Annotated in this window: 100 protein-coding genes and 1 other RNA gene (1 of these 101 only partly in view); 56 read left to right on the forward strand and 45 right to left on the reverse strand. The window is 42.7% G+C overall.

Annotation, left to right across the window (positions count from 1 at the left end):
- The 3 genes in view from U0035_RS10090 to U0035_RS10100 are tightly spaced (at most 39 nt apart) and all read left to right on the forward strand, a layout consistent with a single transcriptional unit that may run on beyond the window.
- Positions 1-1,867, forward strand: partial view of a TonB-dependent receptor plug domain-containing protein gene (locus U0035_RS10090; protein ID WP_114792188.1) — the 3' portion only. 188 nt of this gene lie to the left of the window's left edge; only the last 1,867 of its 2,055 coding nucleotides appear in the window; the start codon falls outside the window, past its left edge; the stop codon is at positions 1,865-1,867.
- A 30-nt stretch (positions 1,868-1,897) separates the two neighbouring features.
- Complete coding sequence (locus U0035_RS10095; RefSeq protein WP_114792189.1) at positions 1,898-3,277, forward strand: HmuY family protein; 1,380 nt, start codon at positions 1,898-1,900, stop codon at positions 3,275-3,277.
- A 39-nt stretch (positions 3,278-3,316) separates the two neighbouring features.
- A complete protein-coding gene (locus tag U0035_RS10100; RefSeq protein WP_162817957.1) occupies positions 3,317-4,210 on the forward strand; it encodes a DUF6607 family protein in 894 nt (297 codons plus the stop codon).
- A gap of 222 nt (positions 4,211-4,432) precedes the next feature.
- Here the strand turns inward: U0035_RS10100 and U0035_RS10105 are convergent, their stop codons facing one another.
- Positions 4,433-7,078 carry a glycoside hydrolase family 78 protein gene (locus tag U0035_RS10105; RefSeq protein WP_114792191.1) on the reverse strand — a complete coding sequence of 882 codons (2,646 nt, stop codon included), beginning with the start codon at positions 7,076-7,078 and terminating at the stop codon, positions 4,433-4,435.
- A 129-nt stretch (positions 7,079-7,207) separates the two neighbouring features.
- Between U0035_RS10105 and ileS the strand changes: the two genes are divergently transcribed.
- The 3 genes from ileS to U0035_RS10120 all read left to right on the forward strand — a co-directional run bounded on the left by ileS (position 7,208) and on the right by U0035_RS10120 (position 12,044).
- Positions 7,208-10,615, forward strand: coding sequence for an isoleucine--tRNA ligase (gene ileS / locus U0035_RS10110; protein ID WP_114792192.1), 3,408 nt, complete (start codon positions 7,208-7,210; stop codon positions 10,613-10,615).
- Positions 10,616-10,620: 5 nt separating this feature from the next.
- Positions 10,621-11,475 carry a TraR/DksA family transcriptional regulator gene (locus U0035_RS10115; RefSeq protein WP_114792193.1) on the forward strand — a complete coding sequence of 285 codons (855 nt, stop codon included), beginning with the start codon at positions 10,621-10,623 and terminating at the stop codon, positions 11,473-11,475.
- A gap of 98 nt (positions 11,476-11,573) precedes the next feature.
- Entirely contained in the window at positions 11,574-12,044 is a 471-nt protein-coding gene (locus U0035_RS10120; RefSeq protein WP_114792194.1) for a YcxB family protein, read from the forward strand.
- Between the two features lie 5 nt (positions 12,045-12,049).
- Here the strand turns inward: U0035_RS10120 and U0035_RS10125 are convergent, their stop codons facing one another.
- Entirely contained in the window at positions 12,050-12,481 is a 432-nt protein-coding gene (locus U0035_RS10125; protein ID WP_114792195.1) for a GNAT family N-acetyltransferase, read from the reverse strand.
- A gap of 176 nt (positions 12,482-12,657) precedes the next feature.
- Between U0035_RS10125 and U0035_RS10130 the strand changes: the two genes are divergently transcribed.
- From U0035_RS10130 to U0035_RS10145, 4 genes are all read left to right on the forward strand, one after another.
- Entirely contained in the window at positions 12,658-12,894 is a 237-nt protein-coding gene (locus tag U0035_RS10130) for an acyl carrier protein (RefSeq protein ID WP_114792255.1), read from the forward strand.
- Positions 12,895-13,019: 125 nt separating this feature from the next.
- Complete coding sequence (gene fabF, locus U0035_RS10135) at positions 13,020-14,270, forward strand: beta-ketoacyl-ACP synthase II (protein WP_114792196.1); 1,251 nt, start codon at positions 13,020-13,022, stop codon at positions 14,268-14,270.
- Positions 14,271-14,999, forward strand: a complete 729-nt coding sequence (gene rnc / locus U0035_RS10140; RefSeq protein WP_114792197.1) for a ribonuclease III — start codon at positions 14,271-14,273, stop codon at positions 14,997-14,999. It begins immediately after the preceding gene.
- Between the two features lie 52 nt (positions 15,000-15,051).
- On the forward strand, positions 15,052-16,215 hold the full coding sequence (locus tag U0035_RS10145) for a cysteine desulfurase family protein (protein ID WP_317048841.1): 1,164 nt from the start codon (positions 15,052-15,054) through the stop codon (positions 16,213-16,215).
- Positions 16,216-16,272: 57 nt separating this feature from the next.
- Here the strand turns inward: U0035_RS10145 and U0035_RS10150 are convergent, their stop codons facing one another.
- On the reverse strand, positions 16,273-17,331 hold the full coding sequence (locus U0035_RS10150; RefSeq protein ID WP_114792199.1) for a DUF7151 family protein: 1,059 nt from the start codon (positions 17,329-17,331) through the stop codon (positions 16,273-16,275).
- A 236-nt stretch (positions 17,332-17,567) separates the two neighbouring features.
- Between U0035_RS10150 and U0035_RS10155 the strand changes: the two genes are divergently transcribed.
- A complete protein-coding gene (locus U0035_RS10155; protein WP_114792200.1) occupies positions 17,568-18,932 on the forward strand; it encodes a dipeptidase in 1,365 nt (454 codons plus the stop codon).
- Between the two features lie 92 nt (positions 18,933-19,024).
- The gene (locus tag U0035_RS10160) at positions 19,025-19,330 is read left to right on the forward strand and encodes a GxxExxY protein (RefSeq protein ID WP_211316498.1); all 306 of its coding nucleotides are present in this window, start codon (positions 19,025-19,027) and stop codon (positions 19,328-19,330) included.
- A 417-nt stretch (positions 19,331-19,747) separates the two neighbouring features.
- On the opposite strand, the gene U0035_RS10165 is transcribed toward U0035_RS10160, so the two are convergent.
- Genes U0035_RS10165 through U0035_RS10180 form a run of 4 tightly spaced genes read right to left on the reverse strand, consistent with a single transcriptional unit; the run spans position 19,748 to position 26,626 of the window.
- Complete coding sequence (locus U0035_RS10165) at positions 19,748-20,887, reverse strand: cytochrome-c peroxidase (protein ID WP_114792201.1); 1,140 nt, start codon at positions 20,885-20,887, stop codon at positions 19,748-19,750.
- A gap of 4 nt (positions 20,888-20,891) precedes the next feature.
- Complete coding sequence (locus tag U0035_RS10170) at positions 20,892-22,535, reverse strand: DUF6850 family outer membrane beta-barrel protein (protein WP_162817958.1); 1,644 nt, start codon at positions 22,533-22,535, stop codon at positions 20,892-20,894.
- A 5-nt stretch (positions 22,536-22,540) separates the two neighbouring features.
- On the reverse strand, positions 22,541-23,869 hold the full coding sequence (locus tag U0035_RS10175; protein ID WP_114792203.1) for a DUF4876 domain-containing protein: 1,329 nt from the start codon (positions 23,867-23,869) through the stop codon (positions 22,541-22,543).
- 30 nt (positions 23,870-23,899) lie between these two features.
- Positions 23,900-26,626, reverse strand: coding sequence for a TonB-dependent receptor (locus U0035_RS10180; RefSeq protein ID WP_162817959.1), 2,727 nt, complete (start codon positions 26,624-26,626; stop codon positions 23,900-23,902).
- Positions 26,627-26,781: 155 nt separating this feature from the next.
- On the opposite strand from U0035_RS10180, the gene U0035_RS10185 reads away from it, so the two are divergent.
- The 5 genes from U0035_RS10185 to U0035_RS10205 all read left to right on the forward strand — a co-directional run bounded on the left by U0035_RS10185 (position 26,782) and on the right by U0035_RS10205 (position 29,682).
- On the forward strand, positions 26,782-27,192 hold the full coding sequence (locus U0035_RS10185) for an RNA-binding S4 domain-containing protein (RefSeq protein ID WP_114792256.1): 411 nt from the start codon (positions 26,782-26,784) through the stop codon (positions 27,190-27,192).
- A gap of 58 nt (positions 27,193-27,250) precedes the next feature.
- Positions 27,251-27,850 carry an RNA polymerase sigma factor gene (locus tag U0035_RS10190; protein WP_211316499.1) on the forward strand — a complete coding sequence of 200 codons (600 nt, stop codon included), beginning with the start codon at positions 27,251-27,253 and terminating at the stop codon, positions 27,848-27,850.
- A complete protein-coding gene (locus U0035_RS10195) occupies positions 27,840-28,451 on the forward strand; it encodes a hypothetical protein (RefSeq protein WP_114792205.1) in 612 nt (203 codons plus the stop codon). The genes U0035_RS10190 and U0035_RS10195 overlap by 11 nt, the downstream gene beginning before the upstream one ends.
- Before the next feature lie 43 nt (positions 28,452-28,494).
- The gene (gene trmD, locus U0035_RS10200) at positions 28,495-29,172 is read left to right on the forward strand and encodes a tRNA (guanosine(37)-N1)-methyltransferase TrmD (protein ID WP_114792206.1); all 678 of its coding nucleotides are present in this window, start codon (positions 28,495-28,497) and stop codon (positions 29,170-29,172) included.
- Positions 29,173-29,304: 132 nt separating this feature from the next.
- Positions 29,305-29,682 carry a DUF2911 domain-containing protein gene (locus U0035_RS10205; RefSeq protein WP_114792207.1) on the forward strand — a complete coding sequence of 126 codons (378 nt, stop codon included), beginning with the start codon at positions 29,305-29,307 and terminating at the stop codon, positions 29,680-29,682.
- Positions 29,683-29,797: 115 nt separating this feature from the next.
- On the opposite strand, the gene fumC is transcribed toward U0035_RS10205, so the two are convergent.
- Complete coding sequence (gene fumC / locus U0035_RS10210) at positions 29,798-31,195, reverse strand: class II fumarate hydratase (protein ID WP_114792208.1); 1,398 nt, start codon at positions 31,193-31,195, stop codon at positions 29,798-29,800.
- 163 nt (positions 31,196-31,358) lie between these two features.
- Between fumC and U0035_RS10215 the strand changes: the two genes are divergently transcribed.
- Complete coding sequence (locus U0035_RS10215) at positions 31,359-31,937, forward strand: C40 family peptidase (protein WP_114792209.1); 579 nt, start codon at positions 31,359-31,361, stop codon at positions 31,935-31,937.
- A gap of 189 nt (positions 31,938-32,126) precedes the next feature.
- Positions 32,127-34,277, forward strand: a complete 2,151-nt coding sequence (locus tag U0035_RS10220) for a heavy metal translocating P-type ATPase (protein WP_114792210.1) — start codon at positions 32,127-32,129, stop codon at positions 34,275-34,277.
- Between the two features lie 95 nt (positions 34,278-34,372).
- Here U0035_RS10220 and U0035_RS10225 read toward each other — a convergent pair whose 3' ends face one another.
- The 4 genes from U0035_RS10225 to U0035_RS10240 form a co-directional block, all read right to left on the reverse strand.
- Positions 34,373-35,611 (reverse strand): MFS transporter, encoded by a 1,239-nt coding sequence (locus U0035_RS10225; protein WP_114792211.1) that lies wholly within the window; start codon positions 35,609-35,611, stop codon positions 34,373-34,375.
- A gap of 65 nt (positions 35,612-35,676) precedes the next feature.
- On the reverse strand, positions 35,677-37,248 hold the full coding sequence (locus tag U0035_RS10230) for a RagB/SusD family nutrient uptake outer membrane protein (protein ID WP_114792212.1): 1,572 nt from the start codon (positions 37,246-37,248) through the stop codon (positions 35,677-35,679).
- 89 nt (positions 37,249-37,337) lie between these two features.
- Positions 37,338-40,361: a SusC/RagA family TonB-linked outer membrane protein gene (locus U0035_RS10235; RefSeq protein ID WP_245957793.1), complete on the reverse strand. Its 3,024-nt coding sequence runs from the start codon at positions 40,359-40,361 to the stop codon at positions 37,338-37,340.
- A gap of 70 nt (positions 40,362-40,431) precedes the next feature.
- A complete protein-coding gene (locus tag U0035_RS10240; RefSeq protein WP_114792213.1) occupies positions 40,432-41,916 on the reverse strand; it encodes a trehalase family glycosidase in 1,485 nt (494 codons plus the stop codon).
- Positions 41,917-42,102: 186 nt separating this feature from the next.
- Between U0035_RS10240 and U0035_RS10245 the strand changes: the two genes are divergently transcribed.
- Both U0035_RS10245 and U0035_RS10250 read left to right on the forward strand, forming a co-directional pair.
- On the forward strand, positions 42,103-42,963 hold the full coding sequence (locus tag U0035_RS10245; protein ID WP_114792259.1) for a helix-turn-helix domain-containing protein: 861 nt from the start codon (positions 42,103-42,105) through the stop codon (positions 42,961-42,963).
- A gap of 102 nt (positions 42,964-43,065) precedes the next feature.
- A complete protein-coding gene (locus U0035_RS10250) occupies positions 43,066-44,982 on the forward strand; it encodes a RecQ family ATP-dependent DNA helicase (protein WP_114792214.1) in 1,917 nt (638 codons plus the stop codon).
- Between the two features lie 17 nt (positions 44,983-44,999).
- On the opposite strand, the gene U0035_RS10255 is transcribed toward U0035_RS10250, so the two are convergent.
- From U0035_RS10255 to U0035_RS10270, 4 genes are all read right to left on the reverse strand, one after another.
- On the reverse strand, positions 45,000-45,545 hold the full coding sequence (locus U0035_RS10255; protein WP_162817960.1) for a Crp/Fnr family transcriptional regulator: 546 nt from the start codon (positions 45,543-45,545) through the stop codon (positions 45,000-45,002).
- Between the two features lie 105 nt (positions 45,546-45,650).
- A complete protein-coding gene (locus U0035_RS10260) occupies positions 45,651-46,826 on the reverse strand; it encodes an ABC transporter permease (RefSeq protein ID WP_114792216.1) in 1,176 nt (391 codons plus the stop codon).
- A gap of 17 nt (positions 46,827-46,843) precedes the next feature.
- On the reverse strand, positions 46,844-47,803 hold the full coding sequence (locus U0035_RS10265) for an HlyD family secretion protein (RefSeq protein ID WP_114792217.1): 960 nt from the start codon (positions 47,801-47,803) through the stop codon (positions 46,844-46,846).
- Positions 47,804-47,814: 11 nt separating this feature from the next.
- Positions 47,815-49,218, reverse strand: coding sequence for a TolC family protein (locus U0035_RS10270; RefSeq protein WP_114792218.1), 1,404 nt, complete (start codon positions 49,216-49,218; stop codon positions 47,815-47,817).
- A gap of 208 nt (positions 49,219-49,426) precedes the next feature.
- Here U0035_RS10270 and U0035_RS10275 point away from each other — a divergent pair, with 208 nt between their 5' ends.
- The 7 genes from U0035_RS10275 to mnhG are packed head-to-tail and all read left to right on the forward strand — an operon-like array spanning position 49,427 to position 55,187.
- Positions 49,427-51,736, forward strand: a complete 2,310-nt coding sequence (locus tag U0035_RS10275; protein WP_114792219.1) for a putative monovalent cation/H+ antiporter subunit A — start codon at positions 49,427-49,429, stop codon at positions 51,734-51,736.
- A gap of 1 nt (position 51,737) precedes the next feature.
- Positions 51,738-52,151: a Na+/H+ antiporter subunit B gene (locus U0035_RS10280; protein WP_114792220.1), complete on the forward strand. Its 414-nt coding sequence runs from the start codon at positions 51,738-51,740 to the stop codon at positions 52,149-52,151.
- A gap of 1 nt (position 52,152) precedes the next feature.
- Complete coding sequence (locus tag U0035_RS10285) at positions 52,153-52,509, forward strand: Na+/H+ antiporter subunit C (RefSeq protein WP_114792221.1); 357 nt, start codon at positions 52,153-52,155, stop codon at positions 52,507-52,509.
- A complete protein-coding gene (locus U0035_RS10290; RefSeq protein WP_114792222.1) occupies positions 52,506-54,008 on the forward strand; it encodes a proton-conducting transporter transmembrane domain-containing protein in 1,503 nt (500 codons plus the stop codon). Before U0035_RS10285 ends, U0035_RS10290 begins: the two co-directional genes overlap by 4 nt.
- 12 nt (positions 54,009-54,020) lie before the next feature.
- Complete coding sequence (locus U0035_RS10295) at positions 54,021-54,497, forward strand: Na+/H+ antiporter subunit E (protein ID WP_114792223.1); 477 nt, start codon at positions 54,021-54,023, stop codon at positions 54,495-54,497.
- Positions 54,494-54,766, forward strand: coding sequence for a monovalent cation/H+ antiporter complex subunit F (locus U0035_RS10300; protein ID WP_114792224.1), 273 nt, complete (start codon positions 54,494-54,496; stop codon positions 54,764-54,766). Before U0035_RS10295 ends, U0035_RS10300 begins: the two co-directional genes overlap by 4 nt.
- Positions 54,759-55,187 (forward strand): monovalent cation/H(+) antiporter subunit G, encoded by a 429-nt coding sequence (gene mnhG / locus U0035_RS10305; RefSeq protein ID WP_114792225.1) that lies wholly within the window; start codon positions 54,759-54,761, stop codon positions 55,185-55,187. The genes U0035_RS10300 and mnhG overlap by 8 nt, the downstream gene beginning before the upstream one ends.
- Positions 55,188-55,222: 35 nt before the next feature.
- Here the strand turns inward: mnhG and U0035_RS10310 are convergent, their stop codons facing one another.
- The 6 genes from U0035_RS10310 to U0035_RS10335 form a co-directional block, all read right to left on the reverse strand.
- Entirely contained in the window at positions 55,223-55,603 is a 381-nt protein-coding gene (locus U0035_RS10310) for a MauE/DoxX family redox-associated membrane protein (protein ID WP_114792226.1), read from the reverse strand.
- A gap of 60 nt (positions 55,604-55,663) precedes the next feature.
- Positions 55,664-56,233 carry a dihydrofolate reductase family protein gene (locus tag U0035_RS10315; protein ID WP_114792227.1) on the reverse strand — a complete coding sequence of 190 codons (570 nt, stop codon included), beginning with the start codon at positions 56,231-56,233 and terminating at the stop codon, positions 55,664-55,666.
- A complete protein-coding gene (locus tag U0035_RS10320; RefSeq protein WP_114792228.1) occupies positions 56,230-56,646 on the reverse strand; it encodes an SRPBCC domain-containing protein in 417 nt (138 codons plus the stop codon). Before U0035_RS10320 ends, U0035_RS10315 begins: the two co-directional genes overlap by 4 nt.
- 3 nt (positions 56,647-56,649) lie before the next feature.
- Positions 56,650-57,039 (reverse strand): VOC family protein, encoded by a 390-nt coding sequence (locus U0035_RS10325; RefSeq protein ID WP_114792229.1) that lies wholly within the window; start codon positions 57,037-57,039, stop codon positions 56,650-56,652.
- Between the two features lie 22 nt (positions 57,040-57,061).
- Entirely contained in the window at positions 57,062-57,562 is a 501-nt protein-coding gene (locus U0035_RS10330) for a DinB family protein (protein WP_114792230.1), read from the reverse strand.
- A gap of 171 nt (positions 57,563-57,733) precedes the next feature.
- Positions 57,734-58,315, reverse strand: coding sequence for a Crp/Fnr family transcriptional regulator (locus U0035_RS10335; RefSeq protein ID WP_114792231.1), 582 nt, complete (start codon positions 58,313-58,315; stop codon positions 57,734-57,736).
- A gap of 194 nt (positions 58,316-58,509) precedes the next feature.
- On the opposite strand from U0035_RS10335, the gene ispG reads away from it, so the two are divergent.
- The 8 genes from ispG (at position 58,510) to U0035_RS10375 (ending at position 67,321) form a co-directional block, all read left to right on the forward strand.
- The gene (gene ispG / locus U0035_RS10340; protein WP_114792232.1) at positions 58,510-60,516 is read left to right on the forward strand and encodes a (E)-4-hydroxy-3-methylbut-2-enyl-diphosphate synthase; all 2,007 of its coding nucleotides are present in this window, start codon (positions 58,510-58,512) and stop codon (positions 60,514-60,516) included.
- 351 nt (positions 60,517-60,867) lie between these two features.
- Positions 60,868-61,536 (forward strand): lysoplasmalogenase, encoded by a 669-nt coding sequence (locus U0035_RS10345; protein WP_114792233.1) that lies wholly within the window; start codon positions 60,868-60,870, stop codon positions 61,534-61,536.
- 15 nt (positions 61,537-61,551) lie between these two features.
- Positions 61,552-62,169, forward strand: a complete 618-nt coding sequence (locus U0035_RS10350; protein ID WP_114792234.1) for a class I SAM-dependent methyltransferase — start codon at positions 61,552-61,554, stop codon at positions 62,167-62,169.
- A 317-nt stretch (positions 62,170-62,486) separates the two neighbouring features.
- A complete protein-coding gene (gene nadB, locus U0035_RS10355; RefSeq protein WP_114792235.1) occupies positions 62,487-64,106 on the forward strand; it encodes an L-aspartate oxidase in 1,620 nt (539 codons plus the stop codon).
- A gap of 83 nt (positions 64,107-64,189) precedes the next feature.
- Positions 64,190-65,068, forward strand: a complete 879-nt coding sequence (locus tag U0035_RS10360) for a lysophospholipid acyltransferase family protein (protein ID WP_114792236.1) — start codon at positions 64,190-64,192, stop codon at positions 65,066-65,068.
- An 18-nt stretch (positions 65,069-65,086) separates the two neighbouring features.
- An RNA gene (gene ffs / locus U0035_RS10365) (signal recognition particle sRNA small type) lies at positions 65,087-65,186 on the forward strand.
- A 151-nt stretch (positions 65,187-65,337) separates the two neighbouring features.
- Positions 65,338-65,991 carry a fructose-6-phosphate aldolase gene (gene fsa / locus U0035_RS10370; protein WP_114792237.1) on the forward strand — a complete coding sequence of 218 codons (654 nt, stop codon included), beginning with the start codon at positions 65,338-65,340 and terminating at the stop codon, positions 65,989-65,991.
- Positions 65,992-66,085: 94 nt separating this feature from the next.
- Entirely contained in the window at positions 66,086-67,321 is a 1,236-nt protein-coding gene (locus U0035_RS10375) for an ABC transporter permease (protein WP_114792238.1), read from the forward strand.
- 167 nt (positions 67,322-67,488) lie between these two features.
- Here U0035_RS10375 and U0035_RS10380 read toward each other — a convergent pair whose 3' ends face one another.
- The 3 genes from U0035_RS10380 to U0035_RS10390 all read right to left on the reverse strand — a co-directional run bounded on the left by U0035_RS10380 (position 67,489) and on the right by U0035_RS10390 (position 69,530).
- Positions 67,489-68,286 carry an IS3 family transposase gene (locus U0035_RS10380; RefSeq protein WP_162818026.1) on the reverse strand — a complete coding sequence of 266 codons (798 nt, stop codon included), beginning with the start codon at positions 68,284-68,286 and terminating at the stop codon, positions 67,489-67,491.
- Between the two features lie 11 nt (positions 68,287-68,297).
- A complete protein-coding gene (locus U0035_RS10385; RefSeq protein ID WP_114793349.1) occupies positions 68,298-68,690 on the reverse strand; it encodes a transposase in 393 nt (130 codons plus the stop codon).
- 102 nt (positions 68,691-68,792) lie between these two features.
- On the reverse strand, positions 68,793-69,530 hold the full coding sequence (locus U0035_RS10390; protein ID WP_114790449.1) for a TrmH family RNA methyltransferase: 738 nt from the start codon (positions 69,528-69,530) through the stop codon (positions 68,793-68,795).
- Positions 69,531-69,608: 78 nt separating this feature from the next.
- On the opposite strand from U0035_RS10390, the gene tamL reads away from it, so the two are divergent.
- On the forward strand, positions 69,609-71,939 hold the full coding sequence (tamL, locus tag U0035_RS10395; RefSeq protein WP_114789735.1) for a translocation and assembly module lipoprotein TamL: 2,331 nt from the start codon (positions 69,609-69,611) through the stop codon (positions 71,937-71,939).
- A 2-nt stretch (positions 71,940-71,941) separates the two neighbouring features.
- On the opposite strand, the gene U0035_RS10400 is transcribed toward tamL, so the two are convergent.
- On the reverse strand, positions 71,942-72,697 hold the full coding sequence (locus U0035_RS10400; RefSeq protein ID WP_114789736.1) for an LOG family protein: 756 nt from the start codon (positions 72,695-72,697) through the stop codon (positions 71,942-71,944).
- 119 nt (positions 72,698-72,816) lie between these two features.
- On the opposite strand from U0035_RS10400, the gene U0035_RS10405 reads away from it, so the two are divergent.
- The 4 genes from U0035_RS10405 to U0035_RS10420 all read left to right on the forward strand — a co-directional run bounded on the left by U0035_RS10405 (position 72,817) and on the right by U0035_RS10420 (position 74,700).
- Positions 72,817-73,587, forward strand: a complete 771-nt coding sequence (locus tag U0035_RS10405; RefSeq protein WP_114789737.1) for an exodeoxyribonuclease III — start codon at positions 72,817-72,819, stop codon at positions 73,585-73,587.
- Positions 73,587-73,907 carry a DUF4286 family protein gene (locus tag U0035_RS10410; RefSeq protein WP_114789738.1) on the forward strand — a complete coding sequence of 107 codons (321 nt, stop codon included), beginning with the start codon at positions 73,587-73,589 and terminating at the stop codon, positions 73,905-73,907. Before U0035_RS10405 ends, U0035_RS10410 begins: the two co-directional genes overlap by 1 nt.
- Before the next feature lie 295 nt (positions 73,908-74,202).
- A complete protein-coding gene (locus U0035_RS10415; protein WP_114789739.1) occupies positions 74,203-74,472 on the forward strand; it encodes an HU family DNA-binding protein in 270 nt (89 codons plus the stop codon).
- Between the two features lie 99 nt (positions 74,473-74,571).
- Complete coding sequence (locus tag U0035_RS10420; RefSeq protein ID WP_114789740.1) at positions 74,572-74,700, forward strand: 30S ribosomal protein THX; 129 nt, start codon at positions 74,572-74,574, stop codon at positions 74,698-74,700.
- A 56-nt stretch (positions 74,701-74,756) separates the two neighbouring features.
- On the opposite strand, the gene U0035_RS10425 is transcribed toward U0035_RS10420, so the two are convergent.
- From U0035_RS10425 to pyrH, 3 genes are all read right to left on the reverse strand, one after another.
- Positions 74,757-75,083 (reverse strand): DUF6686 family protein, encoded by a 327-nt coding sequence (locus U0035_RS10425; protein ID WP_114789741.1) that lies wholly within the window; start codon positions 75,081-75,083, stop codon positions 74,757-74,759.
- Between the two features lie 141 nt (positions 75,084-75,224).
- Positions 75,225-75,866 (reverse strand): pyridoxamine 5'-phosphate oxidase, encoded by a 642-nt coding sequence (gene pdxH / locus U0035_RS10430; protein WP_114789742.1) that lies wholly within the window; start codon positions 75,864-75,866, stop codon positions 75,225-75,227.
- Between the two features lie 102 nt (positions 75,867-75,968).
- On the reverse strand, positions 75,969-76,679 hold the full coding sequence (gene pyrH / locus U0035_RS10435; RefSeq protein WP_114789743.1) for a UMP kinase: 711 nt from the start codon (positions 76,677-76,679) through the stop codon (positions 75,969-75,971).
- 271 nt (positions 76,680-76,950) lie between these two features.
- Between pyrH and U0035_RS10440 the strand changes: the two genes are divergently transcribed.
- The 3 genes from U0035_RS10440 (at position 76,951) to U0035_RS10450 (ending at position 79,454) form a co-directional block, all read left to right on the forward strand.
- Positions 76,951-77,934 carry an aldo/keto reductase gene (locus U0035_RS10440; RefSeq protein ID WP_114789744.1) on the forward strand — a complete coding sequence of 328 codons (984 nt, stop codon included), beginning with the start codon at positions 76,951-76,953 and terminating at the stop codon, positions 77,932-77,934.
- 68 nt (positions 77,935-78,002) lie between these two features.
- Positions 78,003-78,872, forward strand: coding sequence for a carbohydrate kinase family protein (locus U0035_RS10445; protein ID WP_114789745.1), 870 nt, complete (start codon positions 78,003-78,005; stop codon positions 78,870-78,872).
- Between the two features lie 294 nt (positions 78,873-79,166).
- The gene (locus tag U0035_RS10450; protein ID WP_114789746.1) at positions 79,167-79,454 is read left to right on the forward strand and encodes a hypothetical protein; all 288 of its coding nucleotides are present in this window, start codon (positions 79,167-79,169) and stop codon (positions 79,452-79,454) included.
- A gap of 69 nt (positions 79,455-79,523) precedes the next feature.
- On the opposite strand, the gene U0035_RS10455 is transcribed toward U0035_RS10450, so the two are convergent.
- The 6 genes from U0035_RS10455 to rplM all read right to left on the reverse strand — a co-directional run bounded on the left by U0035_RS10455 (position 79,524) and on the right by rplM (position 84,412).
- Complete coding sequence (locus U0035_RS10455) at positions 79,524-79,985, reverse strand: HEAT repeat domain-containing protein (RefSeq protein ID WP_114789747.1); 462 nt, start codon at positions 79,983-79,985, stop codon at positions 79,524-79,526.
- 21 nt (positions 79,986-80,006) lie between these two features.
- Positions 80,007-81,272, reverse strand: coding sequence for an LGFP repeat-containing protein (locus U0035_RS10460; protein WP_114789748.1), 1,266 nt, complete (start codon positions 81,270-81,272; stop codon positions 80,007-80,009).
- A gap of 191 nt (positions 81,273-81,463) precedes the next feature.
- Positions 81,464-82,294, reverse strand: a complete 831-nt coding sequence (tsf, locus tag U0035_RS10465) for a translation elongation factor Ts (RefSeq protein WP_114789749.1) — start codon at positions 82,292-82,294, stop codon at positions 81,464-81,466.
- 207 nt (positions 82,295-82,501) lie between these two features.
- Positions 82,502-83,398, reverse strand: a complete 897-nt coding sequence (gene rpsB, locus U0035_RS10470; RefSeq protein WP_114789750.1) for a 30S ribosomal protein S2 — start codon at positions 83,396-83,398, stop codon at positions 82,502-82,504.
- Between the two features lie 84 nt (positions 83,399-83,482).
- On the reverse strand, positions 83,483-83,872 hold the full coding sequence (gene rpsI, locus U0035_RS10475; protein ID WP_114789751.1) for a 30S ribosomal protein S9: 390 nt from the start codon (positions 83,870-83,872) through the stop codon (positions 83,483-83,485).
- 96 nt (positions 83,873-83,968) lie between these two features.
- Positions 83,969-84,412, reverse strand: coding sequence for a 50S ribosomal protein L13 (rplM, locus tag U0035_RS10480; RefSeq protein ID WP_114789752.1), 444 nt, complete (start codon positions 84,410-84,412; stop codon positions 83,969-83,971).
- A 375-nt stretch (positions 84,413-84,787) separates the two neighbouring features.
- On the opposite strand from rplM, the gene U0035_RS10485 reads away from it, so the two are divergent.
- Positions 84,788-85,183 (forward strand): Uma2 family endonuclease, encoded by a 396-nt coding sequence (locus tag U0035_RS10485; protein ID WP_114789753.1) that lies wholly within the window; start codon positions 84,788-84,790, stop codon positions 85,181-85,183.
- A 225-nt stretch (positions 85,184-85,408) separates the two neighbouring features.
- On the opposite strand, the gene U0035_RS10490 is transcribed toward U0035_RS10485, so the two are convergent.
- The 4 genes from U0035_RS10490 to U0035_RS10505 form a co-directional block, all read right to left on the reverse strand.
- Entirely contained in the window at positions 85,409-86,434 is a 1,026-nt protein-coding gene (locus tag U0035_RS10490) for a SusE domain-containing protein (RefSeq protein WP_114789754.1), read from the reverse strand.
- Positions 86,435-86,451: 17 nt separating this feature from the next.
- A complete protein-coding gene (locus U0035_RS10495) occupies positions 86,452-88,041 on the reverse strand; it encodes a RagB/SusD family nutrient uptake outer membrane protein (protein ID WP_114789755.1) in 1,590 nt (529 codons plus the stop codon).
- 18 nt (positions 88,042-88,059) lie between these two features.
- Positions 88,060-91,011: a SusC/RagA family TonB-linked outer membrane protein gene (locus U0035_RS10500; protein WP_245957635.1), complete on the reverse strand. Its 2,952-nt coding sequence runs from the start codon at positions 91,009-91,011 to the stop codon at positions 88,060-88,062.
- 119 nt (positions 91,012-91,130) lie between these two features.
- Positions 91,131-91,868, reverse strand: a complete 738-nt coding sequence (locus U0035_RS10505) for an NUDIX hydrolase (RefSeq protein ID WP_245957636.1) — start codon at positions 91,866-91,868, stop codon at positions 91,131-91,133.
- Between the two features lie 247 nt (positions 91,869-92,115).
- On the opposite strand from U0035_RS10505, the gene U0035_RS10510 reads away from it, so the two are divergent.
- The 4 genes from U0035_RS10510 (at position 92,116) to ligA (ending at position 101,145) form a co-directional block, all read left to right on the forward strand.
- Entirely contained in the window at positions 92,116-94,686 is a 2,571-nt protein-coding gene (locus U0035_RS10510) for an alpha-amylase family glycosyl hydrolase (protein ID WP_114789757.1), read from the forward strand.
- Positions 94,687-94,810: 124 nt separating this feature from the next.
- A complete protein-coding gene (locus U0035_RS10515) occupies positions 94,811-96,061 on the forward strand; it encodes a 6-bladed beta-propeller (protein ID WP_114789758.1) in 1,251 nt (416 codons plus the stop codon).
- Positions 96,061-98,946: a peptidase associated domain and porin domain-containing protein gene (locus U0035_RS10520; RefSeq protein WP_114789759.1), complete on the forward strand. Its 2,886-nt coding sequence runs from the start codon at positions 96,061-96,063 to the stop codon at positions 98,944-98,946. Before U0035_RS10515 ends, U0035_RS10520 begins: the two co-directional genes overlap by 1 nt.
- 84 nt (positions 98,947-99,030) lie before the next feature.
- Positions 99,031-101,145, forward strand: coding sequence for an NAD-dependent DNA ligase LigA (gene ligA / locus U0035_RS10525; RefSeq protein ID WP_114789760.1), 2,115 nt, complete (start codon positions 99,031-99,033; stop codon positions 101,143-101,145).
- Positions 101,146-101,152: 7 nt separating this feature from the next.
- On the opposite strand, the gene U0035_RS10530 is transcribed toward ligA, so the two are convergent.
- Positions 101,153-101,623: an Lrp/AsnC ligand binding domain-containing protein gene (locus U0035_RS10530; RefSeq protein ID WP_114789761.1), complete on the reverse strand. Its 471-nt coding sequence runs from the start codon at positions 101,621-101,623 to the stop codon at positions 101,153-101,155.
- A gap of 553 nt (positions 101,624-102,176) precedes the next feature.
- Between U0035_RS10530 and U0035_RS10535 the strand changes: the two genes are divergently transcribed.
- Positions 102,177-103,106, forward strand: a complete 930-nt coding sequence (locus U0035_RS10535; protein ID WP_114789762.1) for a DUF3078 domain-containing protein — start codon at positions 102,177-102,179, stop codon at positions 103,104-103,106.
- On the opposite strand, the gene U0035_RS10540 is transcribed toward U0035_RS10535, so the two are convergent.
- Positions 103,103-104,188, reverse strand: a complete 1,086-nt coding sequence (locus tag U0035_RS10540) for a glycosyltransferase (protein WP_162817774.1) — start codon at positions 104,186-104,188, stop codon at positions 103,103-103,105. The genes U0035_RS10535 and U0035_RS10540 overlap by 4 nt on opposite strands.
- A gap of 126 nt (positions 104,189-104,314) precedes the next feature.
- Here U0035_RS10540 and U0035_RS10545 point away from each other — a divergent pair, with 126 nt between their 5' ends.
- Entirely contained in the window at positions 104,315-104,557 is a 243-nt protein-coding gene (locus U0035_RS10545; RefSeq protein WP_114789764.1) for a hypothetical protein, read from the forward strand.
- Between the two features lie 29 nt (positions 104,558-104,586).
- On the opposite strand, the gene U0035_RS10550 is transcribed toward U0035_RS10545, so the two are convergent.
- The 3 genes from U0035_RS10550 to U0035_RS10560 form a co-directional block, all read right to left on the reverse strand.
- On the reverse strand, positions 104,587-106,134 hold the full coding sequence (locus tag U0035_RS10550; RefSeq protein ID WP_114789765.1) for an Rne/Rng family ribonuclease: 1,548 nt from the start codon (positions 106,132-106,134) through the stop codon (positions 104,587-104,589).
- A gap of 318 nt (positions 106,135-106,452) precedes the next feature.
- Positions 106,453-107,337 (reverse strand): tetratricopeptide repeat protein, encoded by an 885-nt coding sequence (locus U0035_RS10555; RefSeq protein WP_245957637.1) that lies wholly within the window; start codon positions 107,335-107,337, stop codon positions 106,453-106,455.
- Between the two features lie 107 nt (positions 107,338-107,444).
- Positions 107,445-107,768 carry an HU family DNA-binding protein gene (locus U0035_RS10560; RefSeq protein WP_114789766.1) on the reverse strand — a complete coding sequence of 108 codons (324 nt, stop codon included), beginning with the start codon at positions 107,766-107,768 and terminating at the stop codon, positions 107,445-107,447.
- Positions 107,769-107,895: 127 nt separating this feature from the next.
- Here U0035_RS10560 and mutY point away from each other — a divergent pair, with 127 nt between their 5' ends.
- The 5 genes from mutY (at position 107,896) to U0035_RS10585 (ending at position 112,993) form a co-directional block, all read left to right on the forward strand.
- Positions 107,896-108,987: an A/G-specific adenine glycosylase gene (gene mutY / locus U0035_RS10565; protein ID WP_245957638.1), complete on the forward strand. Its 1,092-nt coding sequence runs from the start codon at positions 107,896-107,898 to the stop codon at positions 108,985-108,987.
- A 135-nt stretch (positions 108,988-109,122) separates the two neighbouring features.
- A complete protein-coding gene (locus U0035_RS10570; protein WP_245957639.1) occupies positions 109,123-109,542 on the forward strand; it encodes a single-stranded DNA-binding protein in 420 nt (139 codons plus the stop codon).
- Positions 109,543-109,598: 56 nt separating this feature from the next.
- Entirely contained in the window at positions 109,599-110,942 is a 1,344-nt protein-coding gene (gene gldE / locus U0035_RS10575; RefSeq protein WP_245957640.1) for a gliding motility-associated protein GldE, read from the forward strand.
- 38 nt (positions 110,943-110,980) lie between these two features.
- Positions 110,981-111,571 (forward strand): DUF3109 family protein, encoded by a 591-nt coding sequence (locus U0035_RS10580; protein ID WP_114789767.1) that lies wholly within the window; start codon positions 110,981-110,983, stop codon positions 111,569-111,571.
- A 42-nt stretch (positions 111,572-111,613) separates the two neighbouring features.
- Positions 111,614-112,993: a LutB/LldF family L-lactate oxidation iron-sulfur protein gene (locus U0035_RS10585; RefSeq protein WP_114789768.1), complete on the forward strand. Its 1,380-nt coding sequence runs from the start codon at positions 111,614-111,616 to the stop codon at positions 112,991-112,993.
- Positions 112,994-113,050: 57 nt separating this feature from the next.
- On the opposite strand, the gene U0035_RS10590 is transcribed toward U0035_RS10585, so the two are convergent.
- Complete coding sequence (locus U0035_RS10590; RefSeq protein WP_114789769.1) at positions 113,051-115,228, reverse strand: S9 family peptidase; 2,178 nt, start codon at positions 115,226-115,228, stop codon at positions 113,051-113,053.
- Between the last annotated feature and the right edge of the window lie 115 nt (positions 115,229-115,343).

A 115,343-nucleotide genomic window follows, 5' to 3' on the forward strand; every position in this document is an offset into this window, starting at 1 on the left:
AATGCGGGGAGCCACAGATCTTTTGGGTGTATTAAATACAGAACTAGGAATCAGATTCGGCACTGATTATATTTTAGGAGAAACAGACATTCAGATTATGGGAATGGGAGGCCCGAATGTCAAGATATTACTGGATGGTGTACCGCTGGTAGACAGAGGTGAGACCCGCCAATCGCTTACTCAGATCAACATAAACGAAGTTGAAAAAATAGAAATCGTAGAAGGCCCAATGAGCGTGGTTTATGGTACTGATGCATTAGCCGGCGTAATTAACATAATCACCAAAAAAAGCGCCTCTGGCTTAAAAAATAAATGGTCAGTTGGTTTAGGTGTGTTAGAGGAAACTGTTCCCAAAGAGTATCAAGCTTTTAATGGAGAAGGTATCCATAATCAAAACATACGGATAGGCTACAATCATAAAACCGGCATTAGCGCCAGTGGAAATTATGCACGTAATCAATTTGGAGGTTGGACCGGTACCGTTGCCGATAACAGCAGAACAAAGGAAGTTAAGCCGAAAAAGCAGGATTTATTTGGAGGCGAAATTGGCTACCGGAAAAATGGTCTCAATATTTGGTACAGACTCAACTATTTGTATGAAGATATTAATAGCGAAGGGGTTCCAAGTATTTCCGAACCCATTATAGCCCGTCAATCGTATATTACAGACCGATATACCCATACCACGCAAGCAGATTGGAACATTTCAAAAAAGTGGCTGTTAAATGCATCTGCATCTTATCAAAATTATCGTAGACGCACCAAGAATACAACCTATAATACCCAAACTGGTGAAGAGTATCTTAACCCTAATAGCACTCAGGATACCTCTACATTTAAAACGGCCTTCTTCAGAGCGACGGCCGTATATAAATGGTCGGAGAAAGTACAAATACAACCGGGTATTGAGATTAAATCAGATAACAGTTCCGGACAACGGATTTATGTAAATGACGGCATTACGGATTATTCGTTTTTTCTATCAGGTGAAATAGCTCCTGTAAGCAGATTAAGTATCCGTCCCGGATTGCGCTTTGCAAAAAATTCAGCATACGATGCACCTCCCGTAATCCCCTCACTGAATCTAAAATACGACCTAACCCACAACTGGAACCTCCGGGCCAGTTATGGCAGAGGCTTCAGAGCTCCTGCTTTAAGAGAATTATATTTCACATTCCATGATGCAAGCCATGATATCGAAGGCAATCCTGATTTGAAGGCTGAATACTCAAATAGTTATGCTATTTCTATCTCTCAAAATAAATTTTTCCTGGGTAACATCTCAGCATCAGCAGACTTAAGTACATTTTATAGTGATTTTCGGAATCGGATAAGTTATGCTCAGGATCCCGGCAACCCTTTATGGAGCACCCTAATTAATATAGATAAATATAAAACAACGGGTGGTACGGCGACAGCTAGTTTAGCTTACTCAAATTTACAGGGAACGGTAGGAATGTCATATATCGGTCGCTATAATAGTTATGCTGAGGCCTACAGCAATACGAAAAAATTTGCCTGGTCACCCGAAATTAATAGTAACATAAGATATAGCATTAATAAAATTAAAGCCAATATCGCCTTGTTCTATAAATACACCGGCAAGCAACCTGGCTTCCAGGAGCAGGTTGAAAATGGAGTAACTAAAATTATCGCAACAGAAATACAAGATTTTCATTTACTAGATCTTACCGCCAATAAGTTACTATTTAAATACATTACCATAAACGCAGGTGTAAAAAATTTACTTGACGTAACAAGGCTAACAAGCACCAATACATCGGGTGGCGCTCATAGCAGTAGCGGCCCCATTCTAAAAAGTTATGGACGTTCTTTCTTTTTAGGGTTTTTATTCAACTGGAACTAGCAATTAATTTTTAAATAAAAATAACAGACAATGAACATGAGAGCAGGATTACTATTCCTCCTAACCGCATTAGGATTTATTTTTTCAAATTGTTCCAAGAGCGACCCGCCTTTGGCTCCTATTCAGGTTAACTTTTCAGCCAATGAATTAGGATTTGATGCCACAACTAATGATTTGACAGTAACTATTGAAACCAGCAGAGCACAGTCTACACCGTTACCAATTACAATTAATGTAACGTCTAATGGACTTGCCACCGGAGCTGATTTCACAACAACCCCTGTAATAACTAATGGCGTCTTATCTGTAACTATTCCGGCCAATAGTACCTCAACTACTTTTAAAGTAAGTAAGACCGCAGGCTTATTATTATCGGGCTCTGAAAAAATTACATTTGACATCAGCTCAGCTAATGATGCGATCGTAGGAGCGAAAAAAAGTTTGGTAGTGAGCTTAAGCGCTATTACATCAGAAGGCTCTACTAATTTCGTAATTCCCGGCAAAACGGAAGTATCGCCTTATGCAAACGATGTATATGTAGACTTTAGCAATAACGCGGCTGTTGCCACAAATAGAAAAAGCTGGAACATCGCTTTTACAACTGATGGCACTTTTAAGGTTCTATTAAACCCAGGTTATCAAACTACTGCAGCTCGTTTAAACAAAACCGATATTAATTCGGCGATCACTACTGCTGATACCGCAGGAATTGAACTGAATCATGACATTACTAATCCCGCGACGGCTAGCCTGGTAGATAATTGGACAGGAGATCTATCTAAAACAGCTTTAGGAGATGTTCCTGCAAACGAGGCTGAAGCTAAAGTATTCATTATTAGTTTTGAGGGCAACAAAGCACGTGATAAATGGTTGAAAGTTAAAGTGAGTAGAAATGGAACAACCGGATATAAAGTTCAATATGCAAATATTGCGGAATCAGCTACTAAAACAATTGTAGTTGATAAAGATCCAAATTACAATTTAGTATTTTTATCACTGGAAACAGGTAAAGTGGTAACTGCGGAGCCACGGGCAAAAAACTGGGACATACAGTGGGGCTACAGTACCTACAACTCAGGCCTGGGTTCACCATACTGGTTCCAGGATTTCATTTTGCTTAACTATATGGGTGGTGCTGAAGCAGCAGAAATAGTAACTACCACAGATAAATGGGAAGCTGATTACGCAGCCTTTACAAAAGCAGGTATAGCGGCACTGACCTTTCTTAAAACACGTGATGCTATCGGGAGCAAATGGAGAACAACTACAGGCTCCGGTATTAAAAAAGATAGATTTTATATCGTAAAAGACCCTAATGGCAACTATTATAAGCTTAGGTTCAAAAAAATGGGTGTGGGTGATACCGGTGAAAGAGGTAAGCCTGAATTTGATTTTGCTTTATTAAAATAATTATAACAAACAACTGTAACAATTAAGGAAAAAAGAACAATGAAAAAACTATTAAGTATGGCGGTGGCAGCGGCATTGACCGTACCGGCAATCGCCCAAAACGGTAAAGAAAATATTAATAAGCTATGCGGATGCTTTGAGGTAACTTTTAAATATGCCGAAACTTTTTCGCCGGATAAGGATTACAAATTCCACGATCGCGAAAAGATACAGGGCGCTACCGAATTATCTTTGCCCATTATTAATACCGATAAAAGAGTGGTGATACAACACCTATTGGTAGTAGGCAATGGAATGGTAGTAAAACACTGGCGCGAAGACTGGACCTACGAAAACCCGGTACAGTGGAATTATAAAGGCGACAAAGTTTGGGAAAAAGTAAACCTGAACAAAGCCGATGTAAAAGGCAAATGGTCACAATCGGTATGGGAAGTAACCGATGCGCCCCGCTACCAGGGCTCTGCACCATGGCAGGTGGTAAACGGTCATACGATCTGGGAAAATACAGCCGATGCTCCACTGCCACGCCGCGAGTATACCCAGCGTTCAGACTATAATATCCTGCAAAGAACCAACCGCCTGGTGATCAACAACAATGGATACGATCATATCCAGGACAATAAAAAAGTATTACGTGCAAGCGGTACTGACAAAGTACTGGCTGAGGAAAAAGGTTTGAACCTGTACGAGAAAGCAGATGATTCAGATTGCGAAGCGGCTACCCAATACTGGAACGAGCATAAAGGTTTCTGGACTGCTGTACAACAGGAATGGGATAAAGTATTGACACAAAAATCATCCATAAAGCTGGTGAACGATAATGAGCTAATGGGTACTTTGTTTAAACTGGCCGACGACTGGAAGGAGAAAAAACTGACAGCTGCCGATGCTAATACTACTGTGGCTTCAGTATTAGCGAAGCATATACAGTAATTAAGACGCTATGGTTGTTGTATCTAACTTGACGCCTTTGATCAGGCTGCCAGCAACATACACTACCAAAGTATAAAATAAATGTCGTCCTGAGCTTGACGAAGGACATTATTGGTCCGTCGCCTACGGCTTCGTCAAGCTCAGCCTGACAGCAACCTGTCAATTACGAACTCATTTTCTAAATAGTGGATATACGCCGCGTCATTTTTGGCGTGGCATTTTTTATTCTGCGAAGCTAAAGCTATGCTCTCCTCCTCCTACTTCCTTTGGAGCCTGGCCGGGTATCAAAACACTTGCAGTACAACCCGCCGGGATGACTATATCTAACTGGACTTTATTGCCGGTTCTTTTCCAGGCCGATCGGATGGTACCATAAACCGATTCGTGATACCCTTCTGCAAACTGCAGGTCTTTCACAAAGGCCGGTTGAATAATAATTTTTTTAAAGGCAGGCGCCGACTCATCCATTTGTATCCCCGCAAGGGCCTTATACATCCACGCTGCAATAGCTCCCATCGAAGGATGATTGCGCGAGGCATCGCCGATATTACGTCCTACATCCCAGGTTTCAAAAAGGCTGGTGGCATGGTAATTTTTGATCCAGTATCCCCATGAGGGCAGCGTTTCTTTGGTCACCATTTTATATACCGTTTCTGTATAACCAAACCGCGACAATACTTCCGGCACGATCAATGATCCTATAAAGCCAAAGTCGAGACTGTAGTTGTTGGCGGCTATGGCTTCATCTAATTTCTTAGCGAGCACCTGTCTATGACCGGAGGGTACAATATCCATATACAATGGTAATGCATACGACAATTGTGTCTGATTAGCATAAGTAATTTTTTGCTGATCAAAATAATGCTGGTTGATGCGCGCTTTAAGACCTTCTGCTTTGGCAGCATATTGCTTTCCCTCTTCCGGTTTACCCAACAACGCTGCCATGCGGGCCATCAATATATAGTCCCAATAATAATAACAGGATACCATAAAATCATTAGGCGTGATGGCCTTATAATACAACCAGTCTCCCAAGCCGTCTTTTAAAAGCCCCTTTTCATTTTCAATAGTAGCCAGGTACTTTAAATAACGTTGCGCCGTTGGATATACATTGCGGATGCTTTCCACATCACCATAATATTGATACAGCAAAGAAGGTACTATAAAAATAGCTGCATCCCATACAGGGCCCGCCCATTCCGAGTTCCAGTTCCAGGAAGTGGGCACAATTCCCGGTACATCACCATCCGCGCTTTGCGCATCTGTCATATCTTTTACCCATTTGGCATAAATGCTACCTGAGTTATAACTTAGCATACCTGCTTCCTGCACCATAAAACCATCGGCCATCCAGCCATTCTTTTCACGGGTGGGACAGTCGGTAGGAATACCAAATAAATTGCTGAGATAAGAATTACTGCAGATATCGAAAATATTATTCAATAAAGGATTGGAACTTTTAAAGCTGCCCGCCTTTTCTACCTTACTATGCATACGCAGCGCCTCCATTTTAACTTTGGAAATATCGATAGGCTTATCAGAAGTCATTTCAATATACCTGAATCCATGATAGGTAAAATCGGGCGCAAAGGTTTCTTTGCCTTCGCCTTTTAAATAATAGACATCCATTTGAATCACATCCCTGGGATTCCTCGGCCTCAAATGCATATTAATATTACGCTGATCAATGCGGCCGCTACTGTCCGTCATTTCTGCATGGCGTAAGGTAACACGGATTCCTTTCTCACCACTTATATGAAGCCGTGGCACACCTGCGAAATTGATTCCCATATCAAACACATAGCAGGTATCATTGATCTTTTTTACAGACTTTGACCGGAGCAGTTCTGTAACACTAATCGATGGCATCGCCTGGGCTTCAATAAGCGGGGCCGTAGCTGCTGTAACTACCGATGGTTGCCAGCCCGCAGCATTAAAACCGGCTGTAGCCCACCCCCGCTGTTCTTTTGTAGCATCATAAGTGGTCCCGGCGTGAATATTATCAAAACGAACAGGGCCGGTAGCCGTAAGCCAGTCCGCACCTGTTTTAATGATCTCCCGGGTGCCATTGGCATATACGATATGCACTTCTGCTATCACCTGCGGCCGGTTGCGCCAGGGAGCTTTATGAAAATTCCATACCGTTGGCGTTTGTTCGTTAAACCAGCCATTTCCTAATTGTATGCCAATACAGTTTTCTCCTTTTTGTAGTGCTGCACCAATATCGTAGGTATTATATAAGATACGTTTACTGTAATCAGTAAATCCGGGATCCAGGGAATGAGGATTCAGACATTGACCGTTGATATAGAGCTGGTAGTACCCCAGCCCGCTGATATAGCATCTGGCTGAAACGATTTTGCTTCCAGCACTGAAAATTTTACGGAAGCGGGGTGAAGCATCATATTCGATACCCTCGTTGTCCGTAATCCATTGGCCCACCCAGTCCGTTTCCTGCATTTTGGCAGTTTCAAACCATGCAGGCACCGATTTGAAAGATTTATAGCCTGCCTGTGTTTCCACCCGCCACCAGTACCGGGTATGCGGTTTCAGCGGGTTGCCATCAAAATAAACCATTTGCGCATCGCCAGCCTGAACCTGGCTGTCCCAAATATCTGCCTTACCCGCATGCAATAGTTTTTTATCAGAAGCCACAAAAATGCGATAGGCGGTTTGAGTAGCTGCTCTGGCGTTTGTCAGCTGCCAGCTCAGCCTCGGTTGAGAAACATCAATACCCAGGGGATCTTCCCTGTATTCACAACGGAGAGCAGTAACCCCATTTTGACTCCGGCCGGGAAACCCGGTAATGATCAATAAGATGAGCAGCGTGGACTTAAAAATAGTTTCGAAAAATTCAGATCGGTTCATAGCAGGAGGAAGTATTCGTTTACCTATGGCGGAAGATAATCCTTTTCGGCCTATTTTATTCCGCAGAAGATGTGTATATACTATAAAAGCCCTATATTCCTTACCTTTGCACTCATTTTTTAGCGTATTATGAGTGCAAAATATCAGGAATTTTCGGGTTTAAATCTACCCGCAATAGAAAAGGAAATATTATCGAACTGGACAGCAAATGAGGCGTTTGAGAAAAGTGTTTCTTTGAGAGAAGGCGCTGAGCCTTTTGTTTTTTATGAGGGTCCGCCCAGCGCCAACGGTATGCCGGGCATTCACCACGTCATTTCCCGTACATTAAAAGACCTGGTTTGCCGGTATAAAACCATGCAGGGCTTCCAGGTAAAACGCAAAGGCGGATGGGATACACATGGATTACCTGTAGAATTAGGAGTAGAAAAAGAATTAGGTATTACTAAAGAAGATATTGGCAAAAAAATTACGGTTGAAGAGTATAACCGGAAATGCCGTGAAGCGGTATTGCGCTTTAAAAGCCAGTGGGACGATCTTACCCGCAAAATGGGCTACTGGGTAGACCTTAACGATCCCTATATCACTTTCAAAAATGAGTATATTGAAACGCTGTGGTGGATATTGAAACAGTTGTTCAATAAAGGTTTGTTGTACAAAAGTGTAAGCATTCAGCCTTACTCTCCTGCTGCCGGTACCGGCTTGAGCTCGCATGAGCTGAACCAGCCCGGAACTTATAAGGATGTAAAAGATACCAGTGCAACTGTATTGTTTAAAGCCATCCCTAATGAAACACTGGCCGCGGCAAACGTAACCGGTGACATTTTCCTGATGGCCTGGACCACCACCCCATGGACCCTACCTTCTAACCTGGGGTTAACAGTAGGACCTAATATTGAGTACAGCCTGGTGCAATCCTTCAACCCCTATACCCACGAGCCGCAAAATGTAGTGATTGCTACGGCCCTGCTGCATAAGTATTTTAAGGCAGAAGGTAAAGACGCCGATTTGGCGGCATACCAGAAAGAGGATAAGATCATTCCCTGGAAAGTGAACACCACTTTTACCGGTAAACAACTGTACGGATTAAGATATGAGCAACTGATGCCCTTTGAAGCCAACAGCCTTGAAGCCGTGCAGGCTATCACGCCGGATGCTGATCCGTTTAAAGTAGTAACAGGCGATTTCGTAACCACGGAAGATGGAACCGGTATCGTACATACCGCACCTGCTTTTGGCGCCGATGACTATAAGGTTGGTCAAAAAAATAACCTGGGCATTGTTACCCTGGTAGATCGTGAAGGTAAATTTGTAAATGGTGTTGGTGAATATAGCGGCCGTTATGTTAAGGACTATAAGGACGAGGCCAACTACGTAGACGTAAACGTAGATATTTCAGTCGACCTTAAATTAAAAGGCCGGGCCTTTAAAGTAGAGAAATACGAACACAATTATCCGCATTGCTGGCGTACCGACAAGCCCGTTTTATATTACCCGCTGGATGCGTGGTTTATCAGAACTACCGCCCTGCGCGACAAAATGGTGGAGCTGAACAAAACCATACACTGGAAACCCAAATCAACCGGCGAAGGCCGCTTTGGTAACTGGCTGGAGAATATGGTGGACTGGAACCTGAGCCGTAGCCGTTTCTGGGGAACGCCACTGCCAGTATGGAGCACCGAAGATGGAGAAGAGATCAAATGCATCGGCTCAATAGAGGAATTAAATACAGAGATCAAGAAGGCCAGCGAGGTTTTAGGCGGAGAAGTCAACAAGCATTACCTGCATGATGGTATCCTGGACCTGCATAAGCCTTACGTGGATGAAGTAATACTGGTAAGCGATAGCGGTAAACCCATGCGCCGGGAGCCCGACCTGATCGACGTTTGGTTTGACAGTGGCGCCATGCCTTATGCCCAGTGGGGACTGGATTATGAAAAGTTGAAAGCGGGCGATCCAAAACCTTTCAATCAGCCGTTTAATAACAATTTCCCGGCTGACTTCATTTGCGAAGGGGTGGATCAAACCCGTGGATGGTTCTATACCCTTCATGCGATTGGTTCTTTGTTGTACGAAAATGTTGCTTTTAAAACAGTAGTGAGCAATGGTTTGGTGCTGGATAAAAACGGCAACAAGATGAGTAAACGCCTGGGTAACGTGGTAGATCCGTTCGACACTATTGAAAAATTTGGCGCCGATGCTACCCGCTGGTATCTTATCACTAACGCTTCACCCTGGGACAACCTTAAATTTGATATCGACGGTATTAAAGAGGTACAACGCAAATTCTTTGGCACTTTGTATAATACCTACCAGTTCTTTGCCTTATATGCGAATGTAGACGGCTTTACCTTTAAAGAGCGGTACATGCAAATGAATGAAAGGCCGGAAATTGACCGTTGGATCATTTCCTCATTAAATACCCTGGTTAAAAATGTAAATACGGCTATGGACGACTATGAACCAACCCAGGCCGGTCGTTTAATAGAAGATTTTGTAGATGAACATTTGAGCAACTGGTACGTGCGTTTGTGCCGCCGCCGGTTCTGGAAGCCTGCCCGCCGTAACGCAAATGCAGCGCAGGCAGGCGGGGGAGAGTATGAGGCAGATAAAGTATCGGCCTACCAAACCCTGTACGAATGCCTGGAAACCATATGTCGCCTGATGGCGCCCATCGCTCCTTTCTTCAGTGATGCCGTATTTCGCAACCTGAACAGCATTACCCAACGCCACAGTGCAGAGAGTGTGCATCATGCCTTTTTCCCTAAAGCAGATGAGGCCCTGATCGACCAGTCGCTGGAAGAAAGAATGCAGTTGGCGCAGGATGCTTCTTCATTGATCCTGTCTTTAAGGAAGAAGGTAAATATCAAGGTGCGCCAGCCTTTGCAGAAAGTGCTGATTCCTGTATTGAACCCTTTTATGAAGGATCAGCTGGAAAAGATCGAAGAACTGATCAAATCAGAAGTAAATGTGAAAGAAATAGCTTATCTTACCGAAACCGAAGGGTTTATCAAGAAAAAGATCAAACCTAACTTCGTTGCTTTGGGTAAAAAGCTGGGTCCTAAAATGAAAGCGGTCTCTGGTGCACTGGCTCAATTCGGCCAGGAAGATATCAGCCGTCTCGAACGGGAAGGTAGCTATGATTTGAATATTGATGGCGAAACCGTTACATTGAATGTGAACGAAGTAGACATTAGCAGTGAAGATATTCCGGGCTGGACAGTAGCTTCAAAAGGAGCGCTTACCGTGGCTTTGGATATCACTATTACCCCCCAATTACAGCAGGAAGGCGACGCACGTGAGTTTGTAAATCGCATTCAGAAGATCAGGAAGGATAGCGGTTTCGAACTTACCGATAAAATAAATGTTGTTATTGACACAAATGAAACATTAAAAGATTCTCTAACAGCCTATAAAGATTATATTTGCGCGGAAATTCTCGCAGAAAATTTATATTTTCAGGCTGTTACATCAGATAATGGTATAGAAATTGATGTTAACGAGAACATTTTAAAAACGATTGTTTCTAAAAAAGGGTAAAATAAATGGCTACAAAAAAAAGCACACCGGCTAAGAAAACAGCTCCGGCCAAAAAAACGGCTCCAACAAAAGTGGTAGCAAAAAAAGCAGCTGCCCCCAAAAAAACGGCTAGTCCGGCCAAGGCAGCAGCCCCTAAAAAGTCGGCTCCGGTAAAATCTGTAGCAAAAGCAGCACCTGTTAAAAAATTGTCTCCCGCTAAATCAGTAAAAGCAGATACAGCGAAGGCTCCCGCAAAGGCGGCTCCGGTGAAAACTGTTGTGAAAGCAGCGCCGAAAAAACCCGCCCGTACAGGCGGGTCAGTAGCCAGCAAAGTAGCAGTAGAAAAAACGCCTGCGCCGCCGCAAAAAAAGCCAGTGCCCAAAGTAGTACCCCGAAAAGAAACAGGTAAGCCTCCTGTTGTACCTAAGCTGTCTACCAAAAGTGCAGTAAAGTACACACCGGATTTTACCAAAAGCATTTTAGACACCCATAAAAACGAAAAAGTGAAATCAGTAGTAAGATATTCAGATAGTGATCTGCAGGAGTTCAAAGAAATTATCCTTAGAAAATTAGACGCCGCCAAAAAAGAGCTGGCCTATTTACAGGGACTTATTACCCGTCGTGACGAAGGTGGTGATATGGACGAAGGACGTTATATGACCATGGAAGATGGCAGTGTAAGTATGGAGCGCGAGCAACTAAGCCAGTTAGCCAGCCGCCAGATTACCTTTATCGACCACCTGGAAAAAGCATTAATGCGTGTGGAGAATAAAACCTACGGTATTTGCCGCGTAACCGGCAACCTGATCGACAAAGCACGTTTGCGCGCCGTGCCTCATGCTACTTTAAGTATCGAAGCTAAATCGATGATGAATAAATAAGCCGGCATTGGTGATTAAGATAGTAAGCGAGGCGGCAACGCTTCGCTTTTTTCTTACCGTTCATCTTGTTATTTGTTTTCAAGTACACCTTATATATAATGACCATTTCATTCGATTACGATAAAAAACAGGTAATTCAGGCCTTACGTTACCATTTTATATCTAAAACGGAACTCCGTATTATGATCATACTGGTGAACGCTTTCGCTATATTATCATTAGTATTGTATGCATTAGGAAAAATCACGCCTACGGCATTTCTCACTTATTCTTTTCTGTGGATTGTATTGATGGCCAGTTTATGGTTTATATTGCCTGCTACGGTGTACCGCCAGGCGAAAACATTTCAGCATGCATTTACCATGTATTTTAACGATGCCGACTTTACTTTAGAACATGAGCAGGGAAAAAGAAGCTGGCCTTACACAGCGTTACGCAATTACAAGGAAACCCCCAATTTCTTCCACCTGTATTTTGATACCAAATCCTTCCTGCTGGTTCCCAAAAATGCCTTTGAAGACCTGGCACACCTGCAAAATTTCAGAGATTTATTGAAAAATAAGATATAAGATTATTAGTTAATACGTTTTTTCATTAGTATATGGGCTATAGATAGTTTTAGGAATTCATCGCCTGTAACATTATATCCCATTTTCTCGTAGAAGCCGGCTGCACTGGAGCGGGCATGCATCGATATTTCCCGGTAACCAATATCGCGGGCAATGGTTTCAGCAAACTCCATCAGGGCCCGGCCAATCCCCTTCCCCTGCAACTGGTTCCTAACTGCCATTTGCCTTAAAATAACACCCAAATCGCCTTCCTTAACTAAAATACAGCAGCCCAGCATTTTCTCTTCTTCAAAGGCGCCAATCAATATATTCTCCTTATCGGCCTCAATATCGGAGCTTTCCAACTCCATACCTAGCGGTTTGCGCAGAATTTCGTTGCGCAGATCTATCATTTGCTGATACTCTTTAGTACCAAAATCTATAATTTTTAAGGCCATCCTGATTGATTTACACGACTGATTTTACGATAACCGTTGTTTGTAAAATAGCATTTTTTTTTGGCTTCATTTCAACTTTTTTAAAGCATGATAACATTTTTACATTTTTTTTTGTTTCTCATACTTATTTAGTCAAAAACTCTATTTTTGCACTCAACAAACAAAAACAATCAGATATGTCAGACATTGCATCAAGAGTAAAGAAAATCATCGTTGACAAATTAGGCGTTGACGAAGCAGAAGTAACTACCGAAGCATCTTTTACCAACGATTTGGGCGCAGATTCTCTCGATACCGTTGAGTTGATTATGGAATTTGAAAAAGAATTCAACATTTCTATTCCTGATGAGCAGGCTGAAACAATTACCACTGTTGGCCAGGCTGTATCTTACTTAGAAGAGCACGCTAAGTAATAACTTTAAGACAAACGCTTCATTTGCTGGCGGTTACCGGCAAGTAAGTAGCAAAATTTTATATCCGCCTTTGAAGTGGTTACCCATGCAAAGGCGGTTTTTATTAACGTAGAGCTGCACAGCTAATGGAATTTAAAAGGGTAGTAATTACCGGTATGGGTGCTTTGACACCGCTGGGGAATACGGTAGACGAATATTGGAACGGATTGATCAATGGCGTATCAGGTGCTGCACCTATCACTCAGTTTGATGCAACCAAGTTCAGGACCCGCTTTGCCTGTGAAGTAAAGAATTTTGAACCTACCAACTTTCTTGATAAAAAAGAGGCACGTAAAATAGACCGCTTTTCGCAGTTTGCCCTGGTGGCCAGCGATCAGGCGATGGCAGATGCTGGTCTTACTAAAGACAATATCAACCCCGACAGGATTGGTGTGGTGTTAGGTAGCGGTATCGGCGGATTAATTACTTTCCAGAATGAGGTAATGGACTTTGCCAAAGGCGATGGCACGCCCCGTTTCAACCCTTTCTTTATTCCCAAAATGATCCTGGATATTGCAGCAGGGCAAGTGAGTATGCGTCATAATCTGCGTGGACCCAACTACGCGGTAACCAGCGCCTGTGCCAGCAGCACCAATGCAATGATCGATGGCATCAATTTACTGCGTTTAGGCAAGGCTGATATTATTGTTACGGGTGGCAGCGAAGCCGTTATCAGCGAAGCTGGTGTTGGTGGTTTTAATGCTATGAAAGCAATGAGCGAACGTAACGATGATCCGGCTGCTGCCAGCAGACCTTATGACAAAGACCGCGACGGCTTCGTAATGGGTGAAGCTGCGGGTATTTTAATATTAGAAGAACTGGAACACGCCAAAGCAAGAGGTGCAAAAATCTACTGTGAAATAGTAGGTGGTGGTGCCAGCGCAGATGCTTATCACATTACTGCCCCCCATCCTGAAGGACTGGGCGCTAAAAACGTAATGCTGGCTGCATTAAGCGATGCCCGTTTAAGCATTACGGATATCGATTATATTAATACACATGGCACTTCTACACCACTGGGTGATGTTGCTGAAACCAAGGCTATCCTGGATGTTTTCGGAGAGCACTCCTATAAACTGAATATCAGCTCTACCAAAAGTATGACAGGTCATTGCCTGGGAGCTGCGGGTGTAATAGAAGCTATTGCCTGCATCAAAAGCGTAATGCATGATATTGTTCCGCCAACGATCAACCATTTCACCGACGATCCTGAGCTGGATCCAAAATTAAATTTTACCTTTAACAAAGCACAAAACCGGGTAGTTAATGCAGCATTAAGCAATACCTTTGGTTTTGGAGGGCATAATGCCTGTGTAATTGTAAAGAAATACACATAAGTGAGTTTCATTAGGGACCTTTTTTCCAGGAATTCTGACACATCTCTTAAAAAAGAGTTGAAGAATATATTGGGCTTTGCACCCGATAATTTTCAACTTTATAAAACTGCCCTAACTCACCGGTCCATCAGCGAAAGTGTAGATGAAAATAATGAGCGACTGGAGTATTTAGGAGATGCGATACTGAGTTCTATTACGGCCGACTATCTTTTCAGACGCTACCCTTACCATGGAGAGGGCTTTCTAACCGAAATGCGCAGCAAAATGGTAAACCGCCAGCAGTTGAATGATGTAGCAGTAAAAATGGGACTGAAAAAGATCACGAAGTTCAACAAACTCGACAACTGTCTTAAAACCAGCCATATTTTCGGAAATACACTGGAAGCGCTTGTAGGTGCTGTTTACCTGGACTACGGGTATAAACGCACCTGTCGCTGGGTGCAGGATTATATTATCAATCCGCATATGTTTATGGACGAACTGGAAACCCGGGAGATCAATCATAAAAACAAACTGTACGGCTGGGCCAACAGGAACGGCAAAGCGCTTGAATTTAACCTGCTGAGCGAAAAGATAGAAAATGGCCGAAGGCTGTTTACGATGGCTGCTGTTGTGGATGGAGAAGCCATTGCGCAGGGCAGTGCTTTTAACAAAAAGGATGCATCACAAATTGCAGCTAACACGGCATTGGCCTTACTGGGCATCAACCAAAACGAACCCGTACAATAATCAATACTTTTATATTCTCTGTTCGTTTTACTACCTTTAATTGATGGTAAAAATGACACCCGTGTACATGGATTACAGCGCTACTACGCCCTGTGATGAAAGAGTAGTACAGGAAATGCTGCCTTATTTTACGCAATATTTTGGCAACACAGCCAGTCGCGTACATAGCTTTAGCTGGCAGGCAGAAGGCGCTGTAGAGCAAGCCAGGAAAAGATTAGCACAACTACTTGGGGTACAAAGCCGGGAAATGATATTTACGTCCGGAGCAACGGAAGCCTGCAACCTGGCAATAAGAGGTGTTTTCGAAATGTATGCGGTGAAAGGCAATCATATCATCACTACTAAAACCGAACACAAGGCTGTTTTAGACACCTGTAAAGCATTAGAAAGAAAAGGGGCGTCAATTACTTACCTGGACGTGGACAGCAACGGCATCATCAATATACAACAACTGGAGGACGCTATTCAACCGCATACCATTTTAGTGACCGTTATGCTGGCCAATAATGAAACCGGCGTATTGCAGCCGATAAAAGAAATAGGCGCCATTTGTAAACGCAGGCAGGTTTTATTTTTTTGCGATGCTACGCAGGCGGTGGGCAAAATACCGGTGCATCCTAACGAAGCCGGCATAGACCTGATGAGTTGCAGCGCCCATAAAATGTATGGCCCTAAAGGTGTGGGAGCTTTGTATATCAGGAGCCGTAATCCGAGAGTAAAAATAACGGCCCAGCTTACAGGAGGCGGGCACGAGCAAAACATCAGAAGCGGTACCTTAAATGTTCCGGGTATTGTAGGCTTTGGTAAAGCCTGCGCTATAAGTTTCGGTGAAATGGAAGCAGAGGCGGTAAAGCTGGAAGCATTCCGAAAAAAACTTGGAGAGGCTTTATTGCAAATACCAGGCAGTTCCTTAAACGGTCACCCGGTAAGGCATCTCCCCCATGTTTTAAATATTTCATTTGCCGGTCTTAATAGCAGCCAGTTATTGTCGGCGCTCAATAAATCACTGGCCCTTTCGGCAGGATCGGCCTGCACCAGTGGCAGTCTTGATCCCTCGTACGTATTGGCCGCAATGGGTACACCGGAAGAATTATCACGTGCAGCCTTACGCTTTAGCCTCGGCAGGTATACTGTAGCCGCAGATATTGAATTTGCTATTGAAGAAGTTGTAAGAGCGGTATCCAACCTGAGAAGCCAGCTCCCCGTTTTCGGGTAACCCAAAAAGCCCCGGCTAATTAACTGCCAGGGCTCTGGTATCAAAAAAATTGGTATACTAATCTACCACTAAAAGACCTACTGTTACATTTACAAATCCATCGCAGTAAGTGCTGGCTGACGTACAAACATTTTCAAGCAGAATAGAATTATTCGAAGTCAGCGTTGTCGTAACATTCGTATTATTACTTAACACCAGCGTTTTGGCCAGGTTGATTGCAGGACTGATAGTACCTGTATATCGTCCTGCAGCAATACGGGTCCAGGTGACAGTAACGCCCAGATTATTCACTAACGGAATCCCTACCGGGGCCGTAACGCCGGTTTGACTCACTACTGATGCGTATACGCGGTTAGCATTACAGATATACGAGGTACGGGAAATTTCTGCCTGATCCAGTACGCTATTACGGTTCAAATCCATACCATAATTGATACGGGTGCCGCCGCCTGCACAGTTATTACCAATGGGTTCGGGCGCCACATCAACCAGGCTGTTAAAACCATCAGTACCATTACCTCCTGACGCATTACAAATATATTGCGTGCCCTGCACTTCGCTATTATCTAATACATTGTTTCGATTGACATCCAAACCAGTTGTTACTTTGAAACCACCATTGGGGCAATGGGTACCTGTGGGCTCTGCAACCACTGATGACAGGGAAGTCAGCCCTTCATTACCATTACAGATATAGGCCGTGTTTTGCACTTCGGCAGCATCCAAGACATTATTACCATTCGCATCTACACCCGAAGTCACCTTATATCCTCCCTTTGCACAGTTCGTTCCTGCACCTTCGGTTACAAATGAAATCAGCGAGTTTTTGCCATTGCTTCCTGAACCTCCGTTCCCATTATCGCCGTTACATAAGTATTTGGTGACCTGCACTTCGCCGGCATCCAATGTTCCGTTGCCATTCTGATCTATTCCTGATAATACCTTATAGCCACCGTTGGCACAATTAGCTCCCGATGGTTCGGTAACAAAATCGATCAGGCTGTTTTTACCATTGGCACCATCCGTTCCGTCTTCACCACGCTTACCGGTGACGCCTTTTTTACAACTGCATAAAAGGGCGCAAAACGAAAAAAATACAATAAAATAATTTCGCATTATGTTTTGGCCTAGAGGGGGTAATGTTGAAGGCAATTATTTCGCGCAAATATACTACAACTGAACCAGATACAGCATATTTAAACCTGCCAACCAGACGCCAACCTATATAGTATTGAAGATATTGAACAGAACCTTATTTTTTTCGAAATTCGTCAGTAATCGCCACTCATCATTGCTCCTGTATAAAAATTATCTAAATCTATTACCTTCGTAATCATAACAAAATATAGTATATGAGCCAAGTTTGGAAAGAATACCAGGAACAACACCGGGAAAGATTTTTAAAAGAGATGATGGATTTATTGCGTATTCCATCAATAAGTGCGAAAAGCGAGCATAAAGAAGATATGATCCAATGCGCTGAAGCGGTGAAGGCTTCTTTACTGGCGAGCGGCTGTGATAAAGCGGCAGTGATGAATACCGGCGGACATCCGGTGGTATATGGCGAAAAAATAATTGACCCTGCAAAACCAACTGTACTGGTTTACGGCCATTATGATGTGCAGCCTGTAGAACCGCTGGAACTTTGGCATATGCCGCCTTTTGAGCCCACTATAAAAGATGAAAAAGTATTTGCGCGCGGTAGCGCCGATGATAAAGGGCAGTTTTACATGCACGTAAAAGCCCTGGAAACCATGGTGAAGACGAATACCATGACCACCAATATCAAGTTCATTATTGAGGGTGAGGAAGAAGTGGGCTCTCCTAACCTGGGTAAGTTTGTTGCCGCCCATAAAGAGCTACTAAAAGCAGATGTGATCCTGATCAGCGACAGTTCTTTACTGAGCATGGAAAACCCTTCGCTTGATACAGGCGTACGCGGACTGAGCTATATTGAAGTAGAAGTTACAGCAGCAGCACGCGACTTGCATAGCGGTACTTATGGCGGTGCGGTGGCCAATCCCATCGTGGTTTTATCCAAGATGATCGCCAGCTGTCATGATGAAAATAATCATATCACCATACCCGGGTTTTATGATGATGTAAATGTAGTATCAGAAGAAGAAAGAGCACTAATTAACCAGGCACCTTTTGACGAACAGGAGTATAAAGACGAAATAGGTATTAAAGAACTATGGGGAGAAAAGGGCTTCAGCACTTATGAGCGTACCGGCATCCGTCCTACTTTGGAGCTAAACGGCATCTGGGGTGGGTACACCGGCGAAGGTGCAAAAACCGTTCTGCCGGCTAAAGCTACTGCAAAGATCTCGGCAAGGCTGGTTCCTAATCAAACCAGCGAAAAGATTACCGAATTGCTATTGGCTCATTTCAGGAAAATAGCGCCTTCATGTGTAACGGTAAATGCATTTGAGCATCATGGCGGAGAACCTTATGGCACGCCTATCGATAGCAAGGGTTACCAGGCAGCCAGCAAGGCACTGGAGACCACATTTGGTAAAACACCGATTCCGGTAAAAGGTGGCGGCAGCATTCCTATTTGCCACACGCTTGAAAGCGAGCTGGGCACCAAGATCATCTTTATGGGCTTCGGACTGGATAATGACGGACTGCATAGCCCGAATGAAAAATATAATATAGAGAACTATTATAAGGGCATCGAAACCATCCCTTATTTCCACCAGTTCTTTGCTGAATAAAGTTAATGCCACGAATGCACGAATAAAAAAGTAATAACTATTCGTGCATTCGTGGCTAATTTAGCATTGCTGATACCTAACAAATACTACCTATGGATGAACCAATCCTCTTTAAAGAAGAAAGCTATACAATTGTAGGCACCTGTATGGAAGTACACAATAACCTGGGCTGCGGGTTTGCAGAAATAGTGTATAAAGATGCCTTAGAGTACGAGTTTAATAAACGGCATATTCCTTTTGAACGGGAAAAGAAATACAGTGCCCGTTATAAAGACATCGTACTGCCACATTATTTCTATGCCGATTTTGTTGTATTCAATGAAATTATACTCGAAATAAAATCTGTTTCGCAATTCACTAATGAGTTTACAGCGCAATGTATTAATTATCTGAAGTAGCCGGTAATCAATTGTCCATGCTGGTAAATTTTGGTTTAACCCGTTTAACTTCTAAACGCATCGTTTTGTAGTACTTTAATGAAAGTTGTATGCCACGAATACACGAATATTGCTCCTATCCCCCGCATAGGGAATCTATTTTTTGCAGGTGACATTAATTCGGAGTACTTACTTTAAAAAAGCAATAGTAAAGCCTGGGCAACTGTACCCCTTTGGCACTTTGAGTTGACCATGAATAAACTACCACGTATCCTTCATTTTGTGTATTCGTGGTAACCTTTATATGGTTCAAATATTTTGCAGTAGCATTCCAGCTATGGCAACATGGAAAAGCAAACCATTAAGAAATGAAGGAGCATTAAGACTTAACTAACCTTAACTCCGTTATGGTTTATGTCTTACCTAATGGCAATTCTATTACTTTGGCAACTCCGGCCGGCGCATGCGGTAAGGCGTACCCGTCAATGTATTTAAGAAAGCTACCAGTTGTTTCTTTTCCTGGGGGATCAGGTTCAATGGTTTTATTAAACGATCTGTTTTAGGAAACATGGGATCGTTACGCTGCTCTTCGGTTTTAGCAGGTTGCGGCATACCGCTGTTATAGATATTAATAACGCCTTCGAGGTTATCAAACAAACCATTGTGCATCCAGGGACGGGTTCGGCCTAGCTCTCTTAAAGAAGGAGTACGGAATCGGCCAACATCTTCATTTTTCTTTGTTACATTATAACGCCCCAAGTCTTCGAATTTTCTTTTATAATAAGTAAGACCGATATTATGAAAACTGGTATCTGTTAAGAACGGGCCGCTATGGCAATTCATACAACGCGCTTTAGTGCGGAATAAATGCAGCCCGGCCACTTCATCATCAGTAAACTCTTCGTAATCGCCGCCTAAAAACTGGTCGTAGCGGCTGGAGCGGCTTTTAATGATTTTTTGAAATGCTGCTAAAGCCCGGGATATCTTATCAAAGTCGATTTCCTTGCTTTGGTAGGCCTTTTCAAACAGCGCTTCATACCCCTTTATCCTGCCCAGCTTTTCACCAAGTGTAGGCACATCCATATTCATTTCATGGTGTGCACTCAAAGGCTCTACCATCTGCGTTTCAAAGCTGTTAGCACGTCCGTCCCAGAACAGTACTTTATTAATGTGTACATTCAGCAGGCTCTGGGTGTTACGGGTGCCCTGCAAATGATCGTTACCTAAGGCAAGCACCCTTCCATCCTGCCATGACAGGTCCGGATCATGACAGCTGCTGCAGGATATCTGGTTGGAACCCGACAAACGGGGATCAAAGAAAAGTATCTTACCAAGATGCGTTAAGGGGTCTTTATCGGCTTTGAACCAGGAAGTATCATCTTTAGGCATCACCACCATTTCGCTCCATATAGCACCAGCGTCTATCGTAGGCTGTGGCCATTGGGCTATAGGACGACTATACAGATTTCTTAAGGAATCATTGTAGGTTTTAAATACCGGTAAAGCCTGATTCGTAAAAGAAAAAGAGCCGAGCCCAATAAGAATAATGAGACCTATAACCAGATATATTTTTCGCATGAGTTTACAAAAATATTTGAAATCCTAATGAAATACTGAATTGATTTTTGCCGGTATAAGTTGGAACCAGAGCTCTGCTAATATCGCTATCCTTAAGCTTTTGCAGGTAGTCTATATTCAAAGAAATGGAAGACCCTGCTAATCTCAATAGGGAAGGTGAGTAATACATAAGGCTCAGCTTGCCACTGAAAAAAGTTGATCCTCTAAAATCATATTCGGGATACGTAATGTTTCCGGTGAATACATTTACTTGTGTTAGCGGCACTGATAAATCATTTTTGAGCGGCAGCATCAGTCCGGACTTCACATTGATTTTAAAGTTATGTTTTGCTCCATAAAAATACTTACCGGCATATAGAGAAAAGTCTGCTCTTGTATGCTCATAAAAATGCATTGCAAGAAAATCCTTCTTTTTAAAATGATTGAACATCCCATTAAAACCCAGCTCTACCAGCACCTTTCCAAAGTTTTTTAGAGAAAGCAAATAGTCTAATAAAGCGTTATGCCCGTCGTAGAGATAGTTGGCGCCGTTGGATGACGACATCAGCACAGCTGTCCCTTCGTTAATACTTCCATTGAATGAGATCTGATGCACTCTTTTTTGATTTTCATTATAAATAAGCGCTTCCAGTTTTTTCACCAGAAGCTCGTATTTACTGTGAACCTGCTCTTGTATGGGATTGTTTAGACTATCCTTATTGGTAGATAAAATAAAATTTCTTTTCGCAAAAAAGGAATTGCTATAATTTCCTTTCACCCACCAGTTGCTGATATGGGTGGCCATATTTATAATCCACCCATCAATCTTATCTTTCGATTTCGAATAAGCTTCTGAAGTATACTGTCCAATATACCCATATCCATTGTTAATATACAAACGCCTGTCGGGATACAACTGGCTCGTTCTGAACATCTCATTCTTATACAAAATATCATATGCCCCATCCGTTTTGCCGATCATATATCCCGCTCCCAAAATCGTATTCTTATATTTATAAGCTAAACCCGGAGTATACTTTATTTGAAATATTTTATTTTCGGGTCGGGGATCGACCGATCCTGAAGACCAGTGGTAGTCATAGTTCAATAAAGAGGTCATCTGAAAACCGCCGGCTAAAGGGAGCCCCAATCCTGCCTCAAACCTTATGTTTTGCCGTTCATAATTACCGGCTTTCGCAGCAAAATGCGTAAATGGCGTGCCTGGTTGTAAACTTTCAGACAGATTATTAGCCAAGCTGTCTTCCCAGATTTTATCAAAATAAAACCGGCCTTGTATTTTAGCTTTTCCAACTGTTGTAAAACCTTCTGTATAAAAAGCCGCAGTATAGGTTCGATACGCTTCTACCGGCAGTCGAATATTCTTTTCGGTATTTTTATAATGCATCTCTATTAATCCTGCCTGTTTTAATGTATCAAATACCAGCTGAACTGGGTTACTTTGCAAAAATTGCAGCCTCTCCCGGTTCGAAAGGATCCAGTACAAACTGTCTGAGCGATTTCCCTTTGCCCGCTCGGTTTGCAAACTTTTATAGAAGCCGGGACTGATAGAGGACAATGAATCTTCCAAAGTAGCAACCTGAGCATGTGCAAAGAACATGTTCAGGCTGAAACCAGCGGTAATCCAAAATATCTTAAGTTTAGAAAACATGTTCATCACTTCTCAAATGAGGCATCGCTTTTAGACGGGTCGGCTTTTGTTTTCGTTTCAAAATCATTAGCTGAACTATTCGTATCCTGTAATATTCTTCGTCCTTCTACGGTTTTTACCGTTTTTCTTATTAACGACTGTGATGAATACCTGGCACCCGCAACAAAATTGCCTGAGGCATCTAATCCAACCGGCAGCCTTTTAGGCGTTCGATCTGTTTCCAGCGGAGTAACCAGCTCTACCGCATCAATGATAGAAACGGTTAACGGAACCTGTAAGCCATAGTCGCCGCCACCGCTTGGCGCTAAAAATTTAGGAAGGTTGCTCATATCTACTCCGGCCGCTTTAAACATTATAAAGTCATCCCGGCTATTGTTATCCATAACCCAATCTTTACCACTGTATATAAAAGCTTTTACATTATCTACCAGAGGGTTATCAACATCATATTTCCATGGTTGAAAGGTACCTGTTCCGGTATAGGCTTCTCGGAGATCTTCAACAAGATTTACTTCAAAATCGGCATGACTTAAGTCTATTGTTAACGCAGGATTGGTGATACCTATTATTTCGCCATCATTTCCGTCATAGGGGTTCGCATGGTTCATGGCTGTTTGTGCGACAACTATGCTTTTACCAGGCTCAAGAGGATGCTCTTTGCCAGTGCCGGGAATCATAAACAAATACCTGAAATACAGGTTGTCTTTATTCGGATCGCCAATAGCAGACATTCCGGATACTTTACTCCAGTCGAATGGCACCGCACCAGTAGACACCGCTTTATTGTTGCATATAGTGCTGCCCAGGAACAAACTATCCAAATATATTGTTTCATTGGAATTATTATAAATTTCCACGAATTGGTCGCGATACAAGGCACCGGTTTTGGTATCGGAACCTGCATAGTAAATTTGTTTAAACACCAGGTCCCCTATTTTGCCGCCCTGCAGCTGAAGCCGGATATTTGTATTCATATTCAGCGCTTGTGTTTCTGTTGCATTGTATGGCACATTAGAAGTCACAAACACATTTGTCAACGACCGAAACTCCTCTTCAGTATAGTTTCTGGAAGCAGATACGGTATAATTTCCAGGAGCAATGCTCGCAAATACAGCAATGCCCGAACCGTTGGTACTGGCCGTATTCTCCTGTCCGCTTATCAAATTGGTTATTTTAACCAGTACATTTTCTTTAGACAAACCTAAAGCACTATCCTCCGGGCTGTATCCCACCTGTACGCTCAGCGATATGGCCTGCACTGTATCAATATCTGACTTTCTGCAGGCGAAAAAAGCAGATAGCAGCAGCATAACCGCAAATAATTGTTTTTTCATTTCTCTGTTTTTTTTACTACTTGTTATGTTTTATAATTGCAAACTGGCACCTATGGTAATGCTTAAAGGGCGGTAATTATAGATTCCTACCGAATCAGAACCGTTATTATTACTAATTTTATATGCCTTAGGTTTCATGTTCAGCACGTTAAAAGCGCTAACCGATAACCGTATACTTTTTTTAATTTCTTTTGCCACTCGCATGTTGAAGTTCCAGAAACCTTTTGATGGAATAACCAACTGCTCCTGATCTGCTTCACCAAAGCCTTTGCGTAAATAAGCTAACGCATCGTTTCGGGCCGCCTCGGGCGAGGGCACGATCACTTCGCCCGTATAAAGTGTATACGCGACCGGGTAAATGTTCTGTGCTTCCCAGCGCTGTTTCAATAATGGCTGATAGTCGATCACCGTATTTACAATAAACCCAACTTTTGGAATGTGGGTGCTTGTCGTAAAACTCACAATAGATTCCCGGGAAGTTCTTTGCTTGTTTATATACTGCACATACACTACTCCGTTTTGTTGGGCCACATCTGAAGCCAGTTCGGTTGTTGTTAAATTCCCTCCGGTGTATTTAGATACAGTATAACCTGCTCTTAAACCAAATGAGGTGGCGATAACCGGTACAAATTTTGTCTGAAATGACAACTGTAAACCATAGTCGACCGAGCTCAAACCATTGTTCATCCGGCTACGCTTCAATTCCCACACCTTGCCCTGCTCGCCAGTAGGAAAATAAGCAATGGTACCATCCTCATTTAAAGTATAGTCGTACAACGGAATCTCTGCAGGTATAAACTCTGAAAACGTATTGAATCCGTTTTTATTTTTTTTGTAGTAACCGAATAGCGACCCGTTTCCTATTCTAGCCGAATTAAAAGTTACACCCTGTTCAAACTGATAGGTCACCGCATTTCTAAGACGCTCATTTTTCGCCAACACTTTTTGGGTGTAAACCAGATAAAGGCTTTTATTAACCTGGCCTGTATACAGATTCAGCAACGGTATATCGAAATAAGTCGGAGCAGGGTATAAATGCGCCAAAGAAGGCGATTTAAACGATATCCCGTAAGAAGTGCTTAAACTCCAGTTTTTATGAACATAATAATTGAAGGAAACCCTGGGCTGGGGATTATTTCTTCCGTTTTGAAAATTTAATCTAAAGCCAAGCCCCAAATTAAATCGTCTTGAAAACATTTTACCTCTGACATTGTCCTGTAAATACAGGGCTACATTATTTTCAAATCGGACACTATCTTCATAGCTGAAAGACCGTTCATTCTGATTTGATAAATTGACCCATCTTGGCCTGTTGGGATCTACAATGTATCCCAATCCCGTATTGCCAGAAGTATTAAAAGCAAAACCAAATGACAGCTGATGTTGCAGGCCGGCAGTTGGCAGCAGGTTGGTTTGCATGTCTATATTGGCACTGTAAGCAATGGGTTTACCGTCTATTTCTTCCACCGCCAAATAGTTCCCCGGAATAAAAACGCCTTCATAAATCCCTGTCGTATCCTTGTATCCTATCCCTTTGGGCGGCTGATTAAACAGCATTTGCGAGTAGGTATACTGTTTTCCCTGAGAATAGTTTAAAAGAACTGACGCGGTATTAAAAAATCGTTTATTGAAATTGAAGGTAGTATTATTGCTAATACGTAGATTTCTTCTTTTAGAATAACTCATTACCCGGTCATCGTCGTCAGGATCGGCCTTAATATCATCCAGGTTAGACTCGCCATTTATGGTAAGCGAGTTGGTAACAACTTTTGAAAAGTTTTTCGTCCACTTTAAACTGGCGTTGAAATTATCGTAGCTTTTCAGCTTGTCCCGTGGATCGTCATTGCTATTCAGGTATCCTATGCTAAAATTCACGGCACCCGCCTTTTCCCCCAAACTGAGCCCCTTTGTCAATGAGAAACTACTGGAGCCGCCGTTAATATTTGTTGTAAAACTATACGGGGCCTTGCCCGCCTTTGTAGTAATTAGTATCGCCCCGTTCGTAAAATCGCCGTAACGTGCCGAACCAATACCCTGTATTACCTCAATACTGGCTATGTTAGACATGGGAATATCTCTCAAATCAAAACCATTATAAGTAACGTCCATCGCCGTTTCCCCCTGGGCATTTAACAAAGAGCCTCCAAGTCCCCGGGAGGAGAGGCCCCGAGACTGCATGTTTGTTTCATTGCTAACCCGAACCCCGTCTATAAAAACGGCTATGCCAAATGAATTATTGATTGCGTCGGCGTCCGATGCACTGGTTCTTAAATTAATTGTTTGAGGTGATTGTAAATTAGGTGCCTCGGTCTTCTTTCCGGGCAAAGTATTTAACACATCCATCAATGAAAAAGCCTGTAACTGACGGATAGCTTCTTCGTCAAAAACAATCGAAGACGCTGAGTTCTGATTTTTGACCGTACCAGTTACCACTACATCGTTTAAGGTTAAACTCAGGTTGGGGAGTGTCATTTTTATAACGGAAGCATAATTCGCCTTTTTTAGCACAATCGTTTGAGTGGCTTTATTTACGTAAGAAACTTCAAGCGTAACGCTATCTAATCTTAGAAAATCCGTAGAAAATTCGAACATACCACTAGCGTCGGTAGTTTTGGAAGCGATTTCAACACCATCTAAATTTAATTTTGCTGTAGCAAACTGCAGTGGCTTCCCCTGCGTGTCTTCTACCCAACCACGAATACCTCCGGTATCCTGCGCACCTAACGCTATAGCAAAAAAATTTGCTACGAGCGACAACAGCCCAATATAAAAATATTTAGCAATAGTCCCTTTCATTTTGGAGCTGCAAAACTACTGGCATATCTTCCCGTTTCATTTACGAAATGCGGAAATATTCATTTGACCAAAATCAACTATTCGTCATTACTGGCCAATTTTATAATTTTGCCCCGATGACAGACAAAGAAAAATTACGCCTTGATAAATATTTATGGTCGATCCGACTGTTTAAAACCCGGCGGATCGCTACCGATGCCTGCAACGACAACCGGGTAAAATACCTGGAAGAACCGGCCAAACCAGGTAAAAACGTGCACCTGGGTGATATTTATGATATCCGCACCGAAGGCCGCAAATGGCGCATTAAAGTAACGGGCCTCCTGCATACCCGCCTGAAGTATGAAGAAGCCATTAAATATTATACCGACCTTACGCCTCCGGAAGAACTGGAAAAAGCTAAGATTCAGGCTGCCTCCTTCTACAGCGGCAAGCGCCTTAGTAAAATTGGCCGCCCTACCAAAAAAGAACGCCGCAGCCTGGATGGTTTCATGGACGGAGACGAACTGCCCGAAGAAAATCCATAAAAAATTGTAACGAATATTGTTCGTCCGATACTAACCTATACATGAAGTGCACCAGGCTGTGACACAAAGAGTATGCGTACCTGATTCGGAAAAAGACATCGTGGCCTTTGCGCCTTCGCGGTTAATAGATAGTAACAATATTTCAATCAACATTTTGGCAGATAAAGAGCGGGCATTTTTACAACTGATGAAGCAACATGCAGGTATACTGCATAAGGTGGCGCGCCTGTATATGGATACCGAAGCCGACCGGCAGGATTTGATACAGGAAATGATGGCGCAGCTCTGGCGCTCTTTTCACAACTTTAACGGTGATAGCCAGTTTGCAACCTGGATGTACCGGGTGGCTTTAAACACTGCATTAACCTACCTGCGCAATAATAAAAAGCATAACGATCATCTGGTATACACCGAAGCACCTGAAGTGGCTGACAACAGCACTCATCCTCAACAACAGGCACAACTGGATATTTTTTATGCGGCTACGCATCATTTAAACCCGGTGGAGAAAGCATTGATCTTCTATTTTATGGAAGGGTTCTCGCATAAAGAGATTGGGCTTCAGTTGGGGATCAGCGAAGTAAACGCACGTGTTAAGCTAAACCGCACCAAAGAAAAATTACAGAAAATCATTAAATCATTGGGCTATGAATTTTGACAATCTAAGATCCGAGTGGGATGCCGAAAAGGCCGACGATGTGCAAATCCCTGATGCCATAGAAAAGCTTCAAAGAGCTAAGCACCCGCTGGTGCAACTAAAGGCCACGATGAAAAAAGAATTGCAGATGCAGGTCATTAGCCTGGCTTTGTTTATTTTCTTCCCTTTTATTCTGCAAATGGGCCCATCTCTGTACCTGATCTATTACCTGGGTTTTATGGTTATTACGATTGTATCAGCGTACTACCTGTTGGCTTTTTCCAGGTTTTATAAAGGAGTGGACGCTTTCGATCTTGCCAGTAAGGATCAGCTACTTAAAATCTATTTTGACCTGCAATTAAATATGGAGCGGTACCGGTCCTGGGCTTTTTTGCTCATCCCCTTCCTGATGTTCACTATCGGACTTTTCTCCTATAGCCATCTCCAGAGAGCCGGTAAATGGGAAACGCTTACAGGGCTACCGGTCATCCTCCTGTTTATAATCGGATTTGCGTCGATGGTATTTATGATCGCCGCCACTAACTGGTGGCTCAAATATTATTATGGCAAGTACGTCAACCAGTTAAAAGAAGTGATTGATTCGCTAAAGGAAGATAATTAAAACCCATCGATGACAATAGTGAACCAGGTCTTACATTTGCAGCATGCATATCGATATACTTACCGTGTTACCCGACCTATTGACCAGTCCGTTTGAGCACAGCATTATGAAACGTGCACAGGATAAAGGACTGCTGACCGTTAAAGTGCACCAGCTGCGCCAATGGGCAGTGAATGAATACGGACAAATAGACGACTACCAGTACGGTGGAGGAGCAGGTATGGTTATGATGTGCGAGCCTTTGGCCAATGCCATCGAACAGTTATCGAAAGAAAGGGCCTATGATGAAATTATTTACCTTACACCAGATGGTGAGCGGCTCAACCAGAAAACAGCCAACAGCCTATCGCTCAAAAATAACCTGCTCATGATCTGCGGGCATTATAAGGGTATTGATGAACGTATCCGCCAGCAATATGTAACCAAAGAAATATCTATTGGCGACTACGTATTAAGTGGTGGTGAGCTGGCAGCGGCGGTATTAGTAGATTCCATTGGAAGGCTGCTGCCCGGCGTACTCGGTGATGAAACCTCTGCCCTTACCGACTCCTTCCAGGATAACTTACTGGCGCCTCCTGTATATACCCGCCCGGTTGATTTCCGTGGTATAAAAGTACCCGATGTATTAATGAGCGGTGATCATAAAAAAATTGATACCTGGCGTTATGAGCAGTCGGTACAGCGTACCAAAGACAGGAGACCTGACCTGTTGGAAGAATAACTTTTATATATACAGTATTTTTCGTCAGTAGACGGTATGGAACAGGAAGTACGCTATCTTAGCTTTGTACAAATACTTGTGCCATGAGAAATTAATTCCAGCAACCCTGTTTTACCTTTTTTATCCATTTGCATGCAAGGGCAGTCGTTAACCACATTACCCAGTGGCGGCAATAAAAAAGCCACGGTAAACGAGCAAGTGGGTCTTACAGATGTTATGATACATTATAGCCGGCCGACGGTGAAAGGACGCGAAGGCAAGATCTGGGGTCAGCTGGTGTATGAAGGGTTTGGCGACCTGGGTTTTGGCAATAATGAAGGAGCTCCCTGGCGGGCAGGCGCTAATGAAAACACCACTATCAGTTTTTCTAACCCGGTTACAATAGAAGGGCAACCACTTCCTGCGGGCACTTACGGTTTCTTTATCGCTTACAACCCCAATGAATGCACGATGATATTTTCTAAAACCAACAGTCTTGGGGCGGCTACCGTAACTCTATGTTGGGGATAATAGGAACGCTAAAGGCAGGAAAGGATATTAATTAAGGTAATTAAAAAAGCCACGGACACTCTGATCAATCATCTGAGCATCCGTAGCATATTTTCTTCTTCAAGTTGAGCAGGCTTTATATCTTACCCACCATCTTCGCCGGAATTACCCACTCATCAAATTCTTTATCGGTTAAATAGCCCAACTTCAGCGCCATCTCCTTCAAAGTCGTTCCTTCTTTGTGTGCTTTCTGTGCTATTTCGGCGGACTTATAGTAGCCGATCTTTGTATTCAATGCCGTTACCAGCATCAACGAATTGTCCAGGTGCTTTTTGATATTGGCCTGTATGGGCTCGATACCCACCGCACATTTATCGTTGAACGATACACAACCATCGCCAATCAGTCTTGCACTGTGCAGGAAGTTGTAGATCATTACCGGCTTAAATACATTCAGCTCGAAATGACCGTTGGCGCCACCTACACTTATCGCAACATCGTTACCCATTACCTGCGCTGCAATCATCGTTAAAGCTTCACATTGGGTAGGGTTTACTTTACCCGGCATGATGGAAGATCCCGGCTCATTATCTGGTATAAAGATCTCACCAATGCCACTGCGCGGACCGCTGGATAACATGCGGATATCATTCGCTATTTTCATCAGGCTTACGGCCACTGTTTTTAATGCTCCATGTGCTTCCACAATCGCATCGTGTGCCGCCAGCGCTTCAAATTTATTTTCCGCTGTTTTAAAAGGCAGCTTAGTCAGTTTCGCGATCTCAGCCGCTACATTTACATCATACCCTTCAGGCGTATTGATACCCGTGCCTACAGCAGTACCACCCAGGGCCAGCTCGCTCAAATGCGGCAATGTATTTTTAATAGCTTTTAATCCGTGGTCCAGTTGCGATACATATCCGCTTATTTCCTGACCCAGTGTTAACGGAGTAGCATCCATAAAGTGGGTACGGCCGATCTTCACCACTTTCATATATTGCTTGCTCTTCTTCTTTAGCGTATCGCGCAGCTTTTCAATACCCGGTATCGTTACTTCAACCAGTATTTTATAAGCCGCAATATGCATCGCTGTGGGAAAAGTATCGTTACTGCTCTGGCTTTTATTTACATCGTCATTAGGATGCAGGAATTTTTCTTTATCGGTGAGCTTACCGCCATTCAGCACATGGCCCCTGTAAGCCACCACTTCATTCACATTCATATTGCTTTGGGTACCACTACCGGTTTGCCATACTACCAGAGGAAATTCGGCATCCAGTTTACCCTCCAGGATTTCATCACATACTTTACCGATCAGCACACTTTTGTTCTTAGGTAATACTTTGGCCTTTTGATTGGTAATAGCGGCAGCTTTCTTCAGGTAAGCAAAGGCGCGGATAATTTCTTTGGGCATTTTGTTGGTATCCTGCGCTATTTTAAAATTCTCAATAGAACGCTGGGTTTGCGCGCCGTAAAAAGCCTGTGCAGGAACTTTTACTTCTCCCATCGTGTCCTTTTCAATTCTGTATTCCATAATTGTTTAAAAAATTTATTTAATATGAGATGGTGACAAAGGTATTATTTAAGCCCATTCATACTGCATTATTTTTACAGTATACGGATTAACAACATAATAGCACAGGAAAAAAAAATGGCCGTACCTGCACATTTATTTCAGTATTTTCATAGCAACTTTTATGAAGTATTTCATTATTATATTACTTGTAATGGCCGGACTTGGATACTACGCTTTAACCATCACCCGGAGTTCAGCACCCGCTCCTGCATCACCGAAAATTGCATCTGCTGATACACTGCCACAAACAAGAGATTCTTTACTAAACAGTCATGTAATAACCAAGGATACCAATGTTGCTCTACCATTAGATTCTATAGCTGATTTTGCAGAAACGCTGCTGGGTATTCCTTATTTATATGCTTCCAACAGCCCTTCAAAAGGCTTCGACTGTTCGGGTTTTATTACCTATGTTTTCAACCATTTCAATGTGGAAGTACCCAGGTCTTCGGTAGACTTTACCGACAAAGGTGTTGCTGTTGACCTCCGGGCTGCACAACGGGGAGACCTGATCCTCTTTACAGGAACCGACCCTGCGGCAACAGTAGTTGGCCATATGGGTATTGTAACCGGCAATACCGATAGCCTGAGGTTTATCCATTCCAGCTCGGGCAAAGCAGGCGGCGTTACTATTTCGTCGCTAAACGAGTATTATACCTCAAGGCTGGTAAAGATCATTTCGGTGAAAAACGGATTGTAACTTTTTTCGTATTATCTGTTTGCAAAACCTCAATTGTTCGTAGGACCGCATCCACTTAGTGTCTTCTTTGGTTTGCAACGCGATTGCAATAATAATTACCAATTCTGCAACCTCGTTTTAATAATAACTATGGCTAGCTGCTTCGGCATTTCAACCTTGCAATAACTTTGCATGTTATAATAGTGTGTTATGGAAACGAATAAAAAAATACAATGGAAAGTAGAAGGCATGGATTGTGCTACCTGTGCACTAACCATTAATAAATACCTGAATAAAGAAGGAGCAAACGATGTGAAAGTAAATTTTGCCACCGGCGATGTTAGCTTTGAAAATAACAGCGGGTTATCAGTAGATAAGATCACCAAAGGCCTGGCAGACCTGGGTTATACTGTGGCTGGTGATGCTTCACACCATGACCACGCACATGGCCACAGTCATGAAAACCGCAAAACAGGCTTTCTGAAAAACAATGCCCAGCGTTTCTGGTTTTGTCTGCCCTTTACATTGATCCTGATGCTGCACATGATACCAGCCCTGCATCATAGCTGGATCATGCAGCCCTATGTACAGCTGGTTTTGAGCTTGCCTGTTTATATAGTGGGCATGTCTTTCTTTGGTGTAAGCGCCTGGAAAAGCATTCGCAATGGCATGCCCAATATGAATGTGCTGATCGCCATTGGCGCCACAGCCGCATTTGTATACAGCTTGTATGGCACTTTAACCGGGCAGGATGCTTACATATTTTACGAAACAGCGGCAACGGTAATCACCCTGGTGTTCCTGGGTAATTTCATTGAAGAAAAAGCAGTAGACTCCACCCAGGCGCAATTAAAAGAATTATCAGAGAGCCAGGTGGTAATGGCCAATATGATCGCTTACGATAACGAGCATAATGAAAATGTGTTCCCGGTAGAGACCAGCTCATTGCGCACCGGCGACCTGATCCTGATCAAAAGCGGCGAACAGGTACCGACAGACTGTAAGATACTCTGGGGCGATGTCAATGTAAACGAAGCCATTGTTACAGGAGAAAGCACGCCCGTGCAAAAAGGCTATAAACAAGAGCTGATCGGTGGCAGCTTGGTTACAGATGGTACTGTAAAAGCCCAGGTAACGGCGGTAGGAAAAGACACCGTTCTGGCCGGTATTATTAATATGGTACAGGAGGCGCAGGGAGAAAAACCTCCCGTACAGCAAATGGCCGATAAGATCAGCGCCATATTTATACCTGTTGTATTGGGCATTTCGGCTATTACTTTAGCGGTGAACTGGATCGTTCTTCAGGAGTTTACGCCCGCGCTGATGCGCGCTATTGCTGTGCTGGTAATTGCCTGTCCTTGTGCGATGGGCCTGGCTACACCTGCGGCTATTGCCGTGGGCCTGGGACGTGGCGCCCGTAATGGCATTCTCTTTCGTAATGCCACCAGCCTGGAGAATTTTAAAAATATCAAGCAGGTGGTATTTGATAAAACCGGTACCCTTACCACCGGCCAGTTTGCCATTACCGATTATAAAATACTGGACAACCGTATTGATGAACCCGCATTTCAATTGCTGGTGTATTCGATGGAAAAATACTCTAATCACCCCATAGCAAAGGCACTGGTGAAAGAATGGAAAACCAGGGGTGAGATACGCTGGCAAAAAATAGAGGAGATTAAAGGTGAAGGCATGCGGGCGCTGGATAAAGCGGGTAATGAATACAGGGCCGGATCCTATAAAATAGCAGCGCACTTAACCGATGATGACAGTTATAATATTTATGTGTTGGAAAACAATACCCTGATCGGCTATATCAATGTAGCAGATGAGTTAAGGCCCGAAGCCAAACAGGTAGTGAGCTATTTTCACCGGAAAGGGATTAAGACCGTATTATTAAGTGGCGATAAGCAATCCAAAGCCCAACATATTGCTGCAACGCTGGGCATTGATGAAGTAATTGCTGAGAAAACACCTGAACAAAAGCTTCAGATCATTGCACAAAAAAATGCGGAAACACCCACTGCTATGGTAGGTGACGGCATCAATGATGCGCCTGCCTTAGCCAAAGCCACCATTGGCATTAGTATGAGTGATGCTTCCCAGATCGCCATGCAAACCGCGCAAGTGGTTTTAATGAACCACGGATTGAAAAACCTGCCGATGGCTTTAGGGCTTGGAAGGCATACTTATAAAACTATAAAAGAAAACCTGTTCTGGGCTTTCTCTTATAATATCATTGCCATACCCATCGCTGCATTGGGTTTTTTAACGCCTTCTTTCGGTGCTTTGATCATGGCTTTTAGTGATGTGGTGCTGGCGGCCAATAGCAGCCGGTTGCTGGTGAAAAAAGTGGATTAAGAGATCATTAATATATGGCCACGAACACGAATGAAAAAATATCCGTGCATTCGTGGCCATAACAACAACAATATTATCTGCCGACAGATTACTCTCTACACCGCCGCAACAGACCGGCTCTTCTTAATAATCCATTGTATCACCAACACTGAAACAATCAGCAACCCCATTGGGATCAGCAATACGTAAAAAGCCTTCACTCCTCCTACTTCTCCAAACAATATACCCACGATCCGCGAACCGAGGGTACCACCTAATGCTGAAAAAATAATAATGAGGCCGGACATAGGAGAATGCAGGTTCTTCGGCAAATGACTTAATACCGTAGAATTGAGTAAAGGATAAATAGGTGCAATAAACAAGCCTATCAGCGGTAACATAAAACCCAGCACCGGCACATCTGAAATACTGACCAACCGGGTAACATGAGCAGCAACATTGAGCTGCGGCAATATAGCCAGCAATAAGGCAATAGAAAGCAGCGCACAGCCAATAACAATAACTGCCCAGGATATTTTTTTTGACAACCATCCGGCCACAAATCTCCCCACCGCCAGCGATATAGCCAGCAGCGAAGCCATCTGTACACTTAGCTTTTCAGAAAAAGAAAAGATCTTTTCATTAAACCTCGGCAACCAGGTCATAATGCCCTGCTCAATCATTACAAAGAAAAAAGCAGAACAGATAAAAACAAGCACTAAAGGCACTGCAATCAATGATAAAGAGCTTTTGATATCTTCCTTCCAGTTAGCGCCTGCAGTGGGCGCAGGTATCTGTACATTCGATACAACAAGAAACAAAAACGACAATAGTATGCCGCCGCAAAGGAACAGGTATACATTCAGCCAGGCATTGGCGTCAGTTTCTGAATAAAAAGCGGGGAACAGGAAATAAGCACTGGCAATGCCTACCATAAAAAAGCCTTCTACGGAGCTCATTAAAGCTGAATGTTGCCGGGGACTATCGGTAACCACACCCACCAAACTATACACCGATAATTTGATCAGAGCAAAGCTCACCCCTACCGACAGGAACATCATTTTGGCAGCCCAAAAGCTATTGCCAAAGCGCATGCCTAAACAGCCTATAAACACAATTCCCAGCGCAATCAGCATTGCTCTTTTATAACCAATGCGCGGTAAAAAAGAAGCAACAAAAAAAGATACAATGGCAATGGGCAGATCTTTAAATGCCTCCAATACAGATGCGGCTTTTTCATTAACGCCATATACGTTAATAGATTTGGCTATAACAATACCCACGCTATTGAGCAGTATAGCAAAAACAAAATAGTTGATGTAAAGCGATAGCTTGATTTTCCAGTTAGTTGACATAGTTGAGCTTTAAAAATGAAAGGCCATTAGTAAATTAATGGCCTTTCAGAAAACAACGGAAGCAATTAATAACCTGTATTTTGTTTCAAATTAGGATTTACCGCGATCTGCTGACTTGGTATTGGGTACACCAAAGTCTTAGGATCTGGATCAGCAGCTTTCTCCTGCCATGCCACCAGGAATTTTCCAAAGCGGATCAGGTCCTGCCTTCTCCAGCCTTCCCAATACAGCTCACGGGCACGTTCGTCTAACAAGTTGTCCAATGTTAAGGAACCAAAAGCAGCAACGCCCCGGTTAGCTCTTATGCCGTTTACCAGGCCCAGCGCTTCGCCTGCAGTTCCGGTGCCACCTCTTAATATAGCTTCTGCCTGCATCAGCAGCACATCCGAATAGCGATACACAACCCAGTCATTATTACGCTGTCCTGTAACGCTATAGTCGAATGCATATTTCATAGGGCGTATGCCCGCCGTTTCCAGCGTAGCGCCCGATGTGCGTATGGTTACTTCACGGGTAAATACCAATGGCGCATTAGCAGGGTTCCGGGCCATTAAAGGTTCATTCGTTTTCCAGTTATACTGCTGTCCTGCAAAAAAGCCAACATTTTGTCTTTTAAAGCCTTTTGTTTTATTATAAGTGGTATCTGCAGCATAATTATAATAAATACCACGCCTTTCATCGTTTGCAGCAAACTTATCATAGTAGTCAGATAAAGTGCACCAGCCATTCCATCCCCCGGGCGTCATATTATAGTGTGCAATAGTGTTCCAGGCGCGATCTACGTTCCCGCCCCTTTCTCCGTTTTTATTCAATAAGGTATAAATATTCTCGGTAGACTTTACATCATTATCCGGTGCGAAGTTATCGAAGTATTTACCGGCGCCTGATACGGTGTACAAGCCAGATGCTGTGATTTCTTTGGCTAATGTAATTACCCGGTTCATATCTTCAGCCGCAAATGTCGGCGCCTGCCGGTTTAAAAAAGCACCTTTATTCAGGTATATTTTCATCAGCAATACTTTGGCTGCATTACGGTTGGCTACATAAGCAGCGGTAGGCCCATTGGCGGGTAAGCTGTCCAAAATCTCATTCAGGTCTTTCACCATATAATCGATAGCGGCTTGCGGCTGCAACACTTCGGGAGCGATCCTGAAATCTTCCAAAGCTGCTCCCTCTCTTACCGGAACCACACCATACAGGTCTATCATATCAAACATAGCTAAAGCTCTTATAAATTTAGCTTCGGCAGCCTGTTGGGCACTGGGGCTATACTTCAACACATTGGTAGCATTATAAATGGCTGTGCCCAGGCTTACGAAAGTATTATTCATATAACCGTTATCGGCGTTCCAGGTATGCAGGTGAATGGCCCGGTGCATACCATTATCATCCCAGTCTCCACCTCGGGTAGGTGCCATTGCAGCGTCGGTAGATATTTCCTGCATTACCCAACGTTGCTCTTGTTGATAAGGCGTATTAAGAGAAGTATAGGCCGTTACCAAAAGACCTCCTGGATCAACATTACTATTGCCTTCCCCCAGCTCACCTTTAAATTCTTCTGCCAGTTTGGTACAGGATACACTGCCTGTAATAACCGACCCTAACATTAATGTATATAATAAGTATTTAGATTTCATCTGTTTAATTTTAACGTCCTCGGGTTGTTACCGTCCGGACAGGTTATCAATGGCTATTTGTACACCGCTTTAACATGCTCCTTTATATTTTAAAGCGAGAAAGAAACACCTAACAATACAGTTCTCGCAGGCGGATAAGGCAGGTACTCAATACCTAAAGAAGGGATGCCGTTGGTTGCTCCATCGGTGTTCACTTCAGGATCAAACCCGGTATATTTGGTAATGATAAACAGGTTTTGACCCGTAAGCGAAATGTTGAAATTCTTCAAAGCATTACCGATATTACCTACCCTGTACCCTAATGTAAGGTTGGCCATTTTCAGGTAGTTGCCTTTTTCCAGGTATCTGGTTGAAGGCGCAGCCGAGTTAGAAGTAGATTCTTTCACACCTGTATTGAAAAATGAAGATCCTATATTCCGTAGAGAAAGATTACTCAAACCAAGCGTAGTAGCTGCCGTATTATTAAACAGGTAATGCCCCATAGCCCCGTTCATATTAGCGCCTAAACTGAATTTCTTGTACGTAACATTGGTAGAAATACCCAGCAAAGTTGTGGGGTTCGGGCTATTATTATAGAACTTATTGATGGCCGGATCGTTGGCACTGCTGATGCTGCCATCGGCACCGCGATACATACTCATACCTGTTTGAGGGTCGATGCCTTCATGAATAGCCAGGTACCAAACATTCAATGGCTGGCCATTTACCATACGCTGACCCAATACGCCAGAGAAGCCCTGGCCTCTTAACGCACCTGTTTCATAATATCCCACCAGGCCACTTACGCTATTTTTCAGGAAGGTAACGTTACCGGTCAGGTCCCAGGTCCAGTCTTGTGTTTTAACCACCGTCCCTGTCAATGCGATCTCCACACCTTTGTTTACGATCTCACCATCCAGGTTCACCCAAACACGACCCGCAGGTGCCGGCTGGGCAAGGGTTTGCTCAAATAAGGCATCGGTAGTTTTTTTATTGAAGTAATCAATCGATCCATATAAACGATTGTTCAGGATGGAGAAATCGATACCGGCATTGATGGTAGCCGAGGTTTCCCATTTTAAATCGGGGTTGCCATAGTTTGCCTGGCTGATGCTGCGGTTGCCAAATACCAGCCTGTTCAAAGACGCACCGGAAGGAAACTCCTGGTTACCGGTTTTACCCCAGCCTAACCTCAACTTCAGCTGGCTGATATTATTGTTGCCTTTTAAGAATGCTTCTTCAGCAATATTCCAGGCCACCGCCAAAGACGGGAAAATAGCATATTTATTATTGGCACCGAACTTGGTAGATCCGTCTCTCCTGGCCGTAGCCGTAAATAAATAACGATTCAGGTAATTAAAACCCCCTCTGACAAAAAGCGACTGTAATTGATTGGTTGGACTTCTATAAGAAGCTATTTCTCTTGTGGCAGGAGTAGAATACTGCATATAATCGAAATAGTCCAGCCCAACAAAATTAAACCCTCGTCCAAAAGTGATATTATTATTGAAATTATAATCCAGATATTCATAACCGGCAACCGCATTAATATTCCAGTCATCGTTCACCTGCTTGTTATAAGAAAGTGTATGCGTCATCTGCTGGTTGGTTTCGCCATTGTTGGATATGAATGCCTGCTCATCATTTAAACCGTTAGCAGGATCGATGATACCTGCTCTGTAAATCCCTTCCCGGTTACCGGTTTGTCTCATCACACTGTATATAAACTTGTATTCCAGGTCGTCGGTAATTTTATAATAAGGCGCCAAATTCACCACCATGGTATTGGTTACCGAGCGATCTTTAAACGCATCAATAGTAGCCAGTGGGTTGCGGGTAGAAGTATTGATAAAAGTAAGATTACCATTTTCATCTCTTAACGGCCTTGTAGGGTTCCACTGCAAAGCCTGCGATATCAGGTTACCCTCCGAACCCACCATGGCATTGATAGGCGCATACTGGTTATTGGTTTGGGTAAGGAACAATGAAAAATCAAGTCCCAATCTCCTGCTTTCTAAAAACCGGAAATTACCGGTAAAGTTGGCTGTATACTTTTTCAATTGCGATCCGGTAATAATACCATTTTGATTCAGGTAACCGCCTGACAGACGATACTTACCATGCTCAGTACCACCGGCTACATCCGCATAATAATTTTGTGTTACCGCATTACGGGTAATGGCCTTAAACGCATCTACATCGCTTCCAAAATCAGCATTGGCGGCTTCCGAAGGAGTGTAGAAGTTCAACGCTTCTCTGAACCGGGCGGCATCCAATACATCAGGATACTCCCGCATATTAGAGATACCTGCCGACGCACCTACCGATAATACGGGAGGGCCGGCCTTACCTTTTTTAGTTGTGATAATTACCACACCATTCGCACCGCGTGAACCGTAGATGGCCGTAGCTGAGGCATCTTTTAAAATGTCCATACTGGCTATATCGCCGGGATTCAGGTAGGTAAGCGGGTTACCCCTGTCTGAAGAAAAGCCGCCCCTGCCTTCAGGCAGCGGTGAGTTACCCGACATAGGCACCCCATCTAATACAAATAAGGGGTTATTACTGGCCCTGATGGAAGAGTTACCCCTGATGCGCACGGTAACAGACCCGCCGGGCTGACCGGTATTGTTGATCACCATCACACCCGGTGTTTTACCCTGTATCAGCTGATCGGGATTTGTCATAATACCCTTGTTGAAATTTCTTTCGCTGATGGTTACCATCGATCCGGTGAGGTCTTTCTTTCTTGCTGTTCCATAACCGATCACTACTACTTCATCAATGCTCTGGGTAACCGGTGTTAAGGTAAAGTCTACGGTCTGGGCCTTACCGTCTGCAATATTTACCGATTGGGTACCTGATGCATATCCTACAAAAGAAGCCGTAACCGTATAGCTACCATCTTCTAATTTGCTGAAAGAAAAAGAGCCATCACTTCCAACCGAAATACTTAAGTTTTTTTCCACAACCACTACTGTAGCACCGGCTAAAGCTTCTCCTTTATCGGAGCTTACTTTCCCGCTAATGGTCCCAGACTGGGCGTAGCTGTTAAAGGCGAAAAGAAATTGCAGCAGCAGCAACACGCCGGCAATTTTTGTAATCCGCCCCATCCATAAAGGTGGTCTTTCCATAATCATTGAGTTTAAAGTTTGAGTAAAAAAAAGATTCATTGGCAAAACATTTATTAATTATTAGCTGTTCTCACGCATTTTTCATTTTCAGGTAAACGCCATTGGTCCACCCAAAACCATCCTGGTTAGGATATTCGCCTCCGGTGTTCTTTCCATCGTACTTCTTCATCACCGGATACTTTTCCATTAACTTTCCGGTTTGTGCAAAACGGTACTCTATATTGCTCATCCAGTTACTCCGGATAGCCCCGGCCAGATCCCGGTCGCCATACCGCAAAGCTGCTTTGTAACCAATCCATTGCAAAGGAGCCCATCCGTTGGGCGCGTCCCACTGCTGATCCGTAGCCACATCGGTGGTTAACAGTCCGCCTTCCTTTAGCAGGTGCGCTCTTACAAATGCAAGCACCTGCGCGGCATGTTCAGAAGAGCTGATCCCAACATACAACGGGAATAGCATAGCAAGCGATCTTGATACAGTATGCTGCTTTTTCAGAAAATGATAGTCTTTATATACTCCATCCGCTTCGTTCCATAAGTATTTTTCTATGGCGTCAATTCTCCCGGCAACTATCGTTTCATATTTACGTCTCATGCTCCCGTTACCCGAAACTGTATAAGCATCCAATAATGTTTGCTCCAGATGCAACAACATACAGTTCAGATCTATCGGAATAATTTCTGTAGTACAAATACTGTGCAGATTATTACCATCGGCAAGCCACCGGCTCGAAAAATCCCAGCCCGACTCACAGGCAGCTCTTAAATTCCTGTATAAATTTTTATTGCCGGGCACTTTATTCATTAAAGCTATATCTAATGCATACCCTTCCGGCCTGGGTGTGTTTTCGGTATCCCAATAACGGTTCAACAAAGCCCCATCTTCCATTTTTACTACATGTAAGCTGGCTGGTTGCTGGTTGAGATTTTCAGCACCCCGCATCCAGAAACCGTACTCTTTTTCCAGCGCTTCCCTGTATTTTACGAGTACAGCGTCTCCTTTTTTATCCTGCAGCAAGCGCACCATAGAGGAATAAAAGGGTACCTGTGAACGCGTGAGATAATAAGTACGATTGGCATTAGGTATAAACCCGATACTGTTAATAAGGTAAGTGAAATTATCTACCATCCCTTCTACCAGGTCCAACCGGCCGCTTTCGGCCAATCCCAGCATCGTAAAATAGCTGTCCCAATAGTATAATTCATTAAACCGTCCGCCCGGAGCCACATACGGATGCGGCAATCCTATCAGGGAGCCTTTATCCAAATTATTGAAACGTGTTAAGCTGTCCCAAAGATTATGGATATAGTCACATATGGAGCCGGCATCTGAAGACAAATTGGCTTCGGCGCTGGTGGGAATAAAAAAGTTTTCTCTTATAAAAGCTAAAAGATCAAAGCCTGGCCAATTTTTCTGATTCGCATACTTGGCGGCAATATATGGCAATGCAAACAACGGTTCTGCATCAGCAAAAGTTTTCTGGTCCTTAAATACGTGTTGAGCCTGCACATCGGCAAACAAAGCTCCTATGGCTGAGGTTGTATCCGTAGCAATCATAATAAATAAATTTCTTTAGCAATCTGCAAAGCATGCTGCAATCAGGTGGCAATCATGTAAAAAATCCTGGCAGCCTTATCGTTTTCTTCTTAAACAAAAATGCATCAACTGATCATTTCTTCATACAACGGTATTCACTTTTTATTGAACTGTATTAATCATTTTTTATTTATATTTAACAGAATAATGAAAATAGAATACGAAATTGTAAAACCAGACAAGGGAAGCTCCTTCCGGCTTCTGCATCATAAAATGGTGCGTGAGTCCGATTTTGTATGGCAATTTCATTATCACCCCGAATATGAGATTGTATTTGTACCCCAGGGAAGCGGCACCCGGCACGTGGGGAATCATTTAAGTACTTATCACCAGGGAGATCTTGTGCTGATCGGTAGTAATTTACCCCATTCGGGTTTTGGCCTCAACTCGTCGGGGCTGCACGAAGAAATGGTATTGCAGGTAAAGCCTGAGTTTATCCCCCTGCATTTTGCCGAAATGAATCAGGTAGAATCATTGCTTGATCGGGCGAGGTATGGCATTTCATTTTACGGAACGACCAGGGATCATGTGGGCGATATTATGGCAGCGATGGTTCATCAACCACCGTTCCAAAGAATGATCCGGTTACTGGAGATCCTGGAAAAACTGGCTGGATCCGAAGAGTATACTATTCTCAATAGCAGTATTGTTTCACCTGCCTTGCTTTCTAAACATAAGGCGCGGCTGCAAAAGGTTTTTTCTTACGTAGAAAAAGAATACGCAGGTGAAGTACAGGTGCAAAAAGCAGCGGCACTGGTAGGACTGTCGGTACCTTCCTTTTGTAATTTCTTCAAAAAAACCACGCAGATCACTTTTTCTGATTTTGTGAATCAATACCGCATACAGAAATCGTGCATGTTGCTGCACCAGGACAAAAGTATATCTGAGATTTGTTTCGAATGCGGCTTTAACAATGTAACCTATTTTAACCGCCTTTTTAAACAGATCATGAATGAAACCCCTTCGGCTTTTAAAAAGAAGATAGGCAGCCTCGGTGAAGTGGCATAGCGCATTTTTGCTGCCTCCGGAAATTTATTTCTTTTCTTCACCGGTGTCCGTGCCCGTTCTATGATAATTAGCGTATTTTAGAGCCGGCGTAATCAGCCCGATATGAATTCACTGGCGCAGGAAACTCTTAAAGAATATTTTGGTTTCGATCATTTCCGCCCCATGCAGGAGGAAATAGTTGAAGCAGCACTGCAGGGTAACGATGTGCTGGCATTGATGCCCACCGGTGGCGGTAAGTCACTTTGTTACCAGGTACCCGCACTTGCCAAAGACGGCTTATGCCTTGTTATCTCTCCTCTTATTGCGTTAATGAATGACCAGGTTCAGAACCTGAGAAAAAGAAATATTACAGCTTTTAGCATACATGCAGGTATGCAACGTAAAGATGTGATCAGTGTATTGGAAACAGCTGCGCATAGTAACTGCAAATTTTTATATGTCTCGCCCGAGCGGCTGGAGACCGCCTTATTTAAAGAATACCTGCCGGGGCTGGGTGTTAACTTCATTGCGGTTGACGAAGCGCATTGCATATCGCAATGGGGCTATGACTTCCGGCCACCTTATTTACGTATTGTAAAACTACGCGACGAATTGCCGGGGGTACCGGTTATTGCCCTTACCGCTTCAGCCACGCCGTTGGTGCAGCAGGATATTTGTGAAAAGCTTTCTGTTGATGCAGAAAATAAATTCAGGGTATTTCGACAGTCCTTCGAAAGACCAAATCTTTCTTATAGTGTTTTTCATACAGACACCCGTATTAATAAGATCATCTCGGTATTAAAATCAGTTCAGGGTTCAGCTATTGTATATTGTAAAACCAGGAAACGATCAAAGGAAATCAGCGAACTACTCAATGCTCAAAACATCAACGCTGATTTTTATAATGCCGGCCTGCCCTCTGAAGAAAGAGCGGAAAAGCAGGAACGCTGGATTAAAAACCAAATACGTGTAATAGTATGCACCAATGCATTTGGAATGGGTATTGACAAGCCCGATGTGCGTGTGGTAATACATGCCGATGTGCCGGATTGCCTGGAGAATTACTACCAGGAAGCCGGACGTGCAGGGCGCGACGGGGAAAAATCCTATGCAGTATTGCTGTATGATGAAATGGAGCTGGATGCGCTGAAAGCCTTGCCCGACATGCGTTACCCGGGTATCGACATTATCCGGGGTGTATACAGGAATGTAGTGCATTACCTGCAATTACCTGAAGGCGAAATGCCGGGGCATAGCTACGATTTCAACCTGAAGGACTTTATTAAAAAATTTTCGCAGGACATACAAACGACTCTTTTCGGTTTAAAAGCGCTGGAACAAAATGGATGGCTTACGTTCAACGAACAGGTTTTTAACCCTGCCACTATACGTTTTAATATTTATAAAAACGATTTGTACGAATACGAAAAGAACTTCGCCGAATATGAGCCTCTTATCAAAATTCTTTTGCGTACTTACGAGGGTATATATGATTACCCGGTAGCTGTTTCGGAGGGATATATTGCCCATCTTTTAAAATATGATATTGCCGTTGTAAAAGACCAGCTACGCAAGCTACACCTGGACAGGGTGATTATTTACGAGCCGCAAAAAGAAGATCCGCAGGTAATGCTTACAAGAACCCGTATCAAAACGGCATTGCTTCAGATAGATACAGAAGAGCACAATAAGCGGAAAAGCATTTTTACGGAAAGGATTGATAAGATCATCGACTATATTAAAGACACTGATACCTGCCGCAGCAAAATCATTGGTAATTATTTTGGCGATGTTAAAATGAACGATTGCGGCATTTGCGACAATTGCCTGAAAAAGAAAAAATCGGCGTTGTCGCAGGAAGTTTTTAATAAGATTTCAGATCATTTACAACAATTACTGCAAACCCCGACGACAGCTGAAGAAATTTTCAGACAATTAAGCATGTATCATAAAGATCATATCTGGACAGTTATCAATTTTTGGGTAGACGAGGGAAAAGTAACTATAGAAAAAAACGGTACGATCCTTTTTAATCCCTGATGGCAACGCTTATAAAATCATCTCCGTATCCTGCTGAGTGTTTCCTGCGACATACCGAGATAACTGGCTACGGATCCCAAAGGAGCACGCAAAAGAATATCCGGTTCCTCTTCCATCATCTGGTAATATCGTTCTTTAGCTGTCATATATTGCAAAGCATAGATGCGGCGTTCGAGGTTGATCATTAAAGTACCCATTACCGAGATCATAAGCTTGGAAACAGATATAGACGTTTCCGCAAATTTTTGAATACTGTTGAAACTAAGTGTGTTGACTACCGACGCCTCCAGTGCCTCTATACTATTATGAGACGGCTTTTCCAGGAACAGGGTCTCCTTACTAGCCACCAGGCCATTTTCTTTGATAAAGCCAAGCGTCATATCTTTTCCATCCTCATTGTAAAAGGTACGAAGCAACCCGCTTTCCACGAAGTAAATATTCCGGTCGAGGGCCTGTTCTCCTCTTAGTCTTTCTCCTTTGCTAAGCTCCAGTACATTAACATGCTGCAATAAAAAGTCCTTAATATCATCGTCTGTTTTGATAATCCCGGATAAAAAATTCAAGGCGTACATTTTTTCTTTTTCCAAAAATATCGAATATACCGGCATTAAAAAGCTCCTGCTAGACAACAGGAGCTTTATCAACAAATGATAAACGAAAAAAAAAATTTATTGCTTTACTGGCCCTGGTTCCTTCAATGCTCCTATCTTTTTCTTTTTAATAATCAGCAAGAGCCAGCTTAGCATGAAAAAAACAACAATCAGCACCAGCAAATGAATTGTAAATAGTGTTGTGAGAGATCCGCCACCCCGCTCTACCAGCGATATTTTCAAAACGCTCAGATAGGGAGTTAACGGAACTATTGACGTAAAAGCATTAATAAAAGAAGGCATTGCGATGGCCGGCCATGTAAAACCACTCATTATGAAGGCAGGAGAAGCAATTACCATTAGCACCTGGGTGGCTTTTAGCGCGTTGGGGATGAGTATACTCATAAAAACGGCCAGGAATATCGACGCAAGAATAAAAAGCTCGGAGTTTAGTAAAAACATTCCCCAATTAACAGGCCCGGGCACCCTAAATCCTAGTCCGAAAAAATAGAACATTAACAGGTTTATATTTGAAAACAGAAATACCGGGATGATTTTTATCAACATCAGTTTCAGCTTATTTTCTTTGCCGAATATGTCCAGGAAATCTTTACGTTTAAAGTCTTCCGCAAAGCTGACGGCCATGGCCAGCATAATTACCTGCTGCAACACTACCGCCATAATAGCCGGCCACATAAAAACCAGATAATTGCCTGTAGTATTAAACAGGGTAATGTAGTTGGCCTTAAAAGGTTCATACTTTGTACGGGCTACTTCAGCAGACATGCCTCTTTTTTGTAAAGCTTTCATTTCTGCCCCGGCCGAATAAGTCCCCAGCACTGTTTGTATAGACTTTGATGCAAAGTTTGCAGTAAGCAGGTTGGAGGTATTGACATAGGTGTTCACTTCAGGATACTTCCCCTGCAGCATCATTGCTTCAAATCGTTCGGGTATTACTACCAGGGCTGCCGCATTTCTCCTGATTATTTCGTCTTTAATATTGGCTGGCTTTACAGAATAGGGAAGTATCTTAATCGTTTTATTATCGTTCAACATCTCTGTTAACTGTGTTGAAGCCGACGTGCGGTCATAATCAACCACTATAACGGGGATATCAACTACTTTACCCTGCCTGTAGGTAAACCCAATAAAAATGGCGTAAATAAGCGGGGCCAGAATAAAAACGGATAACAACGTAGTGTTACTCAAAAAAAGTTTAAATTCTCTTTTTACCAGTTTTGTGAAGTTTTTCATTATTTTACTTTTAACTGCTAATAAAGTTGCACACTGGCATTCACCAATACATTAACGGCATCAGTTGAATTTACCGGAACCACTTTAATTTCATATACCGCGTCTTCTGGGTCATAGTCAGGAAAAGCGGTAGTAATATCAGCGTACCTGGCCAATTGCTTTATCGACACAACTTTGCCGGTAATTTTCTTTTTGCTATAAGGTATAATCATGCTTACTTCCATTCCTTTTTGATATTTCGACATCCTGCTTTCGGGAATGGTAAACCTGAAATAAGTGGTATGGGGTATATAGCCCGTAAATAATGCATAACCAGCTACGGCGAGTTCTCCTTTATTAAGTGATATAGTTTCTATTTCCATATCATTGGTTGCAATAATATAGCGTTCTTTATAAGCAGTGTTTGCTTCCTGTAATGCGCCCGCCGCCTGGCCCGACTGGCCGGCAGCCATCTCAATCTTCTCATAGCGCGTACCACGTATTACATCATGTAATTCGGCATTAACAGCATCCAGCTGCGCCCTGGCTCCCAGGTATTTTGCATATACTTCATCATAATTCTGTGGCGACATTAAGCTATCGCGGTACATATTTTCAGCCCTGCCGAAAGATTTCTGTGCGTAGTCGAACTGGTCTTTCAGTCCCTGTTGCTTTGCCTTCAATTGCTTTAGCTGGTCAGAGGTAGCGCCATTGCGGGCCATTTGCTCCTGTGCCCGTGCAGCCACGGCTGCCCCCCTGGCCTGGGCAATTTTGGCTTCCACTTCAGGTATATCAAGTCTGGCCAGCGTATCCCCGGTATGTATAGTTTGTCCTTCCCGAACGTATATTTCAGCGATACGTCCGCTTATTTTGGGTGAAAATGATAGTACCTCTTTTTTTACCTTACCTTCTACTGCGCGTTCTTCTTTTCGTTCTTTACAGCTGGTTGCAGCGCTTAATATGAAAACAGTGATGATTGCTATATTAAAATATTTCATGGCTTTTGATATTAAAGTTTGTTGAAGTCTAATTCCTGTGTTGATCTCATCAATTCTATTGCGGCCCTGCGCTGGTTAAAGATGGCCGTCTGGTACTCCAGCTCCGCATTTTCAAGGTCGTTTTCCGCCTCAATATAATCTGCCGATTTTTTAGTACCATATCTGAATTCTTTTTCTATATTGCTTAAAGCAGTTCCGGCTATCTCCCTGGCCTTCTCTTTCAAAGCGATCTGTGCATTAGCTACTTTATAGTTGCTCAGGCTATTGGCCTGGTTTAATTGCAGTTTATCCTGTGCATCTTTGGCCTTGCTTTCCAGAACCTGTCTCTCTACCCGCGCACGGGCAATAGCATTTTTACCTTCCTTTCCATCAAACAGGTCCCACTTAAAACCAACCCCCGCCTGCACCAGGGGTAATACCTGTAAATTATCAGGTCTCCAGTTCAAACGTTCTACAGCGCCAGGGATTATATCCCTGGAAGTAATTATATGGTTATTATAAAGCCCGATATAAGAAGCAGAAGCCTGGGCCATTACCTTGGGTATCCACCAGGTTCGTTCGGCTTTTATCTTATAATCTACCGCTTTTATGGCGTGATCAAGCGCTCTTAATTCGGATCTATTGGAGATGGTATGCTGCCCTTTTAAAAATTGAATGGGCTTTAACTGGGGTTGAATACCCATGATTCTGTCTTCCTCAATGCCGCTAAGGACGGCCAATTGTGCTGTTAGCAGTTCTTTCTTACTTTCAAACTCAATAATTTTTGAATCGAGTGTAGCCTGGGCCAATTCTATTTTTTTGTGATCGTAAGGTGTGATCAAACCATAGCCCCGGGCCTTATCAGCAGTTTTCTTCATGATCTCCAGCCGCTCTTTACCTTTCTGCAATACATTAGCCGATTCATTCAACAATGCAAACTGGTCGTAAATTTTACTGATAGAAGCAATCACATCTTCCCGGCTTTTTTCCATCAATATATTTTCTGAGTGATCTTTTTCTTTATTGGCTTCTTTCAGATGCTTAACTTTTCCGCCTGAATACAATAACATGCTGGCTTCAGCACCTGCCTGCACAGAAATCCCTGAAATATTAAGATTATTGTCCAGGTATCCTTCCGCCAGCGTCATGCCGGGAAAAATATTTGCAACAGCAGGAATAACAATCTCGGGAGACTGCAATTTTGCTGAAGCATACAAGTACCCTGATTTACCACTAACAGCAACTTTGGGCAGAAATATATCATTTAGCTTCTCCTGGTCTAAATGGGTTAGCCTGTTCTGTAATTTTTGCTGTACCAAGGTAGCATCCTGTTGCAACGCACTGTCTACCAGCTCCCTGAGTGTTGGAGCATTTTGAGCCAGCAAAGCAGTCTGTATACATAAAGCGGATGTTAATAATAGGAATGCTTTTTTCATTTTATTGTTCGTTTGTTGACAATGCAAAGGTGAAAAAGATTGCAGGCATTACTTTTGACTTTTGTCAAAAAACATCGGATCCTGCAGCGCGGCATTATGTTACACTCTCACGGCCCTGTTGTTCACACCCCACATTATGGGTATTTTTTCAGGAAAAACGACCTGTTTTCCTTACTTTTAGCGCAATCGGAAAACAAACCTGTTATACATGCTTTTAACGGTATTGGCTGGCTTACTTACCTCTATTTTCATTATTCCATTTGGCAAAATCATCAAATCAAAGTGGAGCATTTTACTCATGCTCCTACCCCTCGGTTTATTTATTTATTATTTAAGATTAGTGCCTAATGTTTCATTGGGAGAAATATTTTTGCAATCTACTTCATGGATTCCCTCCCTTGGTGTGAATCTGGATTTTAAGCTGGATGGACTTTCCCTGCTATTTGCCTTACTCATTACCGGGGTGGGGACGGCTGTTTATTTTTACGCGCGCACTTATTTAAAAGGACATCCTTACTTTGACCGGTTCTTTGGTTACCTGAGTTTGTTCATGTCGGCCATGCTAGGCATGGTACTCTCAGACAATATGCTGCTGCTGTTCATTTTCTGGGAACTCACCAGTATCAGCTCCTTTTTTCTCATAGGCTTTAATAACAGTGAACTCAGTTCCCGTAAAAGCGCGATCACAGCGCTTTCTATTACCGGCATGGGGGGCTTTTTTCTATTGGCGGGTATTATATTGTTAGGAAATGTTGCGGGCACTTACTCTATTTCAGAGCTGCTGCACGCGCGGGAAACGATCATCCATCATGCCCAATACCCGTTGATATTGGGCTTATTTTTTGTAGGTGCTTTTACCAAATCGGCTCAATTCCCTTTTCACTTCTGGTTACCAGGTGCCATGAAAGCGCCTACCCCGGTATCGGCCTACCTGCACTCCGCTACCATGGTTAAAGCGGGCATTTACCTGTTGGCAAGATTCGATCCTATATTGGGTAATACGCCGGCGTGGAGTTACCCGCTCATGATCGTTGGAGGCTTTACGATGTTATTTGCTGCCGGTCATTCCTTACTACGGGTTGATTTAAAAAGTATATTGGCTTACTCTACCATTTCTGCATTAGGTATTTTAACCTTTCTCATAGGCCTGGGTACCAGGGATGCAGTAATTGCAGCGAGCGTTTTCATATTGGTACATGCGCTATATAAAGCAGCGCTGTTCCTGGTTACGGGTATTATAGATCATGAAACGCATACGCGGGATATTACAAAATTGTCGGGTCTCAGGAAAGTTTTATTGCCGGTAGCCATAGCAGGCTTCCTCGCAGCCCTATCCAGTGCAGGTATACCCTTATCCTTTGGTTTTATAGGCAAGGACCTCATCTATGAAGCAACGCTTCATGCCCAACCCTCATGGGTAATCCTGCTCACAACACTTGCCGTACTTACCAATATTGGCCTTGTAGCTGCAGGGTTTATGGCGGGGATCAAGCCTTTCACGGGAGATTTGCCTTCTTCCTATCAAAAAATACATCTGCCCTATACTTCTATGTGGCTCCCCCCACTTATTCTTGCGGTTTTAGGAGTATTGTTCGGATTGATGCCGCACTATATAGGAGAGCTTTTTTCCCTGCGTGCTGCTAATGCCATGTTTGGCGCAGATACTAAGCTCGATCTAAAAATATGGCATGGCTTCAATACAGTACTGCTTTTAAGTTTACTCACTTTTGGGGCAGGCACGGTACTCTATCTTTTCAATAAGCCCAGTCTTTCAAAAAGTAAGTGGGTGCATCGCTTTAAAACCCTGTCGCCCGAATTTCTGATGCAGCGCATTACGGCCGCGATCTTTAAATTTTCTGAGTGGTATACGAGCACTTTTCATAACGGTTACCTCCGGTCCTATCATTTAAAAATCATTCTTTTTGCAGAAGCGTTACTCGCTTATAAACTATGGCTAAGTGGCCCGATAGATATTAATTTTTATAACCTCGCAATGTTGAGCGTTTACGAAGTAGCAATAGTAGCTATTTTGATTGGCGCATTAGCTATGATGATCACTACCAGGTCGCGCCTTACAGCCGTCGTATGTATGAGTATTATCGGGTATTGCATCTGCGTGATGTTTGTTTTTTACAGCGCACCCGACCTGGCCATGACCCAGTTTACTATTGACACACTTACCACCGTATTATTTGTATTGGTGTTGTATAAATTACCCCCTTTTTTAAATCTGGGTACCCGGAAAGAACGATACCGCGATATGGCGGTAGCTTTGGGTTTTGGGCTCATACTTTGTATGGTGGCCTTACAGGTACACCATGAGCCTATTGAAACCGCAACCAGCGATTTCTATGGATCGAAAGCCTACCTGGATGCAAAAGGGAAAAACGTAGTGAATGTGATATTGGTGGATTTCCGGGGCATCGATACACTATTTGAAACGGTAGTATTAAGTATTGCGGCAATAGGCGTGTATAATTTATTAAGATTGAGATTAAAAGCCTCCGAAAAAGAATAATATGAGAAGCAGTATTTTACAAACGGCAACCCGGTATTTGTTACCCATACTACTACTATTCTCGGTATTTCTTTTATTAAGAGGGCACTATTATCCCGGGGGTGGGTTTGTAGGCGGGCTGGTAGCATCTATTGCATTTGTGCTACACAGTTTTGCCAATGGTACCAATGCTACCATGACATTGCTGGGCAGAAAGCCCCTATCGCTCATTCCCGTAGGGCTAGGTATTGCTGCGCTGAGTGTAATGGCCCCGATGTTATGGGGCTTACCACCTATGACGGGGCTCTGGGTAGAAGGTAAATTCCCCATTATAGGTTCGCTGGGTTCAGCGCTGTTCTTCGACCTGGGCGTTTACCTGGTGGTGGTGGGTGTTGTTTTAACTATTTTGTTTACTATTTCGCTAACAGACGATTAATATGGAGCTATTACTGATACTGGTGCTTGGATTATTGTATGCGGGAGGCGTGTACTTTATACTGCGGCGGAGCATGGTAAAGCTATTGCTGGGGATTATGCTGCTGGGTAGCGCAACCAACATTTTGATTTTTGTATTGGGTGCTATTGTTAAAGGCAAGCCTCCGATTATAGATGCTGCAGCAAACGTGATGGATCCATCTTATGCCGACCCCGTGCCACAAGCGCTTATATTAACGGCTATTGTAATCAGTTTTGCCCTTACGGCTTTTGCTATCGTATTATTGAAACGCGTGTATGCATTAGTAGAAACAGATGATTTGGATAACTTAAACACACCGGAGGAGGAAGATATATGATGGGCAATTTTATTTTAGCGCCGGTTTTCATTCATTTGCTCATCGCCATCTTTCAGCTGATTGCATGGCGTAAAACAGTTACGCAACGTATTTTATCCGTGGGCGGTGCCCTGGGCGCGTTGGTTGCTACTATTATATTGTTCAGGCAGGTTTACCTGAATGGTACATTCACCGTTAATGCATCCAACTGGGAAGCCCCCTTCAGTATTATTTTTGTAGCTGATCTTTTAGGGGTTACCATGGTATTGCTCACTTCCATTGCGGCTTTTGCAGTGTCGATGTTTTCGGCAACCGGACTCAGCCGCCAAAGAATGTTGTACGGCTATTTCCCTATTTTTCATTTCCTGGTAATGGGCTTGAACGGCGCTTTTTTAACCGGCGACATCTTCAATCTATACGTATGGTTTGAGGTGATCATTATTTCTTCCTTTGTACTGATGACATTGGGAGGACGCAAAAACCAGCTGGAAGGAGCGCTGAAATATATGTCGATGAATATACTGGCATCTATGTTCTTTCTAACAGGCATTGGCATCTTATATGGGATGACAGGTTCTCTCAACATGGCTGATCTTGCCATCAAAATGCACGACGTTCAGAACCGGTCTTTAGTAGGCATTACTTCGGTATTTTTCATATTAGGCTTCGGCATTAAATCAGCTGTATTCCCTTTATATTTCTGGCTGCCGTCTTCCTACCATACACCACCTTCGGCAGTAGCGGCAACTTTTGGAGGGCTTCTGACCAAAGTGGGTATCTATGCCATTCTGCGCGTAAACAGCCTGATATTTATTCCTGATAATTTTACCCGGACCCTGTTGATGGTTATTGCAGTGCTTACCATACTCACCGGTACTTTTGGGGCCTTAAACAAAACCAATATCCGCAGGTTATTTTCTTACCTTATTGTTTGCCACATCGGCTTTATGGTGGGAGGTATTGCCATGTTTAGCAAACTGGCGTTGATGGGCACCTTATTCTATCTCATACACGACATTATGGTTAAAACCAATATGTTCCTGATATCGGGGGTTATTATGCAGCTTAGAGGTGTTGTTACTATGGAAAAACTGGGAGGATTATATAAAGAATATCCCAAAATATCACTTTTGATTGCTATCGTATTATTATCACTGGTGGGTATACCACCTTTGTCAGGTTTTTGGCCAAAAGTATATTTGTTCAGGGAAGCATTTAATGAACACCAGTATTTTTTTGTTGGCGCACTGATCATTGGTAGCCTCGCAACATTGTATGTGATTGCCAAATTATGGGCTGAAGTATTCTGGAAGGAAGTGCCGGCAGATGTAGTGGTGGACAACAAATTTGAGCCGATGCCATTCTTAAGAAAAGTGTTACTGATTGTTCCCGTATCTATACTGGGTATTGTTTCTGTTTATATTGGATTGAATGCTGAAGTAATTATACAGGTAGCAGACAGGATTGCAACAGAGTTGCTGGATACCAGCTCTTATATCAATGCAGTTTTTAAAAATTAAAACAGGAAAAGTATGATTAAGAATTTTCTGATGAACCTTTTACTATCCTTTTTGTGGGTGGCTCTTACAGGTTCATTATCTTACTCAGGCTTCGTCTTTGGCTTTATACTGGGCTTTTTTGTGCTATGGATCATGAATAAAAATGAAGAGGATCGCAGGTACTTTTACCGGATACCCAAGATATTCAGCTTTGCTTTCTATTTTTTGTACCAGATGCTCAAAGCCAATATTGAAGTAGCTTACGATGTAATTACGCCCAAATACTTTTTCAAGCCGGGAGTAGTGCGTTATCCGCTAAGTGCCCGGTCTGATTTTGAGATTAATGTACTTTCAACACTCATTTCCTTAACTCCCGGTACACTGATACTGGATGTAAGTGAAGACAAAAAAGCATTATATATACACGCCATGTACCTTAAAAGCCCTGAAGCTTTTGTAAGGCAGTTAAAAGAAGGCATGGAAAAAAGACTATTAGAAATTTTAAGATGACATTAGCCAACTACTTTGATTTCGTCATTCTGCCTATACTGACCTTATCGGTGGTATTGGTTTTCATCCGGCTGTTCAAAGGTCCTGCTATAGTAGACCGTGTAATAGCTTTGGACCTGATCATTACGATCGGCATTGGTATTATTACCGTCTACAGTATCAGGCAAAATCAAAAAATATTATTAGATGTCGCCATCATACTGGCACTTATTGCGTTCCTGGGCACTATCGCCTTTTCTTATTACATAGAAAAACAAAAAGATGATTAATATAATTTTAGCCATACTCAGTACCCTGGGTGCATTGGCCATTTTATTCGCGTCCATCGGAATTTTAAGAATGCCCGACTTTTATCTGCGTTTGTCGGTTACGGTAAAGGCTTCGAGCCTTGGCGTAGGTTTGCTGTTAATTTGTGCTGCCATTATGTTTCCCGGGGATGCTTCAGTAACCACGAAAGCTATCGCTATTATTTTTTTCCTCATCATAACGGCGCCCATTGCGGCACATATGATTGGCCGGACGGCCTACTTTATAGGCACGCCCTTATGGAAAGGCACCGTGGTTGACGAATTAGACGGCATGTACAATAAAGACACCCATGAGCTGCAAAGCGATCCTCAGCAGGCTATTGATAAATCAACCTCGTTTTCTGATGACCAGATAGCGGATACAGAAGGCGAAACCAGGTAACCTGGCCCTATCTTATAAAAGAACAATGGCAAGCTTTAGCTTACCATTGTTTGATATTTTTTCCAGTTATCACCTATCATCCAGAGGTTAATCAAAAAGAGAACACCCGCTATGGTCAGTCCGGTTGGATCACCGTTATAAAAAGTTGCATTATGACAAAGTATGCCAATCATTACCGGTAATATCATAATCGCGCCCAGCGCCCTGGTTTTAGGAAAAAGAATCAATATCCCGGCCACCAACTCTATAAGCCCCGTTAGAGGTGTTAACCAACTCAATGTTCCAAAGGCTTCAAAAACAGGCTTCATATCCGGTGTCATCTCCGGCATCGGCATATAATGCAGGAATTTATCTAAACCGGCATTGATAAACATCAATGCAAAAAGCACGAAAAAGATTGTTTTTACGATTTTCATTAGTCTGATTTTTAAAATGATGGTTTGTTTAGAGATTAATAGTAAAGCTAAAATTTTGTTCTAATTTTCCGAAACATATTTCAGGGCTGTTTCGCCGTTGGCAAATCTCCGCGTTTCGACTAACCTGAGCTTTCGCTGGTTAGCCCCATTTTTGAAAAGAGGGACACCAGATCCGAAAATTACGGGGTTTACAAAGATCCAGTACACATCTATCAGGTTCTGCTCCATTAATTGTCCTCCTACATCGGTACTACCGAAAATAACAATTGGACTACCCCTTTGCCCCTTAGCCTGCTGAACATATTGCACCAGATTATCATGAACAAAATATATATTTCCTTTACAAGGATCTGATGGCGTTCGGGTAGCTACTAATTTGGTGGTACCATTATACCAATCTGAGTATTTTTTCTCAGCTCTGGTAGCGCCGGGCAGCTCACCGGCATCAGGCCAGAAAGAATGTAATAATTCATAAGTAATTCTTCCTGATAAGATGGTATCGGCTTCTTTGCATATCTCACCTACGAAGTCAAGATTATCTTCCCCCGATTCAAAATCATCGAGTTTACCTTCTTTATTAGCTACATACCCATCTAATGAAGTATGCGCAATCCATATGATTTCCCTCATTGTTGTTCCACATAATTTTTAAACCGGTTCAGCACCGACTGACAAAATTCTTTCTGTAGCTCAATAGCCGTATGTAATTCAGGCTCAAAACGTTCCCTTACAATCGTATTGCTATCTATTTGCTGAAATTCAATCCAGGCCCGCCTTCCGTCGTTTAACGTATACGCAATCATTTCAAAGGGGGCAACCTGATCATATACACCTGTGTGTTCAAACCCATCACTTCCGTCCTTTTTCTCCATATAAAATTTAAACCGCCCGCCTGCTGTCAAGTCGTTCTCAACTTCAGGACAATGCCAATCATCGAAGGGTACATTCCATTGCAGAATATGCTTCGCGTGCGTCCAGTATTCCCAAACCTCCGTTACCGGCCGGTTGATTAAAACCAATGCCACTAAACTTTGATTGCTCATGGCTTATTTCATTGAATGTAGCCCAATGGTATTACCCTCGCTATCCTGCACGGTCGAACAAAATCCATACTCGCCAATAGACATTTTAGATTGGACCACTTTACCCCCGGCCGCTTCAACACGGCTTTCTTCTGTCGCGCAGTCATTGCATCCAAAGTATAGGGTTATGTTGCTACCACCGGCTTTCATGCCTTCCATTTTTACCAATGTACCCGAGCTGCCAAATCCGTCCATATTACCCGGGAAAGAACGCATGTCCATAGATTGATCAGTAGGATCAGACATTTGCTCCAGCTTTACATCAAACACGGTTTCATAAAACCGGGTGGCGCGGTCCATATTATCCACATAAATTTCAAACCATACTACCGGGTTTCCTTTTTTGCTTTCCATTGTTAATTATTTAAAACGATTATTAATTCAATAAATGAGCCTGGATATTTTTGATCTGGTTCAGATGTCTCTGTGTATGAACCTGTACAAAGCGCAGCCACTCGTAGCGGGTCAGGTATCCCATAAAGGGGAACTCCATATCTAAACACAATTGCAACAATTCCTTGTCTTTTATAGTATTTGCAAGTAGTATTTTATTGGCTTTTATTTTTTCCACCAAATTTTCTTTCTGATGCGGGGGTAAGTGGGGTGTGACAGCAGGATCAGCTTTAGCTTTTTGGTTCATATCAAGAAATATGCTCTTCAAAGCTTCTTCATTTTCATCATAGGGCCGCTCTGCCTCTTTCACATGGCTATCGGGTATACCGCGACTGCAAATGGCAATATGTTCGGCCACCTGGCCAATAGTCCAGCTATCTTCGAAAGGCACTTTATTAAAAAGATCCTGGGGTATTGCATTAAGGATATCGATCACTTCATCAAAGACGTTGCTGATATCCTGGCTTAATTGTGCTTTTTCCATAATTGAATAATTTTAGGGGTCAACCGTTATTCAAAAATAGTATCACATAAAGGTAGATGCCCTTGCCAAATGGCAAGTAATCCAATGAAGACTTCTTAAAAAAGAAATACTTGCCATATGACAAGCAGATGGGTGAATAGCACTGGTTGGGCAAAAGAAAGGGCTGGCTTATTACCCCGCAGGGTAGGTAGCTACTTCTTTCCTGATCCTGCTTAACGAAGTATCGGTAACCCCCAGGTAAGAAGCTATTTGTTTTAAGGGTACATTCTGTATGATCTGTGGCTTTGCTTTCAATAGCTTCAGATAGCGATTAGTAGCGGTTTCCTGTACCATGTCGAGCGACCTTTGTTTAATTGCAAAAAGCTGGCTGGTAAACCAAAGACGTCCCCAGTCTACATAAGCGGGTATCGTACTGAACAGCGCCTGGAAAGCTCCAAATTCAATTTTCAACATAACACAGTCCGTAACAGTTTGTATATTCTCAGGAGAAGGGATACGTTGAAACAAAGACGCAGTAGAAATTACGATCTCTCCCTCCGTAAAAAATTCAGTGCTGATCTCGTCGTTATTATAATCGTAAACATACGCTCTGGCCACTCCGCTTTGCAGAACGTAGTATTCATTGGCAATTTTTCCTTCCTTCAAAAGCAGCGTTCCCCTGGGCACTTCCATCAACTCATGAGCATTGGCAATTTGTTGAAAATCGCTCTCTGACAAAAGAGGGTGCTGGTAAACCGCTTTTAAAATTTCCATGAGTATTATTTAACAAGCATGTAAGATAGTTATAAAAAGCGTTCAACAAATAACCTGCTGCATTATTATAACCTGGAAAAATGCGGGCTATTAAAATAAAAATATATCTGTTCATTGAAACAGATTGGAAAGAGCTATGTCCGCTCAGCAATTGCAGATGGCTGATTCTAGCTTTAATAAAATATCTTTGCCAAATGGAATTATTTGCGGAATCATTGACTCAATATAAAAGACTGTTAACCAAAGAGGTAAAAATAGGCGACTTGCTCCTGGGCAATAATCATCCGGTCAGGGTACAAACCATGACCACCACGGATACCATGGATACGATTGCCACAGTAGAGCAAACGATCCGTTGTATTGAGGCAGGTGCAGAATTGGTAAGGATTACGGCGCCTTCAAAAAAAGAAGCAGAGAACCTGCTGAATATCAAAAACGAGCTGAAAAAAAGAGGCTATACCACTCCCCTGGTGGCCGATATACATTTTACCCCCAATGCTGCTGAAGTAGCCGCCCGCATCATCGAAAAAGTAAGGGTTAACCCCGGGAATTATGTTGATAAGAAAAAATTTGAACAGATAGAATATACTGATGCGGAATATGCAGAGGAAATAGACCGTATCCGCGATCGTTTTACACCATTAGTGAAGATCTGTAAAGAATACGGAACGGCCATGCGTATCGGTACTAATCATGGCAGTTTGAGTGATCGCATTATGAGCCGGTACGGCGATACGCCTATTGGTATGGTGGAAAGCGCTATGGAATTTTTACGCATTGCCAGAAGCGAAAGCTATCACCAGATTATCTTAAGCATGAAAGCCAGTAATCCACAGGTGATGGTGCAGGCTTACCGCCTGCTGATCAAAACCATGCAGGATGAGTTTGGTGAAATATATCCTTTACACCTGGGTGTTACCGAAGCCGGTGATGGCGAGGAAGGCCGTATTAAATCTGCTGTAGGTATTGGTACCCTAATGGAAGACGGCATCGGCGACACCATCCGTGTTTCGCTTACCGAAGATCCCGAGCTGGAAATACCGGTTTGCAGGGATATTGTGAAGCGGTATGAAAACAAAGTTGATAAGTCAACTGGTTTAAATGTTGACAAGGAAAACATTCCCGCACCGGTCAATCTGTCTACTTACAATCCGTTTAATTTTAAAAGACATCGAACAGTGGCCGTTAATAATATTGGTGGAGGCCAGGTTCCTGTGGTGATTGCAGACCTTAGTAAAGTAGCCCATATAACACCAGCTTCGCTTAAAGGTATTGGCTACATCTATAATGAAGCAGACGATAAATGGAATATAGCGGATGCGGCAGCTGATTATATATATATCAATCAACCGGATATTGGCTTTGCATTGCCGGGTACATTAAAAGTGATCACCCCATATGAGCATTGGAAAAATGCGCCGGATGCCAACAAATACTTTCCTATTTATTGTGCCGAACATTTTGCAGCAATAGAGCAAACTGATAGCGCTATTAATTTTGTGATGATCGATTGTCCGCAGGAAGAACAGTACCTGCAGCGGGCCGCACAAAAACAAAATGTTGTTTTGTGCCTGAGCAGCACTCAAAAAAATGCCATGCAAACGGTGAGAGCTACCTGCATCAAACTGCAGCAGGAGCATATAACCGCTCCCATTGTATTGATAACCGATAGTAACTGGAGCACAGCAGACGAGCATCTCATTCATTACGCTACAGAAACCGGAGCCTTGTTCCTGGATGGATTCGGTGATGGCATTTGCCTGGGTATGACAGCAAATGCTTACACACAAGCAGCCACATTAAATGCATCAGGAAGAAATTACCTCAATAATCAATCACCCGAACAGTTCGTTAATAACACGGCTTTCAGCATATTGCAGGCAACGCGTATGCGTATTTCAAAAACAGAATATATTTCCTGCCCCTCCTGTGGTCGTACTTTATTTGACTTACAGGAAACCACTACCAAAATACGCTCGGTAACCAACCATCTCAAAGGCGTTAAAATAGCCATTATGGGTTGTATTGTAAACGGACCAGGCGAAATGGCAGATGCCGATTTTGGTTATGTAGGAAGTGGTCCGGGAAAAATTACGCTTTACAGGGGTAAGGAGGTTGTTAAAAGAAACGTTAACAGTGAGGTTGCCGTAGATGAATTGATTAATTTATTAAAAGAAAACGAAGCTTGGGTAGAACCATAGCATTAATTAAGCGTTCTCTTATTGCGAAAACAATCATTTTGATCCGATTTCAAAGAAGGATCAAACGCATTCATTGACAATAACGGCAGGTTCATCGAAAAAACACAACAACATTTCCTCTACTCCGCATTTTTTCTAAAATTTGCACATCAATATTAAGAAATTAACCAGTTGTGTAAACGCTTATCGTTGCTGACAAAGAAATAAGTAAATCTTAACCACCAACCTTATCTTACGGAACAGGCTATTCTTCAGGAATAGCCTGTTTTGCTTTCTGGGTTAAGTAGCATTTAAAAATGGCATTCCGCATCATACTGTACTATCTTTACGCAAACGGATCATGATCTCCATATGAAACCTGCTTATATTTTTGGTATCATAGCTATTGTTTACTTCCTGGGTATGGCTTTTGGACAAGACACCCTGCAGTTTATCTTTAAACCCTTATTGGTAAGCTCCTTACTTTATTATTTTGTCTTAAGTACCAGGCTGGTAGCTTCTGCCCTGAAAAAATGGATAGTAGCAGCATTAATATTTTCTATCGCCGGCGACACCCTGCTGATGTTTGCCAATGCCAGTGAACTATTTTTTATCCTGGGGCTTTGCGCTTTCCTCGCAGGCCATCTTTTCTACATCTATACGTTTCATCAAATACGTACAAGGCATCAAATTGCAGGCAAGTGGTATGCCGCCATCATCGTAGCCATTTATTATTTCCTGATCATTAACTTTCTACTACCCTACCTGGGTGGCTTGAAGTACCCGGTCATTATTTATGGTTTAGTGATCAGTTTTATGCTGCTGGTAGCTATGCATCTTCACGACCTAAAGGACAATCTTACTGCACGATATTTATTAACAGGAGCCATTCTCTTTGTGGTATCTGACTCTGTATTGGCTATTAATAAATTTTACCAACCTTATCCCTGGGGTGGATGGGCTATCATGATTACGTATGTGTTAGCTCAATGGTTATTGGTAAAAGGTCTTACCAGGTATATTAATACTACTGCCATTTAAACCACATCTTTGCGTATGATGTCACTACCTCAAAAGCTCGAAACATATTTTTTAAATGATCAGCGCCTGGAAATATATGTGCCGGAGGAGCAAGCCCTATTGAACAGGTATCGAAACAATAAAGACGATGCCTATTGGGCACGGGTATGGCCGGCTTCTATTGGCCTTTGTATTTTCCTGGAGCAACATGTTCGTCTTATCCGCAACAAACAAATACTGGAACTGGCGGCCGGACTGGGCTTGCCGGGATTATATGCCGCATCCTTTGCAAAGCAAATAACCATTACGGATAAAGAGCCGCTAGCCGAAATATTTATAAAACAGTCCGCACAGCATCTTAAGTTAGGAAACGTCATAACAAAAACCCTGAACTGGAGAGATGCTACCAAAGAACCCATTCCTGAAGTGGTATTGCTAAGCGATGTCAATTATGAACCTGCTGTATTTGAAGAATTGAAACAAGTACTCCAATGCTACCTTGAACGCCAGGTAACCGTTATTATCAGTACTCCCGAACGCCTGGTAGGTAAACCATTTATTATGGAGCTACTCCCTTACAGTTCCTTGCAATGGAATTGTACGGTTTTGTTAAATGACAAAGAAACAGGTGTTAGCGTTTTTGTGTTAAACTAAATCAGGGCAGGTAGTGTAAACCCATCCTCTCTCTTCTGGTTTCCATCCGGCTCCCGGCTAAATTCGCCTCTACACATTTCATCCGGCTTACGATTGAGCTCCTGATCATCCTCTAATGAACGTTAAACATTCAGTAGAACAGAGGAAGCGTCAGCCTAATGAAAATTTTCATGTAAGTTTGATGCCACAGAACCGGAACGCTGAACGGAGCGTCGCCCCCGACCGAATGTACCATTCGGTACGGACGGGCGCCTGAAGGAACGGGCAGGTAAATACGCTGCTATATATTCTTCAGCCGGCCCACAAAAATTTGGCAAATGCAACAAGTAGATTTTTTAGTAATCGGAACGGGTATAGCGGGTCTTACTTATGCCTACAAAATGGCTGAAAAATATCCCGAAAAAAAAGTATTGGTAATCACAAAGGCTGCGGCCGATGAGACCAATACCAAGTATGCACAAGGCGGTGTGGCCGTAGTGAACGACCTGGAAAAAGATAGTTTTGAAAAACATATAGAAGACACGTTGATTGCCGGGGACGGCCTGTGCAATGAAAAAATAGTTGAAATTGTGGTGAAGGACGGCCCTGAAAGAGTACAGGAACTAATTGAATTGGGCGCGAATTTCGACAAGGAATCGGATGGTGATTATAAACTGGGTAAAGAAGGAGGGCATAGTGAGTTTCGTATTATTCACCACAAGGATATTACAGGCTGGGAAATGGAACGCACTTTGCTGGAAGCCGTTGCCCGCTTAAAAAATATTGAAATTATTAAGCATTGCTTTGTAGTGGATATCATTACGCAGCACCACCTGGGATACCTTATCACCAAATCTACCCCCGATATTGAATGTTATGGCGTGTATGCACTTAACCTGCATACCAACGAGATAGAAACCATTCTGGCTAAAACCACCTACCTGTCAAGCGGCGGCAACGGGCAGGTATACCGTACCACCACTAACCCTGCCATTGCTACCGGCGATGGAGTAGCGATGGTATACAGGGCTAAGGGCCGGATTGAGAATATGGAGTTTATACAGTTCCATCCTACCGCCTTGTATGAACCGGGACTGAGAGGCCAGGCTTTTTTGATAACCGAAGCGGTGCGTGGTGATGGGGGTATACTTCGCAATAAAGACGGTGAGGCTTTTATGGAGCGTTATGATGAGCGCAGGGACCTGGCGCCCCGCGACATTGTAGCACGCGCCATCGACAACGAAATGAAAACCACCGGTACCGAACATGTTTGGCTGGATTGCCGGCATTTTGATACCGCCAAATTCGTTGAGCATTTTCCGAATATTTATGAAAAATGCAAAAGCGCAGGTATCGACATTTCAAACGATATGATTCCGGTAGCGCCTGCTGCTCATTACAGTTGCGGCGGTATTAAAGTAGATGAATGGGGACAAACCTCTATCAGGAACCTTTATGCTGTAGGTGAATGCAGCAGTACCGGCTTACATGGCGCTAACCGGTTAGCCAGCAACTCCCTGCTGGAGGCAATGGTATTTGCGCACCGTTGCTTTGTGCACGTTTCGCAAAAGGTAGACAATAACGACCTGCCTGAACATCCCACTTTCAAGCTGAATATACCGGCATGGAACGCTTTGGGCACCAGCACACCAAAGGAATTAATTTTGATTACGCAAAGTCTTAAAGAAATTCAGCAGGTGATGAGCGACTATGTGGGTATTGTGCGCAATAATATAAGGCTGCAAAGGGCCATCAGGCGTATCGACCTGCTTTGGGAAGAAACGGAGCAGCTCTATAAAACCAGTACGCTTTCGCCAAATATTTTGGAACTTCGCAACCTGATAACAGTTGGCTACCTGATTGTAAAAGGTTCCAGTTTCCGCAAAGAAAGCCGGGGACTCAATTATAATACGGATTATCCGCAGAAGAGCGAGCTGCTTCAAAATATTGTTTTATAACAGTTCATGGGTAATAGATCATAGGTAATGGCAGGCAGGCTATGAACAATGATCCATCAACTATGCGCCACGAATTTTCTATAATGTATTATATCGTTTACGGTTTTTTATATTTCTGTTCTTTATTACCGCTGAGAGTACTTTACTGGATCTCCGATTTTTTTTATTTTCTTATATACTATGTAATTGGTTATCGCAAAGAAGTGGTGATGCACAATCTTGAGATTGCCTTCCCACAAAAAACGGTTAAAGAAAGAACAAGGATAGCGAAGAATTTCTACCATAAATTCATCGATTCGATGATTGAAACGATTAAGCTATTATCGGCGCCCGACTCTTTTTTTGAAAAACGTTTTACGGGTAACTGGGAAGTGATCAATAAATATTATGCGGAAGGCCGTTCTGTACAGCTACACCTGGGACATAATTTTAACTGGGAATGGGGCAACGTATCATTGCTGATGCATAGCCGGTACAAATTTCTGGGAGTTTATATGCCGCTTGCTAATAAAACTTTCAATAGAATCTTTAAAAAAATACGTTCGAGAAGCGGCACGGTACTTTTAAGCGCTCATCACATGACGCGTGAATTCCTGCCTCACAGGAATACTCAGTATTGCCTGGGCCTGGTAGCCGATCAAAGTCCTTCCAACCTGGCAAAATCAGAGTGGTTCAACTTTTTTGACCGGAAAACAGCGTTTATTATGGGTCCGGCCAAAAATGCAGTGAAAAATAACACCGTTGTGATTTTTGCTTTTATAAGCCGCCCGAAAAGAGGTTATTACAACGTAACGTTTTCATTAGCAGAAGAATCTCCAAAAGCAGAAAATGAAATTGCACTCACGCACCAGTTCGTCAACTACCTCGAAGCTGTGATCAAAGCCGACCCGGATATGTGGTTGTGGAGTCACCGAAGATGGAAACATGAGTGGAAGGAAGAATATGGGCCGGCGATTCAATAAAAAGTACTATATTTGCAGTCGCAGGTCTCATACGGCCAGCTCCTGTTGAAACTCCCCAGGGCCGGAAGGCAGCAAGGATAGACGGTTGTAGCGGCGCGATGTGAGTAGCCTGCTTTTTTTGTGCCCATCCTTTTCGTTTTAGCTTTATTATACTACTTTAGCATGTCTCAAAGACAATGTTGTTACGCACAGTTTCAAAAAAATAACGCTGCGGGCAATGCAATCACCACATATTTTGATAGCTGGTATAAAAACAAAAAAATAAAATCATGAAATTTTTTATCGACACCGCGAATCTTGATCAGATCAGGGAAGCCAATGACATGGGAATTCTGGATGGGGTTACGACCAACCCTTCTTTAATGGCCAAAGAAGGCATTAAAGGCCATGATGCCATTATGAAGCATTATGTTGATATATGCGAAATTGTAGACGGCGACATCAGCGCCGAAGTAGTAAGCACCGATTTTGAAGGTATTATCGAAGAAGGCAAAAAGCTGGCTGCACTGCATAAGAATATCATCGTAAAAGTGCCTATGATCAAAGAGGGCGTGAAAGCCATTAAATGGTTTACAGACAATGGTATTAAAACCAATTGCACTCTGGTATTCAGTGCCGGTCAGGCAATTTTGGCCGCCAAAGCCGGAGCCAAATACGTATCTCCTTTTATTGGCCGTATTGATGACAGCGGTTGGGACGGTGTACAACTGATTGAGCAAATTGCCCATATCTACAATGTACAGGGATTTAAAACCGAAGTATTGGCGGCTTCTATCCGCAGCGCCAATCATATCATCCGTTGTGCCGAAGTAGGCGCCGATGTATGTACCTGCCCGTTAGAACCCATCCTGGCATTGTTAAAACATCCTTTGACAGATATCGGTCTGGCGAAATTTTTAGAAGACGCTAAGAAGTTTCAGTAATTTATAGTTGAAGAGTTGAGAAGTTGACAGGTTAACAAGGCGCCAGCCTGGTACTTTTCAACTTTTCAACCTTTCCACTTTTCAACAATTTTAATTGAACATTTCATCTTTTATTGCCAACCGCATCGCATTCAACCGGAGCCGCTCGTTTTCACGGTTTATTATCAGGCTTTCTATTGTTGCTACAGTAATCAGCGTTGCGGCAATGATCATTACGCTGGCCTTCGCCAATGGGTTCCAGAAAAAAGTAAGTGAAAAAGTATTTAGTTTCTGGGGGCATGCGCGTATACAGGAAACGCTACCCTATTCCTCGCTGATTACCGAGGAAATACCCATTATCGCCAGTAATGAAACCGAAGGCCGTATTCGCAACACAGCTAATGTGAAAGCGGTATATCCATTTGCTACACGATATGCTATTCTTAAAACCAAAGACGAACTACAGGGCATATTGGTAAAAGGACTTGATAAAACCTATGATTTTGATAACCTGAAAGAATTTATAATAGATGGCATTCCGATCCGTTTCAACGATACCACCTATAGCAGGGATATTATGATCTCGAAAAAAACGGCGCAGGAGCTTCACTTAAATGTGAATGACCGGGTGTCAATTTATTTCATCCGGCCCGACGGTTCGAAAAGACGTGACAAGCTCACCATCAGCGGCATTTTTAAAACAGATATCGGCGATTTCGACAATTCTTTTGCTATCGGAGATATACAATTGATACGCAGGCTGAACAGCTGGCAGCAAAACCAGATTGGGGGCTATGAAATAGTGTTAAATGACTTTAAAAAGACAGACTCCTCTATACATCAGATTGCCCAATTGCCCGGCTTTGATGAAGACTGGAGCATACAGAATATCAAAGAGTATATTCCCAACATTTTCGATTGGCTGAATATGCAGGATACCACCCGGAACGTGTTGATCGGTATTATGATCGTTGTAGCGGTAATTAATTTGATCACCTGCCTGATCATCCTGGTACTGGAGCGTATGCGTATGGTAGGCGTGTTAAAATCCATTGGCGCTACCGACTGGATGGTTCAGAAAATATTCCTGCGTCACAGCCTGATTATTGCGCTCAGGGGCATCCTTACCGGAGCCATAATAGGTTTAGGTATTTTATACGCACAGGTGAAAACAGGTTTTATTAAACTGGATGAAGAAGCCTATTATATGGACCGGGCGGCAGTACAGATCACTGCCTGGGAGGTATTTGCCATTTGTGGTGCCACTTTTTTCATCTGCATGTTGGTACTATTGATACCTTCTTACATCGTAAGAAAGATACAGCCGGTTAAAGCCATTCAATTCAGATAAACAGGATTGAAAGAACCTGTTTGATACCCCAACTACTCAATGTCATGTCCTGAAAAAAGTGGACATTTTTCTTGTTAATAATATTGTTTCAAATTTCATTATTTAATAAAAGTTAACCTTAGAATTACACCGCCCGCGCGGCGAGCGCATCTTCCTGGTTTGACATACTATGCTGCATTGTGTAACTGTATAGGTATTCTTAAATTTAAAGACCAATGGGGACGGCGGTAATTATAAGTATATATGGCCTCTTTCACTGCTTTAAATGCTTCCTGCTTATCGGCAAATACACTATCTAAAAGAAATTCCTGTTTCAATATCCCATTTACCCTTTCTGCCTGTGCATTCTCGTAACAATGATTTTCTTCAGTCATGCTAATTTCCATTCCGGCCTCCTGTAGTGCTGACACATAAGCATCACAACAATACTGGATGCCCCGATCGGAATGGTGGATCGTTCCCAGCGTCGAAGGATACTGCCGGATACTCATCTCAAGAGCTTTTAGTGCTCCAGCAATACCCAAACTCTCACTCAAATGCCAGCCGGTGATCTTTCGAGACCAGGCATCTGTTTGCAAAAACAGGTATACAAACCCGCTCGACGTCCTCAAATAAGTAATATCACTTACAATTACCTGGCCGGGTCCTGTAAGTAATTGATCTTTAACCTTATTGTTATACTTGCGAAAGCGATGATAAGAATCCGTTGTAGTAACATACCTCCTTCTTCTTTTTATCAGCAACTTCTGCTTGCGTAGTATATCAAAGAACTTATCGCGACCAACTCTACTGCCCGGTTTTGCCAAATCAGCTTTTAATAACGAATACAGTTTTTTACCTCCTATCATCGGCTGATAACGCCGAACCGAACCTACTAAATCTACCACTACAGCCTCTGTTAAATCCGATTGAATAATTGTTCTCAGCGATTTATAATAACCCGAACGGCTGTAACCAAAGTACAAACACAGCCGATTTACTTTTTGCCCTTTCTCCCCACACATGCGGATGACTGCTGTGCGAAATTTTTTTTTACATCTGTATCATAATGCTCATCCACTATGTCGATTAGTGTCTCCAAAGCTTGCTTCTCCAACATGCTGTCTGCCAAGGCCAGCTTCAGCTTTTTTACTTCAGCTTCCAATTCTTTTAAACGGTCTTTTTCTTCAAGCGTCTCCACTCTTAACACTTTACTTAATAAATGATGTTTACCAAATTGTCTGATCCAATTTTGAATAGTACTGCCCCCGCCGATATTATACCGCCTGCGAACAGACTCTACTGATAACCCTTTCTCCACTTCTCTGACAACTTTTTGCTTAAAGCTAATACTATACCGAACCTGTTCTCTAATGGATATCTTCGTCATCCGTCAGTTTTTTAATATAAAAACTGTCAACCTATACCAGGACAAGACACAAGACACTATTCACCATTCACTATTCACCATTCACTATTCGTTACTCACGGCTCATCCTCTCAGGTGAGAAAGAATAATTCCCGTTGCTACAGCGGCATTTAATGATTCGGCATCACCCCATTTTTCAATGGTTATTCTTTCGGTAAGCCGGTTCATTACTTCCGGCCTTATTCCTTTCGATTCATTACCAATCACCACCAGTCCGTTGGAAATTGCAGGTCTGTTTTTCAATGGAGCGCCATTTAACGCAGCACCATAAAAGGCTAATTCTTTATGCGCATCCATCCAGCTTTCCAGATCTGTATATAATAACTTTACCCTGAAAATACTTCCCATGGTAGCCTGTACTACCTTAGAATTATACGCATCAGCACAATCCTTACTGCAAATAACCTGGTGCACGCCAAACCAGTCTGCGATCCGGATAATCGTACCCAGGTTGCCAGGATCCTGGATACCATCAAGAATGATACCCGGCCGATCTGTTTTAAACTTAAAGTGTTCAACTCCCGGCTGGGCTACTATGGCCAGCACCTGGTTGGGCGTTTTGAGCTGTGATATTTTCTCCAGCTCAAAACCGGCTACTGCCTCGCAGTCAACATTTTTACATAATTCCTCATTTAACCCTAACCATTCCTGGAGGGCATATATCTTCTTTACTTCCAGCCGGCGGGCAGTTAACGCTTCCCCGACAATTTTCGGGCCTTCAGCCAGGTAAACACCTTCTTCATCCCTGAATTTTTTTTGGCTTAAACTTTGAATATATTTGACCTCAGATTTATTAAGCATCCTTTTAATATAATTCATCCATTGAATAATAGCATTCAATCATACAAAAATATACATCTTCTTTTTGTACCCCTTATAATGGTATTTGTTTTTTCTTCCTGTACACTATTTACAGTGGTAAGAAACGAGCCTCAAAACAAACCCTATATCTTTCAAACCGCTATCAATATAAAAGATAATGACCTGAAGAAAGACGAAAAGTCGAGACTTGAAGCAGGCTTATATGAACAATTGGATGATAGTATTGCTGCCCGGAAACTGGATAAAGTATTTTGGGAAGTGCTAAAAAACCCGCAGCCCCTCGACACGGGACTGATCAGCAGATCACTGGAGTTTATGAATAATTATATGGTGGCAGAGGGCTACTTTCATGACTCAATTAATTTCACCACCCAGGTAAAAAATAGTGGAGACCAGCAAAGAGCCTTTATCGACTTTAATGTATGGCCCGGGAAACCAACCCGTATCGACTCGCTGGGCTACGACTTACAGGATGACAGTCTGCAATTTCTAACTAACAAAAACCTGAAGGATGCGCTGATTAAAAAAGGCGACCGCTTTGCGCAAACGCCGATTTCGCTGGAAATGGACCGCCTGGTGGAATTGTACAGGAATAATGGCTACCTCCTTTTTACACGTAATAATCTTTATGCACTCTGGGATACGCTGGACCTGGAATTACTGCAACCAGCATTAGACCCGTTAGAGCAGGTAACCCAGATCCAAAAATACCAGGAGCGAAAAGAAAACCCCACTGCTAACCTCGAGATCAGGCAGAAACAACTAACAGATAGCATCAGCCTGCAAAAATACTATGTGGGCAATGTAACCGTATATCCGGATGTACGGGCCGACACCTCCAACCGTTCAGAAAAAATTTCCACGATCCGTAACGTGACGGTAGTACAAAGATCGGACAAGTTTAAACCCAAAATATTCCCACAATACGTTTACTTAACCCGTGGCGAATTGTACCGCCAAAGCCGCTATATGCGTACGGTGAACCGGTTTAATAACCTGGGCACCTGGAGGTTAGTAGACATACAACAGATTCCACGGGAACGCACTGATACCGTAGATTTTGTAATGCGGCTGACTCCCGCACCTAAATATAATTTTACCACCAACCTGGAGGGTAGTTTCAGCCAAAGCGTTATCAGCGGAAATTTTGTAGGACTTGGATTGAATGTGGGGCTACAAAATCGGAATTTTTTAAAAGGAGCCAACCAGCTTAATACCAATATACGGGAAGGTGTCGAATTAGGAGGGCTTAACTCCGGTCAATTTATCCAAACGCGGCAGATCAGTTTGAGCAACTCCCTCATATTTCCCCGATATGTTTTTCCCGGCATGAACAATTTCAGACAATCGTTCAGGGGAAATATACAATCGGTACTCAGCTTAAATGCGGCCAATACCGAGCGAAGGCTGTTATTTAACCTTACCAGCTTTAATACTTCCTGGGGATATGAATTTGGTTGGCGGTCGAGGGAATATGCTTTAACCAACCGCACTTTTAACTTAGGTATTAAAATACCTAATATCGAGTATTCCTATATTAAGAAAAGGGACAGCCTTTTATCCCTGATCAGTGAAAACCCATCCATACAAAACCTGTTTTCCGATGGTTTGATCACTTCGGTAATCACCAATTTTTCTATGCCATGGAATAGTGCCAACAGGAGAAGTATTAATGTTTTAAGAATGAACCTGGAAGCTTCGGGTCTGCTTACGGGAATGGTACGTAACAGTTTTATAGACGAGCAGCTATATCGTTTTGTTAAGCTGGATGCGGAATATGCCAAACTTATAAAGCTGTCCCAAAAAACAGGTCTGGTAGTAAGAGGTTTTGCAGGCATTGGCTATGAACTGGATGCCACCGCTAACCCGCTAAAGCGATCGCAGCTACCTTTTTTCAAACAGTATTACAGTGGGGGACCTAACAGCATGCGTGCCTGGCAATTACGGCGGCTGGGACCGGGTTCTACCGTTAAGTACTACGAGAACGATGCGTCTATTGACGGTGAATTTATAGTACCGGACAGATTTGGAGATGTACAATTGGAGGCTAATATCGAATACAGGCTCCCTTTGTTTAATATCGCGGGCCTCCCCATTAATGGCGCCCTTTTTACCGATATTGGTAATATCTGGTACCTTAAAAAAGAAGCCGGTTCAGCAGAGGAAAGATTTAGATTATCGCGTTTGGGCAAAGACATTGCCATTGGCTCCGGAGCAGGTATCAGGGCCGATTTCAGCTTCTTCGTTATTCGCCTGGATTATGCCTATAAGGTAAAAGACCCCAGCCCTGACGGCCGGTTTGCAGACTATCAGAACAAATTCTTTGCTTACCCTTTCTTCCGGGGCAGCCAGCTGCAGATAGGCATCGGGTATCCTTTTATCTTCTAGCTTTATTTTTTTTCAAAAAACCAGGGTATACGCCTGCGTCTTTTTATTTTATAGTTGGTGGTAATATATTTACTGATATGATCCATTGCTTCATCGATATCGTCTGTCAATAATACCAGGTCAAGGTCTTCAGGAGAGATAGTTCCCTTCTCTGCCATATCTTCGATAGCCACCATGAGGTCGGCATAAAATTCTTTGCCAAAAATAACAATAGGAAACTGTGCAATTGTTTTGGTTTGTATGAGCGTCAGTGTTTCAAAGAACTCGTCCATGGTACCAAAACCACCCGGCATGATAATAAAAGCGTAGCTGTATTTGATCAGCAAGGTCTTCCGGATAAAGAAATGATCAAAAGTTACTGCTTTGGTAAGATATCTGTTGTAGTGTTGCTCAAAAGGCAGCTTGATATTACATCCTACTGATTGACCACCTGCTTCGAAAGCTCCCCGGTTAGCAGCTTCCATAATCCCTGGTCCGCCACCCGTCATGGTTGTGAAGCCCGTACCAGCTATTCTGGCGCCAAACTCTACCGCTTTTTTATAATAATCATGATCTTCTTTGAACCGGGCGGAGCCAAACACGGTTACACAGGGTCCTACGAAATGCAGGTTTCTCATCCCTTTTAGAAATTCCCAGGCCACTTTGAACAGGAAAATAAACTCATAGCCCCTGCTTTTAGGTCCTTCCAGGTATACATGCTCTTTGGCTGGTATAATGGGTTCTGCAATCTTCCTGGCAATTTTCTCTTTTTCTTTCATCTTTTTTCAAATCGTTTTTCTATATGCTATAACTCACATTGTCTCTGGCGAATATAAATTTAAAAATCATAAACAAGCAACATCTTATTTTTGCCTCTTATATACTTTAAGTAAATTTTATGCGTATTATCAGTTACAATGTAAACGGAATAAGGGCCGCAGTAAAAAAAGGATTGCTGGACTGGATGCAAACAGATCCTGCAGACATTATTTGCCTGCAGGAAACCAAGGCGGAAAAAGACAATGTTGATTGCACGCCTTTTAACGAGTTAGGCTACCACGACTACTGGTTTTCGGCACAAAAAAAAGGCTATAGCGGTGTTGCCGTTTTTACCAAAATAAAACCAGATAATGTGGTTTATGGCACAGGGCACCAGGTAAGTGATGATGAAGGCAGGGTAATACAACTGGATTTCGGAGATATCCGGCTGATCAATGCCTACTTCCCCTCCGGAACCAGCGGTGATCTGCGGCAGGCGTTTAAATATATGTGGCTGGACGAATTTTTTCTATACCTGAACGATCTGAAAAGAACACATCCCAAACTCATTATTTGCGGCGACTATAACATTGCGCATAAAGAAATAGACATACACGATCCCAAAGGCAATAAGAAGTCGTCGGGCTTTCTGCCGGAGGAAAGAGCCTGGATGGATAAATTTGTTACAGAAGGATACAACGATACGTTCCGTCTTATTCATCCTGAGGCAGCGCATCGATACAGCTGGTGGAGTCAGCGCTTTCCCAGTGTGCGGCTTAACAATAAAGGATGGCGCATAGACTATATTACGGTTACAGATCCCCTTAAAAACAAGGTTTCGGATGCTGAAATATACCCCGATGTAAAACACAGCGATCATTGCCCTATTTACGTTAAACTAAACTCATAATGGAACCGCAAACAGCTCTTATCTACAATATCACTAATAAAGTAGCGCATCATATCCATAAAGAATGGTTGGCATGGATGAAAGCACATCATATCCCGGCTGTTCTGGCTACCGGGTGCTTTCTGAGAGCCGTTATACTAAGGTTAAAAGGGGTTGATGATGAGGAAGGTCCTACCTACGCGGTTCAGTACCATGCTGCCAGTGAAGCAGATTACGAACGTTATTTATCTGACTTTTCAACTGGCCTGCGGCAGGAAAGTCTTGATCAATGGGGAGATCAGTTTATAGCATTCCGTACCGTTATGGAAGTTGTGAATTGAATGTGCATAAGATTTTTTTTACTGTTGGCCGATTCAAAAAAAAATGTATATTCAGCTATAACCCTTTACAGGTCTGCATTTCAGAGAAACAAGCCCCAAACCCTTTACTGTGGCGGGTTTCAGCAAAAACATATCAGAAGTCAGGCTTTTTAAATATGATCTGGTATTGCGCAAATCCTTACTGCACCTGCATTGTAGCCGATTATCAAATATCAAATTATAACAAAATATTTTGTTGGTATGAATGAAAAGCCTCTAAATTTGTTGCCAGTTAAAACTCATTAAAATATCAACTATGAACAAAGCAGAATTGATTGAAAAGCTTGCCAAAGACGCTGGTCTTACTAAAACTCAGGCAAACGCCGCTTTAGACTCTTTTACAGAGGCGGTAACAAAAACCTTGAAAAAAGGCGACAAAGTAACTTTAGTTGGCTTTGGTACTTTTTCTGTTACAAAAAGGGCTGCCCGTAACGGACGTAACCCTCAAACAGGCGCTGTTATCAAAATTAAGGCTAAAAAAGTGGCTCGCTTCAAAGCAGGTAAAGAGCTTTCTTCTAAAATCTAACAGTAGCAAATCAAACTCGTATAATGCTCCCGCCAATGCGGGGGCATTTTTTGTGGCTGATATAGCCTTTTTTTTGTACGTTTGCAAAAATTTTTAATTATGGGAAGAGGCGATAAAAAAACCGCAAAGGGAAAACGTTTTAAAGGGTCATACGGCAAAAGCCGCCCTGCAATTTCTCCTGAGGTAAAGAAGAAATTAGCGGCCAAGAAAGAAGTTGCAGCTAACTAATTTGATACTTTAGGGGCGAAAAAATTATACAACAGGAATCTTTCGGTTCCTGTTTTTTATTTAAACAAACACAATAACTCCTGGGTTTTGATCTCACTGTCAGCTTCTTCCAGGGCTTTATAGAGCCTGGTTAATTCGCCGGGGGTTAATATCAGGTTCACATCCTGTGAAGGAGTCGCCACCATAATGATCTTTGCGTCCTGGTTTATGTTGGAATAAGATTGCAAAGCCTTATACCTTATCTGTTTACAAAAAATGTAAAAATCAGCTTCATTTAAGGTAAGCATCGTTGAAATAAAAGCAATCTGGTAATGTCCACACTGCTTGCAGCGCACTACATAACCTTCTTCACCATAATAAAGAGACTGAAAATCACAGGCCATATAAATAGTTTTTAGGACACAAAATTTGCATTTGTTCCTTACTATTACATGCCGTATCGGGAATTTTATTTTACGAGATCAGGAATTTTTAGCCCGAAAATAGTCTCCTAGTTAACTTATCTATCAACCTCTCAACTCCTTTCACGGCGATAGTCTTTCTATTTTCCACCCCCCATCCGCCTGCAGCGTATACAGTAACCGGTCATGCAGCCGGCTAGGTCTGCCCTGCCAGAATTCAATACTACTGGGTTGAACAATATAGCCGCCCCAGTAATCTGGTTTGCCAAAAGATTTGCCCGCATTGACTTCCGATTCTAAGGTGCTCAGCTTCTCTGCAAGAAACTCCCGGTTAGGCAATACCTGGCTTTGCCGCGACGCCCAGGCTCCTAACTGACTACCAACCGGCCTTGAAAAGAAGTAGGTTTCACTATCAGCTTTAGAAATTTTGGCAACATTGCCGGTAATTCTTACCTGCCGCTCCAGCTCCTTCCAGAAAAATACCAGACAGGCTCTTGGATTTTGAGCCAACTCCTGGCCTTTCCTACTCTCGTAATTAGTAAAGAAGGTAAACCCTTTAGAGGAAAAATCCTTTAACAATACAATCCGGGCATCCGGCAATCCATCGGCGGATGCCGTGGCAAGGGTCATCGCATTTACTTCCGTTAACTCAGCATGCGTCGCTTCATTCCACCAGTGTTGAAACTGGTCCATAGCATCGGGAAATGCATCAGCTTCGAGCAGGCTTTTTAATGAGTATTGGGTGCGGATATCAGCAATAGACATAATGAAATGAATTTTGAATTAAGAATGATCAAAAGTCGCCAAACGCTTCAGTTACAGTTATGACAGCCATTCTTAACAAACCTGATTATGATCACCGATCAATCAGCTGATCAGGGTACCTACATCTTCACCTAAGGCTACCCTGGCAAGATTACCGTGGCTGTTCATATCAAAAACAATAATCGGCAGGTTATTTTCCATGCAAAGCGTGAAGGCTGTCATATCCATAATCCGCAGGTTATTGGTCAAACATTCCTGGTACGAAACAGTCTTGTAACGGGTAGCGGTGGGATCTTTCTCCGGATCGGCGGTGTACACACCGTCTACACGCGTTCCCTTCAAAATTACATCTGCTTTTATTTCAATAGCTCTTAAAGAGCCTGCTGTATCTGTTGTGAAATAAGGATTACCCGTGCCGGCGCCAAAAATAACCACCCTGTCTTTCTCCAGGTGCCTGATCGCCCTTCTACGGATATAAGGTTCGGCTATCTGCTCCATATTGATGGCGCTTTGTAAACGTGTAAACATGCCGGCTTTCTCCAGCCCTGCCTGTAAGGCCATCCCATTAATCACGGTAGCCAGCATTCCCATATAGTCGCCATGTGCACGCTCAATACCGGTTTGAGCTTCATTCATTCCGCGATAAATATTACCACCACCAATAACAATGGCAACCTGCACACCCAAATCAACAACAGACTTAATTTCTTTGGCATACTGCGTAATCACATCCGCATCCATACCGAAATTCTTATTTCCCATTAAAGACTCTCCGGAAAGTTTTAACAGAATCCTTTTGTATTTAGGCTGCATCTCTTTTATTTTTTAGTTAATTGTTCAAAATTGCCCGGCGAAGATAGGAAACAGTTAAAAAGTTTATAAGTTTATCATTCAAAAGTTTTAGAATGAAGCGCCAACCAGATGCGGTCATTCATTGTTGATCTGTTTAATTTCAATTAAGGCCCGCCCGGAATACACCGGGGTCCCGGGTCAGCATTGGTTGTATATCGGCAAGGTTGTTGAGCATTCAAAAGGATTATAGTTGATTAAAAAGCTATTCAATCAAATATTAAAATATTAAAGGATGAAAAGAAAATTAGGCAGCAGTGACATTTCGGTTACACCCATCACAATGGGAGCCTGGGCTATCGGTGGCTTTATGTGGGGAGGCAATGAAGAAAAAGATTCTATTGCTGCTATTCAGGCTTATATAGACAATGGCGTCACTTCAATAGATACAGCTCCTATTTATGGTTTCGGGTTCAGCGAGGAACTGGTAGGCAAAGCCATCAAAAACTATGATCGCAGCAAGATTGAAATACTGACCAAGTTTGGGATGGTTTGGGATATCGAGAAAGGAGATTTTGCCTTTGAAGGCAAAAACAATGAAGGCGAGCTGAAGAAAATATATCGCTACGGTGGCTATGATCGTACCATCAGTGATGTGGAGCTAAGCCTGAAAAGATTACAAACAGATTATATTGACCTGATACAACTGCACTGGCCCGACACTACTACCCCGATAGATGAAACCATGCGGGCGATGGAAAAACTACTGCAAGATGGCAAAGTACGGGCTGTTGGAGTGTGTAATTACAATGCACCACAGTTAGAAGAAGCAGAGCAAACCGTTAAACTGGCCAGTAACCAGGTTCCCTACAGCATGCTGAAACGTGATATCGAAGCAGAGGTAGTTCCTTATGCATTGAAAAATGACCTGTCCATTATCGCTTATAGCCCGATGGAACGCGGATTACTAACCGGTAAATATGAAAATATGTCGGCTTTATCTGCAGATGACCATCGTAATAACTATTTCAAGAAATTTGATTTTTCAGCGGTAAAGACATTGACCGATCACCTGGCTGACTTGTCAACAAAATACAATGCCACTATAGCGCAGCTCGTGCTGGCATGGACATATCATCAGCCGGCTGTTGCTACTGCTCTTGCCGGTGCACGTAATGCGCAACAAGCAAAAGAGAACTCCATGGCATTGCATATAAAAATCAGCGCAGAAGACCTGAGCCTGATCGACGGATGGCTTAACAACAAGTTTCTACTTTAATTATAAAAACTATACTACCGGAAAGTTGGGCGAACCTGATTTTCCGGTTGAATAACTAAATCAGACTCATGAATACGATTTGCTTTGGTGAAATTCTATGGGATATATTGCCGCAGGAGAAAGTTCCCGGCGGAGCTCCTATGAATGTCTGCTACCATTTGAACCAGTTAGGACAGGGAGCAGCCATTATTTCAAAAACTGGTACTGATGAGAACGGGAAAGGCCTGTTGGCATTTTTACAGCAACATAGGGTAGACATTTCGTTAGTGCAGACTGACGAGCGGCAGGCTACCGGTACCGTAATCGCCACCCAAAAAGGTAACGAAATGGAATACGACATTGTGCAGCCGGTAGCCTGGGATTTTATTGATGTGACGGAACAACTGCTCGACAAAGTTTCGCAAGCCTCCTATTTTGTTTGCGGCAGCCTGGTAGCGCGGAGTGAACATTCCCGGTCTACCCTTTACCGCCTGCTTGATGTTGCAAAAAAAAAAGTTATAGACATCAATCTCCGCCCGCCCCATTATCAAAAGGACACTTTGGAATACCTCTTAAAACAAGCTGATATTTTAAAGCTCAACGATCATGAACTTACATTAATTGCGGGTTGGTACATTAGCGAAACGGACTTTGAAAAACAGGTAACTTTTCTAAGCGATCAATTCTCTATACCAACCATCATCATCACAAAAGGAGCCAACGGTGCAGCGCTTTATCATAGCCATACATTCCATTATCATAATGGTTATAAAGTAACTGTTGCCGACACTATCGGCAGCGGAGACGCTTTCCTCGCAGGATTTCTTTCCCGGCATATCACTAATAATGCGCCGGAGGTTTCACTTGAATTCGCCTGTAAACTGGGTGCCTTCGTTGCCTCACAGAAAGGAGCATGTCCCCCTTACGATGCGAGGGAAGTTGAAAAGTTAACCAGTTGAAAGGTTGACTGGTTGACCAGTCGGCTCGTTTAAAGATCACTACATTTAATTTATTCGAATCATTTAAGGAATTGCGCTGAAGCTTTCTCAGGATATATATATATCGGTCTTATTATAAAGGCAACTTGCAACCACATCGGCTTGCATTTATTGAGGTTATCTTCCTCCCTGGGCGGATACCATGTACTCTTGTCAGGCAATTGCTATGTGGTGAATAATAAAATAAGATAGATTTCATTAATTTGTCTGTGTAATATCGATCCGTCTGTGAAGCATCTTATTAAAAGAATAATCATGAATATCGAAGACTTTAAGAACACATTGAATAGTGATGCACCCCCATTACATTTTTCAGATCTCCAACAAGGCCTCTGGTATGCAGCCAAAGGAGACTGGGATGCAGCACATAATATAGCACAGGAACACGAAGGCTCGAAAGACTTCGATCATTTACATGCCCATTTGCATCGTGTAGAAGGCGATGAATGGAATGCAGGTTACTGGTATAGGCGGGCAGGCGTCCAAATACCTGCAAAACCGGTTACCGAGGAATTGAACGATTTAATAATCTTATGGAGCTGATCATAACGGAAAATCGACTTACTGTCATTGTTTAATAAAAAAGGCGCCTAAGATATTGCATCGTAACCATCATTTAATCATTCGTTGCGCCTGCGCCTTTAGTTCTGCCGGAAGTGATTTCTGAACAGCTTTGAGTTCTTTAGCTAAACTTTTACCTAGTTTTTTTTCTACTATCGAACGCATGGTAACTTTTACTACCCCATGATCGTAATCGCTTAGCAAACTGCCTAAAATAGACTTAGCAGTATCCGCGTCCTGGCTGGCTGCACCATAGGCCGCCGCGATGCGCACGGTGGAAAATTTATTGCCTGCAGCCGCCACCAGTGCTCCTTTTGCCGATTCGCCGTTGATATAACCTAGCAAATACGCTGCTTTTGTTGCCAGGTTCTCATCACTCCCTTCTGTTATTTCCTGCAAAAAGGGCACAGCCGCTGCGCCAAATTTTTGGGCTGCCCCCGGGTAGTCCAGCTCATCCTGTCTTAAAAAAGCAAGGATATCTTCATTTATATTTGTATTTGTAGCTTTTGCCATGATTTCAGTTTTATTGATTATTTAAATAAGCCTGGATAGTCCGCTGTTCAGCAAGGCTGTAACCTCTGTATTCACCAGGTCTGGCGGTGGATTCGTTATATTAAAAGTACCATTGCCCGTCATAAGCCGGTTGTTATTGTTCACGTGATGTATACCCAACACATGCCCAAACTCATGTCCCAGCGTCCAGCGCGACGCCGTTCTGACTACCACACAACCGGGTCTGCCGGAAGGATGCGCGGCACAACCATTATAACCAGGCACAGTGCTTCTTACATAGTAAACCACCAGGTCGTTGGTGCCAACAAAATTACGGTTGCCAAATAGCGTAATCTGTTCGGCAGTAACACTGCCCATCGTACAGCCGCCTACATCCACGTCTTCAAGCGTGGAGAGGCTCAGGTTTTCGGTAGTCGACCAGTCTACTCTTATACCAGCGGTAGCATAAACATCCTGCATCGCGGCAAACTGCTCGTTCAATGTAAACGATATAGGCGCTACCAGCTGCTTCACATGAACGCGAACAAACTGCCGCAGTACGCGTGCGCCCTGCGTGGGGCTCCAGTAAATACTGCCTTTTTGAAAATGTGATATCCGGCCGGCGCCGCCAAAAACTACCTCTTCATTCGATACGGGGTATCCTAAAACGCTCCGCTCCCAACCCAGCGAGGCCCAATGATCTCTTATGGCGCCATGAACTTCCCATGCTCCCGTAGTGGGATGCCAGTAAATACTACCGCCCTGGAAATGATTATAGCGACCGGCTCCGTCAGGCGTTTTGGTTTCGTTGGTTAACGGATAGCCGAGAAAACTTTTTTCCCAACCCAGAGATGCCCAACGGTTCCTTATAGAGCCGTGCACCTCCCAGGCCCCGGTGCTTGGATGCCAGTAAATACTGCCTCCCTGGAAATGATTATAACGGCCCGTTCCATCGGGTGTTTTAGTTTCATCTGTTATCGGGTACCCCAACAGGCTGCGTTCCCATCCCATAGATGACCAGCGGGCCCGGATCAATCCATGTACTTCGTGAGCGCCGGTAGCGTGATGCCAGTAAATGCTGCCATTTACATAGTGCTGGTACTTACCTATACCGTCAGGACAGGTTAATATACCCGTGGTGTTAGTTCCCAGCCAGCCGGAAGCGCCTCCAAGAGACCAGTACTTGGCAGTAATGGGATGTATTTGTAAAATGGTATTTGCTGTTGCACTGCTGACAGCAGCGCTAATTGCCGGATTGGTGATGACAGGACCGGGCTTTTCTTCGGGTGTTTTTCGAGCTTTTGCCATAATTAGATGTTTTAAGGGTTGACACGATAATTCATACAGCTAAATCTTCTCAGGTGTTTATGGGTCAATTGTGATTAACTATCGCAATGCAATGTTACAATCAATCGTTGCCCCTCACAATACCTAAAACACGGTACAACAAAAAAGCGCTTCATTACTGAAGCGCTTTTAAAATCTATTCTTATGGTTGATTAACCTAAAGCTACTCTTTTGAATTCTAAAACTTTCACACCGTTTTCTTTCAGGTAGTCGCCAACAGATTTGCTACCATCTTTTACGAAGGCCTGTGCAGTTAAAGTTTGTTCTTTAAAGAACGCACCTAATTTACCTTCAGCAATCTTAGCAATCATTTCTTCAGGCTTGCCTGCCATTTTAGGATCTTCTTTCATGATATCCATGATAACCGCTTTCTCACGGGCTACCACGTCAGCAGGAACGCTGTCAGCATCTACTGCAACAGGGCTTAAAGCAGCAACCTGCATTGCTACATCTTTACCTGCTTCAGCCGCTTCTTTATCCAAGGCAACCAATACACCAATACGGTTAGCACCATGAATGTAAGAAGCAACATAAGGAGCGGTTACTTTTTCAAACTTAGTGATACCGATTTTTTCGCCGATTGCAGCCAGCTTATCATTGATCAATTCAGAAATTTTGGTTCCGTTTACAGAAGCTTCATTCAACTCTTCAGCAGAGTTTACATTGCCTTCGATAGCTGCATCAGCGATGCTTTTTACGAATGCGATGAAATCTTCATTTTTAGAAACGAAGTCAGTTTCGCAACTTACACATACAACGATACCCGTTGTGTTATCTGCTGTAGTTTGTGCAATTACCACACCTTCTTTCGCTTCACGATCGCTACGTTTTGCAGCCACTTTCTGACCTTGTTTACGTAACCAGTCGATAGCCGCTTCAAAATCGCCATTTGTTTCTGTAAGTGCTTTACGGCAATCTAACATACCCGCACCCGTAGCCTGGCGCAGCTTATTAATATCTTGTGCTGTAGGTGAATAAGACATATAATTTTTTATTTTTTAGGTTTATCGCTTAAAGGTTATTTTCAAACATAAACCAAACTGTAGTAATGTAATCTTATATTATTATTAAGTCAACAGAGAATATCTATGGTGATAGATGTAATCATTCGACTGTTGGCAATAAAAAAGTTCATAGTTCATGGTCCATAGCAATGAACTATCAACCATGAACTATCAACTCTATACGAATTATCTTCTTGGAGCTCCGCTTCTCGCGCCGCCACCGCCGCCAGTGCTTCTTCTGCGCTGACCGCCTTGTCCCTGACCTTGTCCGCCACCGCGTCCGCCGCGTCCACGACCTGCTTCTGCTTCAGCTTCCGCCTGTATTTTCGCAGCTTGCTTTTCGTTCTCGTCAGAGAAGTTATCCTCTACATCCTCATCTTTAGCAGCTTGTCTTTCAGCTAAACCTTCTTCGATTGCAGCAGTGATATAGTTTACTACGATCGCGATAGATTTTGTAGCATCGTCGTTTGCAGGGATTGCAAAATCAACTTTGTTAGGATCACAGTTGGTATCAACCACACCGAAAGTGCTGATGCCAAGACGTTTTGATTCAGCCAATGCAATATGCTCATGACCGATATCAACAATGAATAAAGCAGCAGGTACACGGCCCAGTTGAGCGATACCACCTAATACTTTTTCCATTTTCTCTTTATCACGTGTTAAAGTCAAACGCTCTTTTTTGGTGATGCTGTCGAAAGAACCATCAGCCAGCATTTTTTCAATGCTCTGCATTTTCTTTACGCTCTTACGTACGGTGTTGAAGTTAGTTAACATACCACCCAACCAACGCTCAGTAACATAAGGCATGCCTACTTTCTGTGCGCATTCTGTAACGATGTCTTTTGCTTGTTTTTTGGTACCAACAAACAATATTTTTTTACCGCTGCGTGCAATTTGTTTCATTGCAGCTGCAGTTTCCTGCAGGCACTCAACAGTTTTGTTCAGATCAATAATGTGGATACCTTTTTTCTCAGCAAAAATGTAAGGCAACATTTTGGGGTTCCATTTCTTTTTTAAGTGACCGAAATGTACACCCGCTTCCAGAAGCTGCTGTTGTAATGATGTATTATTATTTTCCATTTAAAGTATAAGTTTAAAGTTTGAAGTAAAAAGTTTAAAGTTTGCCTAAGGATGCTAACCTTAAACTTTAAACATTTAAACAAATTAACGTTTAGAGAACTGGTAGCTCTTTCTTGCTTTTTTATGACCGAATTTCTTACGCTCAACAGAACGTGGATCACGTTTTAGTAAACCGGCTGCTTTTAAAGCAGGGCGAAATTCGGGATTCAGATCAACTAATGCACGGGCAATACCCAGCATAGCCGCTTCTGCCTGACCTTTTACACCTCCACCAGCTGCATTGATTTTTATATCATATTTATCCGCAGCTTCAACAGTTCTTAGGGGACGATCCACCTGGTTTTGAAGATATACCAGTGAAAAATAATTTTTATAATCTTTATCGTTTACAGTGATAGCACCAGAACCCCTGCTGATGAAAATACGGGTAACTGCTTCCTTACGGCGACCAACTGCATTTTTTTGTTTTTCCATTTATTTGAAGATTTTAGTAGTTAGTAATTAGTAATTAGATATTAGACATTGTTGGATTCGCATCTAAATACTAAGGCGCTAAATACTTTGTACTAATTAAAATTTAAGTTCTTTAGGTTGCTGTGCAGTGTGCGGATGAGTGCCACCAGCGTATACAAATAATTTTTTGTACATCTTACGACCTAAACGGTTTTTAGGTAGCATCCCTTTTACCGCTCTTTCGATAATTACTTCAGGGCGACGTTTTTGTAAATCGGTAGCCAGTTCTTCCTTACGGCCACCCGGGTATCCGCTGAAAGTATCGTATACTTTCTGATCCAGTTTTTTACCGCTTAATTTAACTTTCTCACAGTTGGTAACGATGATATAATCGCCTGTGTCAACGTGTGGAGTGTAAGACGCCTTGTGTTTACCGCGTAAAATAGCGGCAATACGGGAACACATACGACCTACGGTTTGATTAGTACCGTCTACAACGTACCAGTTACGCTGCACAGTAGCCTCGTTCGCGTGCTTCGTGGTGAAATGTTGTTTGCTCATTTTTTTAAAATTCTATTTGTTATAAAAAACCGGGCTATCCCCCGGCCCCTCCCGATAAAACCGGAATTGGGAGTGCAAAAGTAGGCAGTATATTACAAGAAAGGAACAAAAAAAGGCGCTATTTTTTAAAGCACCTTTACAATTTATTGATTTTCAATAATATTTTTGACACTATTTTTAAACTATACTGAAAAAATGATGCTAGAAAGGGGATTGTATACAAAAATATTCTTTATATAAGCGCATGAAGCAGGGAATGTGTTGCCGCAAAGATCATTAGATATCGCTTTAAAATGCATCGCCCTTGGTCCGGCTTGGGAAATGTGATGCGTATGGGCGAGACTTTATGGAGGCTATTCTGCGTATCTTTATAATATGAGTAGTGGCTATAGATTATTACCACATTACACCTATAATGAATGGAAACGCTGGGAGGGAAAATGGGAGCTGATCGATGGTATTCCTTATGCTATGAGCCCGTCCCCGTTGCCCAAACATCAGAAAGCTGCGGCCGAATTAAGGTATGAGTTTACTTCGGCATTGAAGAAAAGCAAATGCACTAAATGTAGGGCGTATGACCCGTTAGATTATAAAATAACTGATGACACCATTTTAATTCCCGATATACTCATTGTTTGCGATGAAATCAAAAAACCCTGCCTCGACTTCGCGCCTTCCCTGGTGGTAGAAATTTTATCACCCGCCACCGCCCTGAAAGATCGTAATACAAAGTATCAACTATACGAGCAACAACAAATTAGTATTACCTGATTATTGATACGGATACACAGGAAGTAGAGATTTATGAGCTGAAAGATCATAAATATGCATTGCAGGCTTTTAGTACTCCATTTGCCTTTCAGCTTTCGGCCGATTGTAGTATTACAGTGGAGTTGGGAAATATATTTTCATAAAGTCAAAATGATATAGAGCATCAAAATAAAAGGCCGCTTTGCAGCAGCCTTTCAGGTTGTGATTTATATAGTATATTATGATCTATTGTTTTGTAATCGTGTACTTCAGGTCAGGTACATCCAGTTTGATCAAATAGGTGCCTGATGAAGGCACTGCAATATCAGCTCCGCCTGAACTTAATATCCCATCCGATCCACCCAGGTTAGTTCCCCAATCGTGATTGTATCTGAACTTGAATTTGCCGGACGCATTCAAAGTTGTTATAACACTCCAGGTAGAATCCCCATTATGATATTTCATATCAGTATCGGTACTCCATCCGCCAACACTTGCATCACCAATTATCGACCATTGATTGTATTTTATGGAATAGGTGTTGGAATTCAGGTTGGCTATAATTTGATACGAACCAGGATAGTTACCGCCTGCAGGTGGCGCCAAATTACCTCCTGAAGTGCTTAAGGTTCCGCCACCACCATCACCATAAGCGCCATCCCAGTTTTTGCCAGGAGTTATTTTAAATTCCAGGTTTCCGGGAGTAAATAAGATCGTACCCTGGTATATCCCATTTCCTGTTGCTGAAATAAGACTATCAGCCGAAGCCGGCGACCAGCCCTGATAAGCGCCTGGGACATACAGCCAGCTAACCAGCGGATAAGGCGTAACTTTTAATGAAACCACATTTGAGTATATTGGATCAATGCTAGCTGAAATGGAAGACGCAACACGTACATCAACATCGGAGGATGAACCGAAAGGCAGGTTTAACCTCAGCAACAGTGCATTAAAGTCTAACCCGGTATATGCCAGCCTGGTAGTCCTGGAATTGAGGTTCACTAATAGCGGGTTCGCAAAATCGGTCCCTTTCAATGCCAATTGCAAAGTTTGGTTTACAACCGAAGAGTAACCATAGTCTGCAATGCCCCAGTTCAGCGCAATAACTGTATCGGGCTCCATGCTTTTCTGAAGCACTAATGTACTGGCAGATGAGCTTAATGTACCGGCAGTACCAGGCGTGGCTATGGCAAGCGTATCACTTTTATCACAGGAGGATAAAAGAGCTGCGCAAAACATAAAAAAAACTATTCTTAAAAAATATTTTTTCATTTTACTCTTTTTTTAAATTAATACCCAGTGTTTTGTACAATTGAAGGATTCGATGTTCTGTCAACATCCGGAATAGGAAAAATATTGTACTTATTATCTACGGCTGTGCCGTTTCTCACGTTACCCTTCCAATCCCACAGGTATTTGCTGGTAGTAAACATACCAAACCGTATCAAATCTGTTCTTCGCTGGCATTCCCAAAACAATTCTCTTCCACGCTCATCTATTAAATAGTTTTCTGTAAGAGCGGGTGCGCTTGATGCCGCGGCATCTCCCGGACGACCTCTTACTGCCAATGCTCTCAGGTACCCCAGAGCGGTGGAATTATCGCCACCTGTACCACCACGCCAAACGGCTTCGGCATAGTTCAGATATATTTCTGCTAACCTGAACACAGGAAAATCTACATCGACAAAGTCGCCATTGGCATTCGTGTTCGGTCCCGGTTTCCCATCCCGTGTCAAATTGCGAAACTTTTTTGAAGAGTATCCTGCAGTAGGGTCACCTAATAATGTGGTAACAGCCTTTGTCTGACCAGTAGTCCAAAACTGTCCCCTCACATCAGTTCCCGTAAATTTATTTACAAAGTCTTCGGTAATCCTGCTACAGTTCCAGCTCCCATTGGTGCCCGACGCTTCACCGGTAATCCCCGAGGGAGCATGCACCAGGAATGAAGTGCCACTAAAGGATTGTGTACCTGTTCCATCAAAACGAATTGTCCAGATAAACTCATTAGTTAGCGTATGATTATCTGCCAGCATTAATTGTGTGTAATCATTATGCAGGCTATACCCTGCATTAATAACTTTATTAGCCGCAGCAATTGACTCACTGTATTTCGGCGTACCTGTATACACATTGGCATTTAAATAAAGCCTGGATAGTAAGGCCCAGGCCGCTGCTTTATCTGCTCTTCCTAATTCATTAGTTTTAGGATCGGCCAACTCACCTTCAATTGCTGTCAGTTCATTTTCAATATAACTGAACAGTTCTTGCTTACTTAATTGTTTAGGTGATACACCCGAACCTACAACGTAGGTTTCATCAGTAAAAGGAACTGCACCAAAATTATCCAACAACACGCTATAACTATATGCTCTTAGAAATCTTGCCTCAGCCCTGTATTGTTTGATAGTTTCGGCAGCGGCACCCGAAAATCCGCGTTCGGAAATTTTTCCGTCGGAAGATTCCATTATAAAATTGTTAGCCTGGGTAATGATATAATAGCAACGGAAATAAAGTCCCGCAACGGCTTGCGTACTTGCATTCCAGGTCATTTCCTGAACACCTACCGGATCCGTATTACCACTCCATGTCCAGATGGCCTCATCAGTTGTAAGACATTGTAAATACCAAAGCTGCCTTAAAAAACCCGTATTTCCCTCGTCTGATACAATTTCCTGGGGGATATCTCTTCCATTGGTACCGGTTACGGCAAATGACACATATAATTTTGCCAGCGTATTAGTGTATCCGCCCAAATCTTTAAAAACTTTCTCTGCCGTCAGGTCATTGGTAGGAAATCGATCCAGGTCTTTATGACAAGCACCTAAGAAAATGGCGCCGATAACTATAAATAAGTATCTATATATTTTTAATGGTTTCATAATCGCAATGCTTTTGAATTAGAAATCGAAGTTTAAGCCTAATGTGAAAATGCGTGGTCTTGGATAAATATTATTATCGATACCATTATTTGCTTCAGGATCCAGGCCTTTATACTTAGTTATAATAAAGGCATTCTGCACGCTGGCAATAGCTCTTACAGAACTGATATACTTCGTAAGGCTTCCGAAATTGTAGCCAACAAAAATGTTATCCATCCTTATAAAAGATGCATTTTCTACCCACAGATCACTCATGGCAGATATAGAAGTACCCTGCGTAAATCCGGTGTTAAAATAGTTGCTGATACCATTGCCTAAAGTATAGGCGCCCGTGATGGCAGTGCGGGTACTTCTGTCAGCAAAAACATTGTTGTATAAATAATTCCCAACAACGGCTCTGGTCACAAATCCACCACTCCACTTATTCACCGCCAGGTTACTACTCAATCCAAACATATGCTGCCCCACAGCGCTATGATTTAGATATTTATCATCAGTGGTTATATTTCCATCACCGTTCCTGTCAACAAATACCCCTTCCAAAGGCTTGCCATTTGTATCATATACCTGCTGATAGAGGTAAAAAGTATTTCGGGGATAGCCTACATAATGTAATTGTGTATTACCATTGCTTTGTGTACCTCCGGTTGGAATACCAGGATAAGTTGGATCATCTGGTATTACAGTCAGGTTAGTAATTTCATTCTTATTATAGGTATAGTTGAAATTAACGTCGAGGCTCACTTTCTCTGTAGCTACCGGTTGCGTATTTAAGGTAAACTCAACACCTGAATTTCGGAGTGTTCCCACATTGGCCAATACATAGGCGCTAAAATTGGTGCCGGCAGCCTGGGGAATAGCATTTAAAAGATCTTTCGATTCCCTTACATAAAAATCGATACTACCGTTGATGCGATTGCGAAGGAAGCCAAAATCCAATGCTATGTTATAGGATGAAAGCTCTTCCCATTTTAAATTATAGTTATAACCGAAAGGACCATAGGCATTGTAAAATGTATTGTCAAACTGGTAGGCAGCACTTAATCCACCTACGCCATATCTCGCCAGGTAATCGTAGTTGCCGATACCGTCCTGCTGACCGGTAAGACCATACCCAAATCTCAACTTTAACTCAGAAAGATCGGCAGTATTTTTAAAAAGTTCATTTTTCACACTCCAGGCCAAGCCTACAGAAGGAAACCATCCCCATCTGTTCTCAGGGGCAAAGCGGGAGGAGCCATCCCTTCTTAAACTGGCTGTAAGGAAATATCTACTATCGTAGTTATACAGCAATCTTCCCCAGTAAGAAATTAAAGTGTTTTCAGGAATGTCAAACGGATAAACCGGTGCTGTAGTTCCGGCTATAGTGTCTTTACTGGCATTTAAAGCCCGGAAAGAGTAATTCTTGGTTCTGAAATTATTGTAGGAATGACCTACAGTTGCGTCTATTCTATGCTTCGCAATATCTTTTGCATAATTAAGATAGAAATCGAATACAGAGTTAAACCGGCTTTGCTTACCCTGTTCAAATCTTCCGCCATCTAAAAAGTTAGTAGCAGCGTTGGCGGGTATCAATTTGGTACCCTCGTTACTGGAAGCATCGTAACCTAAATTTACATTGGCTCTTAATTCGGGCAAGAAATGAAATTTATAATCCAGCTGTAAATTACCAATACTCCTCATCGGCTTTTGTTTATCAAAAGTTTGCTCCAGCATACCCAAAGGATTGTTAGCCCTGTTTAATACCAATGTTCCGTCGGCCTCTGTCCATTGAAAGTAGCCGCCGTACGTAGGGTCATCCATATAAACCGGCTGGGTAGGATCGAAACTGATCGCAGCACCTACAGCACCGTCGTTAGCAAATCTGGTGTTTTGAACAGAACCTTTCAGGTTCAGATCTACCTTTAAGTGATTATTAAAAAAAGTTGGATTTAAAGCTAACCCTACAGATGTACGTTTCAGATTATCCGTACGCAAAAGACCATCCTGGTTTAGATAACCCAGGGAAATACGATAAGGAATTTGTTTAATTCCGCCTGTGATGGTAACGTTATTGTCTGATGCAAATGCAGGCCGGTAAATCACATCCTGCCAGTCTGTATTAGCAGTTCCTACCTGCCCCTTATGAAGAGCGCTGCCATATTCATTAACAATGTCCCTTACCTGATCGCCGGTTAAAACGTCCAGTTTTTTAGCGAGTGTGGAAAGTGAATTATTAGTGCTGTACGACACACGTATCCTGCCAGCTTTTCCCTTTTTAGTGGTAATAATAATAACACCATTGTTCGCCCTCGATCCGTAAATTGCCGAAGCAGAAGCATCTTTCAATACAGTAAAACTCTCAATATCGTTGGGATTAATAAAGCTTAAGGGATTGGCTGCACCACTTATCGTACCATTATCAACGGGTACACCATCTATGACAATTAAAGGATCGTTACTCGCATTTAAAGAAGAGCCTCCTCTGATCCGGATCGTACTCCCCTGGCCGGGACGACCGCCGTTGGACGTAATGGCTACACCAGAAACCTTCCCTGCAATCAGCTGGTCTGGTGTGGTAATATTTCCCTTCTGAAAATCCTTCGCGGAAACGGTAGCAACTGCGCCGGTAAGGTCTTTTTTCCTGGCTGTACCATAACCAATAACCACCACACTTTCCATAGAGCCTGTAGTATGCGTCAATACAGCATTAACCACAGCTCCTGTAACAGGCAACTCCAGGTTGGTATATCCTACGAAAGAAAATACCAGGGTACTGCTTCCTTCAGGAACCACTAAGCGGTAATTTCCTGCCGAATCTGTCACGGTTGCATAATTGGTCCCTTTTACTTCTACAGTAGCACCGGAAACGGGGAGGTTGGATACATCTTCAGTAACCGTACCGGTCACTTCACGCGTTTGCGCAAAAACAGTTAGCGCGCAAATCACCATTATTAGCGTTAAAAACGCAGGCAATCTTTTTCCTTGCATAGACAAACAATGTTAATTTCTCAAGTAATTATGTGTACGTAGTACACAATAGATTTTCGATACGAAAACAAAGGTAGGAATACTTATGTGTATTAAGTACACATAGTCAAAAAAAAATTTTATCCCTTTTTTGAAACGGCAGATTTTACGGCTTTGGTCTTGAATTTGTGCAGCTTGCCTGGCCGGTGTGTCACATCCTCCTCGAGCTCATCTAATTCTGATAGCCAACTCTTTAAAGCAATCTTTTTCCTGAAATTCCTGCGGTCCAATGGTGTTCCTAAAATGGCTTCATATAATTCCTGCAAGGCACGCAGCGAAAATTTTTCCGGTAGCAGGTTGTGCACTACCGGGTGTTCCATGATCTGCTCCCGCAACATTTTAATACAGGTATCAATGATCTGCTTATGGTCAAAGGCCAGCTTCTTAATCCCCTTAACAGCATGCCAGTGCAAATCATTACTATCAATATTCAGCTTGTGGCTGTTAATATCTACCAGGGAATAATAAGCGGTACTTACTACCCGCCCCGATGGGTGACGGTTTACACTTCCAAATGTATGCACCTGCTGCAAAAACACATCATCCAAACCAGTACGGTCCTTCAACACCCGGTAAGACGCAGCATCGAGATCCTCATCTGGTTTTACCAGGTCTCCTAATAAAGAATATAATCCTGAAAACTCTTCTAAATCCGACTGTATTAATAATACCTTCAGCTCCTTGTCTTCGTAACCGAAAATCACACAGTCTACCGACACCGCAATATTGAAATACTCCAGGTGGCTACTTTTCTCTACAGCTGCACTTTTTAACAGGGGATTATTCGTCATGGCTTTTACAATGTGTTCTATATACACAAACCTAATATAATTTTCCTAATAAGGCAAACTATACAAAAATTCTTTTCCTGCCCAAAATAAGCAGCTATTTAAAAACTTCCCTACATTTGTGTATTAGATACACATTAATACACTTATTGCTTTGCCACAGATGTTCTTGCTGAGTAGCGAATAAAATCAATGCTTATCGCAGATAATGATGCGCTGATGCATTTACTGCTGCTAACAGACAGTATCTGACCATCAGCATTAAAAAAATAAACAGATGAAACGATTTCTATTGCCCATCCTCCTTTTAGCAATCAGCCTGGGATGCAAAAAAACAAATCCTAACGAACCACCCGAACCGGAGCCACCGGTAACAAAACCCATCGTACAAATCGGCCTGGTGACTACCGATAAAAATTTTCCGGGTGCTAACGAAGCTCTTACTATCACATTCAACCCTGCCAAAGGGAATGCTGCATTGAGTGCCAATACCGGGGATGTTTATATTCACTGGGGCGTAGTTACCAATAGCAGCAATGGTAGCTGGAAGTATGTAAAAGCTGATTTCAACACCGCCGACCCCGCTTCAAAAATGAATCGCCAGGCTAACGGTAGCTACTCGATTACTATCACACCACAAACTTTTTTCGGCGTTCCTGCGGGAGAACAAATACTAAAAATAGCTATGCTTTTTAAAAATACAGATGCCAGCATGGTTGCCCGTAATGCAGATGGAACCGATATCTATCTTCCCATTTATAGCAATGGTTTAAATGTACGTTTTTTGCGCCCGGAAATGGCTCCCACTTCAAAGCCATCGCCGATTCAAACCAATATTACCGTAGGACAAGAACTGGAAATAAGCGGGGTAGCCTCGCAGCCTGTCAACCTGAAACTTACGCTCAACGATGTTGAGTTTGCCAACGCTGCCAATGCCACACAGATTACGGGGAAGGCAACCATCACCGCAATCGGTGAACAGGTCATAAAAATAATTGCTAATGGCTCGGTACAGGAATCTTTTAAGCTTACCGCAGGCGGCGCAGTCACCACCGCAGCCTTACCGGCAGGCGCCAAACCCAATGGCATAACCTTTTTAAATAATGGCAGCTCCGCTATATTGGCTTTATATGCACCACAAAAAAACTATGTATATGCAATCGGGGATTTTAATAACTGGACCGCAACCGCCAACGGTTATATGAAACGTACTGCAGACGGCAATACCTGGTGGCTCCAGGTAGATGGGCTGAATCCCAATACAGAATACGCTTACCAGTTCTGGGTAGATGGAACCATTAAAATTGCGGACCCTTATACTGAGAAAGTGTTGGACCCTAACCATGATCCATATATACCGGCAGCCAACTATGCCAACTTTGGCATATATCCAGCCGGCAAAACAACCGGCATCGTCAGCACCATGAAAGCCAGCCAGGCATCGTATAGCTGGACGCATCCCACTATCAGCCGGCCCGCAAAAAATGACCTGGTGATTTACGAATTGCTTTTACGCGATTTCCTGGGAACCAACAACTACCAGGTCTTAAAGGACACTGTTAACTATTTAAGCCAGTTGGGTGTAAATGCTATTGAATTATTACCTGTGAACGAATTTGAAGGCAATAACAGTTGGGGATATAATCCCTCCTTCTATTTCGCGCTGGATAAGTATTATGGCAGCAAACAAATGCTGCAGGCCTTTGTAGACGCCTGTCATGCCAAAGGTATTGCAGTAATACTGGATGTTGTTTTTAATCATGCCGAAGGCCAGTCGCCCATGGTGCAATTATATTGGGATGCCGCTAACAGCAGGCCGGCCGCCAACAATCCCTGGTTTAATGCTACAGCTCCGCATAGTGCTATAAAATTCGGTAACGATTTTAACCACGAAAGCATGGCTACAAGAAATTTTGTCAAAGACGTACTGAAGTACTGGATGCAGGAATACAGGATAGACGGTTATCGCTTTGATTTCACCAAAGGATTCACACAAAAAATCACAGCCACCGATGCCGCCATGAGCGCGAAAGACGATAGCAGGATTGCGATCCTGAAAGATTACAATAATTACATCAGATCTATTGATCCCAATGCATACGTTATACTGGAGCACCTGTGCAGCGATGAAGAAGAAAAAGTGCTGGCTGCCGAAGGCATGATGCTTTGGAATAACCTAAACCATTCTTTTACGGAAGCCAGCATGGGATGGCTGACAAACTCGGATTTGAATCGCGGTATATTTACTACACATGGCTTTAGCCAGGCGGATGGTCTGGTAAGTTATATGGAAAGTCATGACGAGGAACGCATGATGTATAAAAACCTGCAGTTTGGAAATGCAGCGGGAAACTATAATATAAAAGATCTGAATACCGCTTTAAAAAGGCAGGAACTCTGCGCAGCATTTCTGTTCACTATGCCGGGACCCAAAATGATCTGGCAATTTGGGGAGTTAGGCTATGATATATCTATTGATCATAACGGGCGTACCGGGGAAAAACCCCTTTTATGGGATTATAATAAACAGGCGGCCAGGCTGGCATTAAAAAATGCGTTTGCCAGGTTCATTGCTTTGAAAAAGAATAACAGCATTTTTAAAAGTAACAATATTGTTTCCAACCTTACCGGCGCCGTGAAATATATTAAATTAACTGAGGGAGCCAACACGGTTGTGGTTGTGGGAAATTTTGACGTTAATACCCAACCAGCATCTGTAGATATTGGCGCTGCCGGAACCTGGTATGATGTGGCTCATAACAGCACCGTTTCACTTACAGGCAGCCATTATACAGCCGCGCTTGCCCCGGGTGAATATCATATTTTCTCTAAAGCACTTCTTCAATAGTACAATAATCCATCTGTTAATCAATGCGCCACTCTCCGGGGCGCATATTTCATAATAATACGTTAAAACGATTACGAAATATTCGTAGATCGGTTAAGATATTTATCTTGCTGCAAAATAGTTTATGAGAATATTGACCTGGTTCGCTTGCCTGGCCATCTGTCCTGTGTTTTTATGGGGGCAGGACAAAGCACTATACCTCAATCCCGAAAATGCCCTGGGCTTCAAGGCTTCCGTAATATTTTCTGAAGCCGAACTGATACCCCTGGAAACTACTAAAGCCAGCAGTTTTAATAATGTGCAGAACTTTTTGGTAACTCCTCATCATTTTGTACTTCTTGATAATATAGCCAACGCTGTACTCATTTTTGACAAGCAGGGAAAGTTCCTGTACAAATACAAGAAAAAAAAGTACCGGATAACAGGTGTTCAATATGTTGCTTCTAAAAATGCGCTTTTTATTAAAGCCCTTAATAAAAACTATACGATACCTGAGCTAAAAGCGCAGCAAATGATAGAAAAATCTGCCAGAACAGACTTTTCCAAATATACCAGCCTTGAATTATTGCATCTTGATCAAGCAGCAAATTACCGGGTTGAAAGTCTGACCACACCCCGTTATGCACTTAATAATATTTTCTATTTAAATGGTTACTATCTTTCGGTAAGCAGCCGGTACAACAAATACTTAAAAGATACGATCGATTATCACCTGGACCTGATTAAGGGTAACCAAATCGTAAAATCTTATTTCCCTTTTATCAATCTTCCCAAACTACCTCCCTACTACTCCAATGTTAGTTTTTCTGTTAACAATACAATAGATGACAACTCGCTGCTGATTCAAAAACAATTTGATAATACCATTTACAGGCTCACACCCGACTCGCTTTACCTGGAATACAAATTTGTTTTCCCCGCCGACCAGACCATGACCGGAGATTTCCAGTCAACCATGTTTCGAAACAATATTGAACATAATGCTGCTGTAAATAAAAATAACAAAGTCATATCTGGTTTGAATAACCTGTTAGAACATAAGCACCTGCTGTTTTTCTCTGCCAGAGCGGTTAATTATGCGCAAAAAAACTACCTGTTTAACACCATCGATAATAAACTATACGACCTGGGAAAGATAACCACCGACAGCGTTGTTTATAATTTACCGCCTAAGATTTTTTCATCCATTACAGAGCAGGATGAAGAGTATGTTTACACCAGGATTTCCAGCGCCGATCTGCTGAAAGAAAAGCAGAAACTAATAGCTCAAAACAACAGCCTGCCTGCAAAAACAAAAGACCTGCTGTCACGGCTTGATAAGTTCGACAACGCTATCATAATTAAATTAAAAATAAAACCATCAACCGCTAAATAATGAGAACTTTTTTACTGCTATGCCTGGTAGCCCTGTTTCCAACGGTGTTGATGGCTCAAAAAATAACGGGAGCCATTAAGGGCACCATTTATGATTCTATTAATGATTATGCCTTACAATCTGCATCCATATCGGTTTACAAACAATCAGATTCCAGCATTGTAGAGTTTCAGCTCAGCAATACATCCGGCGAATTTGATATTAAAAACCTGCCGCCCAAGGTACCGTTGTATATGATCGTATCCCATACAGGGTACCGGCCGGTAATCAAAAATTTGTTGCTCGACAGTTTAAATCTGAGCACTGATTTTAAAAAATTATTCCTCTTCCAAAAAGCAGAAAATGAAATGGATGAAGTAGTGGTAAAAGCCGTTCAGCCCATAAGAATGAATGGAGATACCCTTGAGATCAATCCTGACGCTTTTAAATTAGACTCAAATGCGGTAGTAGAAGACATGTTGATGCGGGTACCGGGGTTGACAGTCTGGGGCGACGGAACGATCACTATGAATGGCCGTAAGCTGGAAAAAGTGTATGTAGACGGAAAGCCCTTCTTTGGTGGAGCGGCCCAAACCGCTACCCAGAACCTGCCCAAAAATGCTATCGAAAAAATCCAATTGTACCAGGAGAAAGATCTGTCGAAAGTACAGCAGTCTGAAGAAAAGACAGATTCCTTGTATGCCATGAACATCAAGCTAAAAGCCGATAAGAAAAAAGGTATGTTTGGAAAAATCGGGGCAGGCTATGGAACCGATGACCGTTATACCGGAGACGGCGTGATGCAGTTTTATAATAAACGAACGCAGGCGGGCATTGCAGCGGGGATTAATAACATTAATAAAGAGGAAGGCACAGGCGAAAATGCCTTCCTGGAAAATACGTTCAAATCAAACTTCCGGGTATTTTTTGGCGGCCGCGGCGGCGGCGCTGATGGTATCACCAGGCGCACCTATGCCAATGCCAAAATACAGCATAGCTTTTCCGAATCGGATAATTCCCAGTTTTACAATCGTATGTCGGCAGACTATGGTTACCTGAATACTTTGAAAAACGTATTGACTAATACTACTAACATTCAGAATATCACCCAAAATAATAGCAGCTATAAACTATCGAATATTGGCGAGAGCAGAGGCATGAATAATAACACCAGTAACAATGTGAAATTCATGTATGAGAACCGAAAACAATTTGGCAATTTTGTAAACCTCACGGCCAACTATACCAACCAGTTTACGACCAGCGAAAATGAATCTACGACCAATGTTTTCAAAAATGACTCGACGGCTATCAGTACTGCCCTTAACCGCAACCGGTCTACTACCGTTAACGACAACCTGAATATGTTTGGTTTTATACGTTCCAATGATGCCGGGCAGCTACAGGATCCCAGGAAAAATTTTATGTTATTTTTCAATGGTGGTTATAACAACTCCAGTAGTAACAGCAATACCGTAAGCCGGTTCCTGTCTTATATTGATACGATTCCTTCAGACCTGATTGACAGAAAGTACAATACGCTTAACCGTAATTATAATGCCAGCCTAACTCTCAACTACGATGGTTTCAAAAGCCTGATATTTGGCATTTATAATTTCTTTAATATAGATGTATCCCTGGCCAATGATATCAGCATCAGCAGAAGCGAGATGGACTCAAGGGTTTCAGACCTGGATACCCTCAACAATTTATACCAGCAAAATGAGCTCCTGACCAATAACAATATACTCACCAACTTCTCCTATAAACCGGGATTGAGCTTCAGGAAATCCATCAATAAATCGGTGTGGGAAAAATACAATTACTGGTTCTCAATGGGCGTAGAGTTAAAATACCAGTTCCTGAATCAAAAGAATGAATCGAGCTTTTTGTTTCGTAACATCGACAGGAACTTCACGGCATTTACGCCCAACCTGAATATGAATTTCAGTTATACCAAGAATAACGCCTATAGAATGAATTCTTATTTGTGGGCCAATATTCAGCAAACACCCGCATCTATTGATCAGCTGTATCCGCTGGTGGACAGTACCAACCGGTATAATATTATAGCGGGTAATCCTAACCTTAAAGCCTCAACCAATACTTATGGTAACTGGAACTTTGATATCAACAGGTCCAAAATGAACACCAAGAGCAATTACGGCGCCAGCATAGGCCTCAATTACAATAATACAGCCAATGCGGTAAGTGATAATCTTGTTTATGATAGTTCAGGAAGAAGCATTCGTTACCTGATCAATGTAGCTCATCAAAGAGCAGTTAGTGGGAACTTCAGTACGCGGTTCTCCACCAACCTCACTAAATTAAGTAGCCTTAATTTTTCTTACAGGCTTAATTTGTCTACCAACGAACGCCCTGGTTTTATTAATTCAGTTAGCTCTACATCTACCAATAATTCTATATCAAACAACCTGAGCGCTACTTACAGCCTGATCGACAAATTCAATATTACGATCGGGGAAACCATTGCCACCAACAGAAGTGTGCAACAAAGCGCTAACCGCATTAGCTCGGTGATACGAAATTATACCACTACTGGTAACATCAATTATTTTATAACTAAGGAACTGACATTGAACACCTCTCTGAACTATCAGAATAATATAGCAGCGAACGGTAATTCGGTAAAAGTAAACATCTGGAATGCCAATGCCATTTATCGCTTTATGCAGCAAAAAGCTGAATTAAAATTATCCGCTTTTGATCTGTTAAGACAAAATAAAAATATCACCAACTTTGTCCGGGAAAACTCGGCAACCACTACCATTACCAATGGCCTGCAGCAGTATTTTATGGTTACCTTCTCTTACTATCCCAGGAAGTTTGGCGGAAGATCGGGAGCCCCGCCCCCACCGCCTGGCGCCATTATGATTGTTCGCTAAATTTTTTACCCAAGCCGTCTTTCACAGGACGGCTTTTTACTGTGCATTAAAAACTTTACTTTTAATCGCTTTTTATCCGTTTATATGTACAGCAAAGAAACTACCATTGCCCTGCAGGAAAATACGCAGGCACTTTTAAAAGATACTCCTGAAACGCTTGCCTCCCCGGACAGCACCGAACAACTGCGCCAGGCATTGCGTTTTCATGAATACCGGTATTATGTTTTGAGCGACCCGTTGATTGCAGACGGAGAGTATGACCAGCTATTTAAATTGCTGGAAAGAACGGAACAAGCTCATCAGGACTGGATCACTAAAGATTCGCCCACGCAAAGAGTTGCCAAAGAGCTGACCGGTAATTTCGTAACCGTACAGCACCTGGTGCCGATGTTGTCGCTGGACAACTCTTATAATGAAGCCGATCTGAAGGACTTTGACAGGAAAGCCAGGCAACTATCTAAATTGGATACCATCGCCTACTGTGTAGAACCTAAGTTTGACGGTGGCAGTATTTCCCTTATTTATGAAAATGACTTATTAGTTCGCGGGGCTACGCGCGGCAATGGCGTAGCGGGAGATGATGTTACCACCAATGTAAAACAAATCCGTACGTTGCCGCTTTCAGCCCGTTTTAGTGATTACGGCCTGCAACAGGTTGAAATTCGCGGCGAGGTGCTGATGAACAAAAACAGTTTCAAAAAATATAATGATGCACTGGTTGAAAAAGGCCTGGCGCCTTTAGCCAATCCGCGTAACGCCGCCGCAGGCACTCTACGCATAAAGGACCCGGCTGAAGTAAGAAGAAGAAACCTGGAAGCTTTTGTTTACCATATCAGCGATTACACTTTATTGCCCGGAAAAGAAATACCTGAAGAGCTCACTACACATGCCGGTTCCCTGAAACTATTGTGGGACCTGGGTTTCAGAAGCCCGGTTAAGGAAATGAGGGTATTTGATGGAATAGATGCGGTAGTTACCTATTGCCTGGAATTTGAAGACAAACGGGATGATCTGCCTTATGAAATTGACGGCATGGTGATTAAGGTTAACGATTTTGATCTGCAGGATCAATTAGGTATGACCTCCCATCATCCACGCTGGGCCATGGCCTTTAAATTCAAGGCCCGGCAGGGCACCAGTAAATTACTGAATGTAGATTTCCAGGTGGGACGTACCGGCTCCATTACGCCCGTCGCGAAAATAGAGCCTGTATATATTGGTGGGGTTACGGTAAGCTCCATCTCCTTATTTAATGAAGATGTGATACGTGAGAAAGACCTGATGATAGGCGATACGGTATTAGTAGAACGTGCAGGCGATGTAATTCCTTACATTGTTAAACCCCTGGCCGAATTACGTACCGGCACAGAAACCAAAATAGCATTTCCGCAGGGCTGCCCTATTTGTGCCAGCCAGCTTTTTAAAGAAGAAGGAGAAGCCGCCTGGCGCTGTATCAATATTGAATGTCCTGCCCAGGTGGTGGAGCGCATGATTCATTACGTGAGTAAAAACGCACTGGATATCAAAGGATTTGGCGAAGCTAATATCAGGAAGTTTTATGAATTGGGTTTACTAAAAGATATTCCGGGTATTTATAAGCTGAACTTTGAAGCAATTGGAAAGCTGGAAGGCTTTGGCGCTAAATCAATTGAAAAGCTACAGGAAGCCATACAGCAAAGTAAACAGCAGCCCCTGCACCGGCTCATCTTTGCCCTGGGTATCCGGTTTGTGGGGGAAACTACTGCCAAGGTATTGGCCCAGAAAGTGAGTCACCTGTTAGACCTCAGGAATTTCTCACAAGAGGCGTTACAGGAACTGGAAGATATTGGTCCTAAAGTAGCCGGCAGTATTGTTGACTTTTTTAGCAATGCCGATAATATCAACATGCTGCAGGAACTGGAAGACCTGGGTATTCAGCTCAATAACAGCAGTAAGGAGATGCATGGCGGCGGTCAGCTGGAAGGTGTCACTTTTTTATTTACCGGTACACTTCCTACATTGAAAAGGAGTGAAGCCGAAGAAATGGCAGAAGCCAAAGGCGGAAAAATACTGGGAGGTGTCAGCGCGAAACTAAACTACCTGGTAGTAGGTGAAGACGCCGGCAGCAAACTGGATAAAGCCAAAAAATTAAATACGGTGAAAATTATCAGCGAAGCTGAGTTTTTAAAGATGATCGCTGTAGAAAACAACGGTTTGTAAAAACCGGTTACTGGTCTAATACTTTGACACTTCTCGAAAAGCTTTCTTCCAGCGATATAAAGGTTTCCGTTCGCTCAATACCTTTTATTTTTTGTAACTTTTCGTGTAATACATCTCTTAACTCCGAGATATCTTTACATACGATTTCAGCAAACATGCTGTAGTTACCCGTGGTATAATTCAAACGCACAATTTCACTGATCTTATGAAGTTCCTTGGCGACCGAATCATATAAGGAGCTCTCTCTCAGGTAAATACCGATAAAAGCAATTACATCGTAACCCAAAAGCTTCAGGTCTGGATTTAAGCGTGTGCCCTTTACCACCCCATCTTTTTGCAGCTTTTTAATACGTACGTGGATGGTGCCTCCCGACACAAATAACTTCTTACCCAGGTCAGCATAAGAGATCTCCGCATCGTCCATCATATGCTCAATGATCTGCAAATCGAGCTTATCTAGATTTAATTTAGAATTCATATTTAAGCAGCTTTAATTTGATATAATCTAATGCTATGTGCAATTTATTGAATAATTACTATATTTTAAAAAATAATATTAAAATATTTGGAACGAAGACCCATTTATCTTTATTTTTGTTCTAACAACGCCTGATAATAAGGCAAAGTTCTTCAAAATTGTGGGGTGATGAAATTTTTGGCAGACATGCCCTCTTGTCTCGAGGGTGAGGATCACGGAATAAACACAACATAGAGCCGACCGTCAGGCCGACCAGGATTGACCACTAACTTTGTGTTGCGGCTAACCGCCTCGTGGAGGTTCGACCCCTCCCCCTACAGCATATTAAACCTTCGCCGCTGGCGGAGGTTTTTTTATTGCCAACTTTTGAGAATGAAGATACCGCTAGCATCTCAAGTCATAAAGCGTTCAATTTGGCTTAGCCGTAATAGTTGTTGCATTTGCTTAGTTCCCCTGCTTATTTTCATTACGCCACAGTAACCAAATATAAAATTAATTTCCTACAAACCTTTAAGAGGGAGATACTTATTTTTGTAACCAACGCAAAACAAATATGAAAAAAATACTATTTATGGTTGCTCTTTTAAGCAGCTTAACGGTTCTGGCCCAGGACGAGACCGTAAAAAACTTAAAAAAAGATTCTGAGCGACAAATCAACAAAGACCCCAACGATACGACTACCAAAACCTGGAAAATGGGTGGCTTTATAGGACTGAACGCTGCGCAGGGTTCGCTGAGCAACTGGGCTGCGGGTGGTGATAAATTTTCCCTTGCCCTTAATGGCAACCTTAGTACTTATGCTTTTTATAAAAAAAATAAACACTCCTGGGACAATACGCTTGATATCAACCTGGGTTACATGAATACCACATCGCTGGGAAGCAGAAAGAACGATGACAGAATTGACCTGGTGTCCAAATACGGGTATGCGATCGGAGAAAAATGGAATGCCGGCGCCTTATTCAATTTCAGATCGCAGATGTTTAAAGGATATACCTACGACAATGACGGCAACCGCACTTTTAGTTCTAATTTTCTATCGCCTGCCTATGTATTGTTAAGCCCCGGCCTCGAATGGAAACCGAATAAAGATTTTTCTGTTTTTCTGTCTCCCGCTACGGTGAGATGGACCATTGTAAGAAATGATTCTCTTTCAAGTGTAGGTGCCTACGGGGTGGATACCGGCAGACATGCGAAAACAGAATTCGGAGCTTTCGCTTCGTTGAATTATTTCAAAGAAGTCAATAAAATGTTTTCTTATAGAAGCCGCCTGGATCTATATGCCAACTACCTGGAAAAACCTAAAAATGTAGACCTTTACTGGACTAACATGATCAACATGAAGCTGACGAAATACCTGACACTCACCTATAGTCTAGATATGATCTATGACGATGATGTGAGGTTATTCGGCGCCAACAACGAATCTCCGGCAGCCCAGATAAAATCAATGCTGGGACTGGGCTTCCTGGTAAAGTTTTAATTTTTTTTTCTGATGAGTTCCTCCCGGCAGTTATCTAAAAAACCAGCGACCACTTTTGTCAAAAGCCAATCATCGTGGTTAATAAAACCATCGTAGCAGAAGCCGGCTGCTTTTTGGAGCAGGTCCTGAAGATCAAAATTGCCCTGACTACCTTTTACAGCAAATTTATTTTGCTCCAGGTAGTTTGCCAGGTACTCCTGCTCGGTTTGACCAGGCGTAGGTATTAAAACAGATTTCTGTCCTAAGGCATTAATATCCATGACAGAGCTATACCCGCTTCTGCATACAATTAATGCTGCAGAGCGCATCAGGGATTCCATTTCATTGCCGGGTAAATGATTATAGATAATTGCATTCTTGATCAAGGGAGGGTCTTCCTGCAATGGTTTACCCCGGACGATGGTAACCTGCTGCTTTACACCGCCTAATTGCGCAATAACTTTCTGTTCAAAAAGACTTCTTTGTGGCTCAGGACCTGAAAAGATGAAAAGAATATTGCCGGCATCATTTACAGGAGACCGGTGCGCCATCCTGGTTAAGGGTCCCACATAAGAGACTTTCGTAGGGGGCATCGAAGGCGGATGCGATAATACACCTGCAAGATTTTGAGGTCCATGAAAATCAGGTACCCAAACCTGGTTAAAACGGTTCATATACCTGTAATTAACCTGCTGCGCGATGTCGTCAGCCAGCTTTCCCAATCCTGTTTGTATGCGTAATTGATGGGTGATGAAAACACAGGGTACTTGGGAGGTGTACAAGCCAAAACGGTTATCGCTGATGACACCGTCAATAGGTTCGCGGATTAGTACTTCCTGTAACCACTTATTTTCGCGCTGTACCGCAGAACTGATGCGCGGCAACTGCTGCATCATCTTCCACACAAAGCCCTTCCTGGTATTGCTATACGCCACACCATATCCCCCCAGGAATAAAAATTTACAATCGGGGAATTCGGCTGTCAACACTTTCTCCTGTACTTCGTTTCCTGCAATAATCACCTCTGCATCGTGTTGAAGCAACGCTTTAATAACAGGGATACACCGCGTGGTATGTCCCAGTCCCCAGTCTAGTGGAGCCACTAATATTCTTAATTTCCGGGGAAAAGGCATAGATATTGCTAAAAATATGTCAGATAGTGAACCTTTTGTTTGATCTGATTGTAAAATAAAGTAAATTTACTATTACAGATTTTAGTTTGCCGCAAAGTGAGTAAATATCGCAGAGATATTATTTTGGTCATTAAAGATGATGCCATCCAACCCCGTTCGATCGATACCCAGGTGGAATGTCTGAACTATGTAATTGCATGCGTAGAAAACAGGGAGGGCTTTTGCCGGGCCCATGAATTGGTAAACAGGAACCGGATTACCTCCAGTAAAAGAAAAATATTATCCGCAGTAAAAAATGAGCGTTTAAAACCGTTCCGGTTTTTGCTGAATAAAAATTAAAAAGCTCCGGACTTCCGGAGCTTTTTAATTTAAAACTTAATTTCTTCTTCGTTCGAATCGAAGAAGTGGTATTCGGTCAGCTGGTAAGCTGTATCTTTTTCTATTCTGGTTTTCTGCCCAAATTTTTTATTCCACTTAGACAACTTACTGCTCCACCATAAACCCTTTGTTAAATATCCATATACAATAGGATGTACGATGAGTTTGAGATTTTTATGCTTGTGTGTGATAAGATAGTTGAGGTTCTTTTCGATCTCGTCCTCCAATACCAGTGTTGAGGTTATTTTGCCGCTACCATTACAGCTGGGACATACCTCCTGGGTGTTGATGTTTACTTCGGGACGCATGCGCTGCCGGGTAATCTGCATCAATCCAAACTTGGAGATGGGTAATACCGAATGCTTTGCCCTGTCGGCCTGCATTACTTCCTCCATTGTATCAAAAAGCTTCTTCTTATTTTCGGCAAGTTTCATATCGATGAAATCCACTACGATGATTCCTCCGATATCTCTCAACCTTAATTGCCGGGCAATTTCAGCAGCAGCCTCCAGGTTGGTTTCCAGTGCATTTTGTTCCTGGTTATTCCCCACGTTTTTATAGCCGCTGTTTACATCAACAACGTGTAGGGCTTCAGTATGCTCTATAATGAGATAAGCGCCACTGTTTAAAGTAACCGTTTTCCCAAAAGATCCTTTTACCTGCTTGGTAATACCTAAAATATCAAAAACATTACCCTGCGCCTGGTTCACGATCTCCGCTTTCTCGGGCGCAATTTTCTGGATATAGTTTTTGGTTTCGTTGTAGATATTCTTGTCGTTGGTAACAATACGGTTATAATCTGCGCTTAAAAGATCTCTTAAGATACTGTTAGTCTTATTCTGCTCGCTGAAAATCTTGGTAGGCGCTACTGCTCCCCTCAGATTTTGCTGAACCGTGTTCCAGATATTGACCAGGTTCCCGAGGTCTTCATAGAGTTCTGCTGTATTTTTTCCCTCCGCTGCAGTTCTTACAATTACACCAAAGTTCTTTGGCTTAACGGCTTCAATTATCTTCTGCAGTCTTTTCCTTTCTTCCGAAGAGTGAATTTTCTTAGATACTGCTACAATATTATTGAAGGGCGTGATTACAACAAATCTGCCCGGTAAAGAAAGTTCACAGCTAAGCCGGGGGCCTTTGGCCGCAATGGGCTCTTTCAATATCTGAACCAGCACATGGGGTTTACCACCCAGCACCTCGCTGATCTTACCGGTTTTTACAATTTCCGGTTCAACGCTGAATTTTGAAAAGTCTACAGGGTTGGCATCTGTGGCTGCCATAGCCATATTAGTAAACTTTAATAACGATTTTGCATAAGGGCTTAGGTCGGTATAATGCAAAAATGCGTCTTTTTCAAAGCCTACATCTATAAAAGCGGCATTAAGCCCGGGCATCAGCCTCTTCACTTTACCCAGGTATAAATCACCCACGGCAAAGCGGCCATCGCTTTTTTCGCTATGCAACTCCACCAGCTTCTTATCTTCTAACAAAGCAATTTCAACACCAGTTGGAGCGGCATTAATTACAATTTCTTTATTCATTGCATATGAACGTGTGCTATGCCTTAAAAGTAATTCTGATCAGCTTTACCGGTTAAACATGCAGGCAGTAAGTATATGGCATTAAGGATGGAAATGCATATAACGATAAAGCAGCAGCTAAAATAAATATATTACATAAAACCCCGCAAATAAACTACGGGGTTGTATGTAGAATATATTTTAATAAAAGAAAACTTATTTCTTTTTATGGCGGTTTTTTCTAAGTCTTTTTTTGCGCTTATGAGTTGCAATTTTATGACGTTTTCTTTTTTTACCACAAGGCATAGTTAAATAATTTTAATATTGTTAATATAATAGTTAATTCTGCTTTTTTAAAGCATCAATCCTTTTTTGAAGCTCAGCCCTCATTTCCGTATGCTCTGTTGCCAGCGGTAATGCTTTCTGATAATATCTTATGGCTTCTTGTTTCTTATCCTGCTTCTCGTAAATGTCTGCCAGCAGCAATAATGCCTGCAGGTTTTTTGAGTCAAGCCTGATTATTGTTTCAAGACGCTCTTTGGCTTTGTCAGTTTGCCCACTCATGAGCGAACCCATCGCCAATGTCATTTGCGCATATAAATTAGTGCTGTCCTTAGCCACTACTTCCCTGATCTTGGCAATCCCTTCCATGGGAGCATTGGAGATACCTCCAAACATGTAAGTTGAGCCCAACCCTACTTTCGCCGAGTCGTTATCAGGATTTAGCTTTAAAGACCTCTCGAACAAATCCTTTGCCTGCAATGCCATCCACTTTGCCATCTCTCCATTTTCCACATGCTGCAGGTTGTTCAAAAACAAATGGCCTGCAAAATTGAGGTTTTTTTCTGAATTTTCCAACCTTGCCCCTTCAGCAACATACCAGGCATAAGGAATGAAGGCTTTTACACTGTCTTTCCAATACATGGAAATCGCCCTGAATGCCTGTATTTTTTGTACCTGATCCGGCGACTTCTCAATAGTGGATTCAAGTGATGTTAACCTGGCAGCACCCGCTGGCAAAAGTGTACCTTTCGCAGCAGTTAATGCACTATCAATTGAAAATGATGAAGTTGAAACAGTACCTTCACCGGGTTGACCGGCATGTTCGTGCTGATGGCCTTCATGTGCATTAGCCTGAGCCGGGGGTTTAATACTCCCGAATGCCCACAGCAAACACAATGCCGCAAGAGCAACAAAAATGGTTATATATTGAGGTTTCTTCACAATCAAAAAAAATTTGGATTGCAAAGTTAACCCCAATACTATATAAATTGTTTAAAAAAAGAGTGGATAAAAACTCAATGGCAGCTACCTTCTTTGTTTAGAACTTATTAATCGTCGCCGTCCTCTCCGGGCCCATCATCTGGTTTTGGCTCTTTCAGTTTTTTCACTTCGATGCTAAACTCCTTCGCTGGTTTAAATGCAGGAATATAATGTTCGGGGATATGTACCGCTACATTTTTCTTAATATTGCGGCCAATTTTTGCAGCCCGCTTTTTAGTTATAAAGCTGCCGAAACCACGAATGTAAATGTTTTCACCAGAAGCCAAAGTGTCTTTAACCTCTTTAAACATAGTTTCGAGTGTAACCAGCACATCTACTTTGGGGATGCCGGTTTTGTCAGATATCTTGTTTACCAAGTCCGCTTTTCGCATAGAATAAAATTAATATTATTTTAACGATTCAATTAAATTGTAAAACAGCTTATTATGCTTAATACTTCTAAGATATAAACAATTATTAATCCAATTTTTTTTCTTTAAAAAAAATAAATAAAATCTTTTGAGCAATTTAACACATAAACGACTGGAAGTCAGCAATTTTTCAAAATTGTTGTTAAAGTGGCATGAAAAAGATAATAACCGCCAAATGCCCTGGAAAGGAGAGAAAGACGCTTACAAAGTATGGCTAAGTGAGATTATTTTACAACAGACAAGGGTAGAACAAGGACTCGCGTACTATGATAATTTCCTCCATAATTTTCCTACGATCAAAGATTTAGCAGCGGCAAACGAGAAAAAAGTATTTAAGTTATGGGAAGGCCTCGGCTATTATTCGCGTTGCCGCAATCTTATTGCTACCGCCCGTATGATCGCTGGACACTATGGAGGAGTGTTTCCGGGTAATTACAACGATATATTAAGTCTCAAAGGTGTTGGCCCTTATACGGCATCTGCTATTGCCTCTTTTGCCTTTGATTTGCCCCATGCCGTTGTAGATGGCAATGTTTACAGGGTTTTAGCCCGGGTTTTTGGGATTGAAGAAGCGATTGACAGCACAACCGGTAAAAAGAATTTTCATCAGCTGGCCAATGAGCTGCTCGATCAAAAACAACCGGGCAGGTACAACCAGGCCATTATGGACTTTGGTGCTACTATATGCAAGCCGGTAGCGCCCTTATGTAACCATTGCATTTTTAAAAAACACTGTGTCGCTTATTCTTGTAACAAAATACAGCAGCTACCGGTGAAAGAAAAGAAAATCAAACAAAGAAGCCGATTTTTTTATTTCTTTATTATTCAGCATGGCAGTAAAACTGCCATAAGAGAGCGATTAGATAAGGATATATGGCAGCATCTGCATGAATTCCCGTTGATAGAATTACCCCAGGGAAATACCACTGATAGCGCTGTTACTGAAGCGCTGCAGATGAAATGGATCAACGGGGAGAGCTTTATAAAAGCGGAACCCGTTATTTATCGCCAAAAATTGACGCATCAAAGCATTACAGCAATATTTATCAATAGCCGGGTGCACGAATTACCCGGTTCGCTTAGAAATTATGAGTGGGTTGACGAGGACAGGCTATCCGCTTATTCCTTTCCTAAAATCATCAATGATTATTTGAGCAACAGGGCATTAGTAAATGAATAACTCCCCATCTCAGCTCTAATGAATATTAAAAGAATATAAGCTGTGTGTATTAATTTTTCAGAATGGGTAAAAAAAATTAATTTTAGTTTACTATAGCTTAATACATACTTACATAAGAAAAATCAATAATTAATTATGAGAGGGGTTAATCGGGTAATGCTAATCGGTAACTTAGGTAAAGATCCTGAAGTACAGCTACTGGAGGGGAATATCTCAGTTGCCAAATTTCCTTTGGCAACTACCGAAACTTTTAAAGACAGATCGGGAAAACTGGTATCGCAAACGGAATGGCACACGGTAGTATTGTGGCGTGGTTTGGCCGACCTTGCCCAGAAATTTTTACATAAGTCGAGCCTGGTTTATATAGAGGGAAGATTGCGCACCAGGAACTGGGAAGATAAGGACGGGGTGAAAAAATATATTACCGAGGTAGTTGGCGAAAATCTGATCATGCTGGATAAAAAGGCCGAAGGATTAACGCATGAGCACGACGACCCGGCACCTGGCGGGCCGGCTTCCGGCGAAGAAGGGGAACCTGATGCAATTAACTTTTAATTTATTGTGGTGGGATACAGCATCCAATAAAAAATACTTCACCAATAATATTTGTTTTGTATACACAGAGCATTACTCATTTATTATTTACCGATTTTTTGCAGATAGAACTGCAGGCAACTACTCAAAGCAGTACTGTTATGGTAGTAGTTTTACTGCTCCTGATTTTTTTATCCTTCTCTATTTCCGGTTCGCAGGCTGCCATTTTCTCTCTCAATGAGAAGGATATAGATGTGTTGAAAACCAAGCAGCAACCTGCTGCCCGTAGAATTATTGATTTGTTGGATGAGCCAAAGGAAGTCTACACTTCTATGCTTATTTCCAAAACTGTTTTAAACATCTGCCTTATTATTCTGACCAACTACCTGGTTGACGAATATACACCTGAAGAATACAAACATAGCGGCTATACTATTTTGCTTAAATGGTTGTTGATCGCGTTTCTCATCGTTTTCCCCTTGGAAATATTTCCGCGGGTATGGGCAAGACAGAACAGCTTAAGGTTTGCTTACGAATGGCCTGTTTTATTGTTTATTGTTGAAATGATCCATTATGTATTGAGGCGTATGAGTAAGGGCATCGTAGCGGTTGCAGATAGCGTAGGTAAAACCCTGGGTACTGATAACGCGGAAGCCAATAGCTTACAGGAATTTGATGAAGCAATAGATGTGCAAACCGACGATGAGGCTTCTCCTGAAGAAAAAAACATCATGAAAAGTATCGTGAAGTTCGGAAAGATCTCTGTAAAAAAAGTGATGCGTAGCCGTTTGTATGTTAATGGTATCGAGTATAATACGACTTTTCCCGAACTGGTTGAAAAAATTAAAGAGTTGCAATATTCACGTCTGCCGGTTTACAAGGGAGACCTCGATGAAATAGAAGGTATATTGAACACCAAAGACCTGATACCACATCTATACGAGGAAAACTTTGACTGGCACTCGGTAATAAGACCACCCTATTTTGTACCCGACTCTAAACTAATTGAGGACCTGCTTTTAGAGTTTCAGAAAAAACGGATGCATTTTGCAGTGGTAGTTGATGAATTTGGGGGTACCAGCGGCATCGTAACCATGGAAGACATTCAGGAAGAAGTGATTGGAGACATCAAAGATGAGTTTGATGTAGAAGAGATCGACAATGAAAAGATAGACGATCATACTTATATTTTTGAAGGCAGCACCATGCTTCGCGATGTTTGCAAAGTATTACAATTACCTGTTAACACATTTGATGAAGTGCGGGGTGACAATGAGTCCCTGGGTGGCCTTATCAATGAAATTTCGGGGGAGCTTCCTAAAGACGGCGCGATCGTTAGTTCAGGCGATTTTGAATTTACCGTGCTGGAAGTAGAAAGAAACAGGGTAAAAAAAGCCCGTATTGTAATTAAACGCTCCTAATAGTTCGCGGCTTCCGGTAGCTGTAGTACTTTTGCATCATGATCATAATCGAAAACAAAATAATCAGTGATGACGTTGTAGAGGCGCAATTTGTTTGTGACCTTACCAAATGTAAGGGAGGATGCTGTGAAGAAGGTGATGCAGGCGCTCCTCTTACAGAAGCCGAGCTCGACGAGGTAAATAACAGCTACGAGATCATAAAGCCTTACATGACCGCAGACGCTGTCAAGGAGGTGGAGAAAAAGGGCCGGTATCAATATGATGATGAGTTTGGATGGGTAACGCCTACGCTACCCAGTGACAACGAAATATGTGTTTATGCTTATCGTGAAAACAACGGTCTTATTAAATGCGCCTTTGAGCAAGCTTACAATGATGGCAAAATAAAATGGAAGAAACCTATCAGTTGTCACCTCTACCCCATCATTGCTTACCAGGGCAAACACGGAGACTATGAACGTTTGAATTATGAGCCCCGTAAAAAGCTATGCAGTCCCGCCTGTAAGCTGGGAGAAAAGTTAAAAGTTCCGGTTTACCAGTTCTTAAAAGAACCGCTGATCAGAAAATATGGAGAAGAGTTTTACGAGGTACTGGAGCAGGCCGTAACAGCTCATAATCATAGCCAATAGAATTTCATTGACCAACAGTAATGTTAACAGCCTTATTCAAGCATGTCGCAAACAGCCACCTTATTTAATAAAAAAAGTAAAGAGAAAGCAGCGGACCGGGATCATCGCCAGGTGATCAATTTTAACATTGGGAGGTATAATGCCCAGGTACCTGCCGGAAAAACACAGTTTTCGGACGTGGCCCTGGCGCGTGAAAGAGCCAAAAACCAGAAGTGGAAAGCCATTGAAACACTGGATACACAGCTGGAGAACTTTGAAGCCCAGGTTACCAAACGCGGCGCCAAAGTAATCTGGTGTGAGGATGCCCAACAGGCTATTGACGCTATTGTCAAAATCTGTAAAGAAAAAAATTGCCGCACCCTCGTGAAGAGTAAAAGCATGGTTACTGAAGAGATTCATCTCAACAAGAATCTGGAAGCGCAGGGCATAGAAAGTATTGAAACGGACCTTGGCGAATATATTCAGCAATTGGATGGCGAAACGCCCTATCATATTGTAACGCCGGCCATGCACAAAAGTAAGGATGATATCGCACGGCTGTTTGCCAACAAACTCGGCACCGATCCGTCGTTAAGTGCAGAACAACTTACCCTGATTGCAAGAGATAAACTCAGGCAGAAATATGCTGAAGCAGAAGTAGGTGTAACAGGGGCTAACTTCATTATTTCGGATATAGGAGGTATTGCCATTACGGAGAATGAAGGTAATGCCCGGCTCAGCTGCTCTATGCCTAAAACACATATTGTAATTGCAGGCATTGAGAAAGTCATTCCTTCAATGACCGATCTGGCATTGTTCTGGCCGCTGCTGGCCACTTTTGGTACGGGTCAGCGCATTACCTCCTATAGCACCATTGTAACGGGTCCTAGACAACCCGGGGAAATTGATGGCCCCGAGGAAATGTATGTGCTTTTGCTGGACAACGGCCGCACCAACATGCTGGCCAACGAGAAAACAAGAGAAGCGTTATACTGTATCCGCTGTGGCGCCTGTCTTAACGCTTGCCCCGTTTATAAAAACATAGGTGGTCATACTTACGACACCACCTATAGTGGTCCTATAGGGTCGGTTATCACGCCCCATTTAAAACCTATGAAAGAATGGAAGCATTTAAGTCATGCCTCCTCCCTCTGTGGTAATTGTACCGAAGTATGCGCGGTAAAAATTAACCTGCATGAGCTGTTGCTGGAGAACCGGCATGAGGCCCAGCAGGAGGGCTATGCTCCATTTACAGAAACAGTGGCCTGGAAAATGTGGAAAACAGCCATGCTGAAACGTAGCTGGATGAATATGGGCAACGGGAATATGAAAACAAAACTGATCAACTCGGTTGCAGGCGCGTGGACCAAAGAGCGCAGTAAACTGGAGTTTCCCAAAAAATCATTCAATGAGTTATGGGCGGAGCGGAGAAAAGGAATGTAAAAATTAATACCTAAAATAAAGTCCGGTTTTTTGAAACCGGACTTTATTTTTATAACGCTATTTAGCACCTGGCGGGCAATACTGTCTTAAGTAATTAGTATACAAAGTTTGCAGATGTGCCGAAGTTCCCTCGCCCTCTGCAATGCTGTGGGTTCTGTTAGGATAGCTCATCATCTGGAACTGCCTGTTATGTTTAATTAACTCGTTGAACAACATTTCTGCATTATTATAATGCACATTGTCATCACCGGTTCCATGTATATACAACAAATTGCCTTTTAAATTTTTAGCATGCGTAATGGGAGACCCCTTGATATAGGGCGTTTCATCCTGTTGCGGAATGCCGGAATAACGTTCCTGGTAAATATTATCATAAGTGAGCTGGTTACCCACCGCAGCAACGGCGATACCCGTTTTATAAATTTCCGGGAACTGGAACATCAGGTTTAAAGTAGTAGAGCCACCGCCACTCCAACCCCATACTGCGGTACGTTCGCTATCCAGGTACGGGTACTGTTTTAATAATGCTTTCGCAGCCATGGCCTGGTCGTGAATATTCAATATACCAATATTCTTATACAGTGCTTTACGCCAGGCTCTGCCCTTGGGCACAGGAGTTCCACGACTATCTATAGACACATATATATAGCCGTCTTTGGCCATATCTCCCTTGTACAAAAAGTTCCGCCCCGCCCCGTAGCTGTCTTTTACGGTTTGCCCCCAGGGTTCAGTATACACATAAAAAACAACCGGGTATTTTTTTGAAGCGTCAAAATTGGCGGGTTTTGCCATCCAGGTGTCCATTTGCACTCCCTCTTCCGTAGTTATAGTTATAAACTCAACATTGGATTGAGCTTTGGCTGTTGCAGCAGCAGCTTTGATGCCATCTCCAATTGGCTTATGACCGGCCACCGTAATCCACTCCATAGACGGGCGCGTGTAATAGTTGGAAAAATTATGCACTGCGTATGTAGCACCCGGCGAAAGGTTGTAGCTATTGGTGCCTGGATATTCATCAGGCGTTAACCGCTCCGCATTACCGGTTCCGTTTAATTTAGTGCGATACAGGTATTTCTGTGTCGCATTTTCGGGAGAAGCATGAAAATAAAGATACCCGCCGGGTTCATCGATAGCTGCGATGTCCATTACATCATACTTTCCCTTTGTTATCAATATTTCTTTTTTACCATCTCTGCTTACCCTGTATAAGTGGCGCCAACCATCTTTTTCTGCAGGCCATAGAAACTCCTTACCCCCATTCAGCCAATCCCAGCCACCATTTGTGTAATCCTGATCCCAGTTGGCTACGATATCGATCCAGGCACTGTCCTTTTCAGTGTAAATAGTTTGAACGCTGCCGGATGCTGCATTACAAAGGATCAGATTGCTTTCATTTTGCCTCCTGTTCAAATGCTGTACAATCAGTTCACTGTTATTGCCCGCCCACTCCATACGCGGCACATAAGATCCCCAAACCGCATCATCGGCAATAGTCATCCATCTGGTTTGCGCATCGCTTAAGGATACAACGCCTATTTTAAATACAGAAGGCTTTTCTCCGGCTACGGGGTACTCTATTGGTATCAGCCTGGGATAAATAGAGTCGGTATTATTTACCATGTTATATACTTTGGTATCTCCTGCGATTATCTTCCAGTAAGCAATTTTTTTGCTATCCGGCGCCCAGCGAAAGCCATCGCGGCAGAAAAATTCCTCTTCATAAGCCCAGTCAAACGTACCGTTGATGTTTTTACGGTTACCATCAGTGGTTAATGCTTTTATGGACCCTGAGGCCAGATCTTCTACATACAGGTTATACCCGCTCACATAGGCTACTTTAGTATTATCAGGTGATAATTTGGCAAACATCAGCGATGCCTCCGGCTTATCTTTTCCCAGCTGTTGAAGTTTACCCGAAGCCAGGTCCAGCACCCAGTAATCGCCGCGCGTATCTTCCCGCCAAACCTGCCGGGTATTATTATAGATAAGCACTTTCGACTCATCTTTGCTGATCACGAAACTCCTGATATCAATGGGCCTTGCACTACCTGAAGGCTTCAGTTTTTCAGCAGGCACCAGAATTGCTTTTGTATGCTGAGGCAAGCTATATTTGACGATAGCCCCTTCTTCGGACTTATAATAACTATTGCCATCAGCTCCCCAGTTTACAGATTGGGCACGGCTGCCAGTAAAAGCCAGCAGTATAAAGCAAAAACAAAAAATTTTCCTGAACATGTATCAATTGTTTTTTTAAAGAGATCAACGAATTTACCGATTGCCGTACAAACCCTCTTGTATAAAATGATAAACGGGAATCACTGCTAAAGAATGCTATAGAGGTACAATATAA

The organism is Niabella yanshanensis (assembly GCF_034424215.1).
GTDB lineage: Bacteria > Bacteroidota > Bacteroidia > Chitinophagales > Chitinophagaceae > Niabella > Niabella yanshanensis.

What these genes read in the sequence shown, in the direction of transcription:
- U0035_RS10095 (WP_114792189.1), top strand. Translation starts at nt 1,898, where the DNA reads ATGAACATGAGAGCAGGATTACTATTCCTCCTAACCGCATTAGGATTT.
- U0035_RS10100 (WP_162817957.1), top strand. Translation starts at nt 3,317, where the DNA reads ATGAAAAAACTATTAAGTATGGCGGTGGCAGCGGCATTGACCGTACCG.
- U0035_RS10105 (WP_114792191.1), bottom strand. Translation starts at nt 7,078, where the DNA reads ATGAACCGATCTGAATTTTTCGAAACTATTTTTAAGTCCACGCTGCTC.
- ileS (WP_114792192.1), top strand. Translation starts at nt 7,208, where the DNA reads ATGAGTGCAAAATATCAGGAATTTTCGGGTTTAAATCTACCCGCAATA.
- U0035_RS10115 (WP_114792193.1), top strand. Translation starts at nt 10,621, where the DNA reads ATGGCTACAAAAAAAAGCACACCGGCTAAGAAAACAGCTCCGGCCAAA.
- U0035_RS10120 (WP_114792194.1), top strand. Translation starts at nt 11,574, where the DNA reads ATGACCATTTCATTCGATTACGATAAAAAACAGGTAATTCAGGCCTTA.
- U0035_RS10125 (WP_114792195.1), bottom strand. Translation starts at nt 12,481, where the DNA reads ATGGCCTTAAAAATTATAGATTTTGGTACTAAAGAGTATCAGCAAATG.
- U0035_RS10130 (WP_114792255.1), top strand. Translation starts at nt 12,658, where the DNA reads ATGTCAGACATTGCATCAAGAGTAAAGAAAATCATCGTTGACAAATTA.
- fabF (WP_114792196.1), top strand. Translation starts at nt 13,020, where the DNA reads ATGGAATTTAAAAGGGTAGTAATTACCGGTATGGGTGCTTTGACACCG.
- U0035_RS10145 (WP_317048841.1), top strand. Translation starts at nt 15,052, where the DNA reads ATGACACCCGTGTACATGGATTACAGCGCTACTACGCCCTGTGATGAA.
- U0035_RS10150 (WP_114792199.1), bottom strand. Translation starts at nt 17,331, where the DNA reads ATGCGAAATTATTTTATTGTATTTTTTTCGTTTTGCGCCCTTTTATGC.
- U0035_RS10155 (WP_114792200.1), top strand. Translation starts at nt 17,568, where the DNA reads ATGAGCCAAGTTTGGAAAGAATACCAGGAACAACACCGGGAAAGATTT.
- U0035_RS10160 (WP_211316498.1), top strand. Translation starts at nt 19,025, where the DNA reads ATGGATGAACCAATCCTCTTTAAAGAAGAAAGCTATACAATTGTAGGC.
- U0035_RS10165 (WP_114792201.1), bottom strand. Translation starts at nt 20,887, where the DNA reads ATGCGAAAAATATATCTGGTTATAGGTCTCATTATTCTTATTGGGCTC.
- U0035_RS10170 (WP_162817958.1), bottom strand. Translation starts at nt 22,535, where the DNA reads ATGTTTTCTAAACTTAAGATATTTTGGATTACCGCTGGTTTCAGCCTG.
- U0035_RS10175 (WP_114792203.1), bottom strand. Translation starts at nt 23,869, where the DNA reads ATGAAAAAACAATTATTTGCGGTTATGCTGCTGCTATCTGCTTTTTTC.
- U0035_RS10185 (WP_114792256.1), top strand. Translation starts at nt 26,782, where the DNA reads ATGACAGACAAAGAAAAATTACGCCTTGATAAATATTTATGGTCGATC.
- U0035_RS10195 (WP_114792205.1), top strand. Translation starts at nt 27,840, where the DNA reads ATGAATTTTGACAATCTAAGATCCGAGTGGGATGCCGAAAAGGCCGAC.
- trmD (WP_114792206.1), top strand. Translation starts at nt 28,495, where the DNA reads ATGCATATCGATATACTTACCGTGTTACCCGACCTATTGACCAGTCCG.
- U0035_RS10205 (WP_114792207.1), top strand. Translation starts at nt 29,305, where the DNA reads ATGCAAGGGCAGTCGTTAACCACATTACCCAGTGGCGGCAATAAAAAA.
- fumC (WP_114792208.1), bottom strand. Translation starts at nt 31,195, where the DNA reads ATGGAATACAGAATTGAAAAGGACACGATGGGAGAAGTAAAAGTTCCT.
- U0035_RS10215 (WP_114792209.1), top strand. Translation starts at nt 31,359, where the DNA reads ATGAAGTATTTCATTATTATATTACTTGTAATGGCCGGACTTGGATAC.
- U0035_RS10220 (WP_114792210.1), top strand. Translation starts at nt 32,127, where the DNA reads ATGGAAACGAATAAAAAAATACAATGGAAAGTAGAAGGCATGGATTGT.
- U0035_RS10225 (WP_114792211.1), bottom strand. Translation starts at nt 35,611, where the DNA reads ATGTCAACTAACTGGAAAATCAAGCTATCGCTTTACATCAACTATTTT.
- U0035_RS10230 (WP_114792212.1), bottom strand. Translation starts at nt 37,248, where the DNA reads ATGAAATCTAAATACTTATTATATACATTAATGTTAGGGTCGGTTATT.
- U0035_RS10235 (WP_245957793.1), bottom strand. Translation starts at nt 40,361, where the DNA reads ATGGAAAGACCACCTTTATGGATGGGGCGGATTACAAAAATTGCCGGC.
- U0035_RS10240 (WP_114792213.1), bottom strand. Translation starts at nt 41,916, where the DNA reads ATGATTGCTACGGATACAACCTCAGCCATAGGAGCTTTGTTTGCCGAT.
- U0035_RS10245 (WP_114792259.1), top strand. Translation starts at nt 42,103, where the DNA reads ATGAAAATAGAATACGAAATTGTAAAACCAGACAAGGGAAGCTCCTTC.
- U0035_RS10250 (WP_114792214.1), top strand. Translation starts at nt 43,066, where the DNA reads ATGAATTCACTGGCGCAGGAAACTCTTAAAGAATATTTTGGTTTCGAT.
- U0035_RS10260 (WP_114792216.1), bottom strand. Translation starts at nt 46,826, where the DNA reads ATGAAAAACTTCACAAAACTGGTAAAAAGAGAATTTAAACTTTTTTTG.
- U0035_RS10265 (WP_114792217.1), bottom strand. Translation starts at nt 47,803, where the DNA reads ATGAAATATTTTAATATAGCAATCATCACTGTTTTCATATTAAGCGCT.
- U0035_RS10270 (WP_114792218.1), bottom strand. Translation starts at nt 49,218, where the DNA reads ATGAAAAAAGCATTCCTATTATTAACATCCGCTTTATGTATACAGACT.
- U0035_RS10275 (WP_114792219.1), top strand. Translation starts at nt 49,427, where the DNA reads ATGCTTTTAACGGTATTGGCTGGCTTACTTACCTCTATTTTCATTATT.
- U0035_RS10280 (WP_114792220.1), top strand. Translation starts at nt 51,738, where the DNA reads ATGAGAAGCAGTATTTTACAAACGGCAACCCGGTATTTGTTACCCATA.
- U0035_RS10285 (WP_114792221.1), top strand. Translation starts at nt 52,153, where the DNA reads ATGGAGCTATTACTGATACTGGTGCTTGGATTATTGTATGCGGGAGGC.
- U0035_RS10290 (WP_114792222.1), top strand. Translation starts at nt 52,506, where the DNA reads ATGATGGGCAATTTTATTTTAGCGCCGGTTTTCATTCATTTGCTCATC.
- U0035_RS10295 (WP_114792223.1), top strand. Translation starts at nt 54,021, where the DNA reads ATGATTAAGAATTTTCTGATGAACCTTTTACTATCCTTTTTGTGGGTG.
- U0035_RS10300 (WP_114792224.1), top strand. Translation starts at nt 54,494, where the DNA reads ATGACATTAGCCAACTACTTTGATTTCGTCATTCTGCCTATACTGACC.
- mnhG (WP_114792225.1), top strand. Translation starts at nt 54,759, where the DNA reads ATGATTAATATAATTTTAGCCATACTCAGTACCCTGGGTGCATTGGCC.
- U0035_RS10310 (WP_114792226.1), bottom strand. Translation starts at nt 55,603, where the DNA reads ATGAAAATCGTAAAAACAATCTTTTTCGTGCTTTTTGCATTGATGTTT.
- U0035_RS10315 (WP_114792227.1), bottom strand. Translation starts at nt 56,233, where the DNA reads ATGAGGGAAATCATATGGATTGCGCATACTTCATTAGATGGGTATGTA.
- U0035_RS10320 (WP_114792228.1), bottom strand. Translation starts at nt 56,646, where the DNA reads ATGAGCAATCAAAGTTTAGTGGCATTGGTTTTAATCAACCGGCCGGTA.
- U0035_RS10325 (WP_114792229.1), bottom strand. Translation starts at nt 57,039, where the DNA reads ATGGAAAGCAAAAAAGGAAACCCGGTAGTATGGTTTGAAATTTATGTG.
- U0035_RS10330 (WP_114792230.1), bottom strand. Translation starts at nt 57,562, where the DNA reads ATGGAAAAAGCACAATTAAGCCAGGATATCAGCAACGTCTTTGATGAA.
- U0035_RS10335 (WP_114792231.1), bottom strand. Translation starts at nt 58,315, where the DNA reads ATGGAAATTTTAAAAGCGGTTTACCAGCACCCTCTTTTGTCAGAGAGC.
- ispG (WP_114792232.1), top strand. Translation starts at nt 58,510, where the DNA reads ATGGAATTATTTGCGGAATCATTGACTCAATATAAAAGACTGTTAACC.
- U0035_RS10345 (WP_114792233.1), top strand. Translation starts at nt 60,868, where the DNA reads ATGAAACCTGCTTATATTTTTGGTATCATAGCTATTGTTTACTTCCTG.
- U0035_RS10350 (WP_114792234.1), top strand. Translation starts at nt 61,552, where the DNA reads ATGATGTCACTACCTCAAAAGCTCGAAACATATTTTTTAAATGATCAG.
- nadB (WP_114792235.1), top strand. Translation starts at nt 62,487, where the DNA reads ATGCAACAAGTAGATTTTTTAGTAATCGGAACGGGTATAGCGGGTCTT.
- U0035_RS10360 (WP_114792236.1), top strand. Translation starts at nt 64,190, where the DNA reads ATGTATTATATCGTTTACGGTTTTTTATATTTCTGTTCTTTATTACCG.
- fsa (WP_114792237.1), top strand. Translation starts at nt 65,338, where the DNA reads ATGAAATTTTTTATCGACACCGCGAATCTTGATCAGATCAGGGAAGCC.
- U0035_RS10385 (WP_114793349.1), bottom strand. Translation starts at nt 68,690, where the DNA reads ATGACGAAGATATCCATTAGAGAACAGGTTCGGTATAGTATTAGCTTT.
- U0035_RS10390 (WP_114790449.1), bottom strand. Translation starts at nt 69,530, where the DNA reads ATGCTTAATAAATCTGAGGTCAAATATATTCAAAGTTTAAGCCAAAAA.
- tamL (WP_114789735.1), top strand. Translation starts at nt 69,609, where the DNA reads ATGGTATTTGTTTTTTCTTCCTGTACACTATTTACAGTGGTAAGAAAC.
- U0035_RS10400 (WP_114789736.1), bottom strand. Translation starts at nt 72,697, where the DNA reads ATGAAAGAAAAAGAGAAAATTGCCAGGAAGATTGCAGAACCCATTATA.
- U0035_RS10405 (WP_114789737.1), top strand. Translation starts at nt 72,817, where the DNA reads ATGCGTATTATCAGTTACAATGTAAACGGAATAAGGGCCGCAGTAAAA.
- U0035_RS10410 (WP_114789738.1), top strand. Translation starts at nt 73,587, where the DNA reads ATGGAACCGCAAACAGCTCTTATCTACAATATCACTAATAAAGTAGCG.
- U0035_RS10415 (WP_114789739.1), top strand. Translation starts at nt 74,203, where the DNA reads ATGAACAAAGCAGAATTGATTGAAAAGCTTGCCAAAGACGCTGGTCTT.
- U0035_RS10420 (WP_114789740.1), top strand. Translation starts at nt 74,572, where the DNA reads ATGGGAAGAGGCGATAAAAAAACCGCAAAGGGAAAACGTTTTAAAGGG.
- U0035_RS10425 (WP_114789741.1), bottom strand. Translation starts at nt 75,083, where the DNA reads ATGGCCTGTGATTTTCAGTCTCTTTATTATGGTGAAGAAGGTTATGTA.
- pdxH (WP_114789742.1), bottom strand. Translation starts at nt 75,866, where the DNA reads ATGTCTATTGCTGATATCCGCACCCAATACTCATTAAAAAGCCTGCTC.
- pyrH (WP_114789743.1), bottom strand. Translation starts at nt 76,679, where the DNA reads ATGCAGCCTAAATACAAAAGGATTCTGTTAAAACTTTCCGGAGAGTCT.
- U0035_RS10440 (WP_114789744.1), top strand. Translation starts at nt 76,951, where the DNA reads ATGAAAAGAAAATTAGGCAGCAGTGACATTTCGGTTACACCCATCACA.
- U0035_RS10445 (WP_114789745.1), top strand. Translation starts at nt 78,003, where the DNA reads ATGAATACGATTTGCTTTGGTGAAATTCTATGGGATATATTGCCGCAG.
- U0035_RS10450 (WP_114789746.1), top strand. Translation starts at nt 79,167, where the DNA reads ATGAATATCGAAGACTTTAAGAACACATTGAATAGTGATGCACCCCCA.
- U0035_RS10455 (WP_114789747.1), bottom strand. Translation starts at nt 79,985, where the DNA reads ATGGCAAAAGCTACAAATACAAATATAAATGAAGATATCCTTGCTTTT.
- U0035_RS10460 (WP_114789748.1), bottom strand. Translation starts at nt 81,272, where the DNA reads ATGGCAAAAGCTCGAAAAACACCCGAAGAAAAGCCCGGTCCTGTCATC.
- tsf (WP_114789749.1), bottom strand. Translation starts at nt 82,294, where the DNA reads ATGTCTTATTCACCTACAGCACAAGATATTAATAAGCTGCGCCAGGCT.
- rpsB (WP_114789750.1), bottom strand. Translation starts at nt 83,398, where the DNA reads ATGGAAAATAATAATACATCATTACAACAGCAGCTTCTGGAAGCGGGT.
- rpsI (WP_114789751.1), bottom strand. Translation starts at nt 83,872, where the DNA reads ATGGAAAAACAAAAAAATGCAGTTGGTCGCCGTAAGGAAGCAGTTACC.
- rplM (WP_114789752.1), bottom strand. Translation starts at nt 84,412, where the DNA reads ATGAGCAAACAACATTTCACCACGAAGCACGCGAACGAGGCTACTGTG.
- U0035_RS10485 (WP_114789753.1), top strand. Translation starts at nt 84,788, where the DNA reads ATGAGTAGTGGCTATAGATTATTACCACATTACACCTATAATGAATGG.
- U0035_RS10490 (WP_114789754.1), bottom strand. Translation starts at nt 86,434, where the DNA reads ATGAAAAAATATTTTTTAAGAATAGTTTTTTTTATGTTTTGCGCAGCT.
- U0035_RS10495 (WP_114789755.1), bottom strand. Translation starts at nt 88,041, where the DNA reads ATGAAACCATTAAAAATATATAGATACTTATTTATAGTTATCGGCGCC.
- U0035_RS10500 (WP_245957635.1), bottom strand. Translation starts at nt 91,011, where the DNA reads ATGCAAGGAAAAAGATTGCCTGCGTTTTTAACGCTAATAATGGTGATT.
- U0035_RS10510 (WP_114789757.1), top strand. Translation starts at nt 92,116, where the DNA reads ATGAAACGATTTCTATTGCCCATCCTCCTTTTAGCAATCAGCCTGGGA.
- U0035_RS10515 (WP_114789758.1), top strand. Translation starts at nt 94,811, where the DNA reads ATGAGAATATTGACCTGGTTCGCTTGCCTGGCCATCTGTCCTGTGTTT.
- U0035_RS10520 (WP_114789759.1), top strand. Translation starts at nt 96,061, where the DNA reads ATGAGAACTTTTTTACTGCTATGCCTGGTAGCCCTGTTTCCAACGGTG.
- ligA (WP_114789760.1), top strand. Translation starts at nt 99,031, where the DNA reads ATGTACAGCAAAGAAACTACCATTGCCCTGCAGGAAAATACGCAGGCA.
- U0035_RS10530 (WP_114789761.1), bottom strand. Translation starts at nt 101,623, where the DNA reads ATGAATTCTAAATTAAATCTAGATAAGCTCGATTTGCAGATCATTGAG.
- U0035_RS10535 (WP_114789762.1), top strand. Translation starts at nt 102,177, where the DNA reads ATGAAAAAAATACTATTTATGGTTGCTCTTTTAAGCAGCTTAACGGTT.
- U0035_RS10550 (WP_114789765.1), bottom strand. Translation starts at nt 106,134, where the DNA reads ATGAATAAAGAAATTGTAATTAATGCCGCTCCAACTGGTGTTGAAATT.
- U0035_RS10560 (WP_114789766.1), bottom strand. Translation starts at nt 107,768, where the DNA reads ATGCGAAAAGCGGACTTGGTAAACAAGATATCTGACAAAACCGGCATC.
- U0035_RS10570 (WP_245957639.1), top strand. Translation starts at nt 109,123, where the DNA reads ATGAGAGGGGTTAATCGGGTAATGCTAATCGGTAACTTAGGTAAAGAT.
- U0035_RS10580 (WP_114789767.1), top strand. Translation starts at nt 110,981, where the DNA reads ATGATCATAATCGAAAACAAAATAATCAGTGATGACGTTGTAGAGGCG.
- U0035_RS10585 (WP_114789768.1), top strand. Translation starts at nt 111,614, where the DNA reads ATGTCGCAAACAGCCACCTTATTTAATAAAAAAAGTAAAGAGAAAGCA.
- U0035_RS10590 (WP_114789769.1), bottom strand. Translation starts at nt 115,228, where the DNA reads ATGTTCAGGAAAATTTTTTGTTTTTGCTTTATACTGCTGGCTTTTACT.